The sequence below is a fragment of the Bacillus sp. ISL-78 genome, from assembly GCF_018613455.1.
GTDB classification, from domain to species: Bacteria; Bacillota; Bacilli; order Bacillales; family DSM-1321; genus Peribacillus; species Peribacillus frigoritolerans.
Genome location: NZ_JAGGQC010000004.1, coordinates 346,029 through 461,371, shown reverse-complemented (window position 1 = coordinate 461,371; position 115,343 = coordinate 346,029). Strand labels below are relative to the sequence as shown.

General features: G+C 39.3%; 123 protein-coding genes, 1 pseudogene and 4 riboswitches (2 of these 128 cut by a window edge). Of the genes and pseudogenes, 25 read left to right on the top strand and 99 right to left on the bottom strand.

Translation table 11 applies throughout. From position 1 onward, the window contains the following. Window positions 1–126 carry the beginning of a lipoyl synthase gene (gene lipA / locus J7I96_RS07825; protein ID WP_034310172.1) on the bottom strand. 789 nt of this gene lie to the left of the window's left edge, so the window shows 126 of its 915 coding nt (coding positions 1–126); its start codon is at window positions 124–126; its stop codon lies off the left edge, out of view. A gap of 187 nt (window positions 127–313) precedes the next feature. On the opposite strand from lipA, the gene J7I96_RS07820 reads away from it, so the two are divergent. Beyond that, a complete protein-coding gene (locus J7I96_RS07820) occupies window positions 314–1,297 on the top strand; it encodes a M23 family metallopeptidase (protein WP_396020069.1) in 984 nt (327 codons plus the stop codon). Between the two features lie 89 nt (window positions 1,298–1,386). Next, on the top strand, window positions 1,387–2,136 hold the full coding sequence (gene yunB / locus J7I96_RS07815) for a sporulation protein YunB (protein ID WP_095390895.1): 750 nt from the start codon (window positions 1,387–1,389) through the stop codon (window positions 2,134–2,136). A gap of 22 nt (window positions 2,137–2,158) precedes the next feature. On the opposite strand, the gene J7I96_RS07810 is transcribed toward yunB, so the two are convergent. The 5 genes from J7I96_RS07810 to J7I96_RS07790 all read right to left on the bottom strand — a co-directional run bounded on the left by J7I96_RS07810 (window position 2,159) and on the right by J7I96_RS07790 (window position 6,961). Continuing rightward, window positions 2,159–3,256, bottom strand: a complete 1,098-nt coding sequence (locus J7I96_RS07810) for an HD-GYP domain-containing protein (protein ID WP_214922578.1) — start codon at window positions 3,254–3,256, stop codon at window positions 2,159–2,161. Between the two features lie 178 nt (window positions 3,257–3,434). Then, window positions 3,435–3,737, bottom strand: coding sequence for a YunC family protein (locus J7I96_RS07805; protein WP_034310161.1), 303 nt, complete (start codon window positions 3,735–3,737; stop codon window positions 3,435–3,437). Window positions 3,738–3,798: 61 nt separating this feature from the next. Then, entirely contained in the window at window positions 3,799–5,184 is a 1,386-nt protein-coding gene (locus J7I96_RS07800; RefSeq protein ID WP_214773075.1) for a bifunctional metallophosphatase/5'-nucleotidase, read from the bottom strand. A 16-nt stretch (window positions 5,185–5,200) separates the two neighbouring features. Beyond that, complete coding sequence (locus tag J7I96_RS07795) at window positions 5,201–6,028, bottom strand: sulfite exporter TauE/SafE family protein (RefSeq protein WP_214773074.1); 828 nt, start codon at window positions 6,026–6,028, stop codon at window positions 5,201–5,203. Between the two features lie 84 nt (window positions 6,029–6,112). Continuing rightward, window positions 6,113–6,961, bottom strand: a complete 849-nt coding sequence (locus tag J7I96_RS07790) for a DUF72 domain-containing protein (protein WP_214773073.1) — start codon at window positions 6,959–6,961, stop codon at window positions 6,113–6,115. A 550-nt stretch (window positions 6,962–7,511) separates the two neighbouring features. On the opposite strand from J7I96_RS07790, the gene J7I96_RS07785 reads away from it, so the two are divergent. Next, window positions 7,512–8,348, top strand: coding sequence for a winged helix-turn-helix domain-containing protein (locus tag J7I96_RS07785; RefSeq protein WP_214922580.1), 837 nt, complete (start codon window positions 7,512–7,514; stop codon window positions 8,346–8,348). On the opposite strand, the gene J7I96_RS07780 is transcribed toward J7I96_RS07785, so the two are convergent. Genes J7I96_RS07780 through J7I96_RS07770 form a run of 3 tightly spaced genes read right to left on the bottom strand, consistent with a single transcriptional unit; the run spans window position 8,349 to window position 10,518 of the window. Continuing rightward, entirely contained in the window at window positions 8,349–8,993 is a 645-nt protein-coding gene (locus J7I96_RS07780; RefSeq protein WP_214922582.1) for a hypothetical protein, read from the bottom strand. Further along, on the bottom strand, window positions 8,980–10,179 hold the full coding sequence (locus J7I96_RS07775) for an FtsK/SpoIIIE domain-containing protein (RefSeq protein WP_214922584.1): 1,200 nt from the start codon (window positions 10,177–10,179) through the stop codon (window positions 8,980–8,982). The genes J7I96_RS07780 and J7I96_RS07775 overlap by 14 nt, the downstream gene beginning before the upstream one ends. Window positions 10,180–10,191: 12 nt before the next feature. Further along, entirely contained in the window at window positions 10,192–10,518 is a 327-nt protein-coding gene (locus J7I96_RS07770; protein WP_214922585.1) for a hypothetical protein, read from the bottom strand. A 390-nt stretch (window positions 10,519–10,908) separates the two neighbouring features. Here J7I96_RS07770 and J7I96_RS07765 point away from each other — a divergent pair, with 390 nt between their 5' ends. From J7I96_RS07765 to J7I96_RS07755, 3 genes are read left to right on the top strand one after another with little or no spacing between them, the layout of a single operon-like run. Beyond that, entirely contained in the window at window positions 10,909–11,106 is a 198-nt protein-coding gene (locus tag J7I96_RS07765) for a helix-turn-helix transcriptional regulator (RefSeq protein WP_214922587.1), read from the top strand. A gap of 21 nt (window positions 11,107–11,127) precedes the next feature. Then, window positions 11,128–11,748 (top strand): hypothetical protein, encoded by a 621-nt coding sequence (locus J7I96_RS07760; RefSeq protein WP_214922590.1) that lies wholly within the window; start codon window positions 11,128–11,130, stop codon window positions 11,746–11,748. Between the two features lie 5 nt (window positions 11,749–11,753). Beyond that, window positions 11,754–11,999 (top strand): hypothetical protein, encoded by a 246-nt coding sequence (locus J7I96_RS07755; protein ID WP_214922592.1) that lies wholly within the window; start codon window positions 11,754–11,756, stop codon window positions 11,997–11,999. A 438-nt stretch (window positions 12,000–12,437) separates the two neighbouring features. On the opposite strand, the gene J7I96_RS07750 is transcribed toward J7I96_RS07755, so the two are convergent. The 49 genes from J7I96_RS07750 to J7I96_RS07520 all read right to left on the bottom strand — a co-directional run bounded on the left by J7I96_RS07750 (window position 12,438) and on the right by J7I96_RS07520 (window position 50,278). After that, on the bottom strand, window positions 12,438–13,586 hold the full coding sequence (locus J7I96_RS07750) for a peptidoglycan-binding protein (protein ID WP_214922594.1): 1,149 nt from the start codon (window positions 13,584–13,586) through the stop codon (window positions 12,438–12,440). Window positions 13,587–13,635: 49 nt separating this feature from the next. After that, entirely contained in the window at window positions 13,636–13,881 is a 246-nt protein-coding gene (locus tag J7I96_RS07745; RefSeq protein ID WP_214773284.1) for a phage holin, read from the bottom strand. A gap of 12 nt (window positions 13,882–13,893) precedes the next feature. Then, complete coding sequence (locus J7I96_RS07740) at window positions 13,894–14,145, bottom strand: hemolysin XhlA family protein (RefSeq protein ID WP_214773316.1); 252 nt, start codon at window positions 14,143–14,145, stop codon at window positions 13,894–13,896. A gap of 198 nt (window positions 14,146–14,343) precedes the next feature. Next, window positions 14,344–15,840 (bottom strand): O-antigen polysaccharide polymerase Wzy family protein, encoded by a 1,497-nt coding sequence (locus J7I96_RS07735; RefSeq protein ID WP_214922596.1) that lies wholly within the window; start codon window positions 15,838–15,840, stop codon window positions 14,344–14,346. 112 nt (window positions 15,841–15,952) lie between these two features. Further along, window positions 15,953–18,457, bottom strand: coding sequence for a phage baseplate upper protein (locus tag J7I96_RS07730; protein ID WP_214922598.1), 2,505 nt, complete (start codon window positions 18,455–18,457; stop codon window positions 15,953–15,955). Window positions 18,458–18,508: 51 nt separating this feature from the next. Further along, complete coding sequence (locus J7I96_RS07725) at window positions 18,509–21,148, bottom strand: peptidase G2 autoproteolytic cleavage domain-containing protein (protein ID WP_214922600.1); 2,640 nt, start codon at window positions 21,146–21,148, stop codon at window positions 18,509–18,511. Between the two features lie 12 nt (window positions 21,149–21,160). Further along, entirely contained in the window at window positions 21,161–23,248 is a 2,088-nt protein-coding gene (locus tag J7I96_RS07720; RefSeq protein WP_214922602.1) for a phage tail spike protein, read from the bottom strand. An 8-nt stretch (window positions 23,249–23,256) separates the two neighbouring features. Then, window positions 23,257–24,102 (bottom strand): phage tail domain-containing protein, encoded by an 846-nt coding sequence (locus J7I96_RS07715; RefSeq protein WP_214922604.1) that lies wholly within the window; start codon window positions 24,100–24,102, stop codon window positions 23,257–23,259. After that, a complete protein-coding gene (locus J7I96_RS07710) occupies window positions 24,102–28,508 on the bottom strand; it encodes a phage tail tape measure protein (protein WP_214922606.1) in 4,407 nt (1,468 codons plus the stop codon). Before J7I96_RS07710 ends, J7I96_RS07715 begins: the two co-directional genes overlap by 1 nt. Window positions 28,509–28,541: 33 nt before the next feature. Next, entirely contained in the window at window positions 28,542–28,688 is a 147-nt protein-coding gene (gene gpGT / locus J7I96_RS28770) for a phage tail assembly chaperone GT (protein WP_214773299.1), read from the bottom strand. 38 nt (window positions 28,689–28,726) lie between these two features. After that, window positions 28,727–29,074: a phage tail assembly chaperone G gene (gpG, locus tag J7I96_RS07705; RefSeq protein WP_214773301.1), complete on the bottom strand. Its 348-nt coding sequence runs from the start codon at window positions 29,072–29,074 to the stop codon at window positions 28,727–28,729. Window positions 29,075–29,124: 50 nt separating this feature from the next. Continuing rightward, a complete protein-coding gene (locus tag J7I96_RS07700) occupies window positions 29,125–29,307 on the bottom strand; it encodes a hypothetical protein (protein ID WP_214773303.1) in 183 nt (60 codons plus the stop codon). A 3-nt stretch (window positions 29,308–29,310) separates the two neighbouring features. Next, window positions 29,311–29,925: a major tail protein gene (locus tag J7I96_RS07695; RefSeq protein ID WP_214773304.1), complete on the bottom strand. Its 615-nt coding sequence runs from the start codon at window positions 29,923–29,925 to the stop codon at window positions 29,311–29,313. Window positions 29,926–29,963: 38 nt separating this feature from the next. Beyond that, window positions 29,964–30,353, bottom strand: a complete 390-nt coding sequence (locus J7I96_RS07690; RefSeq protein ID WP_214773305.1) for a hypothetical protein — start codon at window positions 30,351–30,353, stop codon at window positions 29,964–29,966. Next, window positions 30,353–30,745 carry a hypothetical protein gene (locus J7I96_RS07685; protein ID WP_214773306.1) on the bottom strand — a complete coding sequence of 131 codons (393 nt, stop codon included), beginning with the start codon at window positions 30,743–30,745 and terminating at the stop codon, window positions 30,353–30,355. Before J7I96_RS07685 ends, J7I96_RS07690 begins: the two co-directional genes overlap by 1 nt. Next, on the bottom strand, window positions 30,742–31,110 hold the full coding sequence (locus J7I96_RS07680) for a phage head closure protein (RefSeq protein WP_214773307.1): 369 nt from the start codon (window positions 31,108–31,110) through the stop codon (window positions 30,742–30,744). Before J7I96_RS07680 ends, J7I96_RS07685 begins: the two co-directional genes overlap by 4 nt. Next, entirely contained in the window at window positions 31,097–31,402 is a 306-nt protein-coding gene (locus tag J7I96_RS07675) for a phage gp6-like head-tail connector protein (protein ID WP_214773308.1), read from the bottom strand. Before J7I96_RS07675 ends, J7I96_RS07680 begins: the two co-directional genes overlap by 14 nt. 14 nt (window positions 31,403–31,416) lie before the next feature. Next, the gene (locus tag J7I96_RS07670) at window positions 31,417–32,574 is read right to left on the bottom strand and encodes a phage major capsid protein (RefSeq protein WP_214773309.1); all 1,158 of its coding nucleotides are present in this window, start codon (window positions 32,572–32,574) and stop codon (window positions 31,417–31,419) included. A 19-nt stretch (window positions 32,575–32,593) separates the two neighbouring features. After that, window positions 32,594–33,319: a head maturation protease, ClpP-related gene (locus tag J7I96_RS07665; protein ID WP_311315156.1), complete on the bottom strand. Its 726-nt coding sequence runs from the start codon at window positions 33,317–33,319 to the stop codon at window positions 32,594–32,596. Next, complete coding sequence (locus J7I96_RS07660; RefSeq protein ID WP_214773310.1) at window positions 33,316–34,455, bottom strand: phage portal protein; 1,140 nt, start codon at window positions 34,453–34,455, stop codon at window positions 33,316–33,318. The genes J7I96_RS07665 and J7I96_RS07660 overlap by 4 nt, the downstream gene beginning before the upstream one ends. Before the next feature lie 19 nt (window positions 34,456–34,474). Continuing rightward, a complete protein-coding gene (locus J7I96_RS07655; protein ID WP_214773311.1) occupies window positions 34,475–36,190 on the bottom strand; it encodes a terminase large subunit domain-containing protein in 1,716 nt (571 codons plus the stop codon). Then, on the bottom strand, window positions 36,187–36,519 hold the full coding sequence (locus tag J7I96_RS07650) for a hypothetical protein (protein ID WP_214922608.1): 333 nt from the start codon (window positions 36,517–36,519) through the stop codon (window positions 36,187–36,189). Before J7I96_RS07650 ends, J7I96_RS07655 begins: the two co-directional genes overlap by 4 nt. A gap of 123 nt (window positions 36,520–36,642) precedes the next feature. Next, the gene (locus J7I96_RS07645) at window positions 36,643–36,786 is read right to left on the bottom strand and encodes a hypothetical protein (RefSeq protein ID WP_214922610.1); all 144 of its coding nucleotides are present in this window, start codon (window positions 36,784–36,786) and stop codon (window positions 36,643–36,645) included. A gap of 19 nt (window positions 36,787–36,805) precedes the next feature. Continuing rightward, window positions 36,806–37,135 carry an HNH endonuclease gene (locus tag J7I96_RS07640; protein WP_214922612.1) on the bottom strand — a complete coding sequence of 110 codons (330 nt, stop codon included), beginning with the start codon at window positions 37,133–37,135 and terminating at the stop codon, window positions 36,806–36,808. Further along, the gene (locus tag J7I96_RS07635; RefSeq protein ID WP_214922614.1) at window positions 37,128–37,904 is read right to left on the bottom strand and encodes a hypothetical protein; all 777 of its coding nucleotides are present in this window, start codon (window positions 37,902–37,904) and stop codon (window positions 37,128–37,130) included. Before J7I96_RS07635 ends, J7I96_RS07640 begins: the two co-directional genes overlap by 8 nt. Before the next feature lie 6 nt (window positions 37,905–37,910). After that, complete coding sequence (locus J7I96_RS07630) at window positions 37,911–38,087, bottom strand: hypothetical protein (protein WP_214922616.1); 177 nt, start codon at window positions 38,085–38,087, stop codon at window positions 37,911–37,913. Window positions 38,088–38,124: 37 nt separating this feature from the next. Beyond that, a complete protein-coding gene (locus tag J7I96_RS07625) occupies window positions 38,125–38,487 on the bottom strand; it encodes a hypothetical protein (protein WP_214922618.1) in 363 nt (120 codons plus the stop codon). Window positions 38,488–38,577: 90 nt separating this feature from the next. Further along, on the bottom strand, window positions 38,578–38,805 hold the full coding sequence (locus tag J7I96_RS07620; RefSeq protein ID WP_214922620.1) for a hypothetical protein: 228 nt from the start codon (window positions 38,803–38,805) through the stop codon (window positions 38,578–38,580). Window positions 38,806–39,054: 249 nt separating this feature from the next. After that, a complete protein-coding gene (locus J7I96_RS07615) occupies window positions 39,055–39,255 on the bottom strand; it encodes a hypothetical protein (RefSeq protein WP_214922622.1) in 201 nt (66 codons plus the stop codon). A 363-nt stretch (window positions 39,256–39,618) separates the two neighbouring features. Continuing rightward, window positions 39,619–39,999: an ArpU family phage packaging/lysis transcriptional regulator gene (locus J7I96_RS07610; protein ID WP_214922624.1), complete on the bottom strand. Its 381-nt coding sequence runs from the start codon at window positions 39,997–39,999 to the stop codon at window positions 39,619–39,621. A gap of 92 nt (window positions 40,000–40,091) precedes the next feature. Next, window positions 40,092–40,439 carry an organic solvent tolerance protein OstA gene (locus tag J7I96_RS07605; protein ID WP_214922626.1) on the bottom strand — a complete coding sequence of 116 codons (348 nt, stop codon included), beginning with the start codon at window positions 40,437–40,439 and terminating at the stop codon, window positions 40,092–40,094. 1 nt (window position 40,440) lies between these two features. Further along, entirely contained in the window at window positions 40,441–40,785 is a 345-nt protein-coding gene (locus tag J7I96_RS07600; RefSeq protein WP_214922628.1) for a hypothetical protein, read from the bottom strand. A 97-nt stretch (window positions 40,786–40,882) separates the two neighbouring features. Beyond that, window positions 40,883–41,152 carry a hypothetical protein gene (locus tag J7I96_RS07595; protein ID WP_214922630.1) on the bottom strand — a complete coding sequence of 90 codons (270 nt, stop codon included), beginning with the start codon at window positions 41,150–41,152 and terminating at the stop codon, window positions 40,883–40,885. Between the two features lie 384 nt (window positions 41,153–41,536). Then, window positions 41,537–41,761: a hypothetical protein gene (locus J7I96_RS07590; protein ID WP_214922632.1), complete on the bottom strand. Its 225-nt coding sequence runs from the start codon at window positions 41,759–41,761 to the stop codon at window positions 41,537–41,539. Next, window positions 41,758–42,033 carry a nucleoside triphosphate pyrophosphohydrolase family protein gene (locus J7I96_RS07585; RefSeq protein ID WP_214922634.1) on the bottom strand — a complete coding sequence of 92 codons (276 nt, stop codon included), beginning with the start codon at window positions 42,031–42,033 and terminating at the stop codon, window positions 41,758–41,760. The genes J7I96_RS07590 and J7I96_RS07585 overlap by 4 nt, the downstream gene beginning before the upstream one ends. After that, window positions 42,020–42,142, bottom strand: a complete 123-nt coding sequence (locus J7I96_RS28385) for a hypothetical protein (protein ID WP_285292093.1) — start codon at window positions 42,140–42,142, stop codon at window positions 42,020–42,022. Before J7I96_RS28385 ends, J7I96_RS07585 begins: the two co-directional genes overlap by 14 nt. 124 nt (window positions 42,143–42,266) lie before the next feature. Beyond that, entirely contained in the window at window positions 42,267–42,434 is a 168-nt protein-coding gene (locus J7I96_RS07580) for a Fur-regulated basic protein FbpA (RefSeq protein ID WP_214922636.1), read from the bottom strand. A 151-nt stretch (window positions 42,435–42,585) separates the two neighbouring features. After that, window positions 42,586–43,125, bottom strand: coding sequence for an ERCC4 domain-containing protein (locus J7I96_RS07575; RefSeq protein WP_214922638.1), 540 nt, complete (start codon window positions 43,123–43,125; stop codon window positions 42,586–42,588). Further along, window positions 43,122–43,520, bottom strand: coding sequence for a YopX family protein (locus tag J7I96_RS07570; protein WP_214922640.1), 399 nt, complete (start codon window positions 43,518–43,520; stop codon window positions 43,122–43,124). The genes J7I96_RS07575 and J7I96_RS07570 overlap by 4 nt, the downstream gene beginning before the upstream one ends. A gap of 2 nt (window positions 43,521–43,522) precedes the next feature. Then, on the bottom strand, window positions 43,523–43,951 hold the full coding sequence (locus J7I96_RS07565; protein ID WP_214922642.1) for a hypothetical protein: 429 nt from the start codon (window positions 43,949–43,951) through the stop codon (window positions 43,523–43,525). Window positions 43,952–44,239: 288 nt separating this feature from the next. Next, window positions 44,240–46,576 carry a phage/plasmid primase, P4 family gene (locus J7I96_RS07560; protein WP_214922644.1) on the bottom strand — a complete coding sequence of 779 codons (2,337 nt, stop codon included), beginning with the start codon at window positions 46,574–46,576 and terminating at the stop codon, window positions 44,240–44,242. An 86-nt stretch (window positions 46,577–46,662) separates the two neighbouring features. Beyond that, window positions 46,663–47,142: a DUF669 domain-containing protein gene (locus J7I96_RS07555; protein ID WP_214922646.1), complete on the bottom strand. Its 480-nt coding sequence runs from the start codon at window positions 47,140–47,142 to the stop codon at window positions 46,663–46,665. Continuing rightward, window positions 47,142–47,834 (bottom strand): AAA family ATPase, encoded by a 693-nt coding sequence (locus tag J7I96_RS07550; protein ID WP_214922648.1) that lies wholly within the window; start codon window positions 47,832–47,834, stop codon window positions 47,142–47,144. The genes J7I96_RS07555 and J7I96_RS07550 overlap by 1 nt, the downstream gene beginning before the upstream one ends. Before the next feature lie 2 nt (window positions 47,835–47,836). Continuing rightward, window positions 47,837–48,505: a hypothetical protein gene (locus J7I96_RS07545; protein ID WP_214922650.1), complete on the bottom strand. Its 669-nt coding sequence runs from the start codon at window positions 48,503–48,505 to the stop codon at window positions 47,837–47,839. Between the two features lies 1 nt (window position 48,506). Next, window positions 48,507–49,055, bottom strand: a complete 549-nt coding sequence (locus J7I96_RS07540) for a host-nuclease inhibitor Gam family protein (protein WP_214922652.1) — start codon at window positions 49,053–49,055, stop codon at window positions 48,507–48,509. Next, window positions 49,052–49,225, bottom strand: coding sequence for a hypothetical protein (locus tag J7I96_RS07535; RefSeq protein WP_214772196.1), 174 nt, complete (start codon window positions 49,223–49,225; stop codon window positions 49,052–49,054). The genes J7I96_RS07540 and J7I96_RS07535 overlap by 4 nt, the downstream gene beginning before the upstream one ends. A gap of 99 nt (window positions 49,226–49,324) precedes the next feature. Then, window positions 49,325–49,546, bottom strand: coding sequence for a hypothetical protein (locus J7I96_RS07530; protein WP_214922654.1), 222 nt, complete (start codon window positions 49,544–49,546; stop codon window positions 49,325–49,327). Between the two features lie 229 nt (window positions 49,547–49,775). Beyond that, window positions 49,776–50,045 carry a hypothetical protein gene (locus tag J7I96_RS07525; protein ID WP_214922656.1) on the bottom strand — a complete coding sequence of 90 codons (270 nt, stop codon included), beginning with the start codon at window positions 50,043–50,045 and terminating at the stop codon, window positions 49,776–49,778. Next, on the bottom strand, window positions 50,042–50,278 hold the full coding sequence (locus tag J7I96_RS07520) for an XRE family transcriptional regulator (RefSeq protein WP_214922658.1): 237 nt from the start codon (window positions 50,276–50,278) through the stop codon (window positions 50,042–50,044). The genes J7I96_RS07525 and J7I96_RS07520 overlap by 4 nt, the downstream gene beginning before the upstream one ends. Window positions 50,279–50,487: 209 nt before the next feature. Between J7I96_RS07520 and J7I96_RS07515 the strand changes: the two genes are divergently transcribed. Genes J7I96_RS07515 through J7I96_RS07505 form a run of 3 tightly spaced genes read left to right on the top strand, consistent with a single transcriptional unit; the run spans window position 50,488 to window position 52,553 of the window. Continuing rightward, window positions 50,488–50,946: a helix-turn-helix domain-containing protein gene (locus tag J7I96_RS07515; RefSeq protein WP_214922660.1), complete on the top strand. Its 459-nt coding sequence runs from the start codon at window positions 50,488–50,490 to the stop codon at window positions 50,944–50,946. A 17-nt stretch (window positions 50,947–50,963) separates the two neighbouring features. Beyond that, window positions 50,964–51,389 carry an ImmA/IrrE family metallo-endopeptidase gene (locus J7I96_RS07510; protein WP_214922662.1) on the top strand — a complete coding sequence of 142 codons (426 nt, stop codon included), beginning with the start codon at window positions 50,964–50,966 and terminating at the stop codon, window positions 51,387–51,389. A 3-nt stretch (window positions 51,390–51,392) separates the two neighbouring features. Further along, the gene (locus J7I96_RS07505) at window positions 51,393–52,553 is read left to right on the top strand and encodes a tyrosine-type recombinase/integrase (RefSeq protein ID WP_214922664.1); all 1,161 of its coding nucleotides are present in this window, start codon (window positions 51,393–51,395) and stop codon (window positions 52,551–52,553) included. 81 nt (window positions 52,554–52,634) lie between these two features. Here J7I96_RS07505 and sufB read toward each other — a convergent pair. The 17 genes and pseudogenes from sufB to J7I96_RS07425 all read right to left on the bottom strand — a co-directional run bounded on the left by sufB (window position 52,635) and on the right by J7I96_RS07425 (window position 71,058). Beyond that, window positions 52,635–54,031: pseudogene (sufB, locus tag J7I96_RS07500) on the bottom strand (Fe-S cluster assembly protein SufB). A 55-nt stretch (window positions 54,032–54,086) separates the two neighbouring features. Then, window positions 54,087–54,515 (bottom strand): Fe-S cluster assembly sulfur transfer protein SufU, encoded by a 429-nt coding sequence (gene sufU, locus J7I96_RS07495; RefSeq protein WP_034310148.1) that lies wholly within the window; start codon window positions 54,513–54,515, stop codon window positions 54,087–54,089. Then, entirely contained in the window at window positions 54,505–55,734 is a 1,230-nt protein-coding gene (locus tag J7I96_RS07490) for a cysteine desulfurase (protein ID WP_214922666.1), read from the bottom strand. The genes sufU and J7I96_RS07490 overlap by 11 nt, the downstream gene beginning before the upstream one ends. Further along, a complete protein-coding gene (sufD, locus tag J7I96_RS07485; protein ID WP_214773072.1) occupies window positions 55,734–57,035 on the bottom strand; it encodes a Fe-S cluster assembly protein SufD in 1,302 nt (433 codons plus the stop codon). The genes J7I96_RS07490 and sufD overlap by 1 nt, the downstream gene beginning before the upstream one ends. A gap of 15 nt (window positions 57,036–57,050) precedes the next feature. Next, window positions 57,051–57,836, bottom strand: a complete 786-nt coding sequence (sufC, locus tag J7I96_RS07480; protein ID WP_034310141.1) for a Fe-S cluster assembly ATPase SufC — start codon at window positions 57,834–57,836, stop codon at window positions 57,051–57,053. A 450-nt stretch (window positions 57,837–58,286) separates the two neighbouring features. Beyond that, the gene (locus J7I96_RS28990) at window positions 58,287–58,427 is read right to left on the bottom strand and encodes a YuzK family famiily protein (protein WP_479687500.1); all 141 of its coding nucleotides are present in this window, start codon (window positions 58,425–58,427) and stop codon (window positions 58,287–58,289) included. Window positions 58,428–59,179: 752 nt separating this feature from the next. Next, entirely contained in the window at window positions 59,180–60,016 is an 837-nt protein-coding gene (locus J7I96_RS07475; RefSeq protein WP_214773071.1) for a MetQ/NlpA family ABC transporter substrate-binding protein, read from the bottom strand. 15 nt (window positions 60,017–60,031) lie between these two features. After that, window positions 60,032–60,700 (bottom strand): methionine ABC transporter permease, encoded by a 669-nt coding sequence (locus tag J7I96_RS07470; RefSeq protein ID WP_214773070.1) that lies wholly within the window; start codon window positions 60,698–60,700, stop codon window positions 60,032–60,034. Then, window positions 60,693–61,727, bottom strand: coding sequence for a methionine ABC transporter ATP-binding protein (locus J7I96_RS07465; RefSeq protein ID WP_048688213.1), 1,035 nt, complete (start codon window positions 61,725–61,727; stop codon window positions 60,693–60,695). Before J7I96_RS07465 ends, J7I96_RS07470 begins: the two co-directional genes overlap by 8 nt. Before the next feature lie 153 nt (window positions 61,728–61,880). Continuing rightward, window positions 61,881–61,993, bottom strand: a riboswitch (SAM riboswitch). Between the two features lie 117 nt (window positions 61,994–62,110). Continuing rightward, window positions 62,111–63,421, bottom strand: coding sequence for an O-acetylhomoserine aminocarboxypropyltransferase/cysteine synthase family protein (locus J7I96_RS07460; RefSeq protein ID WP_214773069.1), 1,311 nt, complete (start codon window positions 63,419–63,421; stop codon window positions 62,111–62,113). A gap of 100 nt (window positions 63,422–63,521) precedes the next feature. Further along, window positions 63,522–63,629: riboswitch (SAM riboswitch) on the bottom strand. A 145-nt stretch (window positions 63,630–63,774) separates the two neighbouring features. Further along, window positions 63,775–64,083 (bottom strand): thioredoxin family protein, encoded by a 309-nt coding sequence (locus J7I96_RS07455; protein ID WP_214773190.1) that lies wholly within the window; start codon window positions 64,081–64,083, stop codon window positions 63,775–63,777. A 3-nt stretch (window positions 64,084–64,086) separates the two neighbouring features. Beyond that, complete coding sequence (locus J7I96_RS07450; protein ID WP_057278065.1) at window positions 64,087–64,452, bottom strand: toprim domain-containing protein; 366 nt, start codon at window positions 64,450–64,452, stop codon at window positions 64,087–64,089. Between the two features lie 94 nt (window positions 64,453–64,546). After that, on the bottom strand, window positions 64,547–64,930 hold the full coding sequence (gcvH, locus tag J7I96_RS07445) for a glycine cleavage system protein GcvH (RefSeq protein WP_034310122.1): 384 nt from the start codon (window positions 64,928–64,930) through the stop codon (window positions 64,547–64,549). A gap of 95 nt (window positions 64,931–65,025) precedes the next feature. Continuing rightward, entirely contained in the window at window positions 65,026–65,382 is a 357-nt protein-coding gene (locus J7I96_RS07440; RefSeq protein ID WP_034310119.1) for an arsenate reductase family protein, read from the bottom strand. Window positions 65,383–65,523: 141 nt separating this feature from the next. Continuing rightward, on the bottom strand, window positions 65,524–67,311 hold the full coding sequence (locus J7I96_RS07435; RefSeq protein WP_214922668.1) for an acyl-CoA dehydrogenase family protein: 1,788 nt from the start codon (window positions 67,309–67,311) through the stop codon (window positions 65,524–65,526). A 69-nt stretch (window positions 67,312–67,380) separates the two neighbouring features. After that, window positions 67,381–68,559, bottom strand: a complete 1,179-nt coding sequence (locus tag J7I96_RS07430; protein WP_214773067.1) for an acetyl-CoA C-acetyltransferase — start codon at window positions 68,557–68,559, stop codon at window positions 67,381–67,383. Between the two features lie 69 nt (window positions 68,560–68,628). Continuing rightward, entirely contained in the window at window positions 68,629–71,058 is a 2,430-nt protein-coding gene (locus J7I96_RS07425) for a 3-hydroxyacyl-CoA dehydrogenase/enoyl-CoA hydratase family protein (RefSeq protein ID WP_396020067.1), read from the bottom strand. Between the two features lie 161 nt (window positions 71,059–71,219). On the opposite strand from J7I96_RS07425, the gene J7I96_RS07420 reads away from it, so the two are divergent. Further along, a complete protein-coding gene (locus J7I96_RS07420; protein ID WP_072273724.1) occupies window positions 71,220–71,354 on the top strand; it encodes a YuzL family protein in 135 nt (44 codons plus the stop codon). A 49-nt stretch (window positions 71,355–71,403) separates the two neighbouring features. Here the strand turns inward: J7I96_RS07420 and J7I96_RS07415 are convergent, their stop codons facing one another. Then, on the bottom strand, window positions 71,404–72,321 hold the full coding sequence (locus J7I96_RS07415; protein ID WP_214773065.1) for a proline dehydrogenase family protein: 918 nt from the start codon (window positions 72,319–72,321) through the stop codon (window positions 71,404–71,406). Window positions 72,322–72,469: 148 nt separating this feature from the next. Between J7I96_RS07415 and J7I96_RS07410 the strand changes: the two genes are divergently transcribed. Further along, window positions 72,470–72,748, top strand: a complete 279-nt coding sequence (locus J7I96_RS07410) for a hypothetical protein (protein ID WP_034310108.1) — start codon at window positions 72,470–72,472, stop codon at window positions 72,746–72,748. A gap of 13 nt (window positions 72,749–72,761) precedes the next feature. Then, window positions 72,762–73,097: a spore coat protein gene (locus tag J7I96_RS07405; protein ID WP_063574745.1), complete on the top strand. Its 336-nt coding sequence runs from the start codon at window positions 72,762–72,764 to the stop codon at window positions 73,095–73,097. Window positions 73,098–73,178: 81 nt separating this feature from the next. Here J7I96_RS07405 and J7I96_RS07400 read toward each other — a convergent pair whose 3' ends face one another. The 5 genes from J7I96_RS07400 to J7I96_RS07380 form a co-directional block, all read right to left on the bottom strand. Then, complete coding sequence (locus J7I96_RS07400) at window positions 73,179–74,351, bottom strand: FtsW/RodA/SpoVE family cell cycle protein (protein ID WP_214773064.1); 1,173 nt, start codon at window positions 74,349–74,351, stop codon at window positions 73,179–73,181. A 147-nt stretch (window positions 74,352–74,498) separates the two neighbouring features. Then, window positions 74,499–75,380, bottom strand: a complete 882-nt coding sequence (locus J7I96_RS07395) for a metal ABC transporter permease (RefSeq protein ID WP_251025351.1) — start codon at window positions 75,378–75,380, stop codon at window positions 74,499–74,501. Next, the gene (locus J7I96_RS07390; protein ID WP_214922671.1) at window positions 75,377–76,300 is read right to left on the bottom strand and encodes a metal ABC transporter permease; all 924 of its coding nucleotides are present in this window, start codon (window positions 76,298–76,300) and stop codon (window positions 75,377–75,379) included. The genes J7I96_RS07395 and J7I96_RS07390 overlap by 4 nt, the downstream gene beginning before the upstream one ends. A gap of 10 nt (window positions 76,301–76,310) precedes the next feature. After that, window positions 76,311–77,066 carry a metal ABC transporter ATP-binding protein gene (locus J7I96_RS07385; RefSeq protein WP_214773062.1) on the bottom strand — a complete coding sequence of 252 codons (756 nt, stop codon included), beginning with the start codon at window positions 77,064–77,066 and terminating at the stop codon, window positions 76,311–76,313. A 12-nt stretch (window positions 77,067–77,078) separates the two neighbouring features. Further along, on the bottom strand, window positions 77,079–78,002 hold the full coding sequence (locus J7I96_RS07380) for a metal ABC transporter solute-binding protein, Zn/Mn family (protein ID WP_214773061.1): 924 nt from the start codon (window positions 78,000–78,002) through the stop codon (window positions 77,079–77,081). Between the two features lie 628 nt (window positions 78,003–78,630). Here J7I96_RS07380 and J7I96_RS07375 point away from each other — a divergent pair. Continuing rightward, the gene (locus tag J7I96_RS07375) at window positions 78,631–79,593 is read left to right on the top strand and encodes a LacI family DNA-binding transcriptional regulator (RefSeq protein WP_214773060.1); all 963 of its coding nucleotides are present in this window, start codon (window positions 78,631–78,633) and stop codon (window positions 79,591–79,593) included. Window positions 79,594–79,838: 245 nt separating this feature from the next. Beyond that, a riboswitch (Lysine riboswitch) is annotated at window positions 79,839–80,023 on the top strand. 96 nt (window positions 80,024–80,119) lie between these two features. Beyond that, window positions 80,120–81,571, top strand: coding sequence for an amino acid permease (locus J7I96_RS07370; protein WP_251029114.1), 1,452 nt, complete (start codon window positions 80,120–80,122; stop codon window positions 81,569–81,571). Between the two features lie 49 nt (window positions 81,572–81,620). Here the strand turns inward: J7I96_RS07370 and J7I96_RS07365 are convergent, their stop codons facing one another. From J7I96_RS07365 to J7I96_RS07335, 7 genes are all read right to left on the bottom strand, one after another. Further along, window positions 81,621–83,300 carry a glycoside hydrolase family 13 protein gene (locus tag J7I96_RS07365; protein ID WP_214773059.1) on the bottom strand — a complete coding sequence of 560 codons (1,680 nt, stop codon included), beginning with the start codon at window positions 83,298–83,300 and terminating at the stop codon, window positions 81,621–81,623. Window positions 83,301–83,384: 84 nt separating this feature from the next. Continuing rightward, the gene (locus tag J7I96_RS07360) at window positions 83,385–84,467 is read right to left on the bottom strand and encodes a Ger(x)C family spore germination protein (protein WP_214773058.1); all 1,083 of its coding nucleotides are present in this window, start codon (window positions 84,465–84,467) and stop codon (window positions 83,385–83,387) included. Continuing rightward, window positions 84,464–85,564 (bottom strand): GerAB/ArcD/ProY family transporter, encoded by a 1,101-nt coding sequence (locus J7I96_RS07355; RefSeq protein WP_214922672.1) that lies wholly within the window; start codon window positions 85,562–85,564, stop codon window positions 84,464–84,466. Before J7I96_RS07355 ends, J7I96_RS07360 begins: the two co-directional genes overlap by 4 nt. A 23-nt stretch (window positions 85,565–85,587) precedes the next feature. Continuing rightward, on the bottom strand, window positions 85,588–87,099 hold the full coding sequence (locus tag J7I96_RS07350; RefSeq protein ID WP_251029113.1) for a spore germination protein: 1,512 nt from the start codon (window positions 87,097–87,099) through the stop codon (window positions 85,588–85,590). Window positions 87,100–87,241: 142 nt separating this feature from the next. Continuing rightward, window positions 87,242–87,766 carry a YhcN/YlaJ family sporulation lipoprotein gene (locus tag J7I96_RS07345; protein ID WP_214773056.1) on the bottom strand — a complete coding sequence of 175 codons (525 nt, stop codon included), beginning with the start codon at window positions 87,764–87,766 and terminating at the stop codon, window positions 87,242–87,244. 54 nt (window positions 87,767–87,820) lie between these two features. Beyond that, window positions 87,821–88,141, bottom strand: coding sequence for a quaternary ammonium compound efflux SMR transporter SugE (gene sugE, locus J7I96_RS07340; protein WP_063595816.1), 321 nt, complete (start codon window positions 88,139–88,141; stop codon window positions 87,821–87,823). A 48-nt stretch (window positions 88,142–88,189) separates the two neighbouring features. Next, window positions 88,190–88,288: riboswitch (guanidine-I (ykkC/yxkD leader) on the bottom strand. A 40-nt stretch (window positions 88,289–88,328) separates the two neighbouring features. Continuing rightward, a complete protein-coding gene (locus J7I96_RS07335; RefSeq protein ID WP_214773055.1) occupies window positions 88,329–88,658 on the bottom strand; it encodes a DUF948 domain-containing protein in 330 nt (109 codons plus the stop codon). Between the two features lie 118 nt (window positions 88,659–88,776). Here J7I96_RS07335 and J7I96_RS07330 point away from each other — a divergent pair, with 118 nt between their 5' ends. After that, window positions 88,777–88,956 carry a hypothetical protein gene (locus tag J7I96_RS07330; protein WP_214773054.1) on the top strand — a complete coding sequence of 60 codons (180 nt, stop codon included), beginning with the start codon at window positions 88,777–88,779 and terminating at the stop codon, window positions 88,954–88,956. Window positions 88,957–89,363: 407 nt separating this feature from the next. Then, complete coding sequence (locus tag J7I96_RS07325) at window positions 89,364–89,984, top strand: RraA family protein (protein WP_214773053.1); 621 nt, start codon at window positions 89,364–89,366, stop codon at window positions 89,982–89,984. A 54-nt stretch (window positions 89,985–90,038) separates the two neighbouring features. Here J7I96_RS07325 and ltaS read toward each other — a convergent pair whose 3' ends face one another. From ltaS to J7I96_RS07300, 5 genes are all read right to left on the bottom strand, one after another. Next, complete coding sequence (ltaS, locus tag J7I96_RS07320) at window positions 90,039–92,006, bottom strand: lipoteichoic acid synthase (RefSeq protein WP_214773052.1); 1,968 nt, start codon at window positions 92,004–92,006, stop codon at window positions 90,039–90,041. Between the two features lie 1,066 nt (window positions 92,007–93,072). After that, the gene (locus J7I96_RS07315) at window positions 93,073–94,017 is read right to left on the bottom strand and encodes a siderophore ABC transporter substrate-binding protein (protein ID WP_214773184.1); all 945 of its coding nucleotides are present in this window, start codon (window positions 94,015–94,017) and stop codon (window positions 93,073–93,075) included. A 212-nt stretch (window positions 94,018–94,229) separates the two neighbouring features. After that, on the bottom strand, window positions 94,230–94,988 hold the full coding sequence (locus tag J7I96_RS07310) for an iron ABC transporter ATP-binding protein (protein WP_214773051.1): 759 nt from the start codon (window positions 94,986–94,988) through the stop codon (window positions 94,230–94,232). Then, complete coding sequence (locus J7I96_RS07305; RefSeq protein WP_214773050.1) at window positions 94,982–95,929, bottom strand: iron chelate uptake ABC transporter family permease subunit; 948 nt, start codon at window positions 95,927–95,929, stop codon at window positions 94,982–94,984. Before J7I96_RS07305 ends, J7I96_RS07310 begins: the two co-directional genes overlap by 7 nt. Beyond that, a complete protein-coding gene (locus J7I96_RS07300; RefSeq protein WP_053536781.1) occupies window positions 95,922–96,872 on the bottom strand; it encodes an ABC transporter permease in 951 nt (316 codons plus the stop codon). The genes J7I96_RS07305 and J7I96_RS07300 overlap by 8 nt, the downstream gene beginning before the upstream one ends. A 265-nt stretch (window positions 96,873–97,137) precedes the next feature. Here J7I96_RS07300 and J7I96_RS07295 point away from each other — a divergent pair, with 265 nt between their 5' ends. Continuing rightward, window positions 97,138–97,479: a DUF1450 domain-containing protein gene (locus tag J7I96_RS07295; RefSeq protein ID WP_214922673.1), complete on the top strand. Its 342-nt coding sequence runs from the start codon at window positions 97,138–97,140 to the stop codon at window positions 97,477–97,479. A gap of 911 nt (window positions 97,480–98,390) precedes the next feature. Here the strand turns inward: J7I96_RS07295 and J7I96_RS07290 are convergent. Further along, window positions 98,391–98,954, bottom strand: a complete 564-nt coding sequence (locus tag J7I96_RS07290; RefSeq protein ID WP_214773048.1) for an HD-GYP domain-containing protein — start codon at window positions 98,952–98,954, stop codon at window positions 98,391–98,393. A gap of 1,410 nt (window positions 98,955–100,364) precedes the next feature. Between J7I96_RS07290 and J7I96_RS07285 the strand changes: the two genes are divergently transcribed. The 8 genes from J7I96_RS07285 to shc all read left to right on the top strand — a co-directional run bounded on the left by J7I96_RS07285 (window position 100,365) and on the right by shc (window position 111,214). Then, entirely contained in the window at window positions 100,365–101,054 is a 690-nt protein-coding gene (locus tag J7I96_RS07285; RefSeq protein ID WP_214773047.1) for a WxL domain-containing protein, read from the top strand. Between the two features lie 28 nt (window positions 101,055–101,082). Continuing rightward, window positions 101,083–101,778 carry a WxL domain-containing protein gene (locus tag J7I96_RS07280; RefSeq protein ID WP_214773046.1) on the top strand — a complete coding sequence of 232 codons (696 nt, stop codon included), beginning with the start codon at window positions 101,083–101,085 and terminating at the stop codon, window positions 101,776–101,778. Window positions 101,779–101,872: 94 nt separating this feature from the next. After that, the gene (locus tag J7I96_RS07275; RefSeq protein WP_214773045.1) at window positions 101,873–102,892 is read left to right on the top strand and encodes a WxLIP family cell surface protein; all 1,020 of its coding nucleotides are present in this window, start codon (window positions 101,873–101,875) and stop codon (window positions 102,890–102,892) included. Next, window positions 102,882–105,143 carry an L-type lectin-domain containing protein gene (locus tag J7I96_RS07270; protein WP_214773044.1) on the top strand — a complete coding sequence of 754 codons (2,262 nt, stop codon included), beginning with the start codon at window positions 102,882–102,884 and terminating at the stop codon, window positions 105,141–105,143. Before J7I96_RS07275 ends, J7I96_RS07270 begins: the two co-directional genes overlap by 11 nt. Window positions 105,144–105,321: 178 nt before the next feature. Then, window positions 105,322–106,005 (top strand): response regulator transcription factor, encoded by a 684-nt coding sequence (locus J7I96_RS07265; RefSeq protein WP_214773043.1) that lies wholly within the window; start codon window positions 105,322–105,324, stop codon window positions 106,003–106,005. 424 nt (window positions 106,006–106,429) lie between these two features. Continuing rightward, window positions 106,430–107,941 carry an AcpB/EbpR/MafR family transcriptional regulator gene (locus J7I96_RS07260; protein ID WP_214773042.1) on the top strand — a complete coding sequence of 504 codons (1,512 nt, stop codon included), beginning with the start codon at window positions 106,430–106,432 and terminating at the stop codon, window positions 107,939–107,941. 872 nt (window positions 107,942–108,813) lie between these two features. After that, window positions 108,814–109,152 (top strand): hypothetical protein, encoded by a 339-nt coding sequence (locus tag J7I96_RS07255; protein WP_214773041.1) that lies wholly within the window; start codon window positions 108,814–108,816, stop codon window positions 109,150–109,152. Between the two features lie 166 nt (window positions 109,153–109,318). Continuing rightward, on the top strand, window positions 109,319–111,214 hold the full coding sequence (shc, locus tag J7I96_RS07250; protein WP_214773040.1) for a squalene--hopene cyclase: 1,896 nt from the start codon (window positions 109,319–109,321) through the stop codon (window positions 111,212–111,214). A gap of 227 nt (window positions 111,215–111,441) precedes the next feature. Here the strand turns inward: shc and J7I96_RS07245 are convergent, their stop codons facing one another. From J7I96_RS07245 to msrA, 5 genes are all read right to left on the bottom strand, one after another. After that, complete coding sequence (locus J7I96_RS07245) at window positions 111,442–111,924, bottom strand: tetratricopeptide repeat protein (protein WP_214773039.1); 483 nt, start codon at window positions 111,922–111,924, stop codon at window positions 111,442–111,444. Window positions 111,925–112,170: 246 nt separating this feature from the next. Beyond that, complete coding sequence (locus tag J7I96_RS07240) at window positions 112,171–112,719, bottom strand: PepSY domain-containing protein (protein ID WP_214773037.1); 549 nt, start codon at window positions 112,717–112,719, stop codon at window positions 112,171–112,173. 64 nt (window positions 112,720–112,783) lie between these two features. Next, a complete protein-coding gene (locus tag J7I96_RS07235) occupies window positions 112,784–114,139 on the bottom strand; it encodes a sensor histidine kinase (RefSeq protein ID WP_214773036.1) in 1,356 nt (451 codons plus the stop codon). Beyond that, window positions 114,136–114,831, bottom strand: coding sequence for a response regulator transcription factor (locus J7I96_RS07230; protein ID WP_034311632.1), 696 nt, complete (start codon window positions 114,829–114,831; stop codon window positions 114,136–114,138). Before J7I96_RS07230 ends, J7I96_RS07235 begins: the two co-directional genes overlap by 4 nt. Before the next feature lie 158 nt (window positions 114,832–114,989). Continuing rightward, window positions 114,990–115,343 carry the 3' portion of a peptide-methionine (S)-S-oxide reductase MsrA gene (gene msrA, locus J7I96_RS07225; RefSeq protein ID WP_214773035.1) on the bottom strand. Its footprint extends 168 nt past the window's final position, so only the last 354 of its 522 coding nucleotides appear in the window; its start codon lies beyond the right edge, outside the window; its stop codon occupies window positions 114,990–114,992.

The following is a 115,343-nucleotide window of genomic DNA, read 5'->3' as shown; positions in this document are numbered from 1 at the left end:
TTCACAGACAGTGTGAAGATTTTTCTCGCGCATCATATTTTTTAAACCGAGGTAATTTTCGTTAGTATTAAGCTTTATTTTCAACCAATCTGGTTTTCGAAGAATTTCTTTATTTCTAGAAGACATGAAAATGCCACTCCATTCTATAGAAATTAACACACCCTACTTTAACAATAAAAAAGCATTTATACAAGTTATAGTTGGTTTCCCATTATTTATTTTTCATGTTTATTGCCAAATCAGCAAAACTATAAAAGATGGATGGACTGATGTCTTTTAATAACGGAGAATATCATGAAAGGAGCCTGCCCCGTTGAAAAAATTATTCCTTCTAACGATAACTTGTTTGTTTATCTTGGCACCAGGCCAAGTCGCCAATGCTGCCAATACCCCTGATGTTTATGCCGGGAGAATGGCGCTATATAAAAATATGGAGGCTGCCCTCCAAATCCCGTGGTATTACCTTGCTGGAGCAGATCAATATGAGCACAGCCTAAGGGCCGCACGAAGGGATTTAGAGCCGGCAAAAGGTTTTATAGGCATCCACATCGAGCCTTCAAAGTGGAGCGGGGCTCTCAATCCAGACTTAAACGATGTGAACCCGCTCACGATTACATTTTTTGATGGGTTGGGCCAGGATGGCAATGGTGATGGCAAAGCGGATATCACTAATGATACCGATCGATTGTATGCTTTTTCGAAGCATCTCCAAGCATATGGTGCAGATGAAGATAATATCCGGATCGGCTTGTGGGATTATTATAAACGCGATAAAGCCGTCAGCATCATTATCGGCAATGCCGAGATTTATAAGAAATACGGCCGGTTGGATCTACATGAAAAAGCCTTCCCGGTTCCAGTGCGGACTCATTATACGTACTTGAATACATGGGGAAGCGCTCGCGGATGGGGCGGAAGAAGAATCCATGAGGGCACCGATATTTTTGCGGATTATAGCCTTCCCGTTCGTTCCACGAGCTATGGAATCATTGAAATGAAAGGCTGGAATAAATTCGGCGGTTGGAGGATCGGGATACGGGATTTAAATAATACCTATCATTACTTTGCCCATTTAAGCGGCTTCGCCAAAGGGTTGAAAGTCGGTCAAATCGTTGAGCCCGGACAAGTCATCGGGGGTGTCGGCAGTACGGGCTACGGTCCTCCAGGAACTTCCGGAAAATTCCCTCCTCATCTTCATTACGGAATGTACAAAGACAACGGAATCACAGAATGGAGCTTTGACCCTTACCCCTATTTAAAATTGTGGGAAAGGAAAGATCTCGCCAAAAAGAAATAGTGAGCGGCGTGAATTTTACGCTGCTTTTTTTTGATTCGAACATAAACCCCTGAACTTGATGCATAGTTATTAGTAAAGGGGGCTAAAGCGTGTTCCGAAAAAGATTTCGAACGAAGAAATTCCGAAAAAAGGGGCCTCTTCCCACCCGAAAAGTATTTCTCTATTCATTTATCCTTTTCATCATTTCAAGCATCATGACTCTTTGGTACGTGGACAAATCGATCGAACCCGTGATCATGAGTGTAGCCGAATATGAAATCAAACGGATTGCAACCGAAACGATTCATGAATCGGTTGATGAGAATATAGCCAAGGTTGACATGAACAAAATCATCACCAACAACAAGGGTGGTGATGACTCCAGTTCTTCCTATAGCTTCAATCCAGTCATATATAGTGAATTGCGGGCTAACATCACGAAGGATATTCAAAAGAAGCTTGGCATCAAACAGGGAAACCCTTTTAAAACAGGTTCAGCCAAAATAAATGATGAACAATATAAAAGTGTGGTGTATTATATACCATTTGGTGTCGTAACCGGGAATAACCTCCTTTCCAATTACGGACCTGAAATCCCAGTGAAAATGTCAGTCATCGGGAATGTTGAATCCGATTTAAGGACAAAACTGACAAACGCAGGCATCAATAATGTTTATTATGAATTGATCGTGGACTTTGATGTCAATATTCAAATCGTCATCCCCTCTTTCACGAAGGAGACCAAGGTGAGCCAGGAAGTGACAGTCGGAAGCCTGCTGATCGAAGGTGATGTTCCAAGTTATTTCAGTAACGGAAACGGTTCGGTTGCACCTGCCATCATGAAGGAAAACAAGGAATGAAAAAACCAGCTTATCCTTGAGGTTAGGCTGGTTCTTGTATATCGAGACATTTCATGATGAGCAGTTGCAGGTTTTTATTCAAGTCCACTTCGTAGGGCTCTTTTATCTGCTCGCCATCTTCTTCAAGTATCCTTATCATGGGGCGGTCTCCTATCCCTTCATTTTGAGAGGATACTACCCCTTTCCTCCCATCATTCAATTCGACGGATAGACCATTGGGATAAATGGCAACAGCCCTGCGGAAAGCTTCGATGATCGTATTGTCGAACTTTTTCCCGACTCCTGCATAAAGGACTTCCAATCCCTGATGCGGCAGCATGGCCTTACGGTAAACCCGATTGGAAGTAACGGCATCAAACACATCGGCAACGGCAATGATCTTGCCGAAATAATGGATTTCATCCCCTTTTATCCCACGGGGATATCCAGATCCATCTAACCTTTCATGATGCTGATAGGCACAATTCGCAACTAAAAGTGGAACCGTATGAACATTTTTAATTAGATGAAATCCGTAATCGGCATGTTTTTGGATTTGTTCAAACTCCTTTTCCGTCAGCTTACCGGGTTTACGGAGGACTTCCAAAGGCACGAGCATTTTGCCGACATCATGTAAAATCGCTCCAAGCCCAAGGATTTCGAGATTCTTATCATTGATATTCAATTCCACCCCTATCGCCAAGGTATATAAGGTCACATTGAAGGAATGTGTGAAGATATAGTCATCGTATGTATAAACGTCGGCCAATAAAGTCATTAGCTCTTTATTCCTTTTCAGCTCGCCCATGATGTTCCGGACTATTTGAGTTAATTTGACGTTAGCCTGCTCTATCGTGAATGATCCATCCAGGTTCATTTTATTTTTCATGTCCAGGAAAGTGGTTTCAATTGTTTTAATGGCTTCTCTTCTAAGTTTCCCGGAAACTGGGGGCTTTGGAATAATGTCATCCGTCCTGGAATCTTGAATGTAAACAAAGGGAATATTAAGGGAAACCAGTCGATTGATCATCTTCTGCGTTAATGTAAGGCCCTGGCACAATAGGATATGGCCCTGCTCATTATAGATGTTTTTACCGAGCCTTGCTCCAGGTCTTAGGGACTTTGTAATAGCTAGCCTCATACTTGTACTCCGTTTCCCCATTCAATATTTGTAATTCATACCGATTCTTTCCTTTTTAAGTTTTATCGGAACATATTTTTATAAATGAATCCGTTAGAACATATTTATTGAAAAAATATCAGCATTTACTTTGGTAAAAAAAATAAGGCCCCCTCCGGAAGAAAGAAAGCCCACCTTTTCAAATCATTTTGATTAATGCCTCTTTACCAATCATTCCTGGATGTATGCCCTTTTCAACAGCCTCCCAGGTAACTGATTCAAGCGGCGCTTCCAATAACTCTTCAATCGATTTAACCCCTGTGGCCCTCCCTGCAAGGATTTTACGATCTCTCAATTTATCGTTCAGCAGTCCAACATCTAACGCACCGCACATTATATACCCCTTTTCGGACGCGACAGCAAGTAAATTCGTTTTCGGCAGTCGGACAGAAATGGCTAGGAATGTATGATTATCAAGAATTATTGGGATCATGTTAATCAATTGGTTTCGCCCCTTCCTTCCCCATACTTTATGAAAAAAAGGGCAAAACCGTGATTTTGTATCAGGGGTTCGTGTATATTTTTTTCAGCTTCCATAAAAGGATATCCCGTAAGAATTCCGGCAGTAAGTATTCTTTGCAATTGGAGCGATGGATACTTGGAAAGAAGTGCCCGAACGTGAACATATCAGGTATTGCCAATTTATAGGACTTATCCGCCTGCAGTTTCTCTCCTTTTATAAGGATCTCTTTTACGATTCCATTCTCCATTTCGTTAAATTCAATTTGATCATAATGCATGGCTCCCATGATTTTTCCGCGGAAACCGAAACCTTTCACCTGAATATGAGGCCACTCTTCATTTCTCGATTGCATTAAGATTTCCTTTAATTCATTCCCATCGACTTCAACTACGCACGGATTGATGGGATGTGGGCAGATTCTGTGAATATCTCCTTTTGTGACAGGTCCCTTCGGAAGCCCTTCGAGCAGAAGACCTGCATTCAAAAAGGAACAATCCGCCTGACTCCACTCCCTTAGGGCCTCAACAAGAATTTCCGTCAAAGGACTTCGTTTGAACCATTCATTATCCAGTGCCATCGGTAAGTGCACAGCAACCTGTTTTAGCGATTCCCCCCCGGCCTGGTATATTTCTTCAATCCATGAACGTTCATTCTCCAATTCCAAAAAATCATTGGTATCATAAAGAATGGCTCTCTTCTGGCTAATTTTCTTTTCCTGATTGACGGTCATTTCCACCTGTCCAACAAAAAAACCATATTTCCCTGCCCCGCAAAGGAGTGTGTCATTGATCAATTTACCTTGGTGGAGGATGTGGTGGGTATGCGCGCCAAGTATAATGTCAATCTCCGGAAAGTCCCTTGCCATCCTCTCATCATCATTGATGCCCAGGTGGGAAAGGATGATGATTACATCCGCCTCTGTTTTGACCCTTTCGAGCTGTGCCTGTAACTCCATGAATGGTTCCGTTATTTCCCAGCCCATCGCAGAATAAAACTTTTGAAAAAAGGCTGTCAAACCTATCATCGCGATTTTGGTGCCTTTTACCGTTGTATGTATCCAAAATGGAAGCGCCCATTCCGGCCTTTCATTATCACCATAATAAATATTGGCTGCCAAGACCTTGAACCTTGCTTGATCATATAAGGAGTCCAATGCATCATGAGGTAAAGTGATCCCTTCGTTATTGCCGATGGTCACATATTGGTAGCCCGCTTCATTAAGCAGTTCAATATTCCCTTTACCCAACGTACCTTCTGTATATGGATGCCAGCGGTCCACATGATCGCCTATATCCAGTATGATCGCTTCTTCTCCCGTTTCTTGATGAAGTTGTCTTCTTTCTTTAAGAAACTTATCAATACGAGGCCAATTCTCAAAATGACTATGGAGATCATTGGTGTGATACAAATGAATGATTTCTGACATCATTTTTCCTCCTCGTTTATCCTGTAATGCCTTGATATATTAGACGTAAACCAATGATTATCAGCACTATTTTCAATATATTTTCCAGCGATGCACTCTTTAGGCGCGTATTTATGAATGCGCCCAATTTAGCACCGAACCACGCACCCGGAATCAGGGCAAAAGCATATGGCCAATTTACATTTCCAAGGGAAATATGCGTAATCGAATTAGTGATGGAAGATAGAAATACCATGAACATCGAAGTCGCTACAGCCATATGCGGAGGGAAGAAGAAAAGAAGCATCATGACGGGTACCATTAAGGCTCCGCCGCCAATTCCAAATAACCCGGAGCTGAATCCCACGACAAAAGAAATAAATACAGCTAACAGGGGGTGGTAACCATAGGAAAATGAATGTCCATTTTCGGTTTTATACGTTTTCACTATTTTCCCTTTTCCAGGCTTGAAAAGCATGGGCTTCAAACGATTTTTCACTAATAACACGATGGCCATGAAAACCATGAAAATTCCAAAGTACAATGAAAAAGCTTCGGCGTTAAGGTTTTTATTCACATAGGCCCCCATTATTCCACCAGGTGCACTGCCAATGAAAAAGATTAAGCCGGCCTTATAATCCACCACCTTATGTTTTAAATAAGATAGAGTGGAAGATAAGCCGGTAAAAATCATGATTACGGTTGAAACACCAACGGCGACCTGTGGAGTCAGCTCATCGATAATATTTGTAGATGTTCCTAAATATAAAAGGGAAGGCACAATGATGATGCCGCCTCCCAGACCGACAAGAGCGCCGATTGATCCCGCTAATAATCCAATACCCACTAATACTAACCATACCATGAAAAAATCCGCCTTTACCTGTTTGTGAGGATATTGCCTCTACTAGCTTGTCACATCATCTCATTATTCATTATATAATTCCTCTTAAAACAAACCAAGCTGCTTAGGAGCCAGCCCTTCATATTCTATACCAAGCAACTCAATCATCTGTTTGGCATTATCAGCGGCATCCCCGCCCGAGTTATTATTGAACAGGACATATAACTCCTTGGATTCCTTTTCCAATATCCTGATTTTCTCCGCCCATTCAGTCAATTCCTGATGATTATATCGATATAGGTACCTGACCTCACGCCAATTATCCCCCGAAGCAGGCCTTTGCCAGCCATGCAGGTTACGGCCATGAAAGCGTACCAAGGTTTTATCTTTATCGGTGGCATGCAAAACGACAGGAATGGATCCCTCACCAGCCTGCGGCTCATCGCATACAGTATGGATCCAGCCTTCCTTTTCGATGAAATCCAAAGTTGGCTGAATTACGTTGGGCCTGTACCAGCTTTGATTTCTGAACTCTATGGCAACTGGGATATCGCCCATTTCAGCTTTGCACCATCGCAGATAATTCACATTTTCACGTTTACAATCAAACCATGGCGGAAACTGAAATAAGACCATCGCGAGCTTGCCGGACTTCCGATATGCTTCTAGTGAGTCGCAAAACGCCTTGAACATCTCCTTCTTACTTTCAAATGGGATTTCCCCACGTTGATGTCCTGTCATCCCTTGGTAGGCTTTAACGACAAACTGGAATGATGCTGGCGTATCGGATACCCATTTTTCACTGTTCCTCTTTGGCTGGACTGCATAGAATGAGGCATCCACCTCCACAATGGGAAAATGAGCGCCGTACTCTTTGAGTTTTTCACGTTGGGAAACACCTCCATGATATAAACTATCATGATCACCCCAACCGGTCACACCAACATAAATCATCTGCATCATCACTCCTTTGGGACAGGACCATTTCCTGACTTCTTCTTTTATTATTTTTTACCCTTATTGAGCCATATCTAATCTTCCGTATAAGGGTGTGGAATATCAAAACAAAAAGCCTGCCAGTCATGCCCGGCAGGCTTTTGTATGAATGGTTATTCTAAATCGCCTTACAGGCAGGCCAGTCGGTTATTATCCGATGGAGCCTTCCATTTCGAACTTGATAAATGGACAACATCAGAATCCCTTATATATAGAAGAAAGCCGGTGTAAAATCAACGTTTTTAATTATTATATCATCATTTTAAATCAATGAAAACCAAGTGGAGTCGGCACGAAATCGGCACGAATCCGGCATGAAAAAGTATAACTAAAACAAAAGAGCACAGCGTGTATAAGTAGTGTTGGTCGCACTCTTATACCGTCCGCCTACTCACGATAGGCAAACACTTGCTGTACCCTTAGATGTATTTTATTACATCATGGGTTTCTTAGCAACGGTTTGCTTACATAGGGGCCGTTGCTTTTTGTTGTCTAAGGAGACTGCAAAATGAAGAAACGAATTGATGTAATCGCAAATGAAGAATCATATAACAATTTATCCTCTTTCACAGATATTGAAGAATTAAATAAAACGGTACGAGTTTACAGAGACCTCATTCGTGTGGACGTAAAGCGTTCCGATGTTCAAACACGACTTATTGCACTCCTGGAGCTATTAAAACGTCACAGTTGCAAGCAAATCGGTGTGAGCTATATGTGTAAGAATACCATTGCAGCTAAGCTTGAAATTTCTTATAAAACCGTTCAACGTTTAATGAAAAAACTTGAAGACCTTGGTATGATCCGCCAGGTACCTATGAAGAGAAAAAAGGATATGATGCAAACAGCTAATGCCATCATTATTCAACCTGTGAAAGATGAAATGACCGGCAAGACCCCTGTGAAAAAGTCCAAGAAGTGTCCGGCCATTAAGACAACTACTACTTTCTTAAAACAAAATATTAAAAACAATAAACGTAAAGCCGTTGCTCAATTCTCTCATTTGGATAATTCTCCAGAAAACACTTTAAAACAAGCGAATTTCGTAGCCCATTGGGTTCCAGGTGTATTTAGTAATCTAGTTGGTTCTTTCTACGAAAAAGCTGAAACTATACAGGAATTCTGGAAGGTTATTAAGCAGTGTAATAGAGTGGTTGATTATTCTACTAACAAACGTGCATTCACAAGGGAGCAAGAAATAGAGATAGGCACCAAAGCGTTCAAGGAATTTGTTATGAAGGTTAAGAGTGGAGTTAAGATGCATAAGGGACAGTTTGCTTATTTCAACGGGATTGTGAACAAGCTTATGAACGATTTATACTTTGATGCTGAGTTTATGAATTGATTATCTAACAACCCTTTTTAAGCCGCCTGAATTTACTTTTATAGGTGCAGGGATAGTTACCTGCTTTAAAGATTGGATAAATTGTGTGAAGGACTCTGCTTGGAATATTTTAAATGGGTATTCACCATCTATTGCATATCTTTGATCAGAAATGATAAGCACATGTGGACTGTCAGCTAATACGCCACTATTAAATAAATCCACATACCGAGCTAACTTATCATTCATTTGTTTTTCGCTGTAAATAGTTCTCTGAACTTCGATGAAAAAAGGTGTCTTTCTAAAGTAGCAATAAATATCCGGTTCAGCTCCCTCACCTTTCTTACCATACTTAGGTTCAACGAGAAACGAATACAGCTCACCAAGTTGCTTCATTTCTTTATAAACATTTAATATCGCTAGAAAGTGACCTATTTTCGCACTATTTTGCTTCATGTGGACGTCTGGCCCAAAGTAACAATAAGGTACGAATGCGGTGCTTCTCTGAATTTCTCCATCCCTTAATAATCGTAATAGAACGTTGTTGGCAGCATACCCGGGATTCTTCAAATTACTGAAATGTAATTCCGCAATCGAATCACGATCCATCACACGAAATTTATTAAGGTCCTTAATGATTGCTTTATCTCGGTTAGTTAACATCATTAAACACATCCTTTTCAGTAATTCGCTTGCTTAATTCCATTGGATTATCATTAGATTCATTTTTATCCACTATTTTCTTAAAGCTATGGTTTCTCCAGTATTCTGATTTGAAGTTTGCCAGGACTTTCTCTGTCTTATCTTCATCCAGATATGGCGCTTTAAGTTCGGTTAATTCATCTAAATTCAGCAGAAACTTTCCTGGCTCATCCTTACTGATTTTTTCACTACCTGGAGTTTCGCCAATCATGGCATTTCGAAGGTCAACAGTACGGAAACCCATCCTGACTGATAAAACGCCTCTCACATCTGTGCTTAGAATTTTATGTGAAGGCCTTTGCATTGAAAGGATTAAATAAATGCCATATGCACGACCAAGAGAAGCGATTTGAAGTAAGTCCGCCATAATATCATCGTCTTTTATCATGACGAATTCATCTATACAGAGAACAATGTAAGGCGGTTTTTTATCTTCAAGCAATTTGTTTATATGCCGGACTGCATGATCTTTTAATAATTGTCCTCGCTTTGTTAGTTCAGTTTTCAAATGTGATAAGGCAGGCCCTAACTCCCTGGGAAGATAACTAACACTTTTCACATGTTTGACGCCTTCGTATAAATTGAACTCCGACATTTTGAAATCTGCTAGATATAGCTGCAGTTCATTCGGACTGTACAATTGAAGCAAGGTACAAAGAATAGAATGTAGAATGGAACTTTTGCCACTACCCGGCTGACCAAAAATCAGTAAGTTAGGGTTATTCGTAGCATCATAAAGACGTAGTTTATTATGAATATCCTTACCAGCCACAATAGGGAAGGTTATATTATCTTGTTCGATTACCTGCAGTATCTCTTTAAAATCGTAGGAGACAGATTTAGGTAAGCTCTTAACATGAATCGTTAGGATAAACTTCTTTAAATCACCTTCAATTTCAATACTTTTGCCAAAATGCTGTTTAAATACATATTCCTTTTTCTTTATTTCTTTAGGATCCATTCCATTTAGCAATGTGAATGTATAACGTAGGGATTTATCAAATTTATCTAGGTAGATATCGTGTATTTGAGGATAAATAGTTCGCTCATTGCCGCCCTTGCTCACATAATGCTTGAATAGGCCAGCACTCCGGAATGCCTTTATAAGCTCACTTTTTGCCCTCGACTTGAATAGAAATTCCCTCAACATGTTGCCGCCTCCTTATAATGAAAATAAGAACCAAAGAATAAAGCTAAAACCACCTATAGGAAAAGCAAGTCGTGTAACTGTTTCAATTGTTGCAGCAAGGTTCTCGTGACCGTGATTTGCCGCGGTAACTTCAAGACAATGTGATAATAAGGCAATAGCACCTACTCCAAGGACAACAGCGTAGAGGCCTGCTATGTCCGGAGTAAAGAATCCACTCATTGTAATCGTCGGCATAAATCCGTATATACTGTTATTAAAGAGACTCTTCGACTGCTTAACGCGATTCCCCGCCAGGAACGTTTTAAAGTCGATGGTCTCTATTTTTTGTTTTCTGAACATTCTGCTCAACTCCCAAAAAAATATTTTATTTTTTTCAGAATTCATGTATAAAACTTTATTCAAATGGGCACCGGTCGTTTTCCCCTCATTTCATTCGGCCACTCTTCTTTAACAGATTTTGTTTTTGTTGCTGTACTTGCTTTATACCTTGTTTAAGTGCACTTACTCAAATATGTTGAATCTGTTACGGAATTGATTTTGAAATCATCCGAATTCATTACACTACTGTTTAGCTGCTGTTTATCAACTGTGTAGGTTTCATGTTAATAGCCTATGTGGATAGGAAATTTTATTGCCTGTCTTACGAAGTTTTTTTATAGTTTTTTCAGTAATAAAGTTTACATAAAGGAATTGGAGAATGAATATAGAATAATAACCATGGGTGATTAGATGAAATGTAATATTGAAAAGTTGATTAAGGATCGTGGGCTAAAAAAGGGGTTTGTTGCGGAAAAATTAGAAATTTCACCAAAACAATTGAGGAACTATGAAATTGGAGAAAGTTACATCCCAATGCCTAAAGCCTATAAATTAGCTAAATTATTAGGAGTGAAGGTCGATGATTTATATGAAGAAGATACGGAATAATCATTTGATGGAGGGACAGCAATGTTTAGATTTTTAGGATTACTTTTTAGTTTTGCCACAGTATTTTTTATCCTTGCAGCAATAATATCAGCCTTTAGAAAAACAGGGAAAGTTAAGAAAATGTTATTATCATCTGTCGGATCGTTCATTTTACTTGTTGTCGTTGCATTTATCGCGATATCCAATGAAGAAGCAGAATCTTTAGATGATACAGAACCTGAAGTTGAAACAACTTATACTGAACCAACTGTGGAGGAACCCGAGGCTAATGATGAGGATGTGGAAATAACTCGGGAAGAAGAAATTGAAGAAAAGGCTAAAGGGATTATAAATTATAATTTTACTAAGGTTGAAGAATTAGACGTTAATGAGAACTTAGGGCTTAATGACGGGAGTTATATAGTTTTACCACATCTGAAATGGGATGCAAAGAACAATGCAAAGAGGACTAAAACTCTACTTGAAATGTATAGTGATGATTTAGCAGCTAATCTTGCTAAAGAGGGCGACATTAGTGAATTAGTTGTGTTCTGGGAAGTACCTTATCATTTAGAAGGTAAAAACGTAGCAAAATTCACTTATACAAAAAATGGTGAGAATATGATCATTGGTGAACGTTGGTATGATTCTTCTTTAAGGTAGTAAGAATGAATATAAATATCAAGGTTTACTTACATTCAAAAGGAACGAAGTTTTTACAAAGTGGCAGCTTTCCTGTTATGAATTCAGACTTTAAAAAGGATCCAGACTGGACTGCAGCCATTGCGGCCTACGAATGGATTCAACAGATTAAAATCAAGTTTGCTGCCAGTGATGATTTTAGAATAGATGAAGTAATTTATAACGAGGATATTGATATTACGGAGTTAGTGAAGAAGGTTAAACCTAAATAATAAGGAAAAGAAGCCCCTACCAGCTTGGCAGGGACTATCTGCAATAAGTTGCTTTTAACCGTTAGGTTATTAATACTATGCCACGAATAGATGGCTTTTATTCACCAACACGACAAATAAAAAAAGCCCTCTCACTACAGAAGGGCTTTTCTGAATGGCGCACTATTAGGGATAGTACAATAATAATTATCTCCATTCCACTTTTAATTATTCATCCTATAATACAAAAAGCGCCCTACTCAGCGAGTAAGGGCTTTTCGATGTTTCGCAGTTAAAAACAAGGTCTAAACTTATGGTATCCATATTATTCTTTTGTATTCATCCTACACAACAAAAAAACCCTCTCCATATAGAGAAGGCTTTACAATGAGTAAAACTTGTGAGGGCCAGTCACATTAGTATTGTAACCATTATAACCCTTTATATTCCCGCTTTTTATTATGCAGCAAACAATTCCGTGAAGGTAGCTTTGCCTGCCTTCTTATCAGCTGAAATACCACGTGCTTTCTGGAACTTATATAAAGCCGATTCTGTACCTTTACCAAAGATAGAATCAATTGATCCAAGATTATAACCTTCCAAATAAAGTGCAGCCTGCAGGATCCAAGTAAGATTGCCTTTTGCGCCTTTTTCGACAGTAACTATTGCAGCCCTTGTTTTAGCTCCCCATTTACCATCCACTACAAGTTTTTTATTAAACTGCTTATTAAGTTCAGTTTGTAATGCTTTGATTAATGCAGTTTTAGTTTTAATACCATTAATTCCATCCACAATAAGGCCAGATTTATAACGGCTATTTAAGGTTTTTTGAATGGATTTAATCACTTCATCTCCATTGTTTGAAGATTCGTCTTCCTCTTTTACATCAGGTTGAATAATAACCTCTTTAGCATTTCCAAAATTGATTTTCTGACCGATTTTTAATTTATTTGGATTTATGCCTGGATTTGCTTTAATCAGATCCTCCACTTGGACGCCACCTGCTCCATCCTTATGTGCAATACTCCATAAAGTGTCTCCTTCTTGGATTGTATAAACATCAGGAGCCGGTTCCGGTTTGGATGGATTTTTTGAACCTTTCCAATCAAATGCACCCCTATAATTGTACTCACAACAAGCTTTCCAACTATAACCTGGCATTTCATTATGGGCTTTATCATACTTTCCTATCCCATCTTTAACGAGTGCAGCATGAAGTTCTGCAATACTTGCAAGAGTGGCATCGTCCATCTTGTCATAGCGATAATCACCAGCAACACAAATTCCAAGTGAGAATTGATTGCTGTTTCCAACGTGGTAGGTACGTTTGTTAATATCGTTTGCATATACAATCCTAGCCCTTTTACCATTCGGAGTATTAATTATATTTTTTGGCTCAATAACCAACGCATAGCCACATCCAGGCCATCCTAGTGTAAGCACATGGTACTTGGCAAAGCTTGCAGCATCTGAGCCAGCTAACCCCTTTTTAGTTAATGAATGATGCCATACACGATGAGTAATGGATTTGGTTCGCTTTGAGTAAGTGCCTTTTGATTCTAATTTCCCTCTCATATCGACTAATTGAGGAAGTTTAATAAAGTTCATTTCCATCGTCTCCTTTTAATTTAAAATAAAAAGCCACCCAGGGGGCAGCTTACTTTAATCCATTCTTTTTCAAGACTTCTTCTTGTTTTTGAGCTTTCTTAGTCACTAAATATTGATTCTTATATACTCCATACAAAGCAAATCCCAGGGGTATTGCAGCCGTTAAAAAGTTAATAAATGAATTGATCGTATTTTCATTGAACCATTCAATTTGAAAACCTAATGATTGAAAAAATAAAAGCAGTGCCCCAAGAGCACCGCCAATCATTGCTACATATTGTTTTGCCTTATCCATTTTATTTCCCCCTTATCCTTTCCAAACACCAAATACAATTGCTATAGTTCCACCAATAATTCCCGTGCTAACTGCAGTAATAATGGCACCAGTAATGGTCCGTTTTATCCAGGTCGTATTATCATCAATCTTATTTAGTTTTTCTGTCATATTAATGATTTGCTGATCATGTCTGTCTGTTGTTCTCTCTAGAGTTCCAACACGTTGTTCAAGATTTTTATAATCTGTTTTCAATTCAGCTAATTCTTTCTCGTAAACGTTCATGTCATGAGGCACCTCCGTATTGTTCAATGTTCATGACCCCCTTTAACATAAAATTCTCTCTATCTCTGTATGTCTAGGTTGATTTTATACATAATAAAAAGCCGCCCTTGTGGACGACTTGGATTGTATTGCTATTTAGTTTTCAGTACCGCACAGTTTGTTCCTGCCATTTCATACTTCTATACGTGTATATACACGTTAATTCCACGTTATTCTTTTAAACTTCATCTTACGATTACCTATTAATGAATATAATAACTTTGCACCAATAATAATGAAAATCACAGCAAGAATTTTAGGCATTGAGAAAGAAGATACTATAAAGGACAGGTATGCCCCTCTAGGTGCAAATAATAATGATCTAATCATCATTAATGTAAAGATAATTAATATATAATTGGAGTTTTTAAGCATATAAAAAAGAACATATATTAAGGCGCCATACACTATACTACCGACAAACACTCCTGTAAATGAAAAGTCTTTAAATAGTTCAGCCAGATACGAAGAACCGTATCCTACTCCTTTTAAATACAAATCAGGCATTATTACATACGACAATGCATGCGCATATAAGTAACCGTCTATAGCTCTTTCAACTGTTTGCCCAAAAAGTTCAGGCATTCCTGCTATAGGTCTTATTATTCTATTATCTACAAACTCGAATAATGGACCAAAAGTATACCATTTCCCTTCAGGTAAAGAGTTCCCATACAATTGGGTGTAACCTATTAGATTTACACTAATACCTTGCGTATAAAAGAATTCATATATAGAATCCAAAAAGCTTATTTTTTCAGTTGATTGCCAATTACTAGACCTTAACTTTCCTATAACGGTCATAAAGGTTAATAATACTGGTAATGCAACTATACCTAATATCCATTCAAACTTACCGAACCACTTTCTTTCTTTTTTAATTACTTGATTAGTTGGATCTTTCTTTTTAGTGGTTATACTTCTTACACAATAGTAAATGAACACAATTAATAAATTAAGCATAAAGATTGAACGTCTTCCTGCTAAAGCTGAAAGAAATCCCTCGACTATATACAACATCACCGGGAAAAAGCTTCTTTTTTTAGAAGGCATTGTTGCAAGATACGCAAAAAAAGCTACATCATACATTCTGCTTATGGTTTCTAAAACACCTGGAAGAGATGATCTGAAATTTGCGAAGCTTTCAAAATAACCTTCCGTGACAGCTGCTTGTTGCATTTGGTAAACATATATTAAACGGAAAACCATACTAAAAAAGAAAAACATTAAGCTGAATAGTCTAAGTGCGTTAACATACCCAGGGTTTAATTCTTTTTTTTGTTTTAAAAAACTCAAATCGATTTTTTGGATGAGTACATAGCCGATATAAATCGCTAATAGGCTAAGATATAGACAAATAATAACCACATTAACAATTTCTAAATCAGAAAACGCTAATCCGAAAACCCCCAATAAGTTACTCTTATATCCGAAAAATTCTGTAACAATCATTCTCCCTATCAAGAAAATAAAAAATGTTACATTAAAACAAAAAAATATAATTTTTTCAAAGAATTTGTTAAGTGAATAAATTATATTGTGAGAAAAAATAATCAATGTAGCTATTAATAAAACTTTAGGGTTCTGAAATCCTACCCCTATTAAAAAGAATAATAATGAACCTATTAACAACACACACCTAGTTAAAATAAACATTTTCTACCCCTCAAAAAAATAGTCTAGGATAGTATATCATTAACTATTGTCTGAAAACAGGGATTTTTTACTACGAAACTTCTAATTTATCTCAACATTGGTTCAAATATGATTATACTCTGAGAATAGAACCATTAGCTAAGGCGTATCTCCATTGAACTGTATTGTTATAAGGAATGATGGAAACAACTCCACTTGAATTAATTTGCAAGACTCCATTAACTCCTACATCACTTGCTCCATTTAAATTTACAGGAATCCTTTGTGTACTATTAGGCGCATCATTCCCGATATTACCTAACACTAACGAACCGGTTCTTAGAGTTTTAAATGGTAAAGAGAAATTCACAAATAGTTTATTTCCATCTATTGAGTATTTGTAATAAGGCACATAGTTTGTTTCCAAATCCGGTACTAAAGTAGGGTCTAAAGAAAAGTTTTTAGTAATGTCCGTTTGACTACCCTTGTTATAGAACTTCTTATCCCTCACATAACCTTCATACAAAGCGCACCAATTCACGTTACCACTTCTTTCAGCAGGAGTTCCACCTGGTGCGCCAATTGAAATGTTTAGTTTATCTGTCACTTCATCAAAAGGATATTGGAAACGAAGCTCAGTTACTCCTTGGTATGGAAGAATTTTACCCAAGTCAGAATAAATTGTCTGGTAAGTTCGTGTTTGGATAATAAAATAACCATTGTTAGTATTTATTTGACCATCAACAACCATAGTGTAGTATCTTCCTTTTTTTAAAGGCTCTGATAATTTATAGCTTCCGATTGTTGAAGTGGTGGTTGTGCTGGTCGGTACATCTCCATCAATCACCAAGTTATCCTGTCTGTATAAACTTTCTACATTCGCATAAGGAAACCGAGCTGCTAAAACACATTGGCTCATATATTCGTTAGATGCATCATAAAAAACGGTACTTATCCCATTATCTAATTGTAATGTTGCCCATTTGCTATCGTTTTTCCTATGAAGGAAAACCGCCACATGGTCAATTTTCATAAAAGCCTGTTCACGTTGTTCTGCTGTTAAGTCACCATTTCCAGTGAAGTTATTCCAACTAAAGAATAAAACGTCACCTGCTTGGACATTAGAAAAATCTGCTTTGGGAGTAAATGAATACCCTTTTTCAAATGCGTATTTACCCATTTGGTTTGCAAAACGGTATTTATATGGGTCAATATTATGGAAAAATAGATTAGATCCTTTGTTTTCAGTATTACCACTATACTTTGAATTTTCGAAAGGTATACCATGAATAATTAAATGAGCAAACGAGCTACAATCCATTTGGAATTTCCCACCCACTAGTTGTTGGGTTGCATCATAGGCGGTGTAAGTATTTCCGTAAACGAATTGAGCAATTTTATCTAAATAAGTTTTACCTATGTTAATCATTCTTTCGACAATACCGTTAGAGTTTTGTATAACGGATGGATTTTCAACTAATCTTTCGTTGATTTCCATGAAACTAATTGGTAGTTGTTCAATCTCACCTTCTGAATTCTCAACACTTATATTCAATTTTGACATATAGAAAGCATAGGATGACAGTAAATTGAAATACAGATAATTGTTTTCTTGTGTGATATTTGTAAGATCTAAAACTGTTTCAATCTTATTCCATTGATTAGCATTCCCTAAACTAATAGAGGGACCACTCCCATAAGCCATTCTTATATTTAATGTCTTACCTGAAATTAATGGATATGCCATAAAAGAAACTTTTAACTTCTCTGATTTCAGTATTTTTTCTGTTAGTATAAGCGCAAAATCTTTATTCGGGTCTTGTGATGCCTCATACCCTACGGCTTCAATCTTCAAGGATTTATATTCTTTATATTGTGGAGACGTTACCCCTGCGGTAAATTGATAGACCGCACTCCTTGATTCAATATAAGGCAATGTTTCAAAGTCTGAATTAAGGAATAAACTTTTTTTATCTAACATAATTTCTGATTGATTCGCTTTTTCCGCCAACTGTGTGGTAACTTTTCCGAAATCCGCATTCAATCTGGAGGGTAAATCAACGTGTGTGACCCCTTCTGTATCTTTCTTTGATGTATCCACTTGAACGGCAATATTGGCACCTGTTTCCTCATTCAATCGCTCGAGTTGCTCATTTGTATTGATAAGTACTTGCTCCACTTCTGCGGCTTGATCCGTTACAACCCCTTTTAATGATTCAAAATCCTTCACGTAATAATCAGCTAAAGGAACAATATCTCTATCCTTCAAGGTTTTTTCAATTGTGAACTGAAACTGGCAAACAGTCATGGATTGGCCATTAGAAAAATAAACATTCATTTCTCCTTTTACTACGCCAGGATGATTGATCTCTTCAACGAGGATATATTCCACTTGCCCATTCACAGGATCAATTATAGTTGCATCCTTTTCGAACGCACTTCCATCTGCCATTCTGAGAAAAATTTTCGCAGTAGCTGCGGAACCTAAAGGTAAGGGCAAATTATCTTTATTTATATTAAATACAAGTTTTGCTGTACCATTGTCTTGCGTTGTGAACCTAATGGATGTTTTAGTTGTGTTGGATGTGGCGGCAACATTGGCTCTAATGAAAGCACTTTTAAAAATTTCATTTACCATGGTATCCCTACCTTTCTTTAAACAAAATGAAAAGGACTGGATATCCAGCCCTTATCGAATGAAACATAATGCAATTCCATAGCCCTTATCCGGGTCGTATTTAGAGGTGATTTTCATGATTCTCCATCCTTGCCCGAAATCCTCAGATCGTGTAGCAATCCCCTCTTTAGATCTAATATAATTGCCGGCTTCAACAGTCCCATCAATACGTACATAAACTTGTCCTAAAAGACCGACAATATTCCATTCAGGACGTTCCTCCCTTGATAAATAGTCCCCGTCTATCCATTCAGGATTTTCTTTAGGCATCATTCTGACTTCTTCCGTTACCTCTCCGGTTTCATCATTGATGATTTTGACGGTTGTTTCCTCATAAATCAATCCGCCGAATTCATTAAGTATATATCGGTTTTTCCAGTGAAAGGTCATTTCCCCAAGAACCACACCAGCTGTTTCGGAAATGACACCTAGCATATGATCCCCTTCAACAGCAGCTTTGATTTTTTCATTTTCTAATGTGACAATAGTTCCTGTCTTGATTGGTTTACCATCAACCGATTCGAAGTACTCCGCATAATCGGAAAAGGAAGAGGACCCGGTTATACTGCCTGCCCCTTTGATATTACCGTTCATCGAATCGAGTTCCCATTTTGCATTAGCTGTTGTTGGAATTTCGCTGGCCCCATACCCACCACGAACAGAATAGTTATTGTCATTCACAACGCTGTTACTGGCTAAAATAATCTTCCCGTTTTCATCTTTTCCGGGTGTCCTTGAATTATTGGAACCTATAATAACATCACGGCCGCCTTCTGTCTTAGAGCCCCCAGATGATCCAATAATAACACTTGCTTCCCCTGCTGCCTCGGAATTAGAAGAAGCTATAACGGCTGTTTTATCTCCAGTTGCCTTGCAGTCTACCGTTGAAGATATAATTGCTGAAGTCTCTGTTGAAGGTTGACCACTAGATGAAGCTATCCTTGTTCCGCCCTTGAGATTATTCGGAACGAAATCTTTATAGATGTTACCAGCAATCATAGCTGCGTTAGCATAACCTTCTGCAAAAACACCCGTTATACTATCCTGGGAATTAACCGAAATGAGTCCCGTTTCTCCACTACCATCGTTTATCATGTTTACATTTGAAATATTCACATGATAAATGGCCCCGCCTATGCCTATTCCCTCTTTTGCTGAATTAAGAATTTGGATATTACTTATATTGATGTAATCTGTATTTTGATCCCCACCAAACAATCTAATATCGGTGCTTGCTTTCTTGAAACCTCGAATGTTTATATTATGAAGTCCGATATTTCTACTTTTATATTGAATCGCAATAACCGGATTGTTTTGATAGTCATAATTGGGGTCTCCAATCGCTGTGAATCCTGAAACCGCCACATTTTGATAAGCCGAAATAGCAAGTGCACGAGGTGTTAATCCTTCGTATAAACCATTGAAAATTGGTTCAATTGCTGTACAGTTGGTTACATTGATATCGAAAGCCGTTGTGGAAACTGGATCTGTTGCAGCATGATGACCTATATGGCGGAAATCATAAGACCGAACATCTCTATAAGAGACATGACCAATGATGTGAACATCCTGGGATGCTGGCCAGTCGGCATGTGCCTTTACTTCCACCCCTCGGATATTTCCACTCGTAAAGTTATTGGTCAGCCATACATGTTTGGAACCGTCATCCACTTCAACCCCATTTGAATTACTGATCCCATCTTCATGAGCATTACCACTAGGAGAAACACAAAAGTTATTACTAATAAACACATACTCACTATAATGAGTGGTGATTCCATCATCGCCATAACCATAAGCTACACAGCCATCAATCCAAATATATCGACAACCATCTTTCGTGTAATCTGTATCGGACGCATGGTTATAGACAGGTGATGTAATATCAAATCCATGTAATCCAGCATTTATCGCTTCAACATCTTTTATCCACCCATACGACACTTTAGCTAAAGTTAAACAACTAGACTTTTGTCCACCTGCTGCTCCCACTCCGCCTTGCCTGTCTGAATTCCAATCCAATGACATGCCTTGGATGAATATATTCCTGTTTCCGTTTAGATAATCATTATTGGTGATGACCCATTCGCCTGCAGGTGTGTCTTCGTGTAATTTTAGGATCGTTAACCCTTTTCCGTCACCAATTAAATAGGTCCAGGAAGGTAGCTTTAACCCTCGGATAATGTAGGTACCTGCGGGAACAAGCAATCTTACTCGACCGTTTCCTAATGCCCTCTTAAAGGCTTCTGAATCATCCGTGACACCGTCACCGACAGCACCAAAGTCTTTAACATTTACCACTCGGTCAATCCGATTCTTTAATTTATTGTATTCCTTATCTAACCTGTCTTTTAATACTGGATGGATCACACCTTCTGTATCAAGACGGCCATCCACAACTTCGGCTAGTTCAGCCGTGTTCAAGATTAAATTATTGATACGCCTGTTAGTATTAATTACCCGGTCGTACACCGAATCTCCATCAAAGAATATGTCACGGGCATCATGTGCCTTTTTAGTGAGAATATGATTTCTAATCTCCCCTAATAATTGATTCAGGGCGTATTCTGTATATCTTGCGTTTTGATCCAATTCAGAAAGAAATTTTGCATTTTTAGTAGGATCATAATTTTTTATTAAATTAAAAGACATTTCTCACACTCCTTACTGTAGATAGGCGGAAACGGTAATTTGCGCACCTGTTGGTATATTGGTTTCAGGAGATACTATTACCCTATCTTTCATTAGATTAATCTTGATAGCGTTGTCCGCTGTCTCGTAATCGGTCAACGCATCAAAACCATTTCCTTTAAGTAATAAATCTTCGTTGATGACGATGGATATGGTGTTAACGGAAACCCCACCGGTCAATACAAAAAGAGCATCTCCTTGAACAGAGACACTCGCTGATGATAGGTTGCTTGTTTTAATGGTCCATTTCGTCCCGTCAAATCGTAAGATCAACATGATTTGTTGGGGTAAGCTGTTTCTAATCCCACTCGATGTATTTCGGATGTATTTCGATTGCCTTTTGATTTGTATTTTGTCATCCACCTGCATATCATAGATGTCTTTCCGGAATGTAGAAAAGTTCAATTCTGGTTTGCTGTACTGATCAAGTGGATTGTACTTCATATCAATGATTCTAAGCTCATCCTGATAGGTGCCACCGCCAGCTTTATCAGCAATCATACTTATGGTATCTCCCTTAAAGAAAACCTCTTCAAAGCCTTCAAGTCTCGGGTCATAAAAAATAGCCAGGTCTACATTTGCAGTTACTTCCGGATAGGGATTGACCAAGTTTTCTAAAGCGATTTTTATACTACTTTCTTTAGTGAACCTGTCATCTCTAATATCATCAGCATACCGAGGAAATCCATCCAATAGATAATTCTTCTCTTCAGGATGGACATACAAAACAGGATCAAATAGATACTTTCCTTTATCATCTTGCTTTCCATATCCCCATGCCCTTGTGGTACTGTTTCGTGTGGATGAAGAAATTTGCAATCCAGCTACGTTATACCGAGTGTCTAATAAATAATTCACTTTCTTACCCATTTGTTTATAGACATAAATTTTTGTATTGTCTACATCCAATTCAATCTTATAATCTTCAATGGTTTCATCCATCAACGTTTGGGAATTTTGTTCCCCAAAATTCTCCTGTTCTACTGCTTCTATGGTTTTTGCAGAGGCATCCAATACATAACTAAACCCACTTCCTTTTAAAGCTATATCTAAAGCCTCCGTGAGTTTCAACGTTCCCGTTTTGGACGTGTTTACCATATTGTTAACCAGCCTTGCTACATACGTATGTGAAGCAGTTATGGTTTTCGTAAACGCTATATTATCTGTATCTATATCTAAAATGAAATATCTCTGAGCCTTAAATCTCTTTTCATCGATGACGATGATGTTGTCATTGACCAACATGTCATATTCCACTTGATTTTCCTCGGTTCGACTAATCGTAAATGACAATTCCTTTTTTCCATTCAACCCATCACTTATGGAAGGGACTACGTCCACAATTTCAACTCGTTCCCCTGTAGTTTTGTTTTCTACAAATATTTGATTTAAAAATACATCCTTAACCACTTCATATGTTGTATCGCCTGTCACTTCCAAATTAGGAGTATCCAATATTGGTGGTTCAGGTGTAGGAGTAGAAGTTTCTAGGTTATCAAAAAAAGAATCGATCGCTCGATTCACATCCACATTTCCGGTTATTCCATTAACTTTTCCTTCTTGTGTGTATTGCCAAACGGTCCAGCCGGTAATATCTGGGTCTGATGCTGTTGTATATCTTGCTATCCACAACGGATAACCACTGGCATCGATTTTATTTTGGTAAAAGGAAAGATAAGTGTAAATCATTACTTTTCTGCCTTGAGATATTAGATAATCAAGAAAAGTTCTCGCAGCTGCTGTCAAAGCTGATTTTCCAATATTACCTTCGTCTGTCTCAATATCCAGCACCAAAGGAAGATCCATTTCAAAATCTTTGACGGTATTTAAAAAGAATTTTGCTTCAGCTAATGCCTCTGAATTGGACTTGAATTTGGCGAAGTGATAGGCACCCACTTTTAACCCGTTTTTCTTGGCATTGGTTATATTCATTTTAAATGTAGAATCAATACGAGTGGTTCCTTGTGTAGCCTTAATAATAGCAAATTTCACACCATCAGCCGCGACCAGACCCCAATTAATGGACCCTTGCCAATGCGATACATCAATCCCTTTAATCACTCCATCACCTACTTATAATAAAACCTTGTGTTAAATTTGATGCTTTTCTGACTAGCTCCGGATACTTCCATGAGATTGTAGCCAGGGAGAAGTGAAGGAAAACGCCCGGTAGTCTTAGCAATTTTCCCATTCACAGTGACGTATTGACGAAAAATAACTACCTGCGCCTTAGTTAATGTCTCATTGATCATTAAATACTCCCCGGTATTTCTGTTGCTGATCTTTACGTCTTTACCTGTAAGGGTCAACTCCACTTCAAAGTCATGTTCCGTAGTGTATAAACGAATATCTCCCCCGTTATAAACCCTGAATTGATAAGGGAGTTGGGCATTACTATCCTCGAAAAGATAGACAAGATCTTCGTTAGGTATATTCATTCCAATACCGAATCGCTCTTTGCTTAAATTATAAGCAGAATCTGTATTATATTTGGATTCCGCCACACCTGGGAGACATGTGAATTCAACTTGAAATTCCTTATGTCTGTATTGCGCTTCTTTCTCAATGGAAAAATTCCCATCACATGTGACTAACCATCTTTTATATGGCTCAAATGTATTAGAAATATAGTAAGAATGATCTCTTACTAACAATCTATATACTTCACTTCTCCACAAATAAAATTGTTGAGGGATTACTGATTTAATCAGCAATTTTACGGGTATTGGCCTTTCTTTGTAGACTACCTTTTTTTGATTGGTTTGAATCAATCCACTTTTACCTGGAATGGACTGTACATCCCTTTCGATAATGGGAGCTGGTGGGCTAAATGATAGGAGATTTACTTTTGGTAATAACTCACTTAATTTCTGTTCACCATTTCCGAAATCTATTAATAAATCATACTCTCCCATCACCTAACCCCCATGTTAAAAGATTTACTCTTTAATACATTCGTACTGCGATTATCAAGCACCCGGCCAACCTGGTCTTTGCCAAGATAAATGTCTCCCGTTTTTTCCGAAATAATCCTCAATAAATTAGCTATCTCTTTAGAAAGAATCTCATTTTGCCTTAATGTCGCGTTTAAAAGTTGGCTCATGACTGAATCGTTACTGCTACCTCCACGTACATTAGGCAATTGATTAGGGCGCTTATTTCCTCCCTCAATAGACTTTCCTGCTAAAGCAAGTAGTTTCATCGCATCTGTTCTCCTGCTTGGGTCAGTCGGAATAACCCATTCTGGCCATCCTCCTTCAGCCAAATTATAGAGACCCTCATTCTTGACGAATCCGCCTGTTTCAAATTTCCTTCCACCTCTTGGACTCCATCCTCGTTTACCGTAAGGTAAGTCTCTGCGCCATGTTTTGTTGTTGAAAAAAGCTAACAGTTGATCGTAACCAGAATAAATATTATTATGGCCTTTCACCGCATAAGACCGGAACGTTTGCGGGATGTACTGAAGCAATCCACGTGCTGGATTTCCTGATAAGGTATTAATATCGACTACGGCCGAACTTTGTGTAATCCTTTGATTTCCACCTGATTCTCTTTGAATTTGTGCGATGATACCATTTATTTCAGAGCTGTTTATGCTTTCTTTCATAGCCATAGCAGCTTTTAAAATTTGACCCCTCCAAGCTGAAGCGCCGCCTGAAATGTTTGGAGCATTACCTCCACCTTCACCGCCACCACCTAATGAAAACTTATCCATTAATCCTTTAATCCAGCCAGTACCCATATTTATCATTGATTTAATTGGACTGCCAGTTAAATTGTTCATCCAGCTAGGAATCATGGAGTCTTTCAAGTTAAATTTCTCAAATCCTTTTTTAAGAAAATGTTTAGGTCCTTTAAGCATCCAATCAAAATAGTCGCCTGTTCCTTTTTCATAACCAGGCATACCATAACGCTTTAAAACTTTTTCTGTATGGTGATTTGGTAAAACACTGGTTCCAGGAGCTAAATTTCGAAGCTCAGCACCTTTACTTCCAGATAAATACGTTCCTTTGCCTGGTTCATGTATTAATTCTCGCCCCTTTTCAGATACAATAGCAGGACCACCGGGATGACTACCATTTGGTGTTCCTTTTGCCATCATAGGTACTGGTTTTTTGGCTACACTTTTATTTGGTTTTTTTAATGACGGTTTGTCTTTTGTTTTACTTTGTCCAAATACATCCTTAAACCAATCGACAGCTTTTTTAACGCCACCAACCATCTTATCCCAGCCAGTTAGAACCTCACCTGTTTCCCAATTTACATCATCGATATGCTCTTTAGCTTGTTTTTTAGAAGCTTTGACCACACCTTTATGCATTTCGTTGGCTTTTTTTACAGATTCATTTTTTTGGCGTCGTGCTTCACGTATTAATGTATCAGCTTCTTCAGCACTGATACTTCCCGTTTCATCCCGTTCACGAATGATAGCTGCTTTAGCTTTTTCATACTTTTCATTTGCTTCTTTAATGGTTCCGTCTTTAGCTTTCTTACTGTCAGCAACCGTTTTTGCAGCCTGTCTAGCTGTAATTGAACTAGCATTAAGTCTTAATTCCTCCATGATGGCTTGTTGTTCTACTTGACCTTCTGACAAAGTTTTAACTGCCATGTCCCTCATTTGTTGATTTATTGCGGCAATTTCAGCTTTTTCAAATTGAGAAGTTTCCCGTTTTTGTGCAACGGCTCGATCAGTAATTTCTTTAACTCTGTCTTCGTACTGCTGAATTTTAGCAAGTTTCTCTTGATTAGCTGTTTCCATTTTTCCAAGCAATTCTTTTTGGTAATTGTCGGTTAGAACACTGCCTGAAAATACGCTTTCAATATTTTTCTTACTATCTTCAAAGTCCTTTTTCAAACTATCTTTAATAGTTCCACCCATTTTACTGAATGTAGCTACCAAATTATCAGCCATATCTTGAGAAACTGCTTTTCCTGAAGAAGACATGAGGTTTAATTGCACAGTAGCATCGTCATTCAACTTTTTGTAGCCTAAAACAGCTTTAGTTGTTGAATCAGAAACCTTATTGCCAAAATCATTCAATGCAGGGATTTGCTCTTCTTTAAGGTGTTTATAAAGCTTTACACCACCAGTAATTAGTTGAGGGATGGCAAATGAGGCTAATAGTCCAATTGGTCCTCCCAATGCACCTACGCCAAGACGTGCTGCACCTAATCCTTTTGTAAGAGTACCTATCCCACCGACAGAAGCAAGGGCAGTCTTACCAAATCCTAGAACGGCTTTCCCGCCTTTTAATATCTCCGGCAAGAACATAGTCGCAATTCCTGCTACAGCTCCCCACTTACCTCCAAACATGGTCATAGCTCCGCCTGCGGCTACAGCGCCACCTCGTAGAGCTCCCATACCTTTCGTGGATTTTGCCATTGAAGCATTCGCCGTATTCATTTTTGTAGAAGCAACTAATGCGGAATTACCAAACTTAGAAACAGAGGTGCTGGCCAGTGCTGTTTGAATGCGGTATTTACCGAACAGGCCAATACCTTTTCCGAGACCTGCAGATAATACACTTATTCCTGTTGCCGCACTACCTAATAAAGATAGAAGCACACCAACTGCAGTTCCTAGACCTAAAACAACAACTGATAACGCTCCACCTATGGCAATAGTATGCTTCATAGATGGTGATAAATTGTTGAACCATTCCACACTAGATTGAATATGTTCAGCGAGACCTCGTAATGATGGAAGAAGTTCTGTCCCGACACTTATTCCCGCGGTTTCCAGCGCCCCTTTTAATTCTTCTATGGTGCCTTTTAGGTTATCAAGCTTTTGTTTAGCAACATCTGATGCCTTAATCTTATTTAAGGCTGTCGTCATACCGTCTATGCCTTTAGCGCCTTCTTTGTAGAGAATGTTACCTGCTCGGATAGCATCCGAACCAAACATGGTATTTAAAGCATTTTGTCGCTGCTCGTCATTCAATCCTGACATCGATTTCTTTAATAAACCCGCAATTTCAGACATGGATCTAATTTCGCCCTGTTCATTATAGAAGGCGCTAGAATTCAAACCGGATGCTTCTGTAACTCTGTCATAGGCCTTTTTTAAGTCAGCTTTTGATGCAACTGCTCCGGCTTCTTGTTTGGCTAATAATTTCAAGCCATTTTGGATACCTTCCACACTTCTCTCAGTAGGAGTGATCCCTTTATCAACTAAGTACTTATAACCAGCTGATACGTTATAAGCTGATAATCCTAATTCGTCGAACTGCTCCCGTGCCGCCTTTGTATGCGGGGAAAGGTTTAGCAACATGGTTTTCAGAGACGTACCTGCGTCGCTACCCTTTAATCCGTTTTGAGCAAATACACCAAGGGTTGCGCTTGTTTCTTCAAAGTTAAGCCCCACACCACTTGCAACTGCTGAAACTGCTGACAAAGCGAAATTCATTTCACCTACTGCTGTAGCTGAAGCGTTTGCCGTACCTGCAAGGATATCAGCCGCCCGTGTTACTGAAATATTATCATCTTTAAATGCATTCAAAGCTGTGGAGGCTATTTCAGCAGCCTCTTGCAACTCAAGCGTACCTGCTGTGGCTAAATTTAATGCTCCTTCTAATCCACCGCCTAATATATCTTTCACAGATACACCGGCTTTGACTAGTTCTTCGATTCCCTGGGCAGCTTCGGTAGCTGAATACTTTGTTTTCTCACCCATCGTTATGGCTAGATTTTCAAGCTCTTTACCAAACGATTCAGCTTCTTCTGGGGACATAACAGACTTCATAGATGAAATTTGAGACTCAAAGTCCATAGCCTTTTTTGTTGCGAAGGCTAAACCGCCTCCGACAGCTGCTGTTGCCACACCAAATGAGCTAGTCATCCCTTGTCCAACTTCGCTCATTTCGTGACCGGTTTCATTCAATTTACCTGAAAAGACAGTTAATCGTTTGCTCATCCTGCCCCAACCGGATTCCGCAAGTCGTTGCTCTTTTTGGAGATTTTTTAATTCAATTCGTACTCTCCCTACATAACGTTCTAAGTTGTTTAGAGAAGCCACTTCATTGTTATAGCTTGTGGCAGCTTCATCTGCCTCTTTAGAACCTTCACCATGCTCTTTAACCATTTTTTCATAGCTTTTTCGAGCTTTATCAGTGACAGCCTTTTGAGTTTCTAATTTAGCATTTAGTCCTTGTAATCGAGTTTCAAATTTACCTAATGATTTATCACTACGATCGAACGCGGACATATTTGCCTTCATCGCGCTATTAACTAATTTCAATTTTTCCTTCAAATCAGTTAATCCACTATCGAGTTTTAACGTATCTAATCCGAGTCCTATCGATAATCCTTCAATTTTCTCCATCAATCACCCTCCCTTCACATGCCAAAAAAGCCCCTATCCTCCGAATGCGGCAATTAGGGACTTTTCATGTCTTGGCTTATTTTCTTCGCTGAGGATTTCAATTAGAAAGTGAAAAGGCATGTTTAAAACTTCATTGATGTCCTTCCCGTTTTTCACATAATTAAGGATGAGTTTATCCATATATTCCTTTTGTTTAGCAGGAGAAAAGTCCTCATCCGTTAACCGATCTTCTCCATATACTTTTTTGTTTCATCACTTTGGTACCCTCTAGACACAAAGATAACTTGTTCTTGAAGGGTCTCAAGAGCGTCAGGTGCATGCAGGCCATTGATTAAGTCTTGGGTCGTAAATTGCTTGTTGTAAATTTTATTGGCTACAATATCTATCATCTTATCGAAAAATTCTTTATCAGTTAGATTATCCTTATTCATCTCATCTTCTATATCAACAGCCTCGTATACTACTGAAAATGGAATGAAAACGGGAGTGAGGTATGTTTCAGTAACGACATCTTCCCCATTCACTTCTTTCACCAATTTGATCATGTTACGTTTCAAGTTAGCCATTTCAACACTTCTCCTTTTCTAATAAAAAAAGAGCAGGCATTAGCCCACTCTTAGATTTCTTTAATGACCGGTTTTCCCATCTTATTTTCAGAAGACAGTAATTCCTCTAAGCGCTCTTCCTCAACCTTTTTATTACCTGGTTTCGGAAATGCATCCCCTTTACGATAAATCTTATCTTTATCCTGGAGGTCTTTAAAATCCTCAACTGCTTGATATCTCTTTTTCCCACTCATCTATTACACCCCCGCTGGTGCGCCAGAACCAGGGTAAGCTTTACCGAAGATGGCTTGGAAGATTGCATCACGGCTAGTAGTTTCGCCTTTTTTATCCATACCGAAAAGTACAGATTTAGCATCTTCAAATCCTTCCACTTCCCGGTCCATGAATTCGGCTGTGATTTCTTCATTTTGAAACTCTACGCTATCTTCTTTCGTTTTACTAGAAATGTTAGGCCGCATAAAAATCCCTTTCGGTAGGCCTACCCATTCCGTTGATCCATCTTGATATGTTTTGGCAAATACACAGGCGACATATGGAGGGAAATCATTCGGGCCGTATGAATACAGACCATCCACAGTTGATTCCAATCCGAACAATATTTTCTTATCCTCAACTGGTACCTTGTGAAAGGCTGATGTAACACTGATATTTCCGTTTGATACAGCAATTTCAGCTGTTGTATTATCACCGTAAGCCCTAACTGCCTCCTGTGGCATTTCAATCGTTATTTCTTGAAGAAACTTCACTCGCTCAGGATCCATTGAAGTTACCCCAACACCTGTTTCGTCCAATGTTCCATAATGAAATTCGTCTACCCCTGTAGTTGCTCGGTAATTCTTTTCTACTGCCATTCCTATTCACTCCTTTTATGATATAAAAAAAAGACACATTATAAATTGTCTAAGTCTTCTCTGTATAATTTTCCTCGGTACCTTCTAGCATCGCGGTAAATTCCTGTATCTTCATCCCATTCATCGGTGCCAGTACCTTGATGAAAACCAAACTTCCACATTACCTTACCAATTTGTTCAGATAATTCTCTTGTTGCGGTTCTATTCTTTGACCACACTTCAATTTGATAAAGGCAGTCATAAGTTAGCCAGGTATCATCAGCAAAATCTTTAGGAAGAGGGACGTCTAATGGATCTATGATGATATTCGGAACTGACGTCACACTGCTGGTTTCAGGAAAAGCATAAAATTTAATCCTTCCTGCCGCCTTTTCTTTAATATAAGGGTCAGCAATCAGCTCGTTATATACCATCCCTAATACATCCATCAAATCCCCTCCTTTATCACCCGTTTGATGGTATCACGATATTCCTTCTCCGCATTTCTCATAGCCCTGGCTATTGCTCCCTTACCTTGTGGATTGGGATTCTTCACTGTGCCAAATTCATTCAAGTGGATAATCCTGTAACGATCTTTAGGGCCTTTCCAATGAATCTTTATGGTACGGGAACCATTCACCCACATAGGTTCGGAAATGGTCATTTCATCGATGGTTGCACCTGTATCCTTAAAGGATTCAAACTGACTCTTTAGTTCCCTAACAAATACCTCGGCCCCTTTTTTAAGAGCAATATCGCTTAATTGCTGCATCTTCATTTGTCCGTAACGTTTTTCTATTTCAGCAAGCAATTTCTTTTCACCTGTAATTTTCACACTCATTCGGTTAGCCCTGCCACAACAATGATGAATTCCTTGTTCTGCAAGTCAGGTTGAACATGTTTAACGTTATATCGCTTGTCTCGGTATTCAACAGCATCGATAGAAAGATAATGCTTATTATTAGGGATAAAATCAGCTTGTGGATCACGTATCGTAATGGTGATATCAGATAGGGTTCCATTTGCTTTAGCAATCTCCAAGTCTTTCAACCAAACATTATCAATCTTGGCCCATGCCTGATAGAGTATTTCTTTTTCAGACTCACCAGGCTCAGGCCCTTCATTTGCTACATACTTATAAAATTTTATAGGTGTGCGTAAATCCCCTGTATTAACCCTTGGTGGTTTATATTTAAATGGTTGCATCTACATCACTCTCCGGTATTAAAGAAAGCCCTAAGCTTGTTATCTGACTTAAAAAATTGTCATCAAAATATTCAAGAGCATCATTGTAAGCATAACGGGTACGTTCAAATACAAGTTCCTTCGCTCTCTGATCAGTATCCTTTTCACCATTAATATCAAACACTCCACAACTGCTATTAATCGCAGAAATAGAAAAGGACAACAATCTTTTTAAATTGTCGTCCTCACTCGAATGGGAAATATGCATGCGCTCCTTAAACTCTTCCAATAGGTCGGATGATACATCCTCCATTTACCTCACTCCAATCAAACGCCTGCTGGTGCAGCTGTAAACGTAATATCCAGAGCATAGACCAATGCAGCTTTATTATCCTTTGGTTTACCGTTCGCAAATTGCTTGATTGTGTAGAGCATAGCATCCTCGATCGCCAGTGTCTGATCAAATTTATTTGCCTTGTAACCCCCGGCAACAGCAGCTAGATATTGACCTTTCACAAAGAATAAAGTTTTGCCATCTGGAATTTCTTCTGACTCTACAACTTGGATGTTATATGGCAAAGCCGTTACCCATTGGCCATTTGCTGTCTGGATAGTATTACGAGCTTGTACACTGATTGCATCGATAGGATTTACTACCATTACAATTTTGTTGAGCACCTTACGCGCCTTTCCTTCCTCATTCGTGGATAGTGCTTTGATGACATCATGCAGTTCACCCGCAATGATTTCCCCAAACTGAGAAGGGGCAAATGTCAAAGTGCCGGAAGTAGTTTTATCTGTCACCGCTCCATTCTCCGCAACATTTTTCATTAAGCCAACAGGCTCGTTTTGAGAAGGTCCTCGACCGTTTACTAAACCGTATTCAAGGCCAACAGAGTAAGATTCCACTAACAGGTTACGGACGTAACGCTCAACCCACTCTGGTCCAAGTTCAAGCATATCTTTTGGAATAACGGCAAAGGCAGTAAGTTTCAGTTGGCCGATTTGTTCTTCACTGAAGGCGGCACTGACTTGTCCTTTAATTTCTCCAAACAATTTACCCCACGCATAGGCTTTGGTTGGGTCAGACGTGATAAAGCGTGTGACAGCTCCTAAGTCCTGCAGGCCGATTGCATCCAATAAAGGATGTTCTTGCACCAAGTCTTCAAAAATTCTTTCTTGAGTAGTCACAGGCAGGATAGATTCCTCAGCAAAACCTTCACTAGAAATAACCTCATTAAAGAATTTTCTTTCTTCTGATGTAAGGACGTTTTGGCCGCGGGCGGTAAGAATCTGAGCATCCATTTGTTGTGTGCGTACCTGAGTAGTGATTTTTTCGGTCAAGTCTTCAGCAAGCGCCGATTGCATTTCATCCCATGCCAAGGCAAGCTTTTCGGCATCCTGTTCTTCTGCTTTCACCAAGTTCATGTAAGCTGCTTTCTTTGCTTCAAAGTTCTCCATTTTACCTTTTAATTTCATAGTCATTCTGTTTTCCTCCCTTTAATTAAAAAATGAACCCTTTACGTTTTGTCTTAACTGGCTTACGCTCAGCTGAGACAGGAGAAAGAGGTTCATTGTTTTGGTTATTATTTTGTTTTAAATTGTTGGTAACAGCATTAATAATTTCTTGTAATTGTTCGTCAGTAATGCCTTCTTTTGAATCTTCTTTCGTTTCATATTCCACTTTGTCAGCGAAACCATCCTTAACAGCTTGTTCAGCTGTCATCCAGGTTTCGTCCTCGATTAACTTTGCTATTTCCTCACGACTCATATCCGTCTTTTGTTGATAGATGGAAATGATTGATTCATCATAAGTTTCAAGGGCATTAAGAGTTTTCTTAATATCTTGTTTAGTTCCATATGCAAAGGTTGCCGCTTCATGAATCATCATCCTGGATCCAGTCCGCATAATCACCTCATCCGCCCCCATCGCAATTATTGATGCAGCCGATGCGGCCAATGATGTAACTTCCACAACAATATGTTTATCCAGGTCTTTTAAGTAATTGTAAATTTCAATCCCTTGATCAGCATCGCCACCACCGCTATTTAATTTTATTCGCACTGTGGGAGCAGTAATTTCAGCTAAAGCATTTCTTACATCTTCTGCACTTGTAGCTGTATAAAACCATCCACTTTTACCAATGGCACCAGAAATAATCATTTCATGCTCTTCTCCATTGGTTTGATTCATAAACTTATAAGGGATTGCTTGAATTTTTTTCGTCACTTAGTCTCACCTCCTTCAACAGTACCCGCAGCTTGATAGTTTTTAGTAATAACAAATTCATCTAATTCTGGATTGTCTGAACGTTCTTTCCCAAACAACTCCCTCACCTCGTTTCTGGTAAACGCTCCGGAGGCCACTAACTTATCAACTGCCTCAGCATTCTCGATTAAATCCCTTTCCGTTAACCCAAACACATCAATCCGGGATCCTTTTAAAAAATCTTCTTTGGCAACTAATTTTGCATTTAATTCATCCTGTATTTTCTTAACCATTGGGTTATTACAGAACCTTACGTAAGCCTTAATAGCTGTTTCATAATCAGATAATTCACCATGAATCAAAGCATTTGGAATACCTAACACATTGGCTACATCATCAATGACTGACCGTTTTAATTTGGTTAAATCTTCAATGGATTGCCCCTTCACATCGCCTTTTGATACTTCTGTGTATTCAAAACCTTTTAGCTTAGGGACTAACGCAATGGAATTCACTTTAAATGATTTAAATAACTTATCAATGAAATTCTGCAGCTTATTTGTGTTCTTTTCATCGAGGGCTTGACTTGATTCAATACCAACTGTTCCGCGAATTTGATTATTCCTCATACTGATTTCTATCATCCTGCTGAACAAATCGGCATAATCATCAAACATTCCATCCATGAATTTTGTAAGTTTCTCATTGTTATAAGTTAGATAAATAACCTCGTCCATTGGGAATGTTCGTTTGAACGTATAATCCTTAACGGTTACGTCTTTGAATTTGTCTGGATATACAGCATATTCGTCCCTGACAAAATCGTCAGCTATTAGCAAATCATTATCATCCGTCAAAACAACAAGCACTTCATTTTCATAAATCAATTTGTAGATGAAGCTTTGCCAAAAATCCGCAGCACTTTGATCTGTGTTTGGCCGTACATTTAAAAGATAATGCCAATCATTTTGCTGACGTTTGTCCCCTTCCATAACTCGGAAGTCCGATTGGCTAATGGTCCGACCGATGAAATTGATGCAGATCTCCAAAGCCATCTTTTTTAAATATACTCGATGGTTGGTTTCATCAATTAAATCCAAATCAAACAATGATTCCAATTCGCTATTTCTTCTTAACACGTTTCCTAACCATCCCATTTACATTTTCACCCCCTCCCTAAAAGTTAAGTGCATCTAATGCATCTAAAGCATCTGAAAAGTCGTAATCCTCTAAATCTCTGGATGCCCATACTCCGTATAAAAACATCATAAAACCATCCGTTTTGCGTTTGACTGGCTCCTTTTTTCGATATAACTTATTGCCCTTGTTATCAATAACAACCAGAACATTGTTTGTGTACCAATGCATCATAGGATTCTTACCAAAAATAACTCGTTCCTCATCAAAGGCAAGGTCGATTTTCGGGGATAACAAAGCACTTGCAGCATCTGGATTTCGAATGGTTTCAACTTCGAACCCTTCTGCTTCAAATAGTGGCCGTAATATTTCCATTCGGAAATTATCGCCAATGATTTTTTTTATATTCCAACCTTCATTACGACGATCCACAAACCATTGGACAACAATGTATGGATCCATTGAATCTTTATCTAGCACTTTCAATAAACCATTTTCTTCCCATTTCCGAATAGGTGCAAATTTTCGATGGTCCTTTTTGTTATTACCTTCCGCTTTCGGCGTACTATAACCGTAATGTTTATCAGCAAATGGTTTGCAAACGAACGAATACGATAGTTCTCTTGGTATGATGAAATAATCGTTTTTCAAGAAAAGCAATCCACAAGCAACAAAGTCGCGAATGGAAGCATAGTCAACAGAACCTATGCATTCGCGTTTTTTCAATTCCGATAAATCATATCCTTGATTGGTAGCTTTTATTTTCTCCCATGATGAAACTGATTTTTCTAAATCAACTTTTGGTAGATTCATACGTTTTGTAATGAAATTTTCATATCCTGATGCATCGTTTTCGAGCTTCTTGTATTGCTTCAACACTTTCTTGAATAATGTTTTTGCATAGCCACTTAATGGCTGATGAAACTGTGGATTCGCCTTTTGCCACATATCTGGATTATGCATTTCTTCTTCATCATCAATACAACACATGAATGGAAATAATGAATCTTCTTTTACCGAAACTTCACGCTTCAAAATACTCATAGCACGTTCTTTTAAACGATCAATAAAACCATCTCGTACAAATCCATCTGTACCAATAAAAAATTCCCGACTGTCTCGCACTTTACCGAGACCACCCGAGAATACATCTACTACATCATTATTTTCATATTCGTGTACTTCATCATAAATAACGCAACCATCGCGCAAACCGTCTTTAGTGCTTGCGTTTGACGTATGGAATTGGAAGATAGCTTTTGTATCTACAGATTCAATAACAGCTTTTTGATGTTTGAAATAAGACTTCAAATCATCATTCATATCGATTGCATTGTAGACTTCTGCAAATGAAGTCTTAGCTTGTTTTTCGCTGTTGGCCACAATTGACACATTATAAAAATCGATCCCGTGAAGCTCACTAATTAGATAATTTACAAGTGCTGAAATAAAACCATTTTTTCCGGCTCCGCGTGCCATGTAAATGAAAAATTCATCGAACACTAAATCATCCGTATCCTTATAACGCAAGAAAATAAAACAAGTGATAAATGTTTGAAATGGCTCTAAATTGAAATACCACTTTTCAGCAAATTGTATAAACTGTTCAATGTGCTTACTGTCAAAGTAAACGTCATCCATAGTCAGGATGTCCGCTTCAAGCCACTCGATAAGCATAATCCGCTCTTTGTTTAAAATGATGTCGCCATTACGCCACATCGAAATATATTCTTCTACGTAGTTATAAGTAATCAAATTAAACTACCACGCTTTGGTTTGCCTTCCACAGGAGATGCTGCAGGGGCAGGGGTTGCCTTTAATTTAAATTTAATTGATTTTTCCAGAGCGATTTTTTGAGCGTTAATTTTCATTTTTTCGTTCATACTCGGATGGCTTTTTATAAATTTTTGTTTTCCATTTTCAATCGTAATACTAATTCCATCACGATCAATCACTGTATCGCACTCGGCATCTAATTCATGTAGTCGAATTAAATCATTTACCTTCTTTACTTCCAGGAGATCATCAGTATCAATACGTGCTAATAATTGATTTTTTAGTTTTTCAAAGTTCATTCTCTCCATACTACCCCTCCCCCCATCACCCCTAATGTGAAGGACTTATTTTTCAAATATTTTTAGACAGTTGGGCCCCCTCCCCGGTCCCCGGGTTTGAAATAATTGATGAAATATTTTGATGGGGGGGTATTACTTCAAAGATTGTAATTGCATACACAAAAACAAGAATCTGCCCATTGCAGTTTCAAGTTCTTTTTCGTCCTCTTTGTCATAAGCATTTACGATATCGTCGCATGCATCTCTTAATTTTTTAAACGCTTCTATTTGTTCCATTTTAAATTCACCTCACTCCTTACCACATCTCATCATCCCAACGTTTCTTTTTCTGTTCACCAAACACACGATCATGTATCTTGTTATGACATTGAAGGCATAAGGTTTCGAGGTTATCTAAGACCAAAGCCAATTGAGGATAGTGTTCTATCTCATACTTATGATGAACATTGAGCTCTACACTCTTACGTTCACCTTGCACCTTGATTGAGTCCACATGCACCTTACCCTCACGCTTACATTGTTGGCATTCATAGTTGTCTCTCTCCAATGCCTGCTGCCTTAGCTTGTTCCAGTCACTGGTACGATAGAACTTCTTCTTCTGTGCTTCTGTCTTGTATTCAGACATGGCTACCGAACGGATCATTATGTTGTATGGTTTTAGTATTAATACCAGTATCATGATGTTCAATGAGAATATACGTTGGATACACGCCTAGATCATTGTCAGTCTTCCAGTCAAGCATCAGCCTCATTTTATGCGTTACCTCTTCACCTTTGTAATGAACAGTTGGCACGCTATTGATATCATCTAAGACAATGGACAGCAATGGCTTCTTTGGTACATCTGAACCTCTCTTACATTCAGGACATATAAAACGATCTAAAAAGTCTTTTGTTCCTTTTACTTTATAACCACAACCCTTGCAATAGGCTGTTATTTCTTCCTTGGTCTTATCCGGTCTAAGCAATCCCTGATAGTGGATCTTTTTGAACGTATCTACATACAATCCACTGCACTTTGGACAAGAAATTACTTCAACAAAATATCCCTCAACTCTATCCTCATGTCCACAATCTAAACAAACATGACGTTTACCCATTCTTACTTCATCTCCCTTTCCCCATGGATTATGAATCATACTCATACTGTGATGCTCACCTATCGATACTAACCCACCTTTTGAATAACCAATATGGTTAGCACCTTTAAAGGTATCCTTCATACTTGGAGCTCCGAAGATATCATTGTTGTCATAACGTTTCATAAGATAATTTATAGCTGCTTTGAAAATACGAATAGGATTAAATTGTTTAGGTTTATTAGATGCCTCACATTTGGTCACATGGATATCGTTACTAGGACGAATCCTGGCTGTTGGCGTTTCATAAACCATCCCTACTCACTCCTTATCATTTAAGTATCGTTCAGAATAATCATTTAACGATTTATCATAATCAGTTAATACTTTCTTTCTCTTCTTAATCTCAGTAAATTGATATATCCCCAAACCTATCCACACTAGCATGCCGGCCAAACTTACCCACTGAAGAACTGTTCCGATTAAGTACGCTTGCATCTCTACTCACTCCTTATCCAAAATAAAAAGCACCCGATTAAACGGATGCTACCTGCTGCTTTAACTTATCCATGCGTTCTCTAAGCTCTTGTTTCATACTGTCTAACTGTCCACAGTGTTCATCGATTGCTTCTAAACATTGTTTTTCAGTTAATTCACCACGCATTTTTTTAGATCTTTCTGTATTAATTTTCTTTGGTAATTCCTTATTAAATTGTTTAATGTTCTTCTGCATCTTCCTTGCCCTTTGATCCGTTACAAATGAAACATATTTCTTTCTACAATGAGGACAATGGAAATACGTTTCGATGACATATCCCTTATGTTTTGTCACTGGATGTTTGTATTCTTGCAAATGGATAGAAAAATCCTTTTCGCACTCAATGCAATTCACATTCATTCGATAACCATCCTTTCCTGCTACAAAAATAAAAAGCACCCAATGAATAGATGCTTTCAATTCCTGACTTTAATAACCACCTGGGTCTACTTATTCCAAAAAACTATGTAAGGAACGTTTTAATTCTTTCACTCTTCTTTTCGGTTGCCTTTCCCCTCTAATTCTACAGTTATTTTGCACTTCAAATAACGCAATAGCATAGGTAAGTAAGTCTAATTCCTTATTAATTATATTTTTTACTTTAATCGGCTTCTGGGCAATTTTCCCGTAAACATAAATATACTCTTCTGTTATATGAATCTTTGCTTGTATTTCCATATCCAACCTCCCTAATAAGTATATTTTACACTTATCGGAAAAATAGGTACATAGTCACTATGACTAAAGTATGTATATACATCCATAATAAAAAGCACCCAATGAATGAGTGCCTTCACATTCTTTATTTAATATCCCACTGTACCTGGGTCTAGGTTTTTTGTTCCAACTGTACCTGGATCTAAGTGTTTACTTGTAACTACTCCTGGATCTAACATATTAATTCCTCCTTTATACCATACTCAGTGTTTACTTAGTAATATAAACAATAAATTTTTCACACCACTTACCGTTCTCTAAATAATGGTTTAATAAGAAGCTTTCAAGTTTATATATATCATGTTGAAAGTGGAGACTCTCGGATTTTTCAATAGCAGCAATCAAACCTGCTAAATCATTTGTTTTAGTACTATATACTAGATTATCTTCATGATAGTAATCTACGTTCACAATAACACCTCCTTCGCCCAATTAATTATGGATGAAAGGAGATTACTGTACAATCTCTATCGTTCGTCAAATTGTGACATTTGACCTAATACCACCTCATTATGCTAATTGCTTAATAAAATAATTTTGGAGGGCTTTTACCCCCTTGCCCCGCCAGCAGCCACCGCAAACAAAGTGCTTCAGCATAGAATTCATGCCTGTTTGACTACTCGAGTAATGCACTTTGATATGGGATATGTGCGTCTCCCAGGAATTACTTCCTGAGATAATCTTATAAAAATGACAAAGAAAAAAAGGCCCCAAAATTGGTAGCCCTTTTCTCCATTTTTTGTTCAGTTTTTGTTCGCAAAAAGTTCGGGAAATTTAAATTATATTTAGACAATGTGCAATCATGAAGATTGCTTGTTTCTTTTTTTCATAATATGCAGTCTTTTGTAAGCATAAATCAAGATAAATGTTAATGTCATTCTGTCTTTCAATATCTAAGTATTTCTTTTCGATTATTTGACGTTCAATGCAATCAAGGTTATTCAATGCCCTTTCCATATGAAGGACCTTCATTTCTTTTTCACGATCATTATCATAAAGCTTAGGAAAGATGTTTATCGTTATCCCTTTCTCATTAAGCTCCTGTTTGTTTAATTGTTGAATCTTTAAGGCTCTAAATAATTTGAGTTCTTTCACAACGATAGAACGAATTTGTTTTTCATCAACGTCCGGAAAGAAGGATAATTGGTTACTCATTCATTCTCCCCCTATGGTATAATATCTCATCCAAATACACACCATAGCCGGGAGAAATCCTGGCATTTTTTTATTTCCAGTTTTGTTAATAATTAAAACGGTGAACCATCTTCCACTAATTCTTGTTTACCTGGCGCTACACTGGCCGAACCATCTTTATCGATCGTGTACTCTACACCCTCATGTTGTTCTTCTAAATCATCTGTGCTCATTTGTCCTTCTGGTGCATTATCTTTTTGCGGATTCTCCATTACTTCTTTAGGAGTTTGATATGCGTATGTTAAATCGATTAAGAAATACTGACCGTACTTGTTATATTTCTCTGTGATTTTGTGCATTTGAAGGTTGTCATTTTCTTTAGCAGCTGAAACAATTTCCTCTGCTTGCTCACGTGTATCTGCATAATGTTGTTCCTTTTGATTAAGTTGTACTTTTGACATGTTATTGGCTCCTTTTTTTAGAAAGATTAATATTTTTAAAATCACTGATAGTTTTTAATTCAGTTACTTCAAATTCAGCTTCACACTGATAACCATCAAAATAGTCATAATAAGAATGGAACCATCCCTTTACATAAGCCATAAAGAAATGTTCTTTTTCATCTCCGAAATCGATATAGTCCCTTAGGGTATATTCAATATCACAAAATATTTCACTATGTTCATAGTCATCATGAATGAAATCTAATACTTCAATGTCTGTAGCGCCTTCTTCATCAATAAACATATGAGCAGATACAATAGCATGAAATGGTTCGGAGTTTTTAATTTCTGATTGACCAAACATTATAAATCACTCCCTTACTTATAACCGTTATTTTTATTTGAATGTACAAGTAGACTAATTGCTCCAATATAGATAGTTAATGAAAGTTTTCCTTTATTTAAAGAGCGTTTCTAGCCTTAGAAAGCCTTTCGGCAGCTCTTTCCCTCTGTTCATCTGTATAGACCCGTTCTTTTTTCATGCTGACCTGTTTTTCCGTCAATGTTCCCCTAACGGCTATTGGTCTATCATCCTCCGATTCTAGGACGATTAACTCTGTTAAATTAGCTAGTTTTCGAATGTGTTTCGGCACAGTAGAGTAAACGGTCCAGTTGCTTGTACTATTGTCAAAAACCAATGAAGTTTCTTGTTCTTCTCGGGAATAAGCCATATTGGAACCTCCTGTCACTTGCTAACATATACTTTAATATAGGTTTTTCATCACTTTGTTCTGTCAGATCAGTAACTATTCTCTGCCCCGAATAGTTACTTTTTTTGGTTTTTATCGACTTGATGTTCTCACAGAATTTATTTCGCTACATATACTTAAATATGGTTCATCAAACCTCCAAGAAAATCACATCTCTCCCTGAGTAACTATTTTTCCTGTAATAGTTACTTTTTTTATGTCGCAGTTTATTCGAACTGTTCATCATTTAAAAGATTCAATCATCAAGATTACTCCAAAAGAAAGCATTGCAACGATTATCGAACCGTAAAGAATTTCATATAGATTCCACTTCACTCTCATTCCCCCAAAATTCACAGTTTGTGTCTACTCAACAATTCTTCTCAACTTAGCAATCCAAGGAGAAGAAAAGTCTTCTACCTGGAATCGCTTTTGCTCAAATGAATAATTACTAAGAACTTCAGTTTGAGGATTTTCTTGTTTAAGAGGGGAAACAATTTCAAATCCCCTTGCTAATAAATCCTTGATTGCCTGTTCAGCTTCATGCTTCCTTTGGCGGCGGATAATAACCGGCTGTATTTGCCTGGTCATAATTCCTTTTCCTCCAGAACCTGTTCAGCAATAGCGACTGCAACCGCAGCTGCATGTATTAATTCGGTGTATAAATTAGATGCATCAGAATCTTTTCCCCATCCTTGATCCTTTTGCATTGCCTGAGCAACCTCTCCGACTTCTTCAACCAGGATTTTCAACCAATCACCATAAGAATGACGTTGTCTACCCCACAAAGCATTTTGTCTAAAGCGCTCTGCCTCAACTGCAAGCAATACATCGTTTTTTAGTTGATCATCAACTGTGTTCATTTACACTGCTCCCATCCTTAAATCCTTTTTCATAAGCACCGACAGAAAACAAAGACATGAAAAACATTCCGACCCAAGTCCCAACAATGAAAGCTACGAAAGTGAACATTTGCCCAACCCCTTATCATCTTCTTTCTTCAAGATATCCGGACTTAACAAAGATGTTCCTCCATGCACGATTCAACCGTTCCTTTTTCCTTTTGGCCAAAGACTTCTTCAAACGACGTTTACCTTTATCCGTCATGTTTTTCCCTCGCTTTTTCAGCTTTGTAGATATCCTCCAATTCGCTCAAAGTTAATTCATAAAGTTGTAAGCCTTCCGGCGTTTTGAAATATCCCATTTTTAACAGTTCATTTTTATAAAAATCTTTTTCAAGTTCGACCCTTTTACGTAAAACCATAGTTCAACCCTTTCTAGCAAAGTTAATATCTAAGATAAAATGACATCCGCATGTACAAGAAAATTTATAATTATTTAGGCGTTGACGCTTCCCTGAATACACAACAAACTTACAAGCTGGACAGAAAGCTTTATATATTTGTCCGTTCATATTAAAAAGCACCAGTCCTAAGATAATGTTTTGCCTGATAATAAAAATGGTGATAAATCCAATTACCACTGAATTTTTGATCTAAATAAACAATTTCAAAGTTGTACTTTGCTTTGAATGTATTAAGTCTTCCGAGCAACGCTAATGGATTATACTTGGAACGATACTTTCCTTTCAGCATTTTTTCGTATCCGTGCAGATCTTCCACAATCAAAGTAAAGGGAATATCCTTAGAGCGAATTAATTCATTTTCAAATGCTGTTTGTGTATCCTTTTGAAGGTTTCCTGTAATTTCATCCATATGAGCTTTACGTTCCACTCTGCTGCTTAAATAAATATCGCGACTTATTCCCAACTCTTCATTTTTCGGTATCATACAGCCATAATCGCCAGTGTCCAGTTTTTGAATTTTCACTGGAATATCTTTTTGCCTTAAATAATCAAGTATATGGCCGTTTACATTTTCACGAGTATCAACAACAATCGTGAGCGTTTTTAAAATCTTGTTTAATTCTGTGTCTGTGTAATGATAGGAGATCATTGACCTCCCTCCAGCAACTCCGGATTTTCGTGTATATTTCCGATGACTTCATAAACAATATCTGTATTCCAAGCTAAAGGTTCAATCTCTCGGTTACGGATATCAGATGTCCTTTTGTTCAGCCATTTTCTACTGAATGAAGGTGCACTGTAGACAACCTCACAAATTAGAACACCTTTTTTATCTCCACTAAAATCTAAAATATCCCCTTCATAAATCTCCACACCGTTTTTGTCTTTTAATCCGGTGTATTGCATGATTGCAAAGGAACTTTTATTTTTATAATCCAAACTGTCATTTTCAAACAAGTCACCAACTTGTGAAATATAAAATCTGTCCTCTAAAAACATTTTTTTGCTATACAATGACCACACTCGAAACTTAATTTCTCTCATCTTCATGCTCCTTTCTTGGCATAGTTGACTGCGCGTATGTATAATTCTCTAGCCATTTTATTAGATTCATCATTTTCAAATTGCCGAAAATCTTCATAAATGTCGTTCCATCCATTCCTAGCAAGTGAGCACATCCATTCATCAAACAAAGCGAACGTGCCCTCTTCATTACATAACCAGTCATTCAATTTTTCGTTATGCTGCCATCCGCAGATTTGATGAACCATTTTCATAAGAGTGATCTTTTCAGCACTAGCGTTATTCCATGAATTAAACCATTCCTCAATTGCTACGTAATCTCGTTCTGCAACTTCCATCACTTCTGGTGGAATTAAATTTTGTTTTTTTATCGCTATCCGGTCATCCGTTTCATCAAAATAGATGTTTGCACCCGATTTCCATATTTGACTAAGGATTAATAAAACTTGCAAATCTATCACCTCTATATCGAAAACTATTAAATTGCGTTACTAATAATTAACCAATTTTTACGAAAAGTTATTAAAAAGTAACCACGCAATCCTTAGAGCCGTAAGGGTTTGAAGGAACTCGTTATTAAGTGTTACCTGTTTTGGTGTTAAAGGCTCTATATATACTTATATTTATTTTTTTGTTTTTTTATTTATATACAAAACAAATAACAAAAGGTAACTTTAATAGATTAATAATTACTCAAACCCTTGATACTATTGGCCTCAATCCACTTTTTGAAGGAGTTACTAAACTAACTTGAAACTGCCATTCCCATCATTTTCGGTTAACTTTTGCTGAAAATGGCTACCTTTTCGCTCCTTTAAAGTAACTCCATGAATAAATGTTTTATTCTGATTGCCTTTTTTCTTTTTAAAACCCTTCGTTTCCAGCATTCGATAAAATGACCGATTTTTTAATGCATGCTCTCCAGTTTTAAAGCACCAATTCGAATAAACTTCATAAAGTTCTTTTGCTTCAATTTTTACTTCATCGACCATTGGAATGTAGCAGCACTCATAAAGGAATGGCCCGAGGATGTCCATATCTTCTTTATAGTCGCCGGTTGCTTTCTTTACGATTGCTGGTTCTTTCAGCCCCGACTTCTGCCACTTCAAACAACCTTCAATGGCCCATTTTAATATTCCAGGCATTTCAAGCGATAGTTTTTCTGGAAGTTTAAGATCACGTTTTTCTTTTGGTAATTGGAGGTTAAAAGGAACTAATTTAACACGTCTCCAAATACCTTCGTCTACACCCTTTATGACTGGCTTGTGATTTGTAGTGAAGAAAACCTTAAATTCCGGTGTAAACTCAAAATATTCTTGGCGTAGGAAGCGAGCAAGTACGGGTTCGCCACCTGTAATCTGTTTAACGAATGCTTCAGATAATTGCTCACCATCTTCACTTTCGATTGCAGAAACAAAACGAGATCCTACTAATCGTGCAATATCGTTATTGGCGCCAGTTTCTTTTTTCTTGATGAAAGTATCTGATTTAGCTTGCTTCCCATATTCGCCCATGAGGTCCTTAATAGTGTTAATAAAAGTTGATTTTCCGTTGGATCCACCACCGATTAGGAAAACCATTATTTGTTCAGTGATTTCTCCAGTAAGGGAGTAACCAATTAATCGCTGCATGTATTCGATTAATTCCTTGTCTCCTAAGAAAATCTGTTCAAGGAATTTAAGCCACTCTGGACATTTTGCATTTTCATCAAATTCAACATTGGTGATTTTCGTTAATCCTAATTCACGATCATAAGGCTGCAACTTACCGGTCTTCAAATCGATAATCCCGTTTTCAACATTAAATAAGTATTTGTGTTTATCGAAATCTTCTCTTTCAGCTGGCACCAAAGGCATTAAGTCTTTAATGGAGTTAATTCGTATATTACGTTTGCCACACATACGCGCCCATTTCACTTCAAGTTCATCATCTGATTTTTCTAAGCCCCTAATTACTTTGTTAGTGATACGTTCGATTTGTTTCTTATTATCAAATTTCCAACGTTTACCGTCCCAAATTAACCAACCCATATCGGATACATATTTGATAACATGGCCATATTCATATGCAATCCGTTCTGCATTACCTAATTCATTCAAACGGAATTTCTTTTTTGGCTTTTCCTCCACAACTTCTTCCTCAATATTGTGGAAGTCAAAAGAGAATTCCGCGAATTGTTCCTTGTTATCTAAAATTGTTGTAGAGGTGGCAGAAATGGCTGTCGCTATCGTTCGTTCACCATACGTTTCATTTGTATCTCTAAAATGAATGACATCCCATTTATCACGCATAAGAGCCGATTCACGGAACATAGTATCCATTCGTGTTGCAGATTTGCCTGTCCAAAATGCAAGGTGATTGCATAGAGCCAAATCACTGGCTGAATGATCATCATTTATCAGATTCCCATTGAATAACGACCTTATTTCATCGCCATTTTTGCTTCGGAAAATTCTCCCCCATAATGCATCGTTCGTAATAGTGATTTCGTCTTTCTCAAATTCAGCTAAGTTGACGCGGCCTTGAATATCACTGTCATCGAAATATTGCTCAAATACTTCAGCGATTTCATCTGTACGCTCATAAACGTCATTAGAATTTTCACGATTACCAGTAAAACTGAAATAACGTCCATATGAATAAATTTCTAAACCATGTTTAGTGTTCTTTCGGCCAGTCCCCAGAACAGTTTGTGGAAGGTTCCCCTTGATGATGATATGGACTCCGGTACCAGAAGGAGAAAACTCTGTATAGCTGTCTAATGTATCGATAATTTCTGTTGAAAGAATATTCGTCTTTCCATCTACAACGCATTTATCAATATCGATTCCGATGTAATTGTCCTGCCGGCTAAATACAAACCCTATGCCGTCATAGTCGCCTTCTAAGTAGAATTTGACTGCCGTTGCAAATGTCGACCAAGTACGTCTATTGTTTGCCTGTGCCATTTCTCCATTTACTTGATATGGCACCTTTGTTGGTTTGTTATTTCGCTTTTCCGATCTCCACAAAATCCATTGAGGAAGGGCTTTTAATTCGGCAGGGATTTCGTTGAAATTGTATGGATTTTCTTTCATTTTGCCCTCCAATTAGTGCTAAACATCGTTTTTTGGGTATAAAAAAGAGAAGCTAGTAAAATACCAACTTCTCTATTTAATTTTATTTAGAACGGGATATCATCGTCACTGATGGTAATTGACGGTCCTGCTTGTTCTGGAGGACTCACCTTAGATGCATCAAAGAATCTAGCTTTAGCATATTTTTTTGATTTATCTTTTTTATCTTCTTGATGCTTAACGGTAATAACCAAATTTTTATTGAAAAGCTGTTTTGCCATGTCGTCAGAATCCTTAAATTCAACTCCATTTGGGAAGCCACATGCTTTGATAAGACTGTTAATGCGTTTAATATTGTTTTCTTTATACTCAGGATCATCATTGTGGAAATATAACGTGTTGTACAAAATTTTTGCACCTTGATGAGCTTGTGGTACATCTGAACGAATTTCAAAGTCTAGATTTAACGTAGGGTGCCCTTGGAAATCTTGTGCATTTGCATTAATAATGATTGCCTCGTATTTCCCTTCTGCTACTAACTCAAATCCTGTGCTTACGTTTTCCTCATCGAATTTAAAAAATGACATTATTTATTTCCCCCTGTATTTTCATTTGTAGTTGATACTAATAATTCTTCTTGAACGCAACCTTTACGATCATCTAGATGATTCTTGGCAAAAATACTCTGGTTACCTTCCAAAATAAATCCGCGGGTCCCGTCTGCTTTTCTAATTAATCGAGCGACAACATGCACGATTCCCATAACATGATTGACGATTTTATCGCGAATATCCGGAATGAATTGGTTATATTGCTGCCCATCATCATGTATAATGCTCCGGGTGGTTTCCCAGGCAGTGTAGATGACGTTGGCATCTAATCCATTGAATGTTTCAATAACCTTTAGCAAATGGTTGTCGAATAGAGCGTAATCCTTTAATTCTGGCATACCACTTTTTGTTTTTTCGCCCTTACTCATCAACCAAAGCTTTTGATAATGGGTAAGATTGTCCACAAAAATGTTATCGTAATTAGCGATATTCGCTTTTGCATGCGCATAAAAATCTAAAATGCTTTGGTGTGGATCGCTCGAGTCAATCTTGGCAACGTCAACATTTGAGTAACCTTGTAATACTTGGCTGGTCCCATCTATATCGAGAACCAAGGTTTTACCAGGTAACAATCCGGAAACTGTTGTTTTACCATCACCCGGCTTTGAATAAATGATGACTTTTGCTTTTTCGCTTTTTTTAATTGCAGCTCCATTTGTAGTTTCCACTTTTACACCTCACTTTTATTTTTGTAATCACAGAACTTTTGAGCGATTTCCTTGGTTTCAAATAACGTTTTATACCCATATCCTATATCTTCAAATTTCGATTCATCTGTGATTAATTCACAGCCATGAATACTATCTTCATAGTAATTTAAGTATTCATCGTCTTTACCTCTGTACTTCACTGAGTACCAGGCATGGCCCTCTCCACGTCTAATGCTGAATGTACTTAAGAGAATTGGAATTGGCTCAAATACGGGAATTGAATTAGAGCACTCACATGATTCATAAGTTTTTCTACCAGAAGGTGTTGTATAATAAATCCTTCTGTTTTCATCACATTTATCACATTTCGGTTTATATTTGCTTCGTGAAGCTACGGTGAAATATTCAACTTCGAAATCATTCAACAGACTAGATAAACGCTCACGTCTTACTTTACGTTCCAAGTCTTGGCGCTCGTATTCTAACTTTCTTGATTTTTGATCATATTCTGATTTAATTGTTTTGAAATTAGCTTTGATTTCTTGCAGCTCTGCATTTTCTTTTCTAAGCCGATCCATCTCAGAAACGAATTCTTCTTTAACAGCTTTTAATAAACTTTCTCTGAATTCATCAACTTGCATTTCGAATTCACTCGGTTCATGATAAAAATCCTCTTCGTAATAGCTCATCTTAAACCTCCACACTATAAGAAATGGATTCAGGCTTCACGATCACACCAGGAACAATCTGGCCGTTCTCATCCACTACTACTTTTTCACCACTGATTTCTACAATCTTCAATGACTTTTTCAAGTCTGCCCATTTCACACTATTCTTGATGAATTCATCCATTTCATTTTCAATAACGTACTGAAGGATTACTTCCTCATCCGCCTTATCCGGTGTCTCCTTCGACTTACGAGTCTTAGATTTACCATAAGGAGTGCTGATAGTTTTTGCTTTTGGATCCTCTGCCAATTGTTTAGCATGATATAGAGTAATAAGTGATTCGAAAAAGCTTGTACTATTGGTGATGGAAGATAGCTCACCTTTTTCCCATTCAGCAATACGATCACGTTCCACATTTGCCAGTTGCTTGATTTCCTTTTCTTTTGACTTAAGAGCAGTAAGTTTACGGAAGGCCCAATTTAGGCTATTGATGTCCGTAATCTCAAAATTAGTTTCCTGTGATTGGATTTCTTCAACTTCCATAAGCTCGATTTGCTGTAAAGAATTCATTGTTTTTCCTCCTTCAATTCGTTTTCAAGAGATTCATATATTTCAATTAAGTCATCATAGGAATGACTTCCGCCAAGAGTAGACTCATGTTTTTCAAGCCAGTTATAAAGACTTTCTAACTGAGGATTAGCAGGACTAAAAACAGTACTTTTCTTTGTATCGAAATACATTTATTAATCCTCCTGTTGCATATTTGTTTTAAAAATGATTAGAATAGCTATAAGCGTTGTACAATTTTTAGGACTCCTGTCTGCAAACAGGGGTCTATTTTAATTGATTGAGGCTGAAGGATATTCATACTTCACACCAACAACAGGTAAACTAATTTCTGTGATAAGCTCGTCCTTGCGATTAAACAATTTGAAAACCCCATCATGTTCGATAATGTCATCCACAGCTTGTCCACCAAATTCCTTACCAATCTCAAAGGAATAAATAAAAGGGTGAGTTGCTTCAGCAATAACATCAAAAGACTTTATCCTTCTTTCCACTTGTTTCACCTCCCTAATTATTTTTGACTTCTTACATAAGCCCGATAAATTTCCATGTAACGGTCCGTTTCATTCATTGCTAACCATTCCCGGGTTTTGATATTCAACTTTCTCACCTCCCTTCAATCGTCCTGAAGTTAATGAGCTACCGCACATACACCCACTTAAAAAGACCAGTAATGCAAAGAATCCGGAAACCATGAATTCGCCCAATGAATTGCCTCCTTTATTAATGAGTAGGTTGTTCATTAATCCATAAAATCAAGAATTCTTCACATTCTTTTGCTGGGAACAACCACTTACCACCGACTTTTCTTTTCGGAAACCGAGAATCATAAAAGAATTTTTCTTTGATGTTGTTTTCACTCATACAAGTTTGGTGACAAAGTTCTTTCATATCCCAAAAGGTGCGATATTGATCTAGTTGGTCGAGCTTCTTCCTAAGCTCTTTCAAGAAAAGGTGTTCAATTTCTGATTCATGTAATTGAACTGAAATCATGAAATTTTACACCCCTTTTTTTTTGAATCATCTTCATCATCACCGACAAATAGATATTCAAGGCTGTGTTCTGGAAAAAATTCATTTTTGATTTTCAAGGCTTCCTTAAAAGTAAAATCATAATGACCATTTAGTTTATCGATGATGGTGGCATATCTTCTGTTAAGAAATTCTGCAATTTGAGCTGGCTTGACATCACTACGAAGCATTTCAACCTTTAAATTTTTCAGCATTTCTCGTCCTCCTTTCTCAGATGCTCGATACTCAAATTCGTATCTTGTAAACATATTATACTCAAATTCGTATCAAGTCAACAAAGTTTCGTAAAAAAATACTCATTATCGCACTTTTGAGGTTTACATCGTAAAAAAATACAGTATAATGGAATTAAATGAATACGATATTTCGTATAAAGTCGGAGTATATAGACAGGGGATTGGTTATGGATAAAAGAACGGAAATATTAAAAAATCTAATTGACGAAACTGGCCTTAATCAGAAGGCATTTGCAGAGAAGGTAAATCTTCCATATACAACATTGCGCTCTATGCTTCAAAGAGGAATTGGAAATGCATCAGTAGATAATGTGATTAAAGTATGTAAAGGGTTAGGTATTACTACAGAGGATTTAGAAAGATTGGCTAATGGAGAAAAACTACATAAAAGTGAAAACTCTCTTCCAAAACTTAACTCAAAGGATGAAAAAGATATACAAATAGAGCTACAAAAAATGATTGATGGGTTAAGTGCTCAAAATGGATATGCTGCTTTTGATGGTCAGACTTTGGATGGTATGGATGATGAGGATAAAGAGCTTTTAATAGTCAGTTTGGAAAACTCCTTACGTTTAGCAAAAAGATTAGCTAAGCAAAAATTCACTCCGAAAAAATACCGTAAATAGAAATAGGAGTGTTGTTGATGGAACCCATTCTTGTGAAGATCAAAGAGCTCGTTGGAAAATTTGATACGAACTGCCCTTTTAAAATTGCTCAGCATTTAGGAATCCAGGTAATTTACGAAGATTTAGGAAAAACGTTAGGCTATTTCAGTCAATTCTGTAGAATTAAAATTATTCATATTAACGAAAACACTAATGAATATCAAAGAAGGTTTATATGTGCACATGAATTAGCACATGCTTTGCTTCATCCAAACGCTAATACACCTTTTTTGAAGAAAAATACACTGTTTTCAACAGACAAAATTGAATTAGAAGCTAATTTATTCGCAATAAGGTTATTATTTTCCGATCACTATTTTAACGAACAAATTAGTTTCGAGGATGCTGTAGATTTATATGGTATACCGAAGAAATTTATATTGGATAACTTGAAAGGAGATTAATCAATGGCCACATTTAGAAAGTTAAAGAGTGGAAATTGGCAAGCTAGAGTCTCAAAGGATGGTAAGGAATTTAGTATAGGTACATATCGTACAAAGAAAGAAGCTGAAATTGAAGCAGGTAAGGTTGAAGAAAGGATCTATTATGGACAAGCACTGAATGACAGGAATATGTTATTTGAAGAAGTTGCAAAAGAATGGCTATACGATTATAAAAAAGCAAATGTTAAGGAATCCACATTCGAACAGCTTGAAGTAATTGTTCGGCTACATATTTTACCCTTTTTTAATAACAAGAGAATTATGAAAATTAGAAGAACTGAAATAAAACGTTGGATTAATGAGCTGGGGGAAAAAGAAGACGGAATAGAAAAGTATTCTTATGGATCCAGATTAAAGTATCTGTCTGTTTTGAAAAGCATATTTCATTATGCAGTACATGAATTAGAAGTATTAGAAAAGAATCCTGCTGATCGTTTAAAGGTTCCAGTACAGGATAGTGTGGCAAATAAAAAAGAGACTAAATACTATAACCTTGACGAACTAAATAAATTACTTGAATACATGAAAACATATAAACATCAGCGTTTTCATGAATACCAGTTATATTATATGCTTATGTATTTTTTAAGTCAGACCGGATTACGAATCAGCGAGACTTTAGCATTAAGATGGTCAGATATAGAGGACAATAAAATAACTATAGAACGTCAAACAAGAAGATCTGAAAACAACGAGTTATTATTGACTACATTAAAAAACACATCGTCCTATCGTACAATTGGATTACAAGATGAACTCGTTCGTGAATTGAAAAAGTTCAAACTTAAACAAAACGAATTGATTATAGGAAGTCAAAAATTCCACAAGAATGTAGATGGAATCATTTTTCAAAATTATAGTGGAAACTATTTAACACCATCTATTGTCCGTGAAACGATACAGAAATACTGTAAAAAGGCTGGAGTAGAGTATAAAGGTACACATGGATTTAGACATACACACGCCGTTCTTTTACTCGAATCTGGAGCAAGTATAAAATTTGTATCCCAGCGACTAGGACATAAAAGTATCAAAACAACAGCTGATACTTATCTTGATATTACCGAAAAAATAGAAGAAGACGAACTTAAAAAGTTCGCCTCTTATACTTCAATGAAATTTTAAATCGGCACAAAACCGGCACTCACATAACTCTTCGCTTTATATAACCAGTCTAAACGTTGATTTGAAAGGGTTTGTATCTAATTAACCAATACTACCTTCCATTTCGAACTTGATAAATGGTTCATTTCAACCGCATATTCCATTGGAAGTTCTTTTGTAAATGGTTCGATGAATCCCATTACGATCATTTCCGTTGCTTCTTGCTCAGAAATCCCGCGGCTCATCAAGTAGAACAATTGTTCTTCAGATACTTTGGAAACCTTCGCTTCGTGTTCAAGGGAAATGTTATCATTCAAGATTTCATTGTAAGGGATCGTATCAGATGTAGACTGATTATCCATGATTAATGTATCACATTCAATGTTGGAACGAGCTCCATCCGCTTTACGTCCGAAATGAACGATACCACGGTATGTTACTTTACCGCCCTGTTTAGAAATTGATTTTGATACAATCGTCGAAGATGTATTTGGCGCTAGGTGAATCATTTTCGCTCCAGCGTCTTGGTGTTGGCCTTTTCCTGCAATGGCAATCGATAATGTCATACCGCGAGCGCCTTCACCTTTTAAGATGACAGCAGGATATTTCATTGTCAATTTGGAACCGATGTTACCATCAATCCATTCCATTGTTGCATTAGCGTCACAAACCGCACGTTTCGTAACCAGGTTAAACACGTTGTTTGCCCAGTTTTGGATCGTCGTGTAACGGCAGTAAGCATCTTTCTTGATGACAATTTCAACAACTGCACTATGAAGGGAGTTCGTTGTATAAACAGGAGCTGTACAACCTTCTACATAATGAACGGATGCGCCTTCATCAACAATGATTAGCGTACGTTCGAATTGCCCCATGTTTTCAGAGTTGATCCGGAAATAAGCTTGAAGCGGAGTATCCACTTTAACGCCTTTCGGTACATAGATGAATGACCCGCCTGACCAAACTGCCGAATTCAATGCAGAGAATTTATTGTCAGTAGGTGGGATCGTTTTCCCGAAATGCTCACGGAAGATATCTTCATTTTCACGAAGTGCTGAGTCCGTATCTTTAAACACGATACCCAAGTCTTCCAATTCTACTTTCATGCTGTGGTAAACCACTTCAGATTCATATTGGGCAGATACACCGGCAAGGTATTTTTGTTCGGCTTCAGGAATTCCCAATTTATCAAAAGTCTGTTTGATTTCATCAGGAACTTCATCCCAAGACTTCTCTGATTTCTCTGATGGCTTAACATAGTATGTGATTTCATCAAAGTTCAGGCTCTGCATGTCGCCGCCCCATTGAGGCATTGGCATGTTGTAAAAATGCTCCAATGATTTCAAACGGAAATCAAGCATCCATTGCGGTTCATCCTTCATTCGAGAAATTTCTTCCACGATTTCTTTTGTCAGACCACGCTTTGAACGGAAGATGGAAACATCTTTATCCGCAAAGCCATATTTATAATCGCCGATATCAGGCATTTTCTTTGCCATAGCTCGTATTCCTCCATTTCAAATGGCTGAATTACAACAGCTCATTTTAATTTAATTATTCCTTCAATCCCTTTTCCATGGCTTTCCAAGCTAGGGTAGCACACTTGATTCGGGCAGGAAATTTAGAAACACCCTGAAGGGCTTCAATATCCCCAAGGTCCATCTCATCGTCGTATTCTTTTCCTTGAATCATTAAGGAAAAAGTCTCGGACATCGCTAGAGCAGTATCAACGTCTTTGCCCTTAATGGCTTGCGTCATCATGGAAGCCGAACTCATGGATATCGAACAACCATCACCATCGAATTTAACATCGCTGACCTTGCCATCTTCAATCTTCATCGTTAAACGAATCCGATCGCCGCAAGTAGGATTATTCATATCGATTGTCATGCTTCCATCTTCTAGCATGCCCTTATTACGAGGTTTCTTATAGTGATCCATAATGACTTGACGGTAAAGTGTATCAAGGTTATCAAAAGACATTACTGAAATACTCCTTCGTTTTAACAAGCCCGGACACAAGCTTATCAATATCTTCTTCCGTGTTATATAGATAGAAACTTGCTCTTGCTGTTGCTGATACGTCAAGCCATTTCATTAATGGCTGTGCGCAGTGGTGACCGGCACGGACAGCAATTCCATCTGCATCAAGAACGGTAGCGACATCATGTGGATGTACGTCATCAATATTAAAGGTTATTACACCAGCACGCTTTTCTGCATCTTTAGGACCGTAAATGGTCAGCCCTTCAACTGCTGACATTTTCTCCATTGCATATGCGGCGAGCTTATGTTCATGCCGTTCAATATTATCCAAACCGATTTCCTCCAAGAAATCAATGGCAGCCCCCATGCCGATGGCGCCGGCGATGATTGGAGTACCGCCTTCGAATTTCCACGGGAGTTCTTTCCATGTAGACTCATACAAACCTACAAAATCAATCATCTCTCCGCCGAACTCGATCGGTTCCATTTTTTCCAGAAGATCTTTCTTGCCATATAATGCGCCGATGCCTGTTGGACCGACCATTTTATGACCTGAGAAGGCAAAGAAATCACAATCCAAATCACGGACATCCACTTTTAGATGCGGCGTGCTTTGTGCCCCGTCGACTACCATTACAGCATTGTGATCATGGGCAATTTGGGCGATTTCCTTCACAGGATTGATAACGCCAAGCACATTCGAAACCTGCATGATGGACACGATTTTCGTGGCTTCCGTAATTGTAGCCCTCGCATCGTCAACGGAAATCGTGCCATCCTCCTGAAGCGGAATATACTTCAATACAGCGCCTTGTTCTTTGGCAAGCTGCTGCCACGGAATGATATTACTGTGATGCTCCATGTAAGAGATGACGATTTCGTCACCCTCTTTAATATTTGCACCACCGTAACTTCTTGCTACAGTATTTAAAGCAGTCGTTGTGCCTCTGGTAAAGATGATTTCTTCTGTAGAAGAAGCATTAATGAATTTACGTACCTTTTCACGAGCACCTTCATACGCATCCGTAGCTTTTGTTCCTAGTGTATGCACCCCGCGGTGAACATTCGAGTTATAACCGCGGTAATATTGCTCAATCGCTTCAATCACTGCAGCCGGTTTTTGAGAGGTTGCAGCACTATCTAAATAAACTAATGGCTGACCATTGACTTCTTGATCTAATATTGGAAAAAGCTTACGAATTTCGTATGGGTTCATTACTGTACTTTCCTTTCAATGACCGCTACTAATTGTTTTTTGACTCCCTCAATTGGAAGCTCGTTAACAACAGGGGCCAAGAATCCGTGAATGACAAGTCTTTCTGCTTCTTTCTTTGTAATACCACGGCTCATTAAATAATACAGTTGAAGCGGATCGACACGGCCGACGGAAGCAGCATGGCCAGCCGTTACATCATCTTCATCGATCAAGAGGATCGGATTGGCGTCTCCGCGTGCTTTTTCACTTAACATCAATACGCGTGACTCCTGTTCGGCATTGGCCTTTGTAGCTCCATACTCTATTTTCCCGATTCCATTAAAAATGGAGGATGCGGATTCTTTCATGACACCGTGCTTAAGGATATAACCCTCAGAGCGTTTGCCATAATGAATGATGGCTGTCGTGAAGTTCTGCTTTTGTTCCCCGCGTCCGACTACAACGGTTTTTGTATCACCGTGAGAGCCATCGCCCATTAGATATGTTGTATTATCTGAAATCGTATTTCCGTCGTTCATCAGGCCAAGCGCCCACTCAATACGTGCGTCACGTCCTGCCACTCCACGGCGGTTAACATATGTCGTGAAGCCTTTTGAAAGGGTATCGACCGCACCATATTGGACTTTGGCATTCGCATTTGCAAATACTTCAGTTACGATGTTGGCAACACCTTCGTTAGACTCAACGGTTGAGAAGTAGTTCTCTACATATGTGACAGAGCTATTATCTTCAGCTACGATCAAGACATGGTTGAAAAGTGTAGTATCTGGATTATCCAAAAGGAATACCGATTGAATCGGCTCTTTGATTTCTACATTTTTCGGAACATAAAGGAATGCTCCCCCATTAACCAATGCAGCATGAAGTGCTGTTAAACGATGCTCATCTATTTTAACGCCGTCTTTCATGAAATATTTTTGCACGAGCTCAGCATGATCGCGGGCCGCTGATAAAATATCCGTAAAAATGACGCCTTGTTCTTTCACACTTGCTGACAGATTGATATGTGCCGGCGTATTATTGCGTTGGATGTATAAGTTTTCATTTTCTTCAATGATGGACTTAATTTCTTCCGGAAGCTCCTCTAAAGAGGCAAAAGCTTCACTCTCAACCGTATGAGTTTGGAAAGAAGTGAAATTCCATTTATCGATTTTCGTTTTATCCGGCTTTGGCATCGGGAGCTTTTCTAATTCAGAAAACGCTTGAATCCGAAGCTCGGATAGCCAAGCTGGATCATTATTTTTAGTTGAATAGGAGCTTATATCCTCTTGTTCAAACGGTAATTTCGTTTCTGTAGTCATTGCAAATCCTCCTACTTACGCTTCTTCGCCAACAGTTTCGTCTTCAATGCCCAATTCTTGTTTAATCCAGTCATAACCTTCCGCTTCCAAGCGGGCAGCAAGTTCAGGACCGCCTGATTTTACGACACGTCCTTGCATCATTACATGTACAAAATCAGGAGTGATGTAATTTAATAGACGTTGGTAGTGAGTGATGATCAAGCATCCAAAGTCTTCTCCGCGCATTTCGTTGATTCCTTTTGAAACGACTTTAAGTGCATCGATATCTAGACCTGAATCAATCTCATCCAAGATTGCAATTTTAGGTTGGATCATCATTAATTGAAGGATCTCGTTGCGTTTTTTCTCTCCGCCTGAGAAACCTTCATTTAAATAGCGTTGCGCCATATCTTCATCCATTTCAAGGAATTCCATTTTTTGGTCCATTTGACGGATGAATTTCATCAATGAAATTTCATCGCCTTCTTCACGGCGTGCGTTAATGGAAGAACGTAAGAAGTCTGCATTTGTAACACCGCTGATTTCACTTGGATATTGCATAGCTAGGAATAGACCGACACGAGCGCGCTCGTCTACTTCCATCTCCAATACATCTTCACCATCGAATGTGATGCTTCCGCTAGTTACCTCATATTTAGGGTGACCCATGATTGCTGATGATAAAGTTGATTTACCAGTTCCATTTGGTCCCATGATCGCATGGATTTCTCCACCTTTAACTTCAAGGTTTACCCCTTTTAAAATCTCTTTGCCTTCAATTGATACGTGCAGATCTTTAACCGTTAATGTAGAAGCTGACATAATAATACCTCCGTGAACTAATTCCAATTTTATTACCAGAAAGTAAAGATTACTTTCATTACTATAATTTACGTAAAAGCATTCTCACTTTATTCTCATTCCAATTTTATAACAAATCCAATTTAGAATCAACTAAATAGATATGGGTTTCCACTTCGGCCATGTTAAAAACCTGTCCCATTCTTACAATACTAACAGATATGGCCTGTTTACTGCATATTCATACTTATTTTAGCTTTTGTTAAAATTATCTTATTATTCGGCAAATCTTCGTCCTTAATACTATATGTTCAAAGGATTCGATTGCAAGGTATGAACGTTCCGCTTAAAAAGAAAAAAATCGGACTGTCAGGTATTATGTAAGTTTATCCAATAAGGAAATCCTTATTTTATGGACCACTTTCCATTTTACCTCTACAGACCGATCTTTTAAAGAACTCTTTTATATGCTTAGCCGTGAATTTTGCGTTGTAGGTCCTGGACCATTTTGTTGCACTTTACATGTTCCCTATCCCGTTCTTTCTCAACCTCGATACGGAGGTCTAAATCTCTGCTGTACTCACTGTAGCCAATCCCATGTGAAGACTGCATCGCCTTTTCCATTTCGCTTGTTACATTTAAATCCAGAGTATTGATAGTGAACCATCCTTTCAAATTTGTGTATCATTTTTCACCTTCATTATCTCTATACCCTTTCCTTTCCTGATTAAACATGAAAGGAGTAAACTAAACCGCAGACTGAAACAACCTGGATCATCATTAACCGAACTTATAGAAGTGAAGCACTTTATCACGGAAATCCTAACCGGCATTGAACGGAAATAGAATGTAGGTGAAAGTGATTCTATTCTGATTGTGTAGTCTTAGTGGATTGGAACGGAAGGTACGAGACTCTTGAGGGAAAAGCGAGTGCCTGAAGCGGAAAGTAACGTTCAAATTTTTAAAACCTAAAAATCTAAAAAACTGTAGACAAACTAAAAATCATGAGCGACGCATTATGTAAAAGCTGAACGGACAAACCAGCTCGCTTATTCATTTATGCTTCAGCAGACCGTAACGGATTTGTGTTGGGACGATAGTAACACCCGGAAATACTCGATTAAGAGCCTCTGATTGAACAAGTGATTAAGAAAGCTGGAAAACCTGAAGCTGTTGACCCAGATTCCGCAACCATGGCTATGCGTAATATGAGCGTTTTGGTTGTTATCCCTGTCCATCGGCACTCAATAACAAATATAGAGGGCTATAATGATTAAATCCAATAACAAAAAGGTTTCGGAATGAGACCATTCCGAAACCTTTTTAAACTGCTACCTGAATTAAATCAGGCCGCCATTCTCGAATTATTTATCCGCCGGTACAACTGCACCTTTGTATTCTTTAAGAATGAAATCTTGAATTTCTTTAGAATGCAATACTTCTACAAGCGCTTTGATTGCTTCTTTATTTTCGTCACCTTTGTTTACGGCAATGACATTCACATAAGGTGATTCGGAATCCTCAATCGCAATTGAATCTTTAAGCGGATTCAAACCGGCGTCTATTGCATAGTTGGAGTTGATCAAGACTGCATCGCCTTCGCCGCTCTCATAAATTTTAGGAAGCAGGGCCGCTTCATAATCTGCATCGAATTTAAGGTTTTTCTTATTTTCAACGATGTCTTTCGTTGTAGCCGTCGTTTTATCGATGCCTTCTTTCAAAGTGATCAGGCCATTCTTTTCCAAAAGGGATAATGCGCGTCCATGATCAGCAACAGAGCTGCTCATAATAATTGTTGCACCTTCCGGAAGTTTATCAATGCTTTTATATTTTTGTGAATATAGAGCAATCGGCTCGATATGGATTCCGCCAGCATTGACGAAGTCATATCCATTTTCTTTAATTTGCCCCTCTAAATATGGAATGTGTTGAAAGTAGTTAGCATCCAATTCCTTATCATTCAACGCCTTATTCGGTAAAACATAGTCCTGGAACGTTTCAATTTCCAAATCGATTCCTTTTTCTTTAAGAAGCGGTTTAGCTTCCTCAAGGATTTCTGCATGAGGAACATTGGATGCCCCTACAACTATTTTCTTCGATTCTTTATCCGTATCGCTGCCGCTTTTATCCTTTTCACTTCCACAAGCAGCCAAAGCGATAGATAACACTAAGATTAATGCAAATCCTAAAAACTTTTTCATCCTATTCATCTCCCTTTATCTTTTGTCCAATTTAGATGTAATCACATCTCCAATAATTTGAATTATGAAGACGATAATTAGAATAACGATCGTCGCTACAAGCGTAACGTCATTTTGATTTCTTTGATAGCCTTCCAAATAGGCTAGATTACCAAGCCCGCCTGCGCCGATGACCCCGGCCATTGCGGTATATCCAACCAATGCAATCGATGTTACCGTAATCCCGGAAATAAGGGCAGGCATCGACTCTGGAAGAAGGACCTTCCAAATGATCGTGCTCGTTTTTGCCCCCATCGATTTAGCGGCTTCAATTACACCTTTATCGATTTCACGAAGGCCGATTTCAACCATACGCGCATAAAATGGTGCCGCTCCGATAATGAGTGCCGGCAGTGCAGCGTTCTCACCGATCATGGAACCGACAAGCGCTTTAGTGAAAGGAATGAGCAGCACAATCAAAATAAGAAATGGAATGGAACGGAATATATTGACGACAGCACTCATGATTCCGTTGACAGCCCGGTTTTGCCACATATTACCTTTTCCTGTCAAGAAAAGGATCAATCCTAGTATTATGCCTATAAAAAAGGTTGCCACTACAGAGACGCTTGTCATGTAAAGCGTTTCTTTCGTAGCTTCAATGATGTCTTCCCAATCAACATTCGGCAATAATTCTTCAAGCATGAGTAATCACCTCCACGCCTACCTGCTGTGCTTTAATGAATTCGATTGCGCGGAGCATTTCATCCTCTTTGCCATCTAGGTGGATAAACAATGTTCCATATGAACCGCTTCTTGTTTGGGATATCTTACCTTGAACGATATTGACATCCAACTCGAAGTTACGTACAAGCTTGGTAATCAATGGGCTTTCTGCATGATCGCCTACAAAGGTCAATTGAATCACTTTGCCTGCTGGATAGCGTTCGAGCAAATGGTCCATCGTTTCTTTCGTTTCTTCCGGTTCCGTTACCTGTTGCACGAAACGCTTCGTCATTTGTTCTTTAGGATTCTTGAAGACATCCAGGACAGGACCTTGTTCAACAACCTGCCCGCTTTCCATCACGGCGACGCGATGGCAGATTTTACGTATTACATGCATTTCATGCGTAATCAAGACGATCGTCAATCCCAAACGCTGATTGATGTCAACAAGCAATTCGAGTATGGAGTCGGTAGTCTGCGGGTCCAATGCAGAAGTCGCTTCATCACACAGCAGCACTTTAGGGTCATTTGCCAGAGCCCTGGCTATTCCCACCCTTTGCTTTTGCCCTCCGCTTAATTGCGAAGGATAGGCCTTTTCCCTGCCTTCAAGTCCGACTAACTTGATCAATTCGTTCACACGCTTGGTGCGTTCCGGTTTAGAAACTCCTGCAATTTCCAACGGGAAAGATATATTCTCCTGAACGGTCCTTGACCACAATAGATTGAAATGTTGGAAAATCATGCTGATTTCTTGGCGGGCCTTACGAAGCTGAGCCCCTTTAATTTTTGAAATTTCCTTTTCAGCCACCACAACGGATCCCTCTGTCGGTGTTTCCAATCCATTGAGCATTCTGATCAAAGTACTTTTCCCCGCTCCACTGTAACCGATGATCCCGAAAATCTCGCCTTTATTTATTTCAACATTCACATTATTTACAGCCTTGATCGTCTCACTGTTTCCTTTTCCTGTTCGGAACAGCTTACTGACTTTCGTCAATGTAATCATTAACCCTCACCTCTTTTATCCAATAAAACCTATGAACTTAGTTGATTTCTCTACATTATTAGTCTGTTCTTCCCATCATGTAAAAGTTTTCTCCATTAAAATAGAAAAAACCTTTCTGCATGAGCAGAAAGGCAGGTGAAGAAACAGGCCTTCCTCTCATCTTCCAAAGTGATTAAACTTTGTGTGAATTGGCACCTTTCCAAGGAAATCTCCTTGTCGGTTGCCGGGTTTCATCGGGCACATCCCTCCACCTCTCTTGATAAGAGCTAATATATAGAATATTTAAATATCATTAAGTTCTTTAGTATGTTGAAATTTTATCATAGATAAAAAAAGAGCGCAATGTATATTATTTCTAGTACAAGAATGAACAGGAACTTTGCTTAAAGCGTTTTGGAAGTCAAGGAGACGATGTTCGTCGCCTTTTCAATTGCCTGCTCCAAATCTTCTATTAAGTCCTCTACATTTTCAATCCCAATCGATAAACGGACTTGATCGGCACTTACACCCGCTTTCGCAAGACCCGCCTCATTCAATTGTTGATGGGTCGTACTGGCTGGGTGGATGATCAAGCTCTTCGCATCCCCTACATTCGCCACATGGGACCATAATTCCACCGAATTGATAAGTTTTGCCCCGGCTTCGCGATTACCTTGAATCCCAAATGTGACGACAGATCCAGCTCCCTTTGGCAAATATTTATCCGCAAGGGCTTTATCGGGATGATCCTCATCACCTGGATGTGAAACCCAGGTCACGGCAGGATGGTTTTTTAAATATTGAATGACAGACTTGGTGTTTGATAGATGTTCTTTCATCCTTACATGCAGCGTTTCAAGTCCAAGCGTAAACTGGAATGCACTTTGGGCACTTAGCGCAGGGCCCAAATCACGTAGTAACTGGACTCGGGCTTTCGTTATGAATGCGGCAGGGCCAACTGCCTCGGCGTATACCAGACCGTCGTAACTTGGGTCAGGTTCCGTGAAGCCAGGGTAGTTCGGCGAGTTCCAATCGAATTTCCCTCCGTCCACGATGACACCGCCTAGCGTCGTTCCATTTCCAAGAAGCCATTTTGTAGCGGAATGGATGACAATATCCGCTCCAAAATCAATTGGTCTGCAAAGATACGGTGTCGCGAAGGTATTATCAATGATTAAAGGTATGCCTGCTTCATGGGCGATTTCCGCTACTGCTTCAATATCAAGCACCCTCAAACTTGGATTTCCGATCGTTTCAGCAAAAATGGCTTTAGTTCTTGGCGTAATCGCCCTTTTGAAGTTTTCAGGATCATCGGGAGAAACGAACTTCACTTTGATCCCATATTTAGGAAGAGTGTTTTCGAAAAGGTTATACGTACCGCCATATAATGTTGAGGCTGAAACAATTTCATCCCCTGCAGCGGCGATATTCAGGATTGAAAGTGAGATGGCGGCCATTCCGCTTGCCGTTGCCAATCCGCCGATACCGCCTTCCAATAAGGCCATTCTTTCCTCAAAAACGCTGACCGTGGGATTATGAAGCCGTGAATATATATAGCCATTCTCCTTTAGGCCAAATAAATTCGCTGCATGGTCGGTGTCCTTAAACAAGTATGCATTGCTTTGGTAGATAGGGACGGCACGGACACCTGTTTCATCAGCTTGCAGACCGCCATGAACACTCAATGTTTCGAAACGCAACTTTTTCTCTGACATATAATTTCACCTTTTTTCTATGGATTTAGTTGGATTTATATGAAATATGGCTTTTTATAAACAAAAAAACCACTTCTATAAGAAGAGGTTTCAAGAACACACCTCATCTACCAGAGCCAACACTCTGCTGGAATTAGCACCGTATATAAAAATTTATACCGGTTGCCGGGCTTCGTCGGGCCAGTCCCTCCGCCACTCTTGATAAGAACTATTAAATTCTGCCATTACTTAATTCAAAATATAGCATTTTAGATTAAATCAGTCAATGAATTGTTAGAATATTCTTTGTTTATTTCCTGCTCTCATTCAAATGTCAGCAACAAAGAAAACCAACCGCGGTTCTGATTGGTTTCCTAACTGATTTCCTTAAGTAATCCGTACAAATATGGAACGGATTGAAAGGCATATATTTTCTTTTGCAGCTTCCCTTCTTTGAAAAGCAATAAGCAAGGAACACTTTCGATTTCATATGATTCGGCAATTGCTTGGACATAGTTCATATTCATTTTGCCTGCCTTCAATTCGGGGAAAAGCTCCAAGGATATCGTCAGCATCTTGGAGGCCACCTGACAGGTTCCGCATAAAGGTGTATATAAATATAAGCAAAAGGTTTCCCCATTTTCAACAGCACGCTTACACTCTTCTTCTTTCCATTCCTGCATCAATTAGTCGTTCACCCTTTGACTTAAAAATTTCATTTTCACATTCATATTGGCAGATAGGAGCACAGTTGCGATATGATGTTCGGGTGAGCTCTCCACTTCTTTGTACATTTTATTAATATACAGGTGGTTCGCTTCCGGCATTTCCCTTCGGAACTGCTTCCGCAGCTTTTCTCCTGATTCATCTGCGTCAAAAAGGAGATAAACATCACGGTCCATCAATTCATCCACTAATTCATCCAGCTTAGTTAATGATATGGTCCCATTTGTACATCTTATTTCCACATCTTCATTTAAAACGGAGGCAACTTTTCTTTTATCGGAACTGCCTTCTACAATGATCACTTTATCGAATTCGCCCCACTCCATGTCATCACTCCATCTCACGAATTATGTGCGCAACTCACCCACTGTACAAATGAAAAAGAGAGCAGGCCTTTTCAGTCCCCCCTCTCCTTTGTTTTTAACCGTTGATTAAACTCTCATACTCTTCAGCGCTCATCAAGTTTTCAATATCACTGCTATTAGATGGTTCAAGCACAACCATCCATGCCTTTTCATAAGGAGACTCATTTACATATTCAGGGTTGTCACTTAAATCTTCGTTCACTTCAACAACCTTGCCACTGATAGGTGCATAAAGTTCAGAAACGGTCTTAACGGATTCAACGCTTCCAAATGGTTCGTTCGCTTTTAATTCATCGCCGATTTCCGGAAGCTCAACGAATACGATGTCCCCTAGCTCGGACTGTGCGAATGCCGTAATTCCAATGCGCACTGTTCCATCTTCCGTTTTGACCCATTCATGTTCTTTAGTGTAACGAAGTTCTTTTGGTGTTGTTGTCATAATTAACCCTCCATATGTACATCTTATTTTATCTATTCCATTATAAGGTAGATTGTTTGTTTAAGTAAGGAATTAACCAAATATTTTGTGAAATTTCAGTTCCAAACCTGTTCGAATTGCTCTTCTTTGAATCCTACCGTCACTTTGGTGCCATCCGTAACAATCGGCCTTTTCAGAAGCATGCCATCTGTGGACAATATATCAAGCATCTCTGCTTCAGAAGCTTCTTTCAGCTTATCCTTTAAACCCAGCTCCCGATATTTTTGACCGCTAGTATTGAAAAACTTCTTCAACTCCAAATTGCTGTTTTTATATAGTTGTTCTATTTCAGTTCGCGAAGGGGGATTATCCGCTATATGGATCGCTTCATATTGCAGTTCATGATTATCCAGCCACTTCTTCGCATTACGGCATGTACCGCATTTTGGGTACCAATATAATGTTAAGCCCATCATTTCACCACCTATCAATAGAATACCCGTTTTTACTACGCAATACAACGAAATGTCTTTTGAATTTCCAATGTGATTTCATCATAGGAAATAAAGGGAATGCCTTTACGGGCATTCCCTTTACGGATTCTGACTCATTGCTTAAAGAGCATACTTTTCCGTTTCGATTACTTTTACGGATGCTTCACGTTTTTTCGCAATGACATTGATCGGAGTGTGTCTAGTGAGCTTACGGAGCGATGAAAGCATGATGCGAAGAGTATCGCCTGTTTCCACCGCAATTAACGTTTCCTTAGCATGCTGTTCTATTTCATTGAAAGCTTCCTGAACGAATATTTCAGTGTAAAGCACTTTTTGTTTGTTCTTCTCAAGACCTGTAGCTGCAATTGCTTTTTCCGTACGCAATACCACGGATTCAGCTGCATAGGCAAGAGATGCGATATCAGCGATGTTGGAGAGGATTTCTTGTTCTTGATCAAGATTTTTGCCGTATTTCTGTGCCGCAAGCCCAGCTGCCAGAATACCGATTTTCTTAGCGTTCCTAACAAGCATTTTTTCTTGTGCCAGCGGCGCATCGCCAGGTTCTTCCGGCATCATCATCATTAATTCCTCTTGCAGGCCTTGAGCTTTTTGAAGCAGCGGCAATTCCCCTTTAAGTGCTTTCTTCAGGAACGTTCCCGGGACAAGCAACCTATTGATTTCATTTGTACCTTCAAAGATCCGGTTAATACGGGAATCGCGATATGCCTTTTCAATTTCATACTCCTGCATGAAACCATAACCGCCATGAAGCTGTACGCCTTCGTCCGTAACGTAATCCAATACTTCGGAAGCAAAGAATTTATTCAATGAACATTCAATGGCATACTCAGCGATTGCGGCCGCCATTGATTTCCCATCTTTCACTTGCTCATCCGTCAATTTGCTTTGTCTTTGATCATAAAGGCCAACCGTACGATATACAGAGCTTTCTGCTGCATAAATTTTCGCCGCCATTGTTGCAAGTTTTTCTTTCGTCAAGTTAAAATCGGAAATTTTCGTTTTGAACTGTTGACGTTGATTCGTATAAGCAGCTGTAATCTCAAGGGCACGTTTAGATCCGCCTACAGCACCGACGCCTAATTTATAGCGGCCGATATTCAGGATATTGAAAGCGATGACATGACCTTTTCCGGCTATACCCAAAAGGTTTTCGACTGGTACATGAACATCTTCGAGGATTAAAGTACGTGTAGATGAGCTTTTAATGCCCATTTTCTTCTCCTCAGCCCCAGTTGATACACCTTTATAATCACGCTCAACAATGAAAGCGGAGAATTGTTCGCCGTCGATTTTGGCGTATACACAGAAGACATCTGCAAAACCTGCATTTGTAATCCATTGTTTTTCACCATTTAAAATATAGTGTGTTCCTTCTGCATTCAATTTCGCTGTCGTTTTTGCTCCCAAGGCATCTGAACCTGAGCTTGGTTCCGTTAAGGCATACGCAGCAATCTTCTCACCCGTTGCAAGTAAAGGAAGGTATTTTTTCTTTTGGTCTTCATTCCCGAATAATACGATTGGCAAAGATCCGATACCTACATGTGCACCATGAGTAATCCCGAAGCCGCCTGCAAGTGCCATTTTTTCCGTAATCAATGCCGAACTGATTTTATCAAGACCCAATCCGCTGTATTCTTCAGGAACATCAGCACCAAGTAAACCGATTTCACCTGCATGCTTCAGTAATTTAACGGAACGGTCAAACTCATGGTTTTCTAAATGTTCAACCTGCGGCAGAATTTCATTCACTACGAATTCCTCGGAAGTTTTGGCAATCATTTTATGCTCATCAGAATAATCTTCAGGTGTAAACACTTGATCATACGTAATATCTTCTATTAAGAAGGCTCCGCCTTTAATAAGGTTATCTGTAGTTTGATTGGACATGTTATTTCCTCCTATGTGTTTAAGATAGTAAACCCGCCGGAAGCATGACAGCTTCCGGAAGGGATCGGATTACGCCATTAATTCAAACACTCCGGCAGCACCCATTCCGCCGCCGATACACATTGTCACGACTCCGAACTGTTGGTTTCTGCGCTTCATTTCATGAAGCAGGCTTAATGTCAATTTTGCTCCCGAACATCCTAGCGGATGGCCTAAGGCGATGGCTCCGCCATTTACATTAACAATCTCTTCATTCAATCCGAGCTCACGAATGATTTGAATGGATTGGGAAGCAAATGCTTCATTCAATTCAAATAAACCAATATCCGATAATTCAAGACCCGCTAGCTTCAAAGCTTTAGGTATGGCTGCAATCGGTCCGATACCCATTATTTCAGGCGGTACTCCTGCTACAGCAAAGGAACGGAATTTACCCATCGGTTTCATCCCTAAGGAAGAAGCCTTTTCCCCGTCCATGACCATGACCGCGGCTGCACCATCACTCGTCTGTGATGAATTCCCTGCTGTTACGGATCCCGTAACGGAGAATGCAGGTCTTAGTTTTTTCAGCACTTCAGCTGTCGTTCCTGGACGAACGCCCTCATCCTGTGTAAAAGTAAATGATTTTTCCTTTAACTTAAGATCTGGCCCCACTGAACGAAGGGTAACGTCAACCGGTACGATCTCCTCGGAAAACTTTCCTTCTGCAATGGCCTTAGCCGCCTTCTGATGACTTCTAACAGAAAATGCATCTTGCTCGTCACGGGAAATGCCGTATTTTTTGGCAACGGCTTCAGCAGTGTGACCCATCCCCATATAATATTCCGGTGCCGTTTCCGCAAGTCTCGCGTTCGGACGTGTTACATGGCCCATCATTGGCAAAAGGCTCATGGATTCCGCACCGCCTGCAATGACTGTATCACTTTGGCCGAGCATGATCCTTTCGGCTCCATATGCGATACTTTGCAGCCCGCTTGAACAGTAACGATTAATCGTTATGGCCGGTACTGTATAAGGCAATCCTGCCAATGCTCCAATGTTACGCGCCATGTTCAATCCTTGTTCCGCTTCTGGCATTGCACAACCGATAATCAGGTCATCTATCGTTCCTTCATAATTCCCTGCACGCTTTAACGTTTCCTTTACGACAAGAGCCCCTAAATCATCAGGACGTACACTAGCAAGAGAACCTTTTTTCGCTCTTCCTACCGGAGTCCTTGCTCCAGCTACTATTACCGCTTCTTTCATGAGGATCCCCCTTACTCATTTTTAAGCTATCGATCTATCGATCTCGTTTTGGCCATCTTCATCTATTCATCAATTACGGAGTGGTTTACCTTTAACGAGCATGTGCTGCATCCTTGCCTGGGATTTCGGAGTCGAAATCAGTTTTAGGAATGCCTGTTTTTCCAGGTTCAAGATATACTGTTCATCTACTTCCGTGCCAAATGGGAGTTTTCCTCCCGCCAGGACGTATGCCAGCTCTTTGGCTATGACAAGGTCATGTTCAGATAAGAATCCTGAAAGGCGCATGGATTCCGCCCCCAATAGCAGTGCGGCATATCCAGTTTCACCTACGACAGGGATCTTTGTGCGGGCTGGAGCGGTATATCCTTGTTCATGCATGGAAAGTACCGCCTGTTTCGCATCATATAACTGATGATCTGCATTCACGCTTATTCCATCAGCTGAATTAAGGAAATTATTCCCCCTCGCTTCCTCGGCGGAGGTCGAAACTTTTGCCATGGCGACCGTTTCAAATACTTGGTTGGCCACTTTCTGTAAGTCGAAGTCAACGCCCTTCGGCATATTCCTCAACGTCTTCACATAAAGTTCTTTAGTCCCGCCGCCGCCTGGGATCAAGCCGACACCAGGTTCCACTAGTCCCATATACGTTTCAGTCGTTGCCTGGATGCGCGCTGCCGGAAGGGACACTTCAGCACCCCCGCCAAGTGTCATATTAAACGGGGCAACCACTACAGGAACTGCACTGTACTTTATTTTAAGCATCGCCTGTTGGAATTGGCTGATGACCATATCGAGTTCAAAAATATTGTCATCCTGCGCTTCCATCAGCATCATTGCAATATTAGCGCCGACACAGAAATTCTTTCCTTGGTTTCCGATGACCAGGCCTTTAAAATTCGTTTCCGCTTCGTCAACCGCGGCATTGATCATTTGAATGATATCCAGACCGATTGCATTATTCGGCGAAGTGAATTCAAGCAGAGCTACCCCATCGCCGATATCGATCAAGCTTGCGCCACTGTTTTTCTTGATTACGCCTTTTTGCTTCTTGATGGCTTTAAGATTGATCACTTTAGGATTTTCGACAAGCTCTTTATATTCACCATTATCATAATAGTGAACTATGCCATTATCTTCTTTATAGAATGACTTGATGCCTTTAGCGAGCATATCCTTCACCCATTGAGGGACGGTTATGCCTTCCGCTTCCATTCGGGCTGCCGATTTTTCTAAACCTATCGCATCCCAGGTTTCAAATGGGCCTGTGGACCATCCAAATCCCCATTTCATCGCTTGATCGATCGCCACGATGTCATCCGCGATGTCCCCAAGCAGCTGGGCAGAATACACAAGCACTGGATTCAGAACATTCCATAGTAATTGGCCTGCACGGTCTTCGCTATAAACAAGCGCTTTCATTTTATTATCCAAGCCCTTGACCTGTTTAGCCATTTCGACGGAAGGCGTTTTTAATCTTTTTCGTTCAGCATATTCAAGGGTTTCGGGATTCAGTTCAAGGATTTCCTTGCCTTTTTTCAAGAAGAATCCTTGTCCTGACTTGCTTCCAAGCCACCCATTCTTAAGCATTTCATTCATGAAATCAGGTATCTTGAAAACTTCTTTTTCTTCTCCGTCCACCTGGTCATAAACGTTTCTGGCAACATGTGCAAAGGTATCCAATCCAACGACATCAAGTGTCCGGAAAGTGGCGCTAGTTGCCCTTCCAATCAACGGACCTGTAACCGAGTCGACCTCACCGACACTGTATCCGCCTTTTTGCATTTCCCGCAAAGTGACCAATAATCCATAAGTTCCAATGCGGTTTGCAATGAAGTTGGGGGTATCCTTGGCTTCGACAACACCTTTTCCAAGCACATCTTCGCCAAATCGTTTCATATATTCGAGCACTTCAGGTGAAGTTGCCTTAGTAGGGATGATCTCCAACAATTTAAGATAACGTGGCGGATTGAAGAAGTGAGTTCCCAGGAAGTGCTTTTGAAAGTCCTCCGAACGTCCTTCTGCCATCGCTTCGATTGAAATTCCGGATGTATTCGATGAAACGATGCTTCCTGGTTTACGATGCTGATCAACCTGGGCGAACACACTTTGCTTAACCTCAAGCTTCTCAACGACCACTTCGATGATCCAATCGACATCCTTTAAACGACTTATATCATCTTCCAGGTTTCCAGCCTCGATCAACTCGATGTTTCCCTTAGCCGAAAGCGGAGCTGGTTTCTGTTTTAAAAGTTTCGTAATCGCCGTTTGGCTGATACGGTTACGCACTTGTTTATTATCTAATGTCAGTCCCTTTTTCTTTTCATCCTCAGTGAGTTCACGAGGTACGATATCCAATAATAAAGTCGGAATGCCAATGTTAGCAAGGTGTGCAGCAATCCCTGATCCCATAACTCCTGACCCTAGAACAGCAGCCTTTCGTATTTGTCGAACCAAGTTTATATCCCCCTTACACAATTTATTGAATGAATGTTCATTCATTTTTAATTCAAAAAAATTTTGAATATTTTTTCTTATTACTAATATAGAATATATTTGGAAATTCCGCAATGATTAAACAGGAAAAAATATTTTTTTCTCCGCGTTCTTTCGGTTATTTCTCCTCCGTTCAGTAAAAAATAACCGGGCAGGAGGTGACTTATATAATGAAGCGTAAAGATAATCCTTCTAAAGCAGCCGTGAGCGCAGCAAGTGTTAAAGGCAATGCCGGCCCTGGCGCTGAACGTCAACATGGAATCAATAAAGTGAACAGCCAGAACAATCAGTTCAAAAGATAATCCTTCTTGATTTGAGCAGCCGTCCCTTTTCCGGGGCGGCTCTCGCTTCCTATTTCTTGAATAGGCCTTTTAAAACGAAAGCAATATTGGCCGGCCTCTCCGCAAGGCGGCGCATGAAATATCCATACCAATCCGTACCATAAGGAACATACACCCTTACCTTATATCCTTCTTTAGCAAGTTCAAGCTGCTTTTCAGTGCGGATGCCATATAACATTTGAAATTCAAATGAATCCCGGGGTATTCCATGATCTTTGACTAGGGCCCTCGTATAATCAATGATACTATCATCATGTGTGGCAACGGCTGTGTAATTTCCATTTTGCATATGCTTCTTGATGATTTTCTTGAAATTCTCATCCACATCTTTTTTTTCAGGAAAAGCCACGTCCCTTGGTTCTTTATAAGCCCCTTTAACAAGTCTTAAATTCGGATGGTATGCATCCAGCTCTTCAATATCCCTCTCAGTACGATACAGATAAGCTTGAATGACAGTCCCCAATTCATTATATTCAGACTTAAGGGTTTTGAATACATCCAAAGTCGGCTGACAGCGCGGAAAATCTTCCATATCAAGCGTCACGAAAACTCGATGGGCTCTAGCTTCATCCAAGATTCTCCGCATGTTATTCATTACGACTTGCTCGGACACATCCAAGCCCATCGAGGTCAGCTTCAGGGATAACTGTGAATCCAGTTCATTTGTGCCAATCATCCGGATGGCTTCGATGCACTCTTCTGCCATCTTCCCTGCTTCTTGTTCATCTTCAATGAATTCACCCAAATAATCAATGGTGACAGCAAGCCCCTTCCGGTTAAGTTCAGCAATCACATCACATGCCATATCCAAAGATTCTCCTGCCACGAAGCGAGATGCACCAAACCGCAGCCCGTATTTTTTCGCTGCCTTTGTCATTGCTTTATTCTTTGATAAAAAAAGGAATAGATTTTTCAAAATCCTTTCCATCTGCAGTCCCCTCCAAATCATTTTGGAAAATAGATGCACAAGATTATTTTACCATTTAATTCATTTTTCAGATATTTAGAATCAAGAATAAAAAATTTCATGAAGGGAAAATTAAGCCCGATTATAGAACACATAAGGAGGTAGAATGATGGAACAGCAAAATTCGTTTAATAGCCAACAGCAGTCGACCGGCTTTATGAAACAGCCGCCGGAGATGGTTTCGGTGAAAGATAGCTTATACTTAACCGATATGCTTGCATGGAATCTGAATGCGGTTAAAAAAGCACATTTTTTTGCCACACAATGTAAGGACCCGCAAATCATTGATGCGTTAAATCGGTGCGGACTCATGCATCAACGCCATTACGATACCATTTTGAAACATTTGAACCCGGACCAAAATCAGAGTCAACAACAATATCAATAAAGGAGGGTTCTTGATGCCCAACGAAAACAAAGTCCAAAACCCTGAATCTCCCGTGGCAAAAACACCGCAAATGAATGACAGGGATTTTATAAATGATATGCTCACAACTGAAAAGTACTTTTGTAACTCCCTTTCCGTTGCCCTGCATGAAATGAGCAATCAAGCATTATTCCAAGACATTTTCTCCATTTCCAAAGAAAATCAGGAGATGCAGCGTGAACTCTATAACCTTATGTTCGAAAAAGGCTGGTATAGTTTAGAAAAGGCGCAAGCTTCCAGCTTAAGCCAATCGCATCAACAATTTTCCGGTTATAAAAATCAATTTCCATCTGGAACGAACATTCAATAAACAAACATTCAGGGAGGTGGATTCTTCTCCTTTTGTTTGTTTGCTACAAATAAAGCCGGCCCATCGGGGCCGGCTTTATTATTAGATATCCGTGGAAAACATATACTTCTTATAGTGATACCGAATGCTGAATATTAAGCCCATTGCCATCATGTTCCCCATGAGCGAGCTTCCTCCATAACTGACAAATGGAAGCGGAATTCCCGTAATCGGCAAAAGGCCCACAGTCATGCCGATATTTTGAAAAACGTGGAACGTCAACATGCTTATAACGCCTACACAGATATATGTATAGAAGTTATTTTTCGTGTCCATTCCCGTTTTTGTTATGTGGTAAATCAATAGGAAAAACAAGGAAATGATGATGCTTGATCCGATGAAGCCGAATTCTTCACCGATGATGCTGAAAATGAAATCCGAATGACTCTCAGGCAAATACACTTCCCTTGAACCGATTCCCTTTCCTGTGGTCTGGCCGGAGCCGATGGCCAGTAAGGATTTGGTTAAATGATACCCTTCCGAGCTGGCATAATTATATGGATCCAGCCAAGAATAGATACGGCCGAATTGATAAGATTTTACCCCTAGGTATTTTTCCAGGATTTCCGGCTTCCAAAGTACAAAGTACAGGACTGTGGACGCGACGACAATTCCTCCCGAAACGATCGGCAGCAGGATCTTCCATGATACCCCTGATATGAAAATCATTCCGAGCATGATTGACATGATGACAAGCGAGGTGCCCAAATCCGGCTGTTGCATGATCAACAATAAAGGGGCACCGGTCACAAGACCGATTTTAAAAAGCAGCCAGATATCCGTTTGAATCGTTTTCAGCGTGTTTTTGAGATGATGGTTCGATATGACATTCGCTAAAGCCAGGATCAGGAAAACCTTCATGAATTCCGATGGCTGAATCGAACCGATTCCCGGAATGATGAACCAACTTTTCGCACCATTCCGGACAGGAACGATGCTTTCCGGCATAATGATCAGTAAAAAAAGCAAAAATAATCCGAAGCCATAAGCGTACCAAGAGATTTTTTTCAACTGATCCGAATCCAGTGTGATGATGCCTAATACGATTCCAATCCCCACTATATACCAAAAAATTTGTTTTATTAAGAAGTTTTCAGCGTACTGTCCAGTCGTTTGGGCACTATATATTGCCAGGCAACTTCCAACGCATAATAACAGCAATATTGTGACCAAAGAAAAATCTATTCGAGATGAAAATTTACTTTGTTCTTCCATACTAAACTCTCCCTTAAAAAGGCTCCTGCGGTACATCTATAAATACACTTATTCATTATACTTTAAACAAATAAAATCACAACTATATAGAAGAATAGTTTACAGGCTTCATGGAGTTATTTCCATGAAGCCTGCAGGCATGGAGAGCTATGCATGTGATTCCTTTGATTTTCTCCGTTTTAGCAATAGGCTGACCAATCCATTGCCCGGGGAGAAGAGAAAGGCCAATCCGAATAATATGGCTGCCGAACCCACCATGCAACCTGATATCGAGGCATCCAAAATGGTGGCTGAATAGTAGCCGATGACGGAACTTAGCACCCCGACCCCGATACTGACCAATATCATGCGGCTTAAACGGTCTGACAGCAGATAGGCCGTTGCCGCAGGTATGATGAGCATTCCAACTACTAAAATGGAACCTACACTATCAAAAGAAGCAACAGTTGTCAGTGAAATGAGGCTCATCAATAAGTAATGAAAGAACAGTACAGGAATTCCCATCGCGGCAGCAAGTGATGGATCAAATGAAACGAGTTTAAACTGTTTGAAGAAAAGGAAAATCAGTATGAGGTTCAGGATAAAACAACTGCCGACTATCCAAACAGCTTTTGGTCCAGCCTCGATTCCCGCGATTGTCATCGTGTTCCACGGAGAATAGGCTATTTCCCCATAAAGGACATGTTCCAGGTCAAAATCTATTTGTTGCGTGTACAAGCTCACAAGTACGATCCCCGTTGCAAAAAGGGAAGTGAATACAATCCCGATCGCAGCGTCGGATTGAACGCCCGACGATTGGAAAAGCTGGATCAAGAATACGGTAAGCAAGCCGAGCGCAGCAGCCCCGATCAGCATTGGAACCGAATCGCGGGTTCCGGTTATTAAAAATGCCAATACGATTCCCGGCAAAACGGAATGACTGATTGCATCTCCAATCAACGTCATTTTCCTGACTATCAAAAAACACCCTAATACACTGCAAGAACCCGCCACTAATGCTCCGACTAAGATAATCCAAAAATCATTCATGATGAGTGGCTCCCTTTCCTTCTATCCTGTTCGAGAGAATATTTCTTTTTCGTCGAAACCCTTCTCCATATAGATGAAAGCACTCCGCGTTTAGGTGCAAAAAGCATGGAAAAGAAAAACCATACCGTCGCGGATAAGACCATTAACGGTCCTGTCGGCAAATCATTGACAGATGTACTGATCAACGTTCCAGACACACCGCTCAACATTCCGAATATACCAGACAGGATGACCATGATATGCAGGCGCTCCGTCCAATATCTTGCGGATACCGCAGGTGTTATCAGTAAAGATGCCATCAATACGACGCCTACAGCCTGGATACCGATCACTACAGCTGCCACGATCAGCATCATGATGAAATAATCCAGAAAAACAACCGGCAATCCCATCCCCTTAGCAAACCCTGGATCAAAGGAAAGTAATTTGAATTCTTTAAAAAATACGGTACAAGTGAAAATGAGAATAAAGGAAACCGTCATCATCATATATACATCGGACATGACCATTGACGCCGTCTGCCCGAATAAAAAGGTATCCAATCCACTCTGGTTTCCATACTCGCTCTGCTGGATTTGCGTAAGCATCACAATTCCGAAACCAAAGAAAGAAGATAAGACGATTCCCAAGGCCGCATCCTGCTTGATCTTACTGTATCTCGTAAGCACACTGATCAATAAGACAGCGACTAAGCCAGCCAGTGCGGCACCTATCAAAAAGTAGGAAGTGGATTTCACTCCAGTTAACATGAAGGCGACACAGATACCGGGTAACGCTGCATGTGCGAGCGTGTCGCCTAGCAAAGACTGTTTTCTGAGGTAGGCAAAGCTGCCGATGACCCCGCTGCTTAATCCAAGGAACATCGTGCCAAGCAATATCCACCTTGTATTTGGATCGGTGATAATGTCCATTATATTCATCGTGTACACCTCATTTTAATAAAAGGCCGGACTTTGTGTCTGATAGTATCGCTAGGCGGCCTCCATATGTTGCCTGTAGGTATTCGGGAATGAACACTTCTTCTGTCGGACCTATTTTCATCACCTTCTTATTCAATAACATCGTCCAGTCGAAATATTCCTTCACGGTGGATAGGTCATGGTGCACAACCAGAACGGTTTTGCCTTTTTCCTTCAATTCCATCAGCAATTGTATGATCGCTTTCTCTGTTGCGGCATCCACCCCTACGAACGGTTCATCCATAAAATAAATATCCGCTTCCTGTGCCAATGCACGGGCCAGGAATATCCGTTGCTGCTGTCCACCTGATAGCTGGCTGATCTGGCGGTTAGCATATTCAGCCATCCCCACCTTCTCCAGGCACTCCATCCCCTTCTTCCTTTCGGACTTCCCTGGTCGCCTCAGCCATCCGAGATGACCATATCTGCCCATCATCACGACATCAAGTGCGTTGGTCGGAAAATCCCAATCCACTGACTCCCGCTGTGGTACATAACCGATACTCTTCCTCATCGATTTATAAGTAGAGCCCTTTATCGTGATGTGCCCCGATATTTTCGGGATCAATTCGAGTATCCCCTTTATCAAAGTGGACTTCCCTGCTCCATTGGGGCCTATGATACCGATTAAATTCCCTTCCGGCACCTCAAATGAGACATCTTCGACAACCGGCTTCTTATGATAAGCAATCGTTAAATTCTCGACCTTCAAAGCTGCTTGATTCATAGTTTATCCCCCCTATTTCAAAGCACGGACGATGGTGTCCGTGTTATGACGTACCATTCCGATATACGTTCCTTCTTCCGTCCCTCTTTCACCCATGGCATCAGAGAACAGTTCACCGCCGATTTCCACTTTGTGACCCTGCTTACCTGCTCCTTGAATGACAGCCTCGATAGCCTTCCTCGGTACGCTTGACTCTATGAAAATCGCTTTTATTTTGTTCTCCACAAGATAGTTCCGCATATCCGTCACATCTTTCGATCCATATTCCGATAATGTATTGATCCCTTGGAGCCCTCTTACGTCCAGGCCATATGACTGCCCGTAGTACCCAAAAGCATCATGTGCCGTAACGAGCACCCGTTGGTCTTCTGGAATTTTATTGATTTCCTCATGGACATATTTATCAAGTTCCTCCAATTGCAGAACGTACTCCTCATAATTTTCACGATACTCCGCTTCATGGTCCGGGTCCTCGGCAATCAATTCTTTCTTAACCGCCTCCGCCGCAACGATCCAAAGCTTTACATCAAACCATACGTGGGGATCATGCTCCGTTGCACCCACTTTGCGAAGTTGGTTTTCCTTGAAGTCTTCCGTTACGGCAATCGTCGGTTTATCCTTGCTCATCATTTCAAATATATCCGTCATTTTCCCTTCAAGATGCAGTCCGTTATAAAAAATCATATCAGCCGAATCCAATGTCTTCACATCACCCTGCGTCGCTTTATATAGATGGGGGTCGACTCCCGGTCCCATTAAACTTGTGACCTCGACATGTTTACCGCCGATATTCTCAACCAAATCCCCAATCATTCCCGTTGTTGTAACGACATCCAGCTTGCCATTGCCATTATCGCTTTCGGCCGTATCATTGCCGCACCCTGTTAAAACCAACAATGCAGCAAGCACGCCTCCAATAGATTTAAGAAAACCCATCCATATTCCCTCCCTTTTTCATCTTTCTAAAATAGTTTGCCGTGCGCAAAATTAAGTGTAAATTTTTTTACATTGTCGTAAATGCTAAAAAGTTTCCTCTACACAACTTATTTTATACTATACACAAATATACAAAAAAAGTGCAACTATTTTTAAACATTTCAAAAAGGCGAATGACTTTTACACACAGCAAAAACTGTCAGGAAGCCCCACTTTCGGCAGCTTCCTGGCAGTCAATCATTCCGTATGATGAAGTTATATTTATATTGTGGGGTTTTACTGGTGAATATAAACCTAGGGGAGCTATTTCGGGACGACGTGAAATTCACATGTAAACACGGTTTCCACGCGCAATGCCGCGGAACGGGCATTGCAACTCATTTCTCCTGTTTCAAGGAAATGGCCAAGTACGCAAATCCCAATTCGATTCCGCAAAGCACAAACAGGGTGATTAAAGTTTGGAACATCATGATTTCCTCCTCCTCTAAGACTTAGACCAATCTTAAAGGATGAAACCAATACCATAACAAGACCTTAATAGAAGAAGTTCTCAGCAGTCACACACTGTTCCCTTGCCCTGAAATGGGTTTCATACTGTACAATATAAAAAAAGAAAAACGGTGATACCATGACAAATATTAAAGAAATAGCTCAATGTGCTGGTGTATCTGTCTCAACAGTGTCTCGTGTATTGAATGATCATCCATATGTAAGCCCCGATAAAAGAAAGAGCGTCTTAGAAGCGATAAATCGTTTGAATTATACGAGAAACATCAACGCCATTCATCTTTCAAAGGGGAAAACCAACCTTATCGGCGTCATCATCCCCTTCAACAATCACCCATATTACGGGGCAATCGTTAACGGAATCACAAAACAGGCAAATGCAATTGGCTGCCATATCGTCATCTTTCAAACAAATTATGACAGGGAGAAAGAGATCCAGGCTTTTAATATGCTGCAAATGAAGCAACTCGATGGCATTATCGTTTGTTCAAGGATTTCGGAAATGAAAATCCTCTTGAATTACCAAAAATACGGACCGATTATTTTATGTGAAGATACCGCGCAGGCTGAATTCTCATCCATCAGCATTGATCATTATGCAGCTTTCTCCTGTGCCCTTGAGTACGTGATTGCTAAAGGATATAAGAAAATCGGATACAGCCTCGGCCGTAAAAAGAGCAGAAACAGTTCCCATCGTACAAAGGCCTTTAACGATATCATGAGTAAACATCAACTGATAAACAATAAAGAATGGCTGTTTGAAGGCAGTTATCACATCAAAGACGGTGAACAATTGTTTCAGGAATGGAATTCGATGATGGATAAACCTGAAGCCGTCATCATCACGAATGATGACACGGCGGCGGGCTTCATTCTTACCGCAAAGAAATCGGGTATAAGAGTACCGGAAGATGTGGCCATTCTCGGCTTCAATAATGATAGCCTTGGCGAAATGCTCGACATCACGACCATTTCCTTACCGCTGGAATGGATCGGGAAAATGGCAGTGGATCTCTTTGAGAATCCTGAAGAGGTCAAACATGTAAAACTGGATTATGCCCTTATAAAAAGGAGTTCTGTTTAGAATGCTTTATTTTGGTAGATCAGCATTTGAGTCCCTTCCTGACATCATTCATTTTCTAGGAAAATATAACCACATAAAATAATCATTGCGATATCCAAGAAGTTATTTTATAATTTTGATATAGTAAAGTTTACTCAATTACTAGCAATCTATTAACGATTGCATGAATTTCATGAGTACAATCGTCCGACGTCACTTACAAGCTGGCGCAACGATATTAGAAAATTGAATACTTCCTCATTTACCGATGAGTTAGAGGCTGCAGCTTATAAAAGTAAAACGGACGAGATTCTGGAAAATTAAAGACTCCGTTTGAAAGGATAAGTTGCCGAAGTTAGGGTATATTCCATGTATATTCTTGCTGGCGGTGTTACCGAACAGGAACACCACTGTCACGTTTTTACAAAAAGCGTGGGGAGCTATCTTCGGAAGGATAAACGGGTTTATTATAAACAGCCGTCGATCTTTTTCGACTGCTGTTTTTTTATTTTTCGTTCCCTTCCAATAAAAAGGAGTGTAACATCAATTGTCAAATTCACAATCACCAACAAGCCCTACTGAACTGAAAAGGAGCCTGAAAGCGCGTCATTTAATGATGATTTCATTAGGTGGAACGATTGGAACAGGTTTATTTTTAGCAAGTGGCGGGGCCATTCATTCAGCCGGTCCCGGCGGGGCCTTAGTGGCATACGCGGTCATCGGCATCATGGTTTATTACTTAATGACAAGTCTTGCAGAAATGGCGGCGTTCATGCCAGTGGCCGGTTCGTTCCGTGTCTATGCATCCAAATTCGTCGATCCGTCTTTCGGTTTTGCGATTGGTTGGAACTACTGGTATAACTGGGCAATCACCATTGCCGCCGAATTGGCAGCCGTTGTCTTAATTATGAAGTTCTGGTTCCCGGATAGCCCTTCATTTATCTGGAGTGCCATTGCGTTAATCACTATGTTTCTTATCAATTACATGTCAGTTAAAGGTTTCGGAGAAACGGAATTCTGGTTTGCCATGATCAAAGTCGTGACAGTCGTCATTTTCTTGATTACGGGTGTTCTGATCATTCTCGGAATCATGGGTGGGAATGACCCAATCGGTTTTTCCAATTTCACAATGGGCGAAGGTCCCTTTAACGGAGGGTTCTTCACGATTCTAGGCGTATTCATGGCTGCCGGCTTTTCATTCCAAGGAACGGAATTGCTTGGAGTGACTGCTGGTGAAAGTGAAGATCCAGAAAAAAATATCCCTAAAGCAATCAGATCCGTTTTCTGGCGCATCCTCTTGTTCTATATCCTTGCAATTTTCGTTATTGGAATGATCATTCCGTTTACGGATTCACGTTTATTGAGTCAAGATGTTGCCGTAAGTCCATTCACGCTTGTATTTGAACGGGCCGGCCTTGCATTTGCTGCATCCATCATGAACGCGATCATTTTATCATCCGTACTCTCTGCCGGTAACTCTGGCATGTACGCTTCAACCCGTATGCTATGGGACTTGGCACGTGATGGGAAAGCACCGAAATTCCTAGGCAAGTTAGATAAAAGAGGAGTACCGGTGAATGCACTTATCGTGACTTCATTAGTTGGCTGCGTTGCATTCTTGGCTTCATTTTTCGGTGATGGCGTCGTTTATATCTGGTTATTGAATGCTTCAGGCATGGCGGGATTCGTCACCTGGGTAGGGATTGCGATTGCCCATTATCGGTTCCGCAAAGCCTATGCAGCTCAAGGCCTTGATTGGAATGACTTACCATTCCGGGCAAAAGGCTTCCCATTCGGGCCTATATTCGCACTTGTCCTTTGTATTATCATTATCATCGGACAAGGCTATCAGGCTTTCAGCAGCGATGGGATCGACTGGAATTCAATGTTCGTTTCCTACATTGGCTTGATTCTATTTTTCGTCCTATGGTTCGGCTATAAAATTAAACATAAAACGAAAATCATTCCGCTTGAGGAATGTGACCTTAAATCAAAATAATACGCAAAGGACCTGTTCTTCCCTAACCGGTGAAGAACAGGTCCTTTTTTCATTTCAAATGATAAACACGGCATTCATATGGTTGCAGGGGTTTGCTGGAGACTCCTTCTTCCTCCTGATCATAATTGCCGATCAACTTTGTGGCAGAATATGCATGCAGCTCTTCAGGCAAAGTATAAGAGGCCTGCTCTTCTTTAAAGTTGCATAGCACCAACAGCTTTTCTTCTTCCAACGATCTCGTGTAGGCAAATATTCGTTCATCATCCGGCAACAGCAGTTCAAAACGGCCATAAACGACGATATCATGTTCCTTGCGCAGTTGGATAAGCTTTTTATAAAAATGAAAAATGGAATTCGGATCATTGTAGGCCTTTTCTGCATTAATCTCCGGAAAATTGGGATTAACCTTGATCCAAGGAGCCCCTTTCGTGAATCCTGCGTTCCGGGAGTCATTCCACTGAATCGGTGTCCTCGCATTATCCCTGCTGCGGGCGTGGATGGCTGACATCATCCGCTCTTTCGACCAGCCATGAGAATGGATGAGTTCGTCATATGAATTCAATGTTTCGATATCCCGGTATTCATCGATGCTTTCAAATGCAACATTGGTCATGCCCAGCTCTTCCCCTTGATATATATAAGGTGTACCTTGCAGCATATGAAGACAAGCGGCAAGCATCTTTGCGCTTTCGATACGATACTTTGCATCATTACCAAACCTTGAGACAACCCGGGGCTGATCATGGTTGTTCCAGTATAAACTGTTCCAGCCATCCCCCTCCAAACCAGTCTGCCACTTGGAGAGGATTCGCTTTAAATCGGTTAGCTTCCATTTATCGTCACTCCATTTACCTTCTGGTCCCTTCCCCAAATCCATATGTTCGAATTGAAAGACCATATGTAGCTCACCACGATCTTTACCTGTGAACAATTGCGCTTCCTCCGGTGTGACGCCTGGCATCTCCCCAACCGTAATCACGTCATGTCCGGAAAGTGCCCGTTGATTGATTTCCTGCAGAAACTCATGTATGCGCGGGCCATTCAGGAAAAAGGGGCTTCCATCACCATACTGCTTCTCATGCTGAATGGCTCCATCTGAATAGCTTTGATCTTTTGAAAGGAAGTTGATGACATCCATCCGGAAGCCATCGACACCCTTATCCAGCCACCAAGTCATGATGCTGTAGATTTCTTCGCGGAGCTTAGGGTTCTCCCAGTTTAAATCCGGTTGTTTCCTGCTGAATAAATGTAAATAATATTCATCGGTTCTTTCATCATATTCCCATGCTGAACCTTTAAAAATGGATTCCCAATTATTTGGCTCTTTTCCATTCCTGCCAGGTTTCCAAATATAATAATCGCGTTTTGGATTATCTCTTGAGGATCGGGATTCCTCGAACCATGGATGTTCATCTGAAGAATGGTTGACCACGAGGTCCATCATGATCTTCATTCCACGTTCATGAACGGCCTTCAACAACCTATTGAAATCAGCCATTGTCCCGAATTCAGTCATGATTGCTTTATAATCACTGATATCGTATCCATTGTCATCATTGGGAGATTGATAAACCGGGGATAGCCATATCACGTTCACACCCAGCTCTTGTAAATAATCGAGCTTCATCAAGATCCCGTTTATATCCCCTATCCCATCGCCATCACTATCCATAAAACTCCTTGGATACACTTGATACACAACCGCCTCTTTCCACCATGCTTTGTCCATGCTTTTCCCCCTTTTTAGCCGCATTGACACAATCCTTACACCAATACCCTATTATAAAGGGGAAAACTCCAGAATATTCTATTTTTATTCAGCTATTCCCGTTTGAATCATTTCAATATCCAGATCGACCTCGATTGGAATATCGGGATATGCCTCCTCCCAATGTTTTTGATCGAAATTTCTTGTTTTGCTTTTAGCATGATCACCGAGTGCAAGCGGATCTATATGGTTCTCCTGAAACATGGTTACCATCTCATTTAATTTTTTACCAATGACTTGCTCGGCCCTGACCTCTATTTTTTTCAGGTCGACCGCTTTGCCCAAGTCATAGCCCTGTACCTCTAGCAGACTCGCTTTCATTTTCACATCAATCCTGACCTTTGGGTCTTGATTGGCATTCGAAATATGATAATGGACACGTGACTCCACGTTATTGATATCGGTAGAGTCATTTTCCTTCCATTTAATTTCATAACTCCCCAGCTTAAAGTTTTCACTAAGGACTTTATATAAAAAGCCATCTTCATAAGGGATATATTTACCGATATAACGATCCTTTTTAAACAAAGCGATCCCTTTTACCCGTATTTGATCTCCTGCTTTTTCCAATAAGGGCAAGACCGGGTCGATTCCTTTACCATGACACGCATATAAATACCTGTGAAGATCTACATCAGGCAAATTGGTCCTTATATTCTGTTCTATCAGCTCCTTCACTTGAACCCCGGGAGTTTTAATCAACTTTGGCTCGATTTTAACTACATCCTCCGCTTTTCCATGAACGACCGCCAAATACAAATCCCTTCCCACCATTGGGTCACGCCTATATGTATCGACATAATCATTCAACCCCTTACTTGCCAATCCTTCACCATATAGAATGGCTGTCAGCCTCCCGCCGACAATCGGATATGGTGTTTTTGCATTTTCCTGCTGGCGGGCTGCCTTTATATCATGGGAGTTCGCTTCATATACTTCTTTACCCAGATTTTCTTCCTCCCCAGGCTGGGGAACGCTGACAACAACCGTACCTTTGATTTTTTTATTTTCGGCATCATCATAACCTACGACTTCAGCTATTAATATATCTTCTAATATTTGCTTTTCCACGCCGCACGCCGCCATCAAAAAGCTCGCTAATGTGAATAAGAGAATTTTGATTTTCATGATTTATGACCCCTGACTTTATAAACGATCGACTGCCATATGAATAAGAGAGGAAGATACAAATAAACGATATAAAAACCAATTTGCGAACTGATCGTGTTAAACTTATCGATCCTATAGCGGTTATCCAAAAAAATGCAGGAAACCAAGATGATGATAAGAATGAGAACCAACATCTTTTTCTGTCTGAATCCGAATACTCTCTTCGCTGTCCTGCTTGCTGCCCAAACCCCTAGGCAAACATTCGGCAGCACCATGAACAGCCAAACGGAAATCCCTATGTATTCGAACCTTTCGATGAATGGAAGGTCAACTATCTTCCATAACGTCAAAGTTGCCCAGATTACATCTTTGAGTTGATCTTGATGATAGTAGGCCAACGAAACAAGTATGGATACAACATATATCACCATAGTAAACAACGCCCCTAAATGGGCCCATTTTTGAGATTTTTCACGATTTTTAATGAAAGGATAATAAATGAGGAGTAATTCAAAACCAAGGTAATTCAGGGTCATTTTCTTACAGGCCTTCATGATTTCCAAAAAGGAATGGTCAAGCAAAGGACCCAAATTTTCAAAGTGGGCGTACTTCAATGGGAAATAATTCAAAAGGAATAATGGCGATCCGATAATAAGCCCGATTATGCAAAAACCGGTAATGACCCTGAAACCACCCTCCACAAAGTTATACACGAGAAGAAGAATGATGGTCATCAGCATCAGGACATTGACACCGGGGAACATCCAAACCTGAATGACTTCTAAATAAGTCCTGATAAGAATGATGGAAATCATGATAAAGTAGAGGATGAATAAAATATTGAAAGCATTCCCTACCCCTTTACCGAATAAATCCTTATGGATGGCAACCAAATCAAGTGTTTGGGGGCCCCTTCCCAATAGCTTGAAGCACATCCAAAGCAGAACATTTATGATCAATCCTGATATTATGACCGCTATCCATGCGTCTTGGCCAGCCTCTTTCGCTATGATCCTTTCAAACCCCAGTATCCCAACTCCAATCTGCATGCCTGGCATGAGGAAAAAAACAAAAAATGGAGATATTAATTTTGTTTCATTTGGTTTGACTTCCATTCCTTCTCACCGCTTTCTACACCTTATTCATCAATATCATTATGGGAATTTCGCGTTTCTGCCTCCTTCCTTATCCTTAGTGGATTTTCCGTCCGCAGAAATTGCGGGCGTTTTTTCTGCTTTGAAAAAGGGAGGCGGATCAGACTATCTTTAAAGTCATGAATTCTTAACGGGTAAAGCGGGTCTAAATAAGGACTGCCAAGCGAAGTCAATTTCAATAAATGACTTAAAATGAATGCACTGCATAAGGCAATTCCAAACAGCCCGTATAACTGGGCGGCAATTAGAAAGGGAAAGCGGATAAGGCGAATCGTATTGCTGATTTGGTAAATCGGCACCGTAAATGAAGCCAAGGCAGCCAAAGCGACAAGCATCAACAAGACATTACTGACAAATCCCGCTTCCACAGCGGCTGTACCGATTACTATACCGCCAACAATACCGATGGTGGAGCCAACCTTGGCAGGCAGCCTGACCGCCGCTTCCCTCAGCAATTCGATCGTCCCTTCCAGCACGATCGCTTCCAAGATCGGCGGAAAAGGGATCACTCCCCTGGATGATATTAAGATTGGCAGCAAATCCGTTGGGATCACTTGATAATGATAGGTTAAAACGGCCACATACAAAGGTGATGACAAAACGGAAAACAGCACGGCGAAAAGCCGAATCAAACGGAATGAAGTACCGAGATTCCAAATTTGAAAATAATCTTCAAATGACGAGAAGAATGAAATGATCGTATTGGGACCAACCAATGCATGAGGAGATCCATCCAGCATGATCCCTATTTTCCCTTCCGATAATACACTGGCCAGATGATCAGGCCGCTCCGTATCAATCAATTGCGGGAACATCGAATTCCGATTATCCGTGATCATCTGGCTAACGAACGAAATATCGACGATCGTATCATATTCTATATCTTCTATTCTCTGTATGACCGTCTTGATGATCTGTTGGTTTACCACCCCATCTATGTAGAGTACTGCTATCCTTGTTTGTGAGATGCTACCGACCCTAAATTCCTTGGCCTGCAATTCAGGAGTGGGCAAGCGGTTACGGATCAGATTCAAATTCGAATCAAGCGATTCAACAAACGCCTCCTTTGATCCAACGACCGTATACTCCGACTCAGGTGTGGAAATTTGCCTTTTCACACTGTGAACACACGGAATGAGCAAACACATTTCATCATCTTGCTTGTACTGAACCATGATCGATCCTGCCAAAACCAATCTTTGAATGTCCCTTAAATCAGCCGTCAATTTCATATCTTCCATCGGAATATCGCCTTTTAGTTGCTTAAGGACTTTCTTTGGTTGCTTCGACATGACCGCCAATACTTGTTCATGGAGCTGTTGTACACTGACTAGTGAATTGAAGTAGGAGATGATATAGCCATCATCATTCGGGAATTGGAAGGTAAGAAAATCATCAGATGCTGTAAACTTTTTAAGGAGTTCCTGAAAATCCTTGGAAGTAACCTGAAAGGATTCTGAATCCATTTCCCTCTTGCCCTTAAATAGCCTCACCATCCCACCCCCAATTCAAAGTTTTTCGTTCATTCGATTATTGTAACCACCCTATTTAAAGTTAGTCATCTTCCACAGATATCTTAAAAATAGGAAAAGACCTATCCGGAATCCACCGGATAAGTCTTCCCTCCTTAATTTTCAATTATCTTGGACTTGGAAAGATCCGTGTTACAAGTTCACGGAACTCTTCAGCAAATCCTTCAACGGGTTTTCCATTCTCGATATCATTCGCATACCTATCCATTCTTTGGACAAAGTCCGGATTTGCCGACACATAAACTTGGTCTACAGATGGATCCGCTCCCCTTACTGCATCAGCAACCCTTTCTTTAAGGTCATTCGAGATATCCTTTTCCCCGCCGTCTTTTAATACTGCGCCTACATAGGCATTATTTTCAGTCACGATGACATTTGCTTTACTTACTTCCTTCAAAGCTTCGACTCGTTTTGAGATATCCTCGGAGACCCTCATACCGTTTACGCCATTATCATTATTGTCATTATTGACATTTTGCCTTGTGTCGCTTACATTCATCGGATTATCCAAATTATCCTGATGAGTACGATTCAGGCCAAGATTTTCACTGGCATCTTCGTTATCATTCGTTGCACAACCTGTAATCACTAAAGCCATCATTGCACTTGATACTATCGCTTTATAGTTCATATTCTTCACTCCTCAAAAATCATTTAACATTACTATTTGCGAGGAGTGGGCAGATTATTCAGAAGAAGTGACCTTCAAGCCGATAATTCCAACCAAAATAAAACCGACGAATACCAACCGCATCGCATCCTTAGGCTCGTTAAAAACGATGATGCCTACCAGAACAGCCCCAAGAGCCCCTATTCCCGTCCAAATTGCATACGCTGTTCCCATAGGCAGAGTTTTTATCGCCGATGACAAAAAATAAAAACTAATAACCATACCAGCAATCGTTATGATAGAAGGTAATAATTTCGTAAAACCCTCGGTATACTTTAGACTTGTCGCCCACACCACTTCAAATAATCCTGCAATCACCAATTGAATCCAAGCCATCTTTTTCCCCTCCAATTACAGAAAAAGCCCGGGAGGTCATCTTTCATGATCTCCCGGGCTTTTTTCCCTCCGTGTACGCAGATTCCTGCGCGTTTCTCTTGGACCATTCCGGTAACATCCAACCGAGGAACCCTAGAAACATAGTATTTCCATACTATATCATGTACATTTCAGTTCGGTCAAACACTTATGCATCGCTTCTGTTTCTAAGCTTCCACTTGTCACCTTTTATTGAAAACCAAATATTCTTAAAGGGTTCAGGTATTTCTTTAGCCGCCTCCACGGTATATTGGACAGCCTCTTTTTTATATTCAACATCTTCAGTGATTTCCTGCTGTGTCATGGCGAGTTGGTCCGTTTCGGATTTAATCTGGTCCGTTTTGGCCTGGATGCGAGTAACGGTTTGAGTCACATTTTCAATGGTCGGTTTGGAATCCTTAAATGTTTTAAAAGCAAAAAACGCTAAATAAATAATCGATCCGATAAAGAGGGCAAGACTAATATATACAATGACCACCTAGATTCCTCCTTTTATTTTACCTTTACTATACCCGTAATAATTGAGCAGAAAACGAATCCCCATGTATTTTCTTTTATGCCTGGTCATATTATTGAAAGTAAAAGGAGGAATGAAAATGAATCAAATGCCTCTTCTTAAAGCCTGTTTTAAAGCTGGAATCCACTTTATTAGACATATGACCATACATCAGGCTGCCACGATTGCAGGAATCATTTTTTTAATCATTCATCCAGAAGTTTTCAGCCCCCTTTGGCTAACATTGGCAACATCCGTCTTGATTCTGCTCCTGCTTTGAAGATTGTAAGTATCCCCTGCACACTGGCTGAGTTATGGATTTCTTCGCTGACACCCCCATCCAGATCAGAAAAAAAATTCTGAGGATATGCACCAGCATTCTCCCCTTGCTTCAGAAGAATGTTCTCCTGTACGGATCAAACTGCCATGGAGACCCGAACATTAATATTGCTAGGAATGTTCCTATGCAGGGTTTCAACCTCTTCAAAACGATGAAATAAAGTTTAATCAATCGATTGATTAAAACGGAATAGGACTTGAATCCCCTTGTGACACCTGAGCTTCCCTCCCCTTCAGATGTTAATTACACTACACTTACCATTTTATCAAACGGAAAACTATTAGAAAATTACGAAATTTGTGTATAATTAGGCTATATTCATTAACTCTTAAGGAGGAATCATAGTCATGGATAATCTTATTCAACAGTTCAGGAATTTGCCCACCACGGCGATTTCAGATGCAATGGAAGGGTTGAGCAATCTGGATTCGGCAATAAAACCCTTAAAGGAAGAATTTCGTATGGCCGGACGAGCTTTGACCGTACAGATTCCCGTCGGTGATAATTCTGCCGTGTTAAAAGCAATCGGTGAAGCCAAGCCTGGGGATATAATTGTCGTTGACAGCAAGGGTGATACATACCGGGCCATAGCAGGAGACTTTGTTGTCGGCATGATGCAGACGATGGATATTGGCGGCCTCGTAGTTGATGGGGTCATTCGCGACCTTGAAGCCATTAAAGAATTGAATTTCCCTGTATTCAGCAAAGGGACGACGGTTGCCTCTAGCGGCAAGGCAGGTGTAGGCGAAACCAATGTGCCCATATCCTGTGGAGGTGTCACCGTATATCCAGGGGACATCATCATAGGGGACATAGATGGAGTCGTGGTCGTGCCCAAAGATAAGGGTGAAGAAATCCTGGTCAAAGCAAAGGATAAAATCCTGAAAGACGAACAGCTTGCTGAAAAATATGCAGGGAAGCCTGAAGAAATCAGAAAGTATATTGCCATGATGACCAACAAAGGATGACGCATAAAAAAACAGGCAGGAAGCGCTGGCTTCCTGCCTGTTCATTCATTAGCCTTATTTATCGGACTTTTCTTCCTTCGAACCTTCTTCATCATATGTGTAATCATAGTCAGCTGGATCAATCGGTTTAAAGCCGTTTGGAGTATAGAAACGGAGTAAGTCGCCGTTCACTACTTGGTCGGATAAATTGAGCATCGTTTCAGCCCTCTTTTTATAATTGAGGATGGCATCATTTTCCTCGACCAATTCTCCCGTTTTAGTATCGTAGTATTTCCCTTTAATGGAAGTGACATCCGGTGTTACAAAATCACCATTCCTGAAAGGTACCACTTCATTATGATCTTTTGACAATAAATCGGAACCGAATTGTACATAATCTTTAGATTCAATTCCTAACAGATGCAATAAAGTCGGGAGAAGGTCAATCTGTCCTCCGTATTGGTGCATTTCCCCGCCTTCAACACCTGGAACATGAATCAATAATGGTACACGTTGCAATTGGGCATTCTCAAATGCACCAACATCCTTGCCAAGCACTTTTGACATGGCTTCTTTATGGTTTTCGGAAATACCATAATGATCACCATACATAACGATTACCGAGTTATCATATAGACCGGATTCCTTCAGATAATCGAAAAACTCCTTAAGCGCCTCATCGGCATAGCGAGCAGTTTGGAAGTAACTATCAACGGAAGCATCACCTGTCGTATGCTTACCGATTGTTGCTTTTTCCTGGTCCATTGCATATGGGAAATGATGAGATACCGTTATGAATTTTGTATAGAAAGGCTGTTTTAGCGTTTCTAACATTGGAATCGATTCCTTAAAGAACGGCTTATCCATTAATCCATAACTTAGTACTTCCTCTTTATTTTCCATATTATAATGGTTAGCATCAAAGAACTGATTAAAACCAAGAGACTTATACATATTATCCCGGTTCCAGAAAGATTTGTAATTACCATGGAACACAGCAGATGTGTATCCTTGTTGTCCTAAAATAGCTGGTGCTGCTTGATACGTATTTTGGGAACGGTTTGTGAATGCTGCCCCCTGCGGTAAGCCGAACAGGGAATTTTCAAGCATGAATTCAGCATCCGCTGTTTTACCTTGGCCTACTTGATGGAAGAAATTATCAAAGTGCATGAAATCGGACTTATCTGCTGCAAGTGAGTTCAAGAATGGAGTTACTTCTTCCCCATTCAACTTATAATCGATAAGGAAATTCTGCATCGATTCCAAATGCAGGTAGATGACATTCTTGCCTTTGGCTGCACCAAAATACTTAGGATTCGGCTCAGCGCTTGTTGCCTTCGTATAGTTGACGACTTCCGCGATATCCGTGCTGTTTGCAGTCGCACGCTGGGCGTATGTTTTAGTATTCTGAACGGCGTCATAAACCGTATAGTTGAACATGCCCAAGTATTTGACGATATAGTTCCGGTCGAATGTCCTTGATAACAATTGCGGGCGATCCTTTTCAGCAAGTCCCAAATTGATGGCGAAAATTGCCAGTCCCGCCAGGTAAACCATTCCAACTGTACGGCGTTTGACTTTGAAGTCTTCCACTTTAAAGTCTTTGAATCTGTACAACACGATCAAAAGAACCGTATCAAGGAAATACAATACATCATGGCCTTTAAATAATTCTAAAATACTCGGTCCCAAATCCCCGGCGTTTTGCACTTGCGTCAAGGTTGGCAATGTAATGAAATCGGTAAATGACCGGTAGTATACAATATTGAAGAATAACCATAAGGACATCAATAGGTTCAACCTGATGATCCATTTAAATGATTTTTTGCCTCTAGCCAATAATGCCAAACCAAAGAATAAAATGGCTGAACTAATCGGGTTTATAAACAGTAAGAACTGTTGCAGGCCATTTTCAATACCTAAGTTAAATTCAACTCGATATCCAATATAAGTTTTAATCTGAAACATAACTACTGCAATAAAGAAAAAGCCTAGTATGTTATCTGCAAATAAATGCCGGCTTTTTTTGAGAAAATTATTCATGCTTTCACCTCTATTAATCTAGTGGTTTATTTATATAAATTCTTACAAACTTACAAAAGACGGAAAATCGGAAACCTTATAATAGCATTCTTTCACTTGGATAGTCAAGATTGTGAAAAACCACCTTTTGTCACATCCAAAACTCTTATATCCAGAACACTTCTTTAGCTTATGAACAAGCCTTTGAAAAAATAACAGAGTTTCGCCCGTCTCGAATGTTCAGCGAACCTATAACAAATATATAGGAACTACATGTCTTAATCCAATAAATATTACCGTAATTTTTTGGTGTGACTGCGAATGGCAGTCACTAAATATTTTAACGTCCTTCAGGCTTTTACCATTATAAACGACTCTTTATAAAAAAACCAGCACATTACAAAATATGTAAGGATATAAACCTTCAATTATTGAAAGCTATGGTTATATCCCAGGATTTTTTTCCCGATAATTCGACAGCTTAAACTGGATTGCCGGATACATGGATGCTTTTCTCACCCGCACTGTTGATACCCCGTGCCTGTATAAGTTTGACCGTTAACCATTGCGTCCTGCCACCCTAAAGTCCCATTAAATAACAAATGGATTACACGAAGTATCGACATCATTCCCCTCGGCTTTTTTATTCAGCTTTTTTCAAATAACTTATCCTAAAAAATTAATCCACCCCGATAATTTGAAGTGGAGATCATATTATTTTTATCATCCATAATAGATGCAATTTCCCAAATTTAACATAGATTGCGATTTCAAATCCCTCCTGGTACCGAAAAGGATGCAAAAGACAATATAATAGGAAGAAACTGAATTTTTCATTTTGGATGGAGGGTCATATTCTTACGATCGCAGCCCATATAAGCCATAGTGGCGGCAACAGCGGAATATGGACCTTGTCCTTTCCCATTCCCCTTAATTGGGGTTGGGGGCGCCTTATTATAAGCTTACCTGTGTTTTCAGGAATTCTTTTCTTCCCCTTTGTTAGTATATTTATTTGATCCAGGTTTATTATAAAAAATAAAAAATCCTGCCCCTCGATCGAGGACAGGATTATCTTTAATTATTTAAATTACTTAATGCCTTCTGAAACTTCTTTAACCATGGCGTCGACAGATTCTAAACCGCCGCCTGATAAGTACCAGTAGTTAGGGTCTAGATAAATGATGTTGCCTTCTTTAAATGCCTTTGTATTTTTAACAATGTCATTTTCAATCGTTTCTTTTGCTGCAGCTCCATCACCGGCAACCGCATCTCTGTCTACAACGAATAGGTAGTCAGGATTTTTTTCAGCAATGTATTCGAAAGAAATACTTTGACCATGTGTCGATACTTCCAATTTATCATCCACTGCAGGTACTCCGAATACATCATGGATGATTCCAAATCTTGAATCAGGTCCGTAAGCACTTACTTTTCCGCCGCTGGCAAGAACGATTAAACCAGTTTTGTCAGTCGGGGCTTTTTCTTTCAAAGCATTGATGTTTTCTTCAACACTTGCCAATTTTTTAGCGGCTTCGTCTTCTTTATCGAAGATTTTACCCAAAAGTGTTACGTTTTCTTCAAACGATTCCATATACTTTGTTGTATCCACACCTACAAAAACAGTAGGGGCAATTTTACTTAATTCTTTATATGCTTCGGATTGACGGCCAGAAATAAGGATTAAGTCTGGAGCAATTTCATTGATTTTTTCGAAGTCAGGCTCTTTTAATCCACCGGCATTTTCAGTTGTACCTTCATATTTAGAAAGGTATTCCGGAAGTCCATCATGAGGAACAGCTGCTACTTCCACACCTAATTTATCAAGAGTATCAAGAGTACCCATATCGAATACAACGACTTTTTCAGGGTTTGTTTTCACTTTCGTTTCGCCTAGTTGGTGCTTAACCGTAATCTCTTCGCTTTTAGCACTTTCCTTTTTCGTGCTTGATTCTTCTTTTTCCTTATCTGATCCACAAGCTACAGCCACTACAGCCAGCATTGCAACCAAAAGCAGTAAGGATAATTTCTTAATCATTATGGTCACCTCGAAAAAAATTTTTTATTTAAAATTACATATTGAATCCTCACCATCACAGAGTTCACCTTCAACACTTTTCCTGCCAGATGAACAGGAGGCGGCTAAAGTCATGGGCGCCCGCCAACTCTTAACTGCCTAAGAAGCGTACGAGGTGATTTCTGGACAGCTATGAATACTGAAGTAATTTAAAACCAAATGGAATTGTCTTACGTGAAGTACACACAGATCTTATTGTCATTGATACTTTGGATTTCAATATCCATATCATAAATTTCCTTTAACACTTTGGAATTGATGACTTGTTCGGTAGGCCCATTATGAACAACCTTGCCATCCTTCAATGCGACGATGTAGTCGGAATAACAGGATGCGAAATTAATGTCATGAATGACGATGATGACCGTTTTCCCCAATTCATCGGCCAACCTCCTCAATACCTTCATGATTTGGACGGAATGCTTCATATCAAGGTTGTTCAGGGGTTCATCAAGAAGCACATACTCCGTGTTCTGGGCAATGACCATGGCAATGAAGGCCCGCTGTTGCTGGCCGCCGCTAAGCTGGTCAAGGAACTTATCCTGCATGTCAGCAAGTTCCATATATTCAATCGCTTCATCGACGTATTTCCAATCCTCTTTCGTCAGCTTTCCTTGTGAATAAGGAAAACGGCCAAAGGCGACCAGTTCACGAATCGTTAAACGGATATTGATGTGGTTAGCCTGCTTTAAGATGGCAATCTTTTTCGCAAGTTCATTGCTATTGAATTTCCCCATATCCTTACCCTCGATAAGGACTTCTCCTGAATCCCGGGTAATGAGACGGCTGATCATCGAAAGAACGGTACTCTTCCCCGCTCCATTGGGACCGATGAAGGATGTGATTTTCCCTTTCATTATTTCAATGGAAACATCCTCGACAACCGTTTTATTATTATATTTTTTGAATAAATTTTTCACTTCTACCATGATTTATTCTCCTTTAATAGAAGATAGATGAAATAGACACCGCCGACAAAGTTGATGATGACACTTAAGGTCGTGGAAAACGTAAAGATCCTCTCTACAATGAATTGGCCGCCGACCAAGGCAATCACACTGATTAGCATTGCACCCGGGAGGATATGTTTATGCTGGTAGGACTTAATGAATTGATAAGCCACATTTGCAACAAGCAATCCGAGGAACGTGATCGGACCGATCAAGGCAGTCGAAATGGAAATTAAAACCGTAACGACGATTAAAACCCGCTTCGTGACAAAATCATAATTCACACCCAAGTTTATGGCTTGGTCTCTCCCAAGGGACATGACATCTAAATACTTCAAAAATCTCATGAAATATATCATTGCCGCAATCATGAGGATAATAGCTAACGTTAACAGGTCCGTGTTGACATTATTGAAGCTGGCGAACATTTTATTTTGAATGATTTGGAATTCATTCGGGTCAATCAATACCTGCATGAATGAAGACATGCTGCCGAATAAGGTTCCGAAGATGATACCGATCAGCAATAGGAAGTAAATATTGCGGTTTTTCTTGAACATGAACTTGAACAGCAGGCTTGCAAAAATGAGCATGGCCGCAAGTGTAATCAGGAAATTGAGATTTTTATTCATGATCATGATATGCGTTGAACCGAAGATGAAAATCACTCCCGTTTGAATCAGCATATACATGGAGTCCAACCCTAAAATGCTTGGCGTCAGGATTTTATTATTCGTGACCGTCTGGAAAATCACTGTTGAAAAAGCAATTGCACAACCAACCACGATGATGGCGACGATTTTTATGACCCTTCTCGGCAGTGCATAATCCCAATTCGGGCCAAGGTCCCAAAAGATATAACCTGCCGTTAAAGCGGCTGCAAGAACAGCCAATACAATGATCCTAATTTTATTATTCATATGCCTTTCTCCTCAGTATCAGATAGATAAATACGGCGCTTCCTATCACACCAACCACGAGTCCGATCGGGATTTCAAATGGATATATGAGGATCCTGCCCAGAATATCGCAGATCAATAGGAAGACTGCCCCTAGCAATGCTGTATGAGAAAGACTCTTTTTCAAATTGTCACCAAGGTAAAGGGATACAATATTTGGTACGATCAAACCTATGAAAGGAATCGTTCCCACCGTTAACAAAACGACAGTGGAGGATAATGCCACGATGATCAATCCAAAATTGACTATAAACTTATAATTGAGTCCTAGATTGATAGCAAACTCCTCTCCCATCCCTGCCACAGTGAATTTATTGGCAAAGAAGTATGCGAGAATGACTAGCGGGATACTTAGATATATAAGTTCGTACCTTCCCGACATGATCATCGAGAAATCACCATTCATCCATGTGTTGAGGCTTTGAATCAAATCATATTTATAGGCAAAGAAAGTCGAGATCGATCCTACGATATTACCAAACATCAAACCAACCAATGGAATGAAGATCGTATCCTTATATTTCACTTGATCAAGAATTTTCATGAACAAGAATGTACCTGCCAAAGCGAATATGAAAGCGAATGCCATTTTCTCAATGAGTGCTGCCGAAGGAAAAATGATAATGGCAAGAAGAAGTCCCAGCCTTGCAGAGTCCATGGTACCGGCAGTCGTCGGGGATACAAATTTATTGCGGCTCAATTGCTGCATGATCAGACCGCTTATACTCATCACAATACCGGCAATGACTATGGTCACCATTCTAGGGAAACGGCTTTGCAGCATGATTTGCACTTTATCATCACTTAGATTCAATAAATCCAGGGGGGTAATATCTTTTACACCAATGAATAATGACGTAAATGATAGAACAATTAACGCCATGACTAAATATCTTATCTTCATCTACATTTCCTACTCTTCCTATCTCACTTTAATACAGCGATAATATTTTTAATTAAATATATTTGAATAAAGACTATCAGTAAGTCACCTATTGAAATGGGACTCATTAAGTTGCAATAGTTACAAGGATCTTCCATTCATGATAATGAGATTCATTATCATTCATTCTTATTCTATCATTTCTTGGACATGTGTCAATATACACAAGGGAATTACTTGATATTCTCCCGATAGTCAAATTGTAATGAATTCGGATGAACCAATCATGCATTTCGTTTCAGAAAGTGATAAAATCAACATAACAAATATTTACTCTTCCAATGAAAGAAGCGATATGATGAAAAACTTGTTATCCAAAGTGTTCTCAAAAAAGGCGAAAATCCAGATTGAATTTTGCCAAAATAATCTTGACCGCTTCCTTAATGAACAAACAATTGCCGATTATGGTAAGTTCTTAGAGAATCCAAGGATTGAATATAAGGAATATGAATGTTTGAGTGAGTGTAAACTTTGTAAGAAAACCCCTTATGCGAAAGTGAACGGCCAGATAATGAGCGGTCAAGATTCACAGGATCTTTTAAATAAGTTATATGATGAATTGAAATGATACGGGCCAAGCAAATAGTTGATCTGTATCATTTTCACTTTCCACCTGTAATTATACAGAATACAGGTGATGAACATCTATTAAAAGGATTGCGAATTTCACCATGGAATCATTAATCTGGTCGTTACTTCCTGTTTTTATTTCAATTGCTCCAAAATCGAAGTTGATTCTAATCATACTTCTGCTTTTGTTTAATAATTAACCTATCTCACGAATCAAATACCCCCCCGAAAGTCTTATAAAATCCACAATCCATACCTTCAATTTCACCGTATATGTATGCTCAATCGCTATCAGCCTTCTCATTTTTAAACTAGTTCTATATACAAAGGAAAATATTTCTAATGGGGGATCTTACGGGTTAAACGGGGATAGTTAAGGCGCTTTCATTCAGTTACTCTCTAGGGAATGAAAAAAATAATTAAATCCCTTGTTAATATGAGTATCAAATTATATTTGATACGATAGTGATATTTCCTAGTGTAATCAATCAACACACGAGAAGCTGATTCATCAGGAAATCCTTTCTTTAATCAGGTATGTTCGTATGCCCCTTCTACTTTCACTTTAATTGACCGTGAAGGTAATTCCTCCCTTGTTCCTGATTTCAATTCGTAAAGAAGGGACTTTCCTTACTGACCTCGCAACCTGTTCGAAACACCCGGACCAAACGGAGGCTTGTGAGGAGATCCCGGATTTTTGTTTGCTCCCCTATGTTTAACATTAACTTCTTTCCCCCCTCATAAATTGAAGCCATACCATTTGAATGGCTCCATTGTCTTTAAGTAACTTCCTGATTTATTGATTCTTTAATATTTTTTGAATTTCACGCATGCTGACACTTCTTTCAAATGAGATTACTTCTAAATAATATATTTCCTTCCCTTACCATTGATATGCTGAATGGAATATCATGGTAGGAGTTGGCGAGCCTTCGTTTCAAGGAAATTTGTATAGGATAGGGCCAAGTCTTTATCGTAATGAATGTCACTAAGAGATTTAATCTCTTGAATTATTTGGTATGGGTCTTTTGGATTTTGATAAATACGTCCATATAACATCGTATCGTAAGAATCAATAATTCTGATAATCCTAGAAAGTAGGGGTATACTTTTTCCTTTCTTTCCGTAATATCCAGAACCATCAAAATTTTCATGATGAAATAAGATTACATCTGAAAATTCTGATGGGAATTGGGGGATGTTTTGTACTATTTGTGCTCCGTAAACTGTATGGTGCATAATCTCTTCATATTCGAGTTTTGTTAGTCTTTCTTTTTTATTTAATAATTGTTGAGGAATTTCTAATTTACCAATATCATGAAGAGCTCCTAAAATAAAAAGAAATTCTTGATTTTCGATTCCCAAATAACGTCCGAAACCAGATAAGTCATTCCCCACCCTAAATGAATGGCAAGTTGTCATTTTACAGTGTTTATATAAATTACATATTAATTCTTGTGTAGTTTCTATCATTCCGTACTCTCCTTATAAATAATCTAAATTTAAGTAGATAGAATAATTGATTATTATTTAATAAATGTTATCAAGTAATACATCTAATACATCAATTAATTTCATCACTTCTTAAGAGTACCTCTTCAAAATTCAGACAATATATCTTTGTTGAAACCGAATAAATTAAAATTGGGACGTATCTTTTTACAACAGAAGTATAATTGAATTACCTAATCCAAAAATCCAACTGTTTTTATGGGATAGTACTAACAACACCTCAAAAAAGAAGTTACATATATGATCTTAACTGTAGAGAGGTTTTGGTTAAGTTTCTGTTATTCTGATTTAATACTAAAATACAATATAAATTTGCCATCATCTCACATAGTTAAAAGTCTCTAAAAAATAGGTAAGATCCGCCGAAAATAATCGGTGAAACTTACCTAAAAAAATGGGGTTGAGAGTATGTGCAAACAAGACTACTTACATTGCTAATATAAGACATGAAAATACCTATAGTATTTCTTTATTGAAGCTTACTACTTCATATTAGATATATTTTTAAAGATAGTTTGTCCCAAATCAATTGTCTTCTCATGTACTTTTTCCCGATTAGTCTTATGTTAGTTGGAAAAAGTGTCTACCTAACCCGCTTCAGCTGTAACTTCTACAAATCTTTCGGGCTGCTCCTGAGCAGACAAGTATGATCTCAAAACTTTCATTTTATAGCCCTGTTCAACATGCTCATAAGGTATCAATTTAACTCTTTCAAAAACAAGGCAATTTATATTTATTCACAATCCGAATCGCATTTTCATAGAGAATACTCATCAAAACAACTTCAACAAATTTCCGTTAAAACAGCCCCATAAATTTATTTTGACTAGAGTATATGCCGTTTATCGAAACTATGAGCCCTTTTTATTATTTATTGTCAAATCCCCTTTTCTTACCTTCTAATAGTGCTTCTTCCTCTTGAAATATAACTTTTTTGAAAATAATTTCATTCTTATCATGATCATTCTAAATTTCATTTAACTAAGTGAATTATGCTTCTTATTCCTTCTTTATCCTTCTAGCGTTAAATTTACAGTACCGGACAAAACACAACAGTCCTAAGTCATTCAACTAAATATCCATGGGTCTAATTTCTTATATGAAGTCTCACAACCCATCTTTGAAATTAGTTCTAACGATTTATTTTATGGAATGTAATTAACACATGACATTCCTTTTATATTACAAACTACTCATTCCTCTCATTTCTTTATTGAACATAAATAACTGCCAAGGAGGGACAAACAACGGGAAAACGAGGAGTTATTAGTAGAATTGGTACAGTGTTTTATCGATGCACTGGGTTTTTCATGCAAATCCAAGGAATGGTCATGTTCAACATATATTAAAATTAAAAAGGGGAAATACAAAATGAGTATCACAAAAGCCTTAATTAAAGGATTAATGTCCTTAGCAGCATTATTGTTATTCGCGACACCTACATTCGCAGCAATCGATCCCAATGCAGTGACTGGAAGTACAGATGGCCTTGGAGCAACTTCTCAAGGTCATATTACGATTACACCTGGAGACGAAACTACAGGACCAACTGACCCGATTTTCCCAAGTGAACCAGGTGGTGAAACAGGTAACGAAGGTTCATTAACGATTGATAATGTTTCACCTTTAGAATTCGATACCCACCAATTAGCGAGCGGTGCAGTAGAATATACAACTACATCTATAGATCCTAACGTACAAGTAACCGATAAGCGTGGTACAGGTGTTGGTTGGGCTTTGCAAGTAGCAACCTCACCATTTACGGATCAAACGGATGGCACTAAGATTTTAAAAGGTGCAATTGTAACATTACCAATCGGTGCTGCTGAGACGAATCCAGGAAATGTTTCTCCACCACCTGAACTAAGGGAAGTACAATTAGGTACGGATAGTGGAACAACTAATCCCCAAATCCTCATGAGAGCTGATGTGAACACAGGATTAGGGACTTGGGTAGATAAACTTGATCCAAACAGCATTAAAATTTCCGTTCCATCAGGAAACTTAGCAGGAGATTATGTATCGACTTTAACTTGGAGTCTAGTGGACGCCCCACAATAATAAATAAACGAAATAGGAGATTGGAAAAATGAAAGCATTTAGTTTATCAGCAGCAGGCAGTATTATCTTGGCCGGAACACTTCTTTCAACAAGTTCCGCACAGGCGGCTGTCATAAATGACGCGACTTCTAATAATTATATTGGCTTTATTGCAGATGAGGGGCCAACAAATCCAGTAGATCCTACAAATCCGGACAATCCTAATCCACCAAGTCCAATTGATCCCGAAGATCCAGGCAATGGAGGTACTGGAAATACTGGGGCATTAACTCTGGACCATGCCTCAAACATCCAATTTGGAACACAAAAAATCATGAGTGGAAACACGACTTATAATGCTGAAAATACAGACCCCTTTGTACAAGTTTCAGATAAACGTGGAACGGGCGAAGGATGGTCTTTGACAGCAAAGGCTTCAGAATTTAAAAGCGATACTGGAGAAGTATTGAAAGGAGCTATTTTATCTTTCAAAAATGGACAAGTGAAATCACAAACCAGTAATGTTTCCACACCACCAACTGCTAATGATGTTGTATTTGATAATACAGATTCCAAAGTACTTATGTTAGCTGAAGTAGATGCAGGTCGCGGAACATGGCTAGATGTTTTTTCAGGTACTGAAGGCGATAATAGTAACGTACAATTAAGTGTTTTGGCGGGATCAGCTGATGCTCAAAACTATACAGCTACTATGACATGGGAATTATCTGACGCACCGAAATAAATTCAAATTCAAAAACTTGGCTTAATTAATTATTATAGCCAAGTTTTTTTAAAAAAATGACATCATGAAATTAGAGATGTGAGGGATAGAAAAAATGAAAAATATGTTATCCATTATGGTTTTAATATTATTGATTGGATTAGGATTTGTTTCCAATAATAAAGTGGCCTTTGCTGGTACTATGGAGTATTCAGTAAAAGCCAATATTCCCAAAAACCAAGTTAATAAAAAGCTCACCTATTTTGACTTGAAGATGGCTCCAGGTTCAAAACAAACGATATCTTTAACAGTTAAAAACACTTCTAGTGAAGAAAAAAAGATAATGATCGAACCCAATTCAGCTATTACCAATCAAAATGGAGTGATTGACTATAGCAAACATGGACACAAAAAAGACAGCTCATTAAAGTATGCTTTTTCTGATCTGATATCCCCAAAGCAAGAAATTACAATGAAAGGAAAAGAAACGAAGAAAGTGCCCTTTACTATTCAAATGCCCAAAGAGTCATTTGATGGAATTATTTTGGGTGGATTCTATGTACACGAAATAAATAAAGAGGACAAAAAGAAAGAAAATAATAAAGTTCAAATCAAAAATGAATTTTCGTATGTGATTGGCGTGAAATTAACCGAAACGGATGAAGTTGTTAAGCCGAAATTAAAGTTAAATGAAGTTCAAGCAGGGTTGATGAACTATCGTACGGTTGTTACTGCGAATTTACAAAATACAGAAGCTGTCATAATAAATAACTTGGATGTAAATGCACGTATTACGAAGGAAGGAAAAAAAGAGAAGCTCCACTCAACGAAGAAAAGTAAGTTATCCATGGCACCGAATTCTAATTTTGACTTTCCTATTACCTGGGATAATCAAAAGTTGGAACAAGGTAAATATCATTTATATTTAACAGTTACAGACGGTAATCAGACATGGAAATTCGATAAAATGTTTGAAATTAAAGGTGCAGATGCAAAAGAACTAAATAAAACGGCCGTTGAGGTTGAGAAAGACTATACCCTCATTTTTGTAGGGCTGGCTTTGTTGATTTTAGTACTAATTGCAATAATCTTCTTCTTACTTAGAAAGAAAAGGAGAAAGGACATTGAAAAATAAAAAAAGTTTCTCAAGAGCTGCCCTTTTCCTCATTTTAGTAAATGCATTATTTTTTTCAAACATTGGGTTGCCATCCTATAAAGCGGAAGCAGCGAATGAAAATAATCCTCCTTCTAAAATTGATGTTTCGAATATATTTACAACTCCTATAACTGGATCAAGTAGTAAAGTTACCAATGGTAATATGGTTGAAATAACTAATAGTACGTGGCAAAAAGGAGGTATTTGGTCCACAGAGATTAATAAAATGGACCTGACAAGAAATTTCACTTCCTCAATGTACATGTATTTTGGAAATAATGGAGATTCCGCTGCAGATGGTATGGCTTTTGTTATGCATAATGATGCTAGAGGTACAAATGCGACTTCTACAAATACTGGGGGGACACTTGGCGTTTGGGGATGGGAAGGTAATTCAACTAAAGCGATTCAAAAAAGTTTCGCAGTTGAGTTTGATACATGGCATAATTCTTCTGATTTTGATTATTATGTTTCTAATAAAGATCATATCGCATGGAACTTTCCAGGAAGGCCTGAGGCCTTTAATCATGTTGGTGCTTGGGGTATAAAACATAATGATATCCAATATACGACGGGTAACCTTGCAAATGATGTTTGGCGTAAATTTACCATCACCTGGGATGCCGCTGGGCAAAAACTAACTTATCAATTAGCTGGTACTAACGCCGTCACGGTTCCGATTGATCCAATGGTTATATTTGGCTCAACGTCAGTTTATTGGGGATTTACGGGTGCGACAGGGGAAAATGCTACTATACACCGTACTACCTTCGATTCTGTACCTGGCCTAGTGAATGCCGATCTTACCAAGAAAATTACTAGAAACGATGGATCTGTTGTGAATAATGGAGATCCTGTCTATAAAGGAGAAGAATTAACCTATTCGATTAACGCAAAGTATTTATCTGGAAAACAGGATTGGATGAATTTAATTGCAAATAGTAAATTAAATGATCACGTTACTTATATTCCAGAATCTATGACCTTAACGACCTCTGGCACGACTACAGAAGTAGAAGATAGTGTATGGTCAGGGAAATCGTTTAACCTTAGTCTTCCAAATATGAATAGTAGTATGAACGAAATCACTATTTCTTATAAAGTAAAAGTCAATGAGGTAACCGTTGATACACCAATAAGTGAAATAGTTAATTTTGTAGGTAGTAACTATATAACGAAAACGCATCCAGTAGATTATGTCATTCAAGCTAACCATGTACCTGAAGTGACTATAAATGAAAAAGGCCCCATTCACTTAGCTGTTGGTGAAGATTATCAAGCAAAGGGCACTTGGAAAGATTCAGATGATTCCACAAATACCTTATATTATGACTTAGATGGCGAGTTGCTAAAATCCGAAGTGCTAGACAATGGAGGTTCAACTGAACCGGTAGACTGGAGCTATCTTATAACATCAGATCAGTTAAAATTAGGAGAAAATAATCTTCAAGTCACAGCAAGAGATGGTAAAGGCGCTCATTCAGTTTCCGCTAATTTGAAAATCATTGTTGAAAGTCCTCCAGCCATTACGTTAACGGATGCTAATCGGGAAATTCCTGTTGATTTTGGCACTGAGTATACGATTAGTGGCAGTTGGAACGACCTTGATAGTAATCTAGTTGATTTATATTATGCAGCGAACAGTAATACTCCTGTAAAATTTGCTTCTAATGTATCAAATTCTACTAACAAAGGTGAAGACATTAACTATCAATACAGCATTCCGGCAGATCAATTGTCCATAGGGATGCATCAAGTTTCAGTTTATGCTGTAGATGATACGGGTCGAAAATCAAATATTGAAGTAGTGAACGTCAATGTAACGGGAAAATTAAGTTTCATGAGTGTAACTGAAAATGTCAGTTTTGAAAATATGCAAATACCGAATCAACCAACCTATTCAAAAAGAAATAATGATTGGGACATCCTTGTGAACGATACCCGTGGATCGGGAAGTTCATGGCGTCTCACAGCAACATTAATGGAGGAATTCTCAGATAGTCAAGGGCATTTTTTGAGGGATGCATTAAAGTTTGTTAACGAGGATGGAATTGAAACAACAATGGCGCTTGGAACTGAGACGAATGTTTATGAAATGATTACACAAGAGGAACAAAATGTATCGATTAACTGGGAATCAGATAAAGGTATACTGCTAAAAATTGATCCTTTTGTTTATATAGGTAATTATATCGGGAAAATTAATTGGAATCTAATTGATGCTCCATAAATAATAACTCATCAGTTAATCGTAACTTGAAGAAATGATATGAACTGAATAGGTTCCTTAGGACAATTCGCGGGTAGAAATCCTTATTTTATATACTTGTTTCATTTCATTGTTACGAATAGGTTTAATAAACGTTCTAAAAATATAGAAAATCAGAAGGGTAGGAGAAGCTGCCTAAATGACTACCACAATTGCTATTATAGATGATCATCAACTTTTCCGAGAAGGGGTTAAACGAATCCTTGAAATTGAAGAATCTTTTCAAGTTATTGCCGAAGGTGTAGATGGTAACGAAGTAGCTTCTATTGAAAAAGAATATAAGCCAGACGTTTTCATAATCGATATAAGTATGCCACTAATGAATGGACTCGAAGCAACACGCAGGCTAATCGAAAATAACCCCAATACAAAAGTAATGATCTTATCCATAAGTGAAGATGAACATTATGTAACCGAAGCACTTCAAAGCGGTGCATTAGGTTATCTGCTTAAAGAGATGAGCGCAAGTGAACTTATTGATGCTGTTCATCTTGTTGCGGAGGGCGGTACTTATTTGCATCCAAAGGTGATCAACAATATACTAAATGAATATCGAAAATTAGTTGAAAAAAACTTAAGTGAAGATGAAGCTTTTGAGCAATCTCTTAAGCTTTGTCGCCCACTCCACCTGTTAACAAATCGCGAATGTGAAGTCCTCCAATTGCTTACAGATGGAAAAAGCACCTCCCAAATCGGCGAAGCACTTTTCATAAGTGAAAAGACAGTAAGAAATCATGTCAGCAGAATACTCCAAAAGGTAAAAGTAAATGACCGCACTGAAGCAGTTATCCATGCGATTAAAAATAACTGGGTCAAAATATAATAATAGATCTGACTTTTCATTACGAAAGTTAATGGTTGAAATAATGTAACAATCACCTGCCTACTCGTTAACAGGCCACAAAAAAGATAAAGACCGGTTTAAGCACTTACTTTATGTAAGTGCTTTTTGGTACACATACAGTCATGATCATCATCTTCTTAAAAGTTGCGTTTCTAATGAGAAAGAAAAATACATTAAATAACTGGGTGTGTGCCATAAGCGGGACGGTAATTTCTAATTTTCGGAATATTACCCCAAGAAAGTGAAGGTACTATTAAAAAACGGGACTTAGTTACTATCAGAATCGATGTAAACATTCTAGGTTAGGAATGTAAACTCCTTAAACGGAGAAAATAAAATGAGAATTCTTTTGTAGTCTTAGGTTTAGGAATAGATTTTGATCAATTACGAAATAGGTGATAATATGAATCGATTTTATAAACGTTATTCAGACTTGATCTTTCATTTACTTAATAATAACAAATGGATTAGTATAGCTGAATTATGCGATAAAACAGAGTATTCAAAAAGTACTATTTGGCGAGATTTAGAAATCCTGGAGTCTATTTTCCCTGACGGATGGGTTTTGAAAAAAAGTGAGAATCTTGGAGTTCGTCTAATTAAACCTGAAAATGGTACATTAGAAAGTTTATTAACACAAATAAGAGAAAAGAATTCCTATTTACACACATTAAAGTTAATTCTTTTGAACGATGGTGTTGATATTTCCCAGATATCCCAAGCGGTTTATATTAGTCGTTCCACTGCATACCGTCACCTTGAAAAATTACAAGAGGTTGTGAGTGAGGCAGGTGTTACATTAACTGCAAGCCCCTTTAAAGTCATTGGGGATGAAAAAAAGATTAGAAGATTCATCATGCAATATTTGGACTTCATGTCGGTTGAATCCAATATCATTAAAGATGATTCACTCGATACGATAAAATTTCAAACAGAATTATTACAGCTGTTTTCAAAATATTCAATGTCTTGCAGAACAGGCGCCTTACAGCGATTAACAATGATTTTATCTTTATCAAATTTTCGTGTCTCCATGGGGCATTATATCTCATTTCCTAAAAAACTTATAAATACTTACGAGGGTAGTAAATATTTTGAGCTCTCGAAAGAATTGGTAAACTATATGGCCAAATGCCCTACAAGAGATATTCAACTACAAGAAATTCTCTTCTTTGCTATTTATATCATGAGTGAGGAACGACCATTAAATAGATCACAGTACATCAATTATATTAAAAAAAGAATGAGGAGCCAAAAAGGACTTCCCTTGATGAAATTTTTAAAATGTCTTTCTAAATATGTTGGTTTTAATCTATCACAAGATGATATCTTTTTATTTCATTTATCCCAAACATTAAAAAGGATACAAGTTGAAACTGAATTTGAAACGGAAAGTGCAGGAAATTCAATGCTGCAGTTCCTTCCATACTTTGAAACAAATCCGATTTTCGAGGTAATTGAGGAAATGGCAATTGAAAGTTTTTCTTCAGTGCCTTTAACGATTAAGAAACTTGATGTTTTAGAGATATTTTCACTTCTACAGTCTGTTGTCTTGAGAAAATGGAATCAACATACAATACAGGTTGCGTTAATGTGCAGAACTTATAACGAAAAAGATTATATTAGGGAAGTATTAAAATATCACTATGGTAATAAAGTGGCTATCTCAACATTGGATCCATCCAGCATTGATTTGCTTTTCAAATATGAGGAGTTTGATTTGCTCATTTCTACCGAAGTTGGTAATAATACAAATATGCTAATTGAGCACATCCCTACCATTCAAGTATCGTCCTTTCCCACCCCTTCAGAATTAATAAATATTAAACATTTTATAGAACAGCATTTTTATGGAAATTTAGGCATAGAACCGGAAATGATCCATCCATTTGGTACTAATGAACGTCCTTGTTAATGACCATAAGAGCTCGAGTAGAAGAAAATCAGTATATTTGCTAACCCGAATTTCTCTCATAATTCGGGTTAGATGATTTAAAACATGCCTTCTTTGAATCCAACCTAACTTCTGATAATTGACACTTCGGCCGGAATCTATGCCTTACCATTTATTCACTGCTTCTTTCGGGGATGTCTTGTTCTAATATTTCCAAAATAACTCTGATACAGAAGGAAGCAGCACCATCGGCGGTTTCCATTTCATGTATAGCAGGATATAGCAGGAACCGGTTGGCTTTTTGGGGTTCGATACCCCTCCCCTAAAAGGCGCATGCCTTTCTCGGAAAAAAACGGAGCTCCCCCTCTTTCATTTCATCCAATTCCTCAATATAGCCTTCCAGCCAATCTTCAGCTAATTTTTCAGGTTGAAAACCGTTATACAATCATTTGGAAACCACACATCTTCCCCATATTGCCGTCTACTTCCAACAGTCTCCTGCATCCTTTACAGGCATATTTATAAATTCATAGAAAACCTTTACATCCCCATGAATTTACTAAATTTCAAACTCTTTCTCAATAAGGGGCAAATTCTTCGTACCTCTCTTGGCTGAATTTTAATATCGTTATTTACTCCTAAAGACATCAAAACCACTTCCTCTTTTTATTTGCTCTTAGAATAAACTAAAAGTAAACATTATACCAATCATGAAAATTGCATTTTGAGCATGAAAAACACCTTAAAAAAAAGAATTAGAGGTATCTTAGTCAGTAATCGTTATAAATTTGATTAAGAAAACGATTTTCAATATTTTTTCAGAGTTTGAAAAAAACCTTTCTAAAAATGAAATAGACTACTTTTCACTAATAACATTTCCAGTTTATTTATAAATGGGCCTTTCGAAACGACAGCAGTGGTTCATAAAGGGGCTGAAACGGTTCCCAAACCCTTCTGTATCAGCAAAAATTGCTGAAAATAAAAAATACATGAAGGTAGCTGTTGAAAGTATGGTCAATGATTTAATAGTTTCCGCTGAACTGGAAAGCGGACATTCCACAAGGGAGTCGTCACTTCAAAAACTCGAGATTTCCCAAAAGGAAGCTATGTTTTCGACATGGGGTCATCCTGATGCCAACTTCCTCTCCCTTGCCCTCGAACCCGAAGGCATAGACAGCTACGTGCTGCCGATTTACCGCTATGTGCGGTCATCTTCCTTACCAGTTAAATGATGCATAGGATCTAAAATGACGCTTTGGCAGCTCTCATTGCCAAAGCGTTTTTAGTTCCCCCTCCTTTATTCATGTGGGACGATGCACCTGACCTGATTTCTTGAATGCAACGACAAGTTTTGAATATACATATAAACGGAAATGTGTTTTTAGAGGAGGAAAGTCATTGAACCAACATGTACAATCGGAAATCAATCGCCTTGTTCATCGCTTGAAACAAGACCAATCCGCTGATGGTTCGTGGAATTATCCCTTTGACACCGGGATAACAGCAGATGCCTATATGATCATATTATTGAAAATTCTAGATATGGAAGATACTTCACTTATAGATGCTTTAGTAAAAAGAATCGAAAGCAAGCAAACGGAAAATGGGTCATGGAAACTTTTCCAAGATGAGAAGGACGGCAATGTTACGGTTACGATCGAGGCTTACTATGGCCTTCTTTTTAGCGGACTCCGCAATAAGAATCATCCCCATATGAGGAAAGCCAAACAATTCATTCTTTCCAAGGGCGGCATCAAACAGGCCAAAATGTTAACGAAAATGATGCTTACTGTCACCGGACAATATCAATGGCCGCGCCTATTCCCCATTCCACTCGAAGTGGTCTTACTGCCTCCGACCTTTTTCGTCAGCATTTATGACCTTTCCGTTTATGGGCGGGTCAATATGATTCCATTGCTATTGCTTGGCCATAAAAAGTTTCAGATCACGACCCCGGACACGCCAAGTTTAAAAGATTTATTCCAAACAAGGGAGGACAGTTCCGAAGAGCAAGTGTGGGAAGAATACCGTACCGAAGAATATCGTTCCTTCTTCTCCAAACTTCAAACAGGCGTCAAAGCCTTGATTGGTTATCCGGATTATTTGCATTCCTTGGCCTTGGATTCAACGAAAAGGTTCATGCTCGACAGGCTGGAACCAGATGGGACACTGTACAATTATTTCGGCTCTACCTTTTTCATGATCTTTGCCCTCCTTTCAATAGGATATTCGAAAAGAGATCCAGTGATTCTAAAGGCCATTGCCGGTCTGAAGGGGATGGCCTGCTCCATTGAGGGACACACACATATCCAGTTCACGACGCCCCATGTTTGGAATACCTCCTTAATAAGTTACGCCCTTCAAGAAGCGGGAATGCCTTTCAAAGACAAAACGGTCAAGGCCGCCAATCAGTACTTACTGTCACGCCAGCATTATATGTATGGAGATTGGCTGATCCATAATCCTGATGCAATTCCTGGAGGCTGGGGGTTCTCGGATTTGAATACCATGAATCCGGATGTCGATGATACGACCGCCTCACTGCGGGCGCTGGCAAAGCAATTGCAAGCGAAACCGGATAATCGGGACAGCTGGCAGCGCGGTGTCGCCTTCACGATTTCCATGCAAAATGATGATGGTGGATTTCCAGCCTTCGAACGGAATAACGACCATAAATGGCTGCAGCTTCTTCCTATAGAGGGTTCGAAATATCTCCTGACTGACCCTTCCACCGCTGATCTGACAGGAAGGGCGCTGGAATTCCTGGGGAACTATACAAATATGAAGAAGCCGGAAGAAGTCAGTAAAAGAGCGGTGGATTGGCTATTGGAAGACCAGAAACGAGATGGCTCCTGGTATGGGCGCTGGGGCATCTGCTTTCTATATGGCACATGGTCTGCACTGACCGGCATGAAGGCAGCAGGGCAAGCCACTGGACATCCATCCATCCAAAAAGCCTTAACTTGGTTGAAGAAAATTCAAAATGAAGATGGCGGCTGGGGTGAATCTTGTTACAGTGATATCAAGCAGCGATATATCCCCCTCGGAACAAGCACACTGACACATACAGCCTGGGCTGTGGATGCGTTGATATCGGCATCGGAAAAGCCGACAGCCGAGATTGAAAAAGGCATTGCCTATCTCATCCGTGCAGGTCAACAAGAAAGCTGGACCAATGATTATCCTGCAGGCCAGGGAATGGCGGATTTTTTGTATATCCATTATCATAGCTATCGCTATATATATCCCCTTTTAGCCTTAAGTCATTACAATAAAAAATTCCTGGAGACTTAATCGCCAGTGTTTTTTTCATATTAAAGGTGAATATGTGGATTACCTGTGGAAAAGTAGTGAATAACACCGGAAAGTTATCCACAATCCGAGGTTATCCACATTCATTTATCCGTAAAAGTGGCAAAAGCAAGAATTTCCCCATCAAATTTGTTGATTCATTCATTTCGGCTATGTAAAAATGACTGGTTTTATACAGGTTTGTGGATAGTTTGGGGATGAGCACGATTTTATGTGAAAACTTTATCCAGTTTATCACTATAGAATTCTATCGCCTTAGCATAAGATTGTATTTCTCGATCCCTCGAGGTTTCGGCAATGATCTTCAAAAGAGATTCCATCGCAAGATCATGTTGGGCCAAATTATAAAATGCCATGGCCCTGAATACCAATAAAGGCTTATCCCCAGGAAACTTCTCCAGCCCGGATTCCAATGTCCGTCTTGATTTTTCATATTCCCCTATGGTGCGATATGTGCTCCCCAACCCGAGATAGGCCCCTTTTGCATCCTCCTCCGGCAAACCTAATTCGAGTTCTGCTTCATAATAGGGCACCGCCTTTACCTCAAGTCCGAGAATATCAAAACTCCAGGCACACTGATACTGTATGACTGCATCGCCAGGATTTTGCTTTGCCAGATCCATCAATAAACCATTGGATTTTTCGAATTCTTTCTTCTCCCTTAAGTACAGGGCCATTTCCAAATTTCCCATTGTCATTCCTCCATTGTATATGATTCCTTAATGCCCCTATTCGCGATTCTTCTTTTCAATTCCTTCTTATATGTTAAACAGCCCATCTCCCTACAATGCTGCGGCCAGGAACTAATATGATCGTTAAGGATGTGTAAGCCTCACTTCCCACTGTCTTGGCAAATAAAAAAGGATCTGCCACCGGGCAAATCCTTTCATGCACTTCCATCTCCATATATCATGGATTACTGCCGACATGACATATGATTAATCATCCAATTGGTCTTTCAATACTTTCCCCGTGGTGGCATCCACCACTACATCATATTCCTTTAGTCCTTGTTTTATTTCCAGCTCGTACACAAGGGTGCCACTCTCTGAATCCAGCTCCATATCCGTTACTTGACCATCCACCGCTTTCAAGGCAATCTTTTCAGCTTGATCTCTGCTGATTTTTGCAGTTTCCACGGCTTGTTGTGTGCTCATATCCTCATCGTCAACGTCTTCCATCTCCTGAGAAAGAATCTCTCCTTTTTCAGCATCAACGTCAACGTCTTGATAGCCTTCTTTCGTTTTTACGGTCATTTCATAGGTCATCGGCTGGTCCCAATCCTTTTCAAATTGAGTAACTTCCCCGCCTAGTTTTTCTGAAATCATTTTGATAGCCTCATCCTCGGAAAGGTTCCCCTTATTGACTGCATATACCGCCGTTCCAGCAGCACCGCCGAAAAGCAATACGGACGCTATGGACACTGTCATGATTACCTTTTTCCTTTGAATGATACCTTCTTTAATCGTACTCCACTGTTTTTTCATGAATGTTTCCTCCTTTAAGTTGTTACCCTTATAATAAGCACCCTTCATGAAATGAACATGAGCGTTAGATTAGAATTTGATGAGAAAGAGTAAGAGTCACCAACGTTCCCTCCCCCACCTCGCTTTGAATCTCCAATTTACCGCCGAATGACCCGACAAGCGTCCGGGCGATGGATAGCCCGAGCCCATTGCCTCCCGTTTTCCTTGCCCTTGATGAATCAACGCGATAAAAACGGTCAAATACATGTGGGAGATGTTCTGGTGATATCCCTCCGCCATGATCTTTCACACCGATGACAATTTCATTATCCTGCCGTTTTATCATGATCTGTATGCTTGATTCACTATATTTCATTGCATTGTCCAATAGGATGACTATCACCTGTTCAAGCTTACTGGAAATGGTCATCGCATAGATTTCCTTAAACTCTGACTCTATCGTTATTTCACGATTTCCCGTCCTTCTGAATGTTTGGGCAATCCCTTCACAAAACGAAATGAGTTCTATTTTCCCTTCCACATCTTCTGAAGGTTCCGTTTGGGAAGCTGACTGCAGTAAATGTTCCGTCAGTTTTTTCATCCGGACGGCTTCATGATGGATTGCCTCCACTGCCTCTTCCTGAATCGCCTGATCCTCCATTCCCCAGCGTTTCAATAGAGAGGAGTAGCTTTCGATCACCGTAATCGGTGTTTTCAATTCATGTGAAGCATCTGAAAGGAATTGCTGCTGTTGGTTATAATTCCTCTCCAGCCTTTCCATCATCCTGTTGAATGCCGCTCCCATCACCTGCAGCTCGTCCTTCGATTGATCCGATAGCGGTATCCGTTTGAATTCCCCGCTTTTCTCAATATCCTTCATCGTTCCGCTCATGACCGATATCGGTTTGAGGATCAGGTTGGCCAGCCACTTACCGGCAAGAATCGATAACAGAATGACAAAAAGGGATGCACCGCCCAAAACGAGGGCAAGCGTCGATAAATTATCAAGGAGGGTATCCTGCGGCTGTGTGACCTCGATCATCCCCAGTTTCTTCCCCTCATCCGGATAAGGATAACGGTAGGTCAATACATATTCACCGTCAGCTTTGGCAAAGTCGTATCCTTTCTCGTCAAAGGATTTAACCGCAAGCCCATTGAGGTCCTCTTCATCCGTAAATGATTTAACCAGCCTTCCATCCGTGTCGAATATCCGCACCATTCCATCGTCCGGGATATACGGCTCCATTAAATCGGAATCACCGGAAATCAAATCCTTCGTCAGGATATTTTCTTCGATTAATGAAGCTTGATCTTCAAGCAGATCCCGTTCCCTCTCTAACGATATCCAAAGGAAGGCGATTAAAACGATGATACTCAACAAGATGAGCATGACGCTTAAAAAAAGACTGGAATACGATTGGATTTTCGTCCGAATCTTCATACTGGCTCCTTCAGGCTGTAACCTACCCCGCGGTAAGTATGGATGAGCTGCAGCTCAAAGGGATAATCTATCTTTTTGCGCAAATAACGGATATACACATCAACCACATTCGTATCCCCTGCGAAGTCATATCCCCATACATGTGTCAGGATTTGCTCCCTTGAAAGTACTTGATTTTTATTTTGTAAAAGATAAACCAGCAAATCGAACTCGCGTGATGTAAGCTCAATCCTATTGCCTTGCCTGTGAATGTCCCTAGTGCCAAGGTTCAGCTTCAGATCGTGGATCTTTAGTTCATCCACTTCCCCTTCTGATAGGCTCTCCCTTACATTGGTACGAAAACAAGCACGGATCCGTGCCAGCAGCTCTTCAATTTCAAACGGCTTCGTTACATAGTCATTCGCGCCATGATCCAGGCCATTGACCTTGTCTGGCACAGCATCCCTTGCGGTCAGAAGGATGACTGGTGTCGACCCATTCTTTTTCCGGTAACGCCTAAGTACCTCTATGCCATTCAACTCGGGCAGCATCACATCCAATAAGATTAAATCCCACTCTTCGGCTTCCGCCCTTTCCAGACCTGCCTTTCCCGTAAAAGCCGATTCTGTTTGATAACCCTCATGATTAAGTTCCAGCTGCAGGACCCTCGCTATTTTTTCTTCATCTTCTATTATTAAAATTCTCTTATTCATGATCATCACCACCTACCCCTTAGTGTACTGAAGAAATATGAAAATATCATGAGAATTCGGCCCCTCCGCATAAAAATCCGTAGAAATAATGAATAAAATTTTTGAGCCGTTAAAAGGACAATAAAAAGAACCGGATGTGTAAGCACACCCGATCCATTTCATTCACCGTTCCAATGCTGGCCAATGAATTCATCGCGTCCCGATTTCGCACGGTCCGCTTTATAATCATCTTTGTTTTTTTTATGATAGCCTTGATGGTATTCTTCGGCAGGGTAAAAGGTTTTAGCCGGAAGGATTTCCGTTACGACTGGTTTCTGGAACTTCCCGCTGGCCGCTACCTTTTCTTTCGCTTCAAGGGCCAGTTTTTCTTGCGTTTCATCATGATAGAAGATGGCCGTCCGATATTGGCTTCCTCTGTCATGGAATTGACCGCCGTCGTCGGTTGGATCGATCTGCTGCCAATATAGTTCCAGCAATCTTTCATAAGGAAATAACTGAGGGTCGAAAGTGAT

What these genes read in the sequence shown, in the direction of transcription:
- J7I96_RS07775 (WP_214922584.1), bottom strand. Translation starts at nt 10,179, where the DNA reads ATGTTGAGGGAATTTCTATTCAAGTCGAGGGCAAAAAGTGAGCTTATA.
- J7I96_RS07360 (WP_214773058.1), bottom strand. Translation starts at nt 84,467, where the DNA reads ATGAAAATCAAAATTCTCTTATTCACATTAGCGAGCTTTTTGATGGCG.
- J7I96_RS07275 (WP_214773045.1), top strand. Translation starts at nt 101,873, where the DNA reads ATGAAAAATATGTTATCCATTATGGTTTTAATATTATTGATTGGATTA.
- J7I96_RS07325 (WP_214773053.1), top strand. Translation starts at nt 89,364, where the DNA reads ATGGATAATCTTATTCAACAGTTCAGGAATTTGCCCACCACGGCGATT.
- J7I96_RS07245 (WP_214773039.1), bottom strand. Translation starts at nt 111,924, where the DNA reads ATGGGAAATTTGGAAATGGCCCTGTACTTAAGGGAGAAGAAAGAATTC.
- J7I96_RS07330 (WP_214773054.1), top strand. Translation starts at nt 88,777, where the DNA reads ATGAATCAAATGCCTCTTCTTAAAGCCTGTTTTAAAGCTGGAATCCAC.
- J7I96_RS07675 (WP_214773308.1), bottom strand. Translation starts at nt 31,402, where the DNA reads ATGGAGGATGTATCATCCGACCTATTGGAAGAGTTTAAGGAGCGCATG.
- J7I96_RS07345 (WP_214773056.1), bottom strand. Translation starts at nt 87,766, where the DNA reads ATGAACTATAAAGCGATAGTATCAAGTGCAATGATGGCTTTAGTGATT.
- J7I96_RS07470 (WP_214773070.1), bottom strand. Translation starts at nt 60,700, where the DNA reads ATGCTTGAAGAATTATTGCCGAATGTTGATTGGGAAGACATCATTGAA.
- J7I96_RS07760 (WP_214922590.1), top strand. Translation starts at nt 11,128, where the DNA reads ATGTTTAGATTTTTAGGATTACTTTTTAGTTTTGCCACAGTATTTTTT.
- J7I96_RS07235 (WP_214773036.1), bottom strand. Translation starts at nt 114,139, where the DNA reads ATGAAGATTCGGACGAAAATCCAATCGTATTCCAGTCTTTTTTTAAGC.
- J7I96_RS07745 (WP_214773284.1), bottom strand. Translation starts at nt 13,881, where the DNA reads ATGGATAAGGCAAAACAATATGTAGCAATGATTGGCGGTGCTCTTGGG.
- J7I96_RS07685 (WP_214773306.1), bottom strand. Translation starts at nt 30,745, where the DNA reads ATGAGTGTGAAAATTACAGGTGAAAAGAAATTGCTTGCTGAAATAGAA.
- J7I96_RS07380 (WP_214773061.1), bottom strand. Translation starts at nt 78,002, where the DNA reads ATGGGTTTTCTTAAATCTATTGGAGGCGTGCTTGCTGCATTGTTGGTT.
- J7I96_RS07355 (WP_214922672.1), bottom strand. Translation starts at nt 85,564, where the DNA reads ATGGAAGTCAAACCAAATGAAACAAAATTAATATCTCCATTTTTTGTT.
- J7I96_RS07645 (WP_214922610.1), bottom strand. Translation starts at nt 36,786, where the DNA reads ATGGAACAAATAGAAGCGTTTAAAAAATTAAGAGATGCATGCGACGAT.
- J7I96_RS07635 (WP_214922614.1), bottom strand. Translation starts at nt 37,904, where the DNA reads ATGGTTTATGAAACGCCAACAGCCAGGATTCGTCCTAGTAACGATATC.
- J7I96_RS07400 (WP_214773064.1), bottom strand. Translation starts at nt 74,351, where the DNA reads ATGGAAGAACAAAGTAAATTTTCATCTCGAATAGATTTTTCTTTGGTC.
- J7I96_RS07290 (WP_214773048.1), bottom strand. Translation starts at nt 98,954, where the DNA reads ATGATAGAAACTACACAAGAATTAATATGTAATTTATATAAACACTGT.
- sufC (WP_034310141.1), bottom strand. Translation starts at nt 57,836, where the DNA reads ATGTCAGCTTCTACATTAACGGTTAAAGATCTGCACGTATCAATTGAA.
- J7I96_RS07435 (WP_214922668.1), bottom strand. Translation starts at nt 67,311, where the DNA reads ATGTCCAATCAAACTACAGATAACCTTATTAAAGGCGGAGCCTTCTTA.
- J7I96_RS07570 (WP_214922640.1), bottom strand. Translation starts at nt 43,520, where the DNA reads ATGAGAGAAATTAAGTTTCGAGTGTGGTCATTGTATAGCAAAAAAATG.
- sufD (WP_214773072.1), bottom strand. Translation starts at nt 57,035, where the DNA reads ATGACTACAGAAACGAAATTACCGTTTGAACAAGAGGATATAAGCTCC.
- J7I96_RS07770 (WP_214922585.1), bottom strand. Translation starts at nt 10,518, where the DNA reads ATGTTCAGAAAACAAAAAATAGAGACCATCGACTTTAAAACGTTCCTG.
- J7I96_RS07450 (WP_057278065.1), bottom strand. Translation starts at nt 64,452, where the DNA reads ATGGAGTGGGGCGAATTCGATAAAGTGATCATTGTAGAAGGCAGTTCC.
- J7I96_RS07265 (WP_214773043.1), top strand. Translation starts at nt 105,322, where the DNA reads ATGACTACCACAATTGCTATTATAGATGATCATCAACTTTTCCGAGAA.
- J7I96_RS07755 (WP_214922592.1), top strand. Translation starts at nt 11,754, where the DNA reads ATGAATATAAATATCAAGGTTTACTTACATTCAAAAGGAACGAAGTTT.
- J7I96_RS07630 (WP_214922616.1), bottom strand. Translation starts at nt 38,087, where the DNA reads ATGCAAGCGTACTTAATCGGAACAGTTCTTCAGTGGGTAAGTTTGGCC.
- J7I96_RS07785 (WP_214922580.1), top strand. Translation starts at nt 7,512, where the DNA reads ATGAAGAAACGAATTGATGTAATCGCAAATGAAGAATCATATAACAAT.
- J7I96_RS07230 (WP_034311632.1), bottom strand. Translation starts at nt 114,831, where the DNA reads ATGAATAAGAGAATTTTAATAATAGAAGATGAAGAAAAAATAGCGAGG.
- J7I96_RS07780 (WP_214922582.1), bottom strand. Translation starts at nt 8,993, where the DNA reads ATGATGTTAACTAACCGAGATAAAGCAATCATTAAGGACCTTAATAAA.
- J7I96_RS07240 (WP_214773037.1), bottom strand. Translation starts at nt 112,719, where the DNA reads ATGAAAAAACAGTGGAGTACGATTAAAGAAGGTATCATTCAAAGGAAA.
- J7I96_RS07415 (WP_214773065.1), bottom strand. Translation starts at nt 72,321, where the DNA reads ATGGAAAGGATTTTGAAAAATCTATTCCTTTTTTTATCAAAGAATAAA.
- J7I96_RS07640 (WP_214922612.1), bottom strand. Translation starts at nt 37,135, where the DNA reads ATGTCTGAATACAAGACAGAAGCACAGAAGAAGAAGTTCTATCGTACC.
- J7I96_RS07790 (WP_214773073.1), bottom strand. Translation starts at nt 6,961, where the DNA reads ATGATTTATGTTGGTGTGACCGGTTGGGGTGATCATGATAGTTTATAT.
- J7I96_RS07555 (WP_214922646.1), bottom strand. Translation starts at nt 47,142, where the DNA reads ATGTCATTTTTTAAATTCGATGAGGAAAACGTAAGCACAGGATTTGAG.
- J7I96_RS07795 (WP_214773074.1), bottom strand. Translation starts at nt 6,028, where the DNA reads ATGGTATGGTTAGTATTAGTGGGTATTGGATTATTAGCGGGATCAATC.
- J7I96_RS28385 (WP_285292093.1), bottom strand. Translation starts at nt 42,142, where the DNA reads ATGTTCACTTTCGTAGCTTTCATTGTTGGGACTTGGGTCGGAATGTTT.
- J7I96_RS07625 (WP_214922618.1), bottom strand. Translation starts at nt 38,487, where the DNA reads ATGAATGTGAATTGCATTGAGTGCGAAAAGGATTTTTCTATCCATTTG.
- J7I96_RS07765 (WP_214922587.1), top strand. Translation starts at nt 10,909, where the DNA reads ATGAAATGTAATATTGAAAAGTTGATTAAGGATCGTGGGCTAAAAAAG.
- J7I96_RS07650 (WP_214922608.1), bottom strand. Translation starts at nt 36,519, where the DNA reads ATGGAGAGAATGAACTTTGAAAAACTAAAAAATCAATTATTAGCACGT.
- ltaS (WP_214773052.1), bottom strand. Translation starts at nt 92,006, where the DNA reads ATGAATAATTTTCTCAAAAAAAGCCGGCATTTATTTGCAGATAACATA.
- J7I96_RS28990 (WP_479687500.1), bottom strand. Translation starts at nt 58,427, where the DNA reads ATGCAGTCTTCACATGGGATTGGCTACAGTGAGTACAGCAGAGATTTA.
- J7I96_RS07260 (WP_214773042.1), top strand. Translation starts at nt 106,430, where the DNA reads ATGAATCGATTTTATAAACGTTATTCAGACTTGATCTTTCATTTACTT.
- J7I96_RS07350 (WP_251029113.1), bottom strand. Translation starts at nt 87,099, where the DNA reads ATGGTGAGGCTATTTAAGGGCAAGAGGGAAATGGATTCAGAATCCTTT.
- J7I96_RS07610 (WP_214922624.1), bottom strand. Translation starts at nt 39,999, where the DNA reads ATGAGTAACCAATTATCCTTCTTTCCGGACGTTGATGAAAAACAAATT.
- J7I96_RS07295 (WP_214922673.1), top strand. Translation starts at nt 97,138, where the DNA reads ATGCATTTCGTTTCAGAAAGTGATAAAATCAACATAACAAATATTTAC.
- J7I96_RS07695 (WP_214773304.1), bottom strand. Translation starts at nt 29,925, where the DNA reads ATGGCAGTAGAAAAGAATTACCGAGCAACTACAGGGGTAGACGAATTT.
- J7I96_RS07545 (WP_214922650.1), bottom strand. Translation starts at nt 48,505, where the DNA reads ATGAGCTATTACGAAGAGGATTTTTATCATGAACCGAGTGAATTCGAA.
- J7I96_RS07715 (WP_214922604.1), bottom strand. Translation starts at nt 24,102, where the DNA reads ATGGGAGAGTATGATTTATTAATAGATTTCGGAAATGGTGAACAGAAA.
- J7I96_RS07540 (WP_214922652.1), bottom strand. Translation starts at nt 49,055, where the DNA reads ATGAATTCTTTACAGCAAATCGAGCTTATGGAAGTTGAAGAAATCCAA.
- sufU (WP_034310148.1), bottom strand. Translation starts at nt 54,515, where the DNA reads ATGTCTTTTGATAACCTTGATACACTTTACCGTCAAGTCATTATGGAT.
- J7I96_RS07390 (WP_214922671.1), bottom strand. Translation starts at nt 76,300, where the DNA reads ATGAATATAATGGACATTATCACCGATCCAAATACAAGGTGGATATTG.
- J7I96_RS07475 (WP_214773071.1), bottom strand. Translation starts at nt 60,016, where the DNA reads ATGAAAAAGTTTTTAGGATTTGCATTAATCTTAGTGTTATCTATCGCT.
- J7I96_RS07490 (WP_214922666.1), bottom strand. Translation starts at nt 55,734, where the DNA reads ATGAACCCATACGAAATTCGTAAGCTTTTTCCAATATTAGATCAAGAA.
- J7I96_RS07285 (WP_214773047.1), top strand. Translation starts at nt 100,365, where the DNA reads ATGAGTATCACAAAAGCCTTAATTAAAGGATTAATGTCCTTAGCAGCA.
- J7I96_RS07300 (WP_053536781.1), bottom strand. Translation starts at nt 96,872, where the DNA reads ATGAAGATAAGATATTTAGTCATGGCGTTAATTGTTCTATCATTTACG.
- J7I96_RS07410 (WP_034310108.1), top strand. Translation starts at nt 72,470, where the DNA reads ATGGAACAGCAAAATTCGTTTAATAGCCAACAGCAGTCGACCGGCTTT.
- J7I96_RS07750 (WP_214922594.1), bottom strand. Translation starts at nt 13,586, where the DNA reads ATGAACTTTATTAAACTTCCTCAATTAGTCGATATGAGAGGGAAATTA.
- J7I96_RS07365 (WP_214773059.1), bottom strand. Translation starts at nt 83,300, where the DNA reads ATGGACAAAGCATGGTGGAAAGAGGCGGTTGTGTATCAAGTGTATCCA.
- J7I96_RS07510 (WP_214922662.1), top strand. Translation starts at nt 50,964, where the DNA reads ATGGAACCCATTCTTGTGAAGATCAAAGAGCTCGTTGGAAAATTTGAT.
- sugE (WP_063595816.1), bottom strand. Translation starts at nt 88,141, where the DNA reads ATGGCTTGGATTCAATTGGTGATTGCAGGATTATTTGAAGTGGTGTGG.
- J7I96_RS07730 (WP_214922598.1), bottom strand. Translation starts at nt 18,457, where the DNA reads ATGGTAAATGAAATTTTTAAAAGTGCTTTCATTAGAGCCAATGTTGCC.
- J7I96_RS07460 (WP_214773069.1), bottom strand. Translation starts at nt 63,421, where the DNA reads ATGTCAGAGAAAAAGTTGCGTTTCGAAACATTGAGTGTTCATGGCGGT.
- gpGT (WP_214773299.1), bottom strand. Translation starts at nt 28,688, where the DNA reads ATGGATAAACTCATCCTTAATTATGTGAAAAACGGGAAGGACATCAAT.
- gcvH (WP_034310122.1), bottom strand. Translation starts at nt 64,930, where the DNA reads ATGACAACAACACCAAAAGAACTTCGTTACACTAAAGAACATGAATGG.
- gpG (WP_214773301.1), bottom strand. Translation starts at nt 29,074, where the DNA reads ATGGCTAACTTGAAACGTAACATGATCAAATTGGTGAAAGAAGTGAAT.
- J7I96_RS07525 (WP_214922656.1), bottom strand. Translation starts at nt 50,045, where the DNA reads ATGATTTCAGTTCAATTACATGAATCAGAAATTGAACACCTTTTCTTG.
- J7I96_RS07595 (WP_214922630.1), bottom strand. Translation starts at nt 41,152, where the DNA reads ATGGCTTATTCCCGAGAAGAACAAGAAACTTCATTGGTTTTTGACAAT.
- J7I96_RS07580 (WP_214922636.1), bottom strand. Translation starts at nt 42,434, where the DNA reads ATGGTTTTACGTAAAAGGGTCGAACTTGAAAAAGATTTTTATAAAAAT.
- J7I96_RS07700 (WP_214773303.1), bottom strand. Translation starts at nt 29,307, where the DNA reads ATGAGTGGGAAAAAGAGATATCAAGCAGTTGAGGATTTTAAAGACCTC.
- J7I96_RS07800 (WP_214773075.1), bottom strand. Translation starts at nt 5,184, where the DNA reads ATGTCAGAAATCATTCATTTGTATCACACCAATGATCTCCATAGTCAT.
- J7I96_RS07520 (WP_214922658.1), bottom strand. Translation starts at nt 50,278, where the DNA reads ATGCTGAAAAATTTAAAGGTTGAAATGCTTCGTAGTGATGTCAAGCCA.
- J7I96_RS07660 (WP_214773310.1), bottom strand. Translation starts at nt 34,455, where the DNA reads ATGGGATGGTTAGGAAACGTGTTAAGAAGAAATAGCGAATTGGAATCA.
- J7I96_RS07740 (WP_214773316.1), bottom strand. Translation starts at nt 14,145, where the DNA reads ATGAACGTTTACGAGAAAGAATTAGCTGAATTGAAAACAGATTATAAA.
- J7I96_RS07575 (WP_214922638.1), bottom strand. Translation starts at nt 43,125, where the DNA reads ATGATCTCCTATCATTACACAGACACAGAATTAAACAAGATTTTAAAA.
- J7I96_RS07810 (WP_214922578.1), bottom strand. Translation starts at nt 3,256, where the DNA reads ATGAGGCTAGCTATTACAAAGTCCCTAAGACCTGGAGCAAGGCTCGGT.
- J7I96_RS07560 (WP_214922644.1), bottom strand. Translation starts at nt 46,576, where the DNA reads ATGAAAGAAAATCCATACAATTTCAACGAAATCCCTGCCGAATTAAAA.
- J7I96_RS07375 (WP_214773060.1), top strand. Translation starts at nt 78,631, where the DNA reads ATGACAAATATTAAAGAAATAGCTCAATGTGCTGGTGTATCTGTCTCA.
- J7I96_RS07430 (WP_214773067.1), bottom strand. Translation starts at nt 68,559, where the DNA reads ATGAAAGAAGCGGTAATAGTAGCTGGAGCAAGGACTCCGGTAGGAAGA.
- J7I96_RS07305 (WP_214773050.1), bottom strand. Translation starts at nt 95,929, where the DNA reads ATGAATAATAAAATTAGGATCATTGTATTGGCTGTTCTTGCAGCCGCT.
- J7I96_RS07405 (WP_063574745.1), top strand. Translation starts at nt 72,762, where the DNA reads ATGCCCAACGAAAACAAAGTCCAAAACCCTGAATCTCCCGTGGCAAAA.
- J7I96_RS07585 (WP_214922634.1), bottom strand. Translation starts at nt 42,033, where the DNA reads ATGAACACAGTTGATGATCAACTAAAAAACGATGTATTGCTTGCAGTT.
- J7I96_RS07620 (WP_214922620.1), bottom strand. Translation starts at nt 38,805, where the DNA reads ATGGAAATACAAGCAAAGATTCATATAACAGAAGAGTATATTTATGTT.
- J7I96_RS07535 (WP_214772196.1), bottom strand. Translation starts at nt 49,225, where the DNA reads ATGTATTTCGATACAAAGAAAAGTACTGTTTTTAGTCCTGCTAATCCT.
- J7I96_RS07310 (WP_214773051.1), bottom strand. Translation starts at nt 94,988, where the DNA reads ATGGTAGAAGTGAAAAATTTATTCAAAAAATATAATAATAAAACGGTT.
- J7I96_RS07690 (WP_214773305.1), bottom strand. Translation starts at nt 30,353, where the DNA reads ATGGATGTATTAGGGATGGTATATAACGAGCTGATTGCTGACCCTTAT.
- J7I96_RS07710 (WP_214922606.1), bottom strand. Translation starts at nt 28,508, where the DNA reads ATGGAGAAAATTGAAGGATTATCGATAGGACTCGGATTAGATACGTTA.
- J7I96_RS07280 (WP_214773046.1), top strand. Translation starts at nt 101,083, where the DNA reads ATGAAAGCATTTAGTTTATCAGCAGCAGGCAGTATTATCTTGGCCGGA.
- J7I96_RS07505 (WP_214922664.1), top strand. Translation starts at nt 51,393, where the DNA reads ATGGCCACATTTAGAAAGTTAAAGAGTGGAAATTGGCAAGCTAGAGTC.
- J7I96_RS07600 (WP_214922628.1), bottom strand. Translation starts at nt 40,785, where the DNA reads ATGTTTGGTCAATCAGAAATTAAAAACTCCGAACCATTTCATGCTATT.
- J7I96_RS07670 (WP_214773309.1), bottom strand. Translation starts at nt 32,574, where the DNA reads ATGACTATGAAATTAAAAGGTAAAATGGAGAACTTTGAAGCAAAGAAA.
- J7I96_RS07465 (WP_048688213.1), bottom strand. Translation starts at nt 61,727, where the DNA reads ATGATTACATTGACGAAAGTCAGTAAGCTGTTCCGAACAGGAAAAGGA.
- J7I96_RS07590 (WP_214922632.1), bottom strand. Translation starts at nt 41,761, where the DNA reads ATGACCAGGCAAATACAGCCGGTTATTATCCGCCGCCAAAGGAAGCAT.
- J7I96_RS07440 (WP_034310119.1), bottom strand. Translation starts at nt 65,382, where the DNA reads ATGGGCTTAACATTATATTGGTACCCAAAATGCGGTACATGCCGTAAT.
- J7I96_RS07605 (WP_214922626.1), bottom strand. Translation starts at nt 40,439, where the DNA reads ATGTCAAAAGTACAACTTAATCAAAAGGAACAACATTATGCAGATACA.
- J7I96_RS07395 (WP_251025351.1), bottom strand. Translation starts at nt 75,380, where the DNA reads ATGAATGATTTTTGGATTATCTTAGTCGGAGCATTAGTGGCGGGTTCT.
- J7I96_RS07680 (WP_214773307.1), bottom strand. Translation starts at nt 31,110, where the DNA reads ATGCAACCATTTAAATATAAACCACCAAGGGTTAATACAGGGGATTTA.
- J7I96_RS07725 (WP_214922600.1), bottom strand. Translation starts at nt 21,148, where the DNA reads ATGTCTTTTAATTTAATAAAAAATTATGATCCTACTAAAAATGCAAAA.
- J7I96_RS07735 (WP_214922596.1), bottom strand. Translation starts at nt 15,840, where the DNA reads ATGTTTATTTTAACTAGGTGTGTGTTGTTAATAGGTTCATTATTATTC.
- J7I96_RS07455 (WP_214773190.1), bottom strand. Translation starts at nt 64,083, where the DNA reads ATGCAGGAATGGAAAGAAGAAGAGTGTAAGCGTGCTGTTGAAAATGGG.
- J7I96_RS07385 (WP_214773062.1), bottom strand. Translation starts at nt 77,066, where the DNA reads ATGAATCAAGCAGCTTTGAAGGTCGAGAATTTAACGATTGCTTATCAT.
- J7I96_RS07255 (WP_214773041.1), top strand. Translation starts at nt 108,814, where the DNA reads ATGGGCCTTTCGAAACGACAGCAGTGGTTCATAAAGGGGCTGAAACGG.
- J7I96_RS07425 (WP_396020067.1), bottom strand. Translation starts at nt 71,058, where the DNA reads ATGAATGAACATTCATTCAATAAATTGTGTAAGGGGGATATAAACTTG.
- J7I96_RS07515 (WP_214922660.1), top strand. Translation starts at nt 50,488, where the DNA reads ATGGATAAAAGAACGGAAATATTAAAAAATCTAATTGACGAAACTGGC.